Genomic DNA, 112,625 nt, shown 5'->3' on the forward strand with positions numbered 1-112,625 from the left:
ATAAAAATATCGTCGAGCGGGCGCGCCCGCGGCGGGCCCGGTTCATTTTGCTGCAAAGGGGCGGGGGGGGGGGGGGGGGGGGGGGGGGCCCCCCCCCCCCCCCCCCCCCCCCCCGCGCAAGGGTATTATACTCCTAACCCAGCGCCACGTCCAGTACCATCATCAGGGCAAAGCCGGCCATGGCGCCAAAGGTGCCGGCGTGGCCGTGCTCCCCCTCCTGGCTCTGGGGGATGAGCTCCTCCACCACCACGTAGATCATGGCCCCGGCGGCAAAGGCCAGCATCCAGGGCATGATGCCCGAGACGGTGCTGGCCAGCAACACCCCGATCAGCCCGGCCACCGGCTCGACAAAGCCGCTGGCCGCGCCGTAGAAGAAGGCCTTCCCCCGGCCCAGCCCCTCCCGGTGCAGCGGCAGGGAGATGGCGGCCCCCTCGGGGAAGTTTTGCAGCCCCATCCCCAGGGCCAGGGCAAAGGCGGCCGTCAGGGCCCCGGGCTCGCCGGTGGCGGCCAGGGCAAAGGCCAGGCCCACCGCCATCCCCTCGGGCACGTTGTGGAGGGTGACGGCAAAGACCAGCATGGTGGTGCGCTTGAAGGAGCTCTTGGGCCCCTCGGGCTCTTTCGCCCCCAGGTGGAGGTGGGGCAGCAGCCGGTCGAGCAAAAAGAGGAAGGCGCCTCCCAGCACAAAGCCGCCCAGGGCGGGGATCCAGCCGGTCTTCCCCTGCTCCTCGGCCATCTCGATGGCGGGGATGAGCAGCGACCAGACCGAGGCCGCCATCATCACCCCGGAGGCAAAGCCGAGAAAGCCCAGCCCCAGCTTGGGACTCAGCTCCCGCCTGACAAAAAAGACCACCGCCGCCCCCAGGGCGGTGCACAAAAAGGTAAAGCCGGTGCCCAGGGCCGCCAGGGCCACCGGGTCGCTCGCCAAATGGGACATCAAAAGCCCCCTCCTCTCTCTTCGGCGGGCCGGGCGGGGGCCCCGCCCGGCCAAATGGGGCAAAAAACGGGTGCTGCCCACCCGCTCTCGCCGGTGTGCGGCACCCGCCCCGCGGCCCGCTTGGGGCCGTTTCGCCGTTTTTAGTAGTTTTCGGCCTTGATCTGGAAGTAGGCCTTGGGGTGCGAGCAGACCGGGCAGACATCGGGGGCCTTCTCGCCGATGACGATGTGGCCGCAGTTGGCGCACTGCCACATGACCTTCTCGCCCTTGATGAAGACGGCGCCGCCCTCCACGTTGGCCAGCAGCTTGCGGTAGCGGGCCTCGTGCTCCTTCTCGATCTCGCCCACGGCCTCGAACAGGTAGGCGATGTGGTCAAAGCCCTCCTCCTTGGCCTCTTTGGCGAAGGTGGCGTACATGTCGGTCCACTCGTAGTTCTCGCCGGCGGCCGCGTCGGCCAGGTTAGCGGCGGTGTCGCCGATGCCGTCGAGGAGCTTGAACCAGATCTTGGCGTGCTCTTTCTCGTTGTTGGCGGTCTCCAGGAAGAGGGCGGCGATCTGCTCGTATCCCTCTTTCTTGGCTTTGGAGGCGTAGTAGGTGTATTTGTTTCTGGCCTGGGACTCGCCGGCAAATGCGGTTTGCAGGTTGGCTTCGGTCTTGGTGCCCTTCAGGTTCATGTTCATTACCTCACTTTTTCAATTTCCCCTCACAGGGATTTTTATTGCTGACAGGTCCGGCAGACGCCCCTGACGATCAGGTCGTGGGAGTGCACCAGAAAGCCTGTTTGGGACTGGATCTGTCCGTCCAACTCGGAGAGGGTGTCCAGCTGCACATCGTATACCCGGCCGCACTTTTGGCAGAGCATGTGATAGTGTTCGTCGGTGCGGCCGTCAAAGCGGTCGCTCCCCTCCGGCATGCCGATCTTGTGGATCTGGCCCATCTGGGCCAGCAGGTTCAGGTTGCGGTAGACCGTGCCCAGACTGAGGCTGAGGTTGTCGGCCTTGAGGGCGGCGTAGACCATGTCCGCCGTGGGGTGCTCCCGGCTGGACTTGACTTCCGCCAGCACCAGCTCCCTCTGTCTGGAGTACTTCAAACAGCTCACCTCTCTTTCCCTTCAAGTGATAACAGGAATCATTCCTATTTTCTGACACCAGTATACCAGAGGGGAAAAAGAAAGTCAACTATTATTATCCAATTTAATCGACAGCGCCCCGCTCTTGGTGAGAGGCGGGTTTGCCGCGGCTCACTGCCGCACTTTCAGTATATCACAAATCCCCCGCAGACACACGGGCGATTTGTAAATATTTTTTCCAAAATCAGGGGTATACTCGCCCAAAAACCTGCCGAGAATGGGTAAAAAGAGGGACATCCCCTGCCATCTTCGCCTTTTTTTGTGCAGGCCGTTGCAACTGGGCGGCAATATGGTATAATATGTGAGGATAGGGTCAGAGCGGCCCATCTAATCTGCAGCAGAGCAAAAATGGAGGTATCAACCTATGGCAAAAGTGAGTGTAAAAATCGATGACCTGGCAAAAGCGGTCCGTCTGTACGAGCTGGCTTCCGCCGCCAAAGACGAGGTTGCCGTCGAACAGGGCCAGTGGAGATCGCCGGTGGTATCCCCCCTGGGCTTCTTCGGTCTCTGCTCTTTCAACATGTCCGAGCCGATGACGGTCATCAGCGAGGACGAGGACTTCCTGGCAAAGGTAAAATCGGACGTGACCCTGAAAGCCGAGTAGACGCTGCCCGGCAAAGTTATCAATGAAGATACAAGCCTGGCCGGGCGGCTCTATCCGCCCGGTCTCCCAAGGGGGGCGGTCGGCCCCCGGAGCGGCGGCAGCCGCCTCCGGGCGGCAGGTACCGCCCCCTTTGGCGACCGGCCCAAGCGGCCGACAAAAAATTGCGCCCTGGGCGCAGAAGAGTGGTGAGCAAGTGAAGGAACAAATTCAGCGCTTTATCGAGGAGAACACCCCCGCCATGCTGGAGGACCTGCGCCGCCTGGTGGCCATCCCCTCCATGGCGCCGGTGGTGCCCGTCAGTGGGCGCTACCCCTACCTGGAGGACTGCGCCAAGGCCCTGGACTACATGCTGGCCCGGGGGAAAGAGCTGGGCCTCTCCGCCGACAATGTGGACTATCACTGCGGGGTCCTCAGCTACGGCAGCTCGGCCGAGGGGTCCATCGGCATTGCCTGTCACCTGGACGTAGTGCCCCCCGGTTCCGGCTGGAGCCACGACCCCTTTGACATGGTGGAGAAGGACGGCCGGGTCTATGGCCGCGGGGTCAACGACAACAAGGGCGCAGCGGCCATGGCCCTCTACGCCATGAAGTTTTTGCAGGAGAGCGGCCTCCCCCTCAAGCACCGGGTGGATTTGATCCTCGGCTGTGACGAGGAGACGGGGATGACCGACATGCCCTACTACCTGAAACACCGCACCGCCCCCAAAATGACCCTGGTGCCCGACGGCACCTTCCCGGTCTGCATCGGCGAGAAGGGGCTGTGCGAGGGGGACATCATCTCCCGGCCCATCGACAACAGCCTCATCGTCGTCTTTGAGGCGGGGGTCGCCTCCAACGTGGTGCCCGACAAGGCCCACGTGGTCATCGACCGGGCGGGGCTGCCCCCGGTGGACGACGGCGAGCTGCTGGTGCGGGAGGAGAACGGCCAGACCATCCTCGACGCCTTCGGCCGCTCGGCCCACGCCTCCACCCCCGAAAAGGGGGACAACGCCATCGCCAAGGCGGTGCGCTACCTGCTGGACAACGACGTGGTGGACGGCTACGAGCGAGAGGTGCTGGAACTGTGCTGGGACCTCTCCTCCACCATCTACGGCGAGGGGTTCGGCGTCGCCTGCGAGGAGGAGGTCTTCAAAAAGCTGACCTGCATCTGCGGCACCCTCAACAAGAAGGAGGAGCGCTACCTGATCGGCTTCAACATCCGCTGGCCGATGGCCATCGACGCCGAGGCGCTGAAGGCGGGCATCGAGCTCTGCTGCGACGACATCGACGGGGAGCTCTTCCTCCCCCTCTTTGACCCGCCCCACTACATCGACCCCGACCACCCGGGGGTGCGCACCCTCTGCGACTGCTACGACCGGGTCACCGGCGAGCAGTGCGAGCCCTATGTGATTTACGGGGCCACCTACGCCCGCTACTTCCCCCTGGGGCTGACCTACGGCCCCTCCTTTGTCGGGGACGACGCCTCCCTGCCCGAGGGGTTCGGCGCCCCCCACCAGCCCGATGAGGTGATGCCCATCGCCACCCTGCAAAAGGCCCTGGGCCTCTACATCGAGACCCTGTTGGAACTGGACAAAGTTCTCTAAAAGACCGACCGAGCCGTTTCAAAAGAGCTCCGCGCCCCCTCTGTGGGGGCCGGGGCTCTTTTTTCTCCCCCAACGGGGCCCATGTGGGGGCAAGAGGGCTGCGGGCTGGAGGGGCAAAGGAAAAGGGGCGGACAGCGGCCCACCCGGGCCAAACGATCGCAGGCGGTGGGCCGGGGAGGGGCTTTCGGCAAGAGGGCGCAACACCGGGCCTCTAGGGGGGTGGCAAGGGATGGGCCCTCCCGCAGACGGTCCCCCCTTCCCTGAAGGCAGCGGGGAAGGAGGGAGCTTGGAAAGGCGAGAGCAGGGACGGTCTTGGCCTCTCCCCGCCACCACTGCTTTCTTTCACCGGCCAACTGCCTCTGGGGCGCTGTCCCTCTGCGGCGGCATCCTGTAAAGGCACTTCCCTTTTCATGTAGCTGGTGGGGATGGGCAACTCCCCCCCTACCGCCGCAGGGGAAAGGTAGCCGGAGACCTCCCCCCTGCGCCGGGAAGAGGTGGACTGGGCGCATTCCGGCTACACTGGTGCACAGAGGCGCCCCGTCCCCCGGGGCGGGAAGAGATAGGCTGAACGCGTTCTGGCTCTGCTGGTGCGCTGGAGTGCCCTGCCACACTGCGCCAGAAGGACGGGAACGGGGTGCATCCCAGCCTTCACTGGTGCGCAGGGGCGGGGGTGGGGAGCCCTGTCCTACAGAGGCAGCGGAAGAGCGAGCGGCATCTCTGTTCTACTGGCACAGGGAGAAAAAAGCGGGCGGCGCTTTCACTGCCGACGCGAAGAGGAGAGAGGCGGGCAGCAACCTACCCCGTCAGCGGGAAAAAGCAGAGGGATGGCCCCTGGCCGACCGACGGGTGGGGAAGAAGGGGGGAAATGGCAGTTTTATCCACCAAGCTGGGAAAGAGGCGGGCGACACCCCCATCGGCACGGTGGAAAAACAGGCGGCGGCCTTCCCTGCCGGCGCAAAGACGAGGCGAGAGCGGGCAAGCCCCCGCTCGCCCGTCAAAAGAAAAGGGGAGTGCGTGTTCCGCCCCGCCGTCACAGAGAAACCGGCCACACCGGCGCAGAAAAAAAGGGCTGGGTAGCCGCCTGGCTCTGTTGGCAGAGGAAAACCGTTTGGGGCGTATCGGCCGCACGGCGCAGAGGGAAAAGAGGAGTGGACGACATCCGGTTCCTGCCGGGACAAAAAGGGGGAGAGGAATGCCCCCTTCCCCCACCGCCGATTCTCTGTCTCAATCGCTCTCTTTGTATACAAATCGTATTTTTTGAATTAAAAACGACAATTTGTTTTCTATTTTGCCCCCTTGAAGGGCAAATTTCTGCCAGTTTTGCCACTTCCCCCCGCAGGCGCGCCGGGGCGCATATCCCCCGCAAAAGCCGCAACACTAATCTTCGCAACCCTATTTTGCAAGCGATGCAGCCCGCTGGCGGGCCGCACCCGGAAAGGACAGACGAGTATGAAAAAATGCGCCGCACTGGCTCTCTGCCTGGCCATCTGTCTCTCGATGGCAGGCTGCACCAACGACACCGGCGGGATCGGGAGCACCTCCTCCATCACCAAAAATCAGGACGGGGACGACACCTCCCGCGGCAGCGCCTTTGCCGCCAACGCCGGGACCACCGCCTCCAAAACCGACTACGACAGCCTGAAAAACAACAAGATCGGCTGGGGGCAGGGGCGGGAGATGGACGACAAAAACCGCCCGGTGGCCGCCGTGGAGACCCAGCAGAAGCTGGGGGACGAGTACAACGCCGCCTTCATCGGCCCGGAGGACAAGGTCATCTACCTGACCTTTGACCAGGGGTACGAAAACGGCTACACCGGCAAGATCCTCGACACCCTCAAGGAAAAGCAGGTGCCCGCCACCTTCTTTTTGACCTACGACTACTGTAAAGAGGCCCCTGACCTCTGCCGGCGGATGGTCGCCGAAGGGCACACCCTGGGCAACCACTCCCAAAAGCACAAGTCCTTCCCCACCCTCTCGGTGAGCGAGGCCAACGCCGACATCGACTTTATGCACCAGTACGTCAAGGACACCTTTGGCTATGACATGAAGGTCTTTCGCTTCCCCATGGGCGAGTACTCCGAGCGGATGCTGGCCGTGGTGCGCGACTACGGCTACAAGTCCATCTTCTGGTCCTATGCCTACAAGGACTGGGTGCCCGAGGCCCAGCCGGACAAGGCCGAGAGCCTGGAGAAGCTGAAAAAGAACCTCCATCCCGGGGCCATCTTCCTGCTGCACTCGGTCTCCAGCACCAACACCGCCATCCTCGGCGACTTCATCGACTACGCCCTCTCCCAGGGCTACACCTTTCAGACCATGTGACGCCGCCCTCTAAACTGGCAGGCGGCCGGGGCGACCGGCCGCCTGCCTTTTTTGTAAAGTCTCTGTAAATCGGGCCGTTCCCCTCCAAGGAGCAATTCCTTTTTTTGGCTATTTTCTTGTCGCTTTAAGTGGATAACACGGAGTGTCTGAAAAGATATTTTGGACAAAACATCGAAAAATATTGGCTTTGCAAAATAATATTAAAGTGCCCATAAAGAACTGTTATACTGGCCCTGGCAAAAAGCGCCGACAAAAGGAGCGGCCTTTTCCCGCGGCGCTCGCCTTTTAGGGGCGGGCAGAGGGGCGAGGCGGCGGACCAATTCTTGTGTTTTGGGGGAACGACATGAATTTCTTCAACTTTCTCTCGCTGGCCGGCGGGCTGGCCATGTTTCTCTACGGAATGAACATCATGGGGTCGGGGCTGGAGAAGCTGGCCGGCTCCAAGCTGGAGATCATCCTCACCAAGATGACCTCCAACATCTTCAAGAGCGTGCTGCTGGGGGCGCTGATCACGGCGGTCATCCAGTCCTCCTCGGCCACCACCGTCATTGTGGTGGGGCTGGTCAACTCGGGCATCCTCAAGCTGGACCGGGCCATCGGCATCATCATGGGGGCCAACATCGGCACCACCATCACCGCCCAGATCCTGGCCCTGGGGGACATCAGCTCCTCCAACTTCTTCCTGCAGCTGGTCAAGCCCACCGCCCTGGCGCCGATGATGGCGGCCATCGGCATCGTCTTCTTCATGTTCTTGCAGGGCAACAAGCAGAAAAACCTGGGCCAGATCCTGATGGGCTTCGGCATCCTCTTCATCGGGATGCAGTCGATGGAAAACGCCATGGCCCCCCTGCGGGACCTGCCCCAGTTCGCCGACATCCTCATCGCCCTCTCCAACCCCATCCTCGGGGTGCTGGCGGGGACTATCCTCACGGCAGTCATCCAGTCCTCCTCGGCCTCGGTGGGCATTTTGCAGGCCGTCTCCTCCACCGGGCAGCTGCGCTACTCCACCGCCATCCCCATCATCATGGGGCAGAACATCGGCACCTGCATCACCGCCATCCTGGCCTCCATCGGCGCCAACAAAAATGCCAAGCGGGCGGCGGCGGTCCACCTCTACTTCAACGTCATCGGCACCGCGGTCTTCCTCACTGCCATCTACGCGGTGCAGCACCTGGTGGGTTTCGGGTTCTGGAACGAGGCCATCACCCGGGCCGACATCGCCAACTTCCACACCGTCTTCAACATCTGCACCACCGTGCTGCTGGTCCCCTTTTACAAGGGGCTGGGCAAGCTGGCCGAGATGTCCATCCGCTCCAAAAAGGGGGAGGAGGACCTCACCCCCGAGGTGCCGCTGCTGGACGAGCGGCTGCTGGCCTCGCCGGGGCTGGCCATTGAGCAGGCCCGCAGCGTGGTGCTGAAGATGGGGGAATACGGGCAGAAAAACTGCTCGAAGATGGTCTCGCAGCTCTTCAGCTACGACCAGAAGACCGCCGACAACATTGCCGAGTACGAGGCCGCCATCGACAAGATGGAGGTCACCCTCTCCCGCTACCTGTTAAAGCTGACCAACCAGCCCCTGAGCGACCAGGAAAGCCGCCAGGTGTCGGAGATGTTCTGGCTGGTGACCGAGTTCGAGCGCATCGGCGACTACGCCATCAACGTGTTGGAGCGGGGCGGGGAGATCGCCGACAAGAAGGTCGTCCTCTCGGACATGGCCAAGAGGGAGCTGATCACCCTGGACAAGGCCATCGGCGAGATCTTGGGCAAGGCGGTCGCCGCCTTCCGGAACCGGGACGTGGCGGTCGCCCGGGAAATCGAGCCGCTGGAAGAGACCATCGACCAAATCAAAGACGCGCTGAAGGCCCAGCACATCGAGCGGCTGAAACAGGGCACCTGCTCCATCGACGCGGGGGTCATCTTCCTGGAGATCTTGACCAACCTGGAGCGGATCGCCGACCACTGCTCCAACATCGCCGCCTATGTGGTGGGGTACGAGGGGGAGCAGAAGGGCGATTTCGACGCCCACCAGTACCGCCAGACCCTGCACGACGGGCGGGAGGAGGAGTACAACCGCCTCTACCAGGAGTACAGCGAGAAGTACTCGGTCCACTGACCGAACGCAGACCGACAAAAAGAGCCGCCCCGGCCGGGGCGGCTCTTTGTTTGATTCAGCAGGCGCTCTGCCAATCGTCGCCCTCGTCCTCGTCCCCCGGGGGGAGAAAGGTCCAGAAGGAGGTGGGGTCCTGGGGAGCGCGGCTCTCCACCTCCACCGAAAAGGTCCGGTTTTCGCAGGCGCCTTGCAGGGAGACCGGGGTCCACCCCGCCCCGGTGGGGGCGCCAAAGCAAACTTGCAGGCGGCCGGCGGTGACGTCGAAGAGCATGGAGCGGAGGGTGCCCAGCCCGTCTTGATAGTAGGGGCAGGCGACCCCGCCGGGCATGGGGCGCTCCAGCAGGGCCTTGAGGGCGGCCTCGTCCAGCCGGCCCGCCCCCTCCTCCAGGGCGCGGCGGGCGATCTTCCAACGCCGGACCGAGTGGCGGCCCCGGTGGTTGTCAAAGGGGCGCATCTCCTCGTTTTGATAGTGGTTGGTGGCCACCAGCCACCGCTCGCTGTCGCGGAAGGAGAGGCGGTGCGCGCCGCCGGTGCTGGCCATCTCAGCCACCCGGGCGCGGCCGCCACGGTCGGCCAGCAAAAAGACGTCGTTGGTGCGCAGGGGGAGCTGGGCCAGCAGGTCGCTGGCCTCGGCCACCGTGGCACAGCGCTCCAGCAGGGCCCGCAGGACCACGGGGAACCAGAGCCCCTCCCCCTCGGCCGGCTGCAGGAAGGAACAGGTGGACATGGTGACGCAGAGCCCCCGGTCGTTCATCCCGTCCATCCGCCCAAAGAGGAGGAGGGAGAACCCCGCCTGGGCCGGGCTGCCCGCCGCCCGGGTGACGCAGAGGCAGAGCTCGTCCGCAAACCCGTACTCGTAGCTGCGGGCCAGGTAGAGGTGCCCGTCCCGGGTGATGGCGGGGAGGGCGGCGATCTGGCTGCAGCGGCCGGGCTGACAGCAGCGGTCGGAAAAGATGGCCAGCCGGCCGGGGCGGATGCCCAGGGCCTCGCTGGTGCCGGCGATCTCCTCCCCCAGCCCGGGAATTGTCGCCTCCAGCAGCCGCATTTTCGCCCGCAGGGCGGGGCCGGTGACCTCCTCCCCCTCCGGCAGGAGGTTGATTTGCCGCAGGAGGGGGTTTTGCCGCAGCTGGGCGGCATAGGCCTGCCCCACCTGGTAGCGGCTCCCCTCGGCCACAAGGCTGCCAAACAAGACGCTTCTCTTCACCGGCATTTTCCCCCAATCGTTTTTTTTACTTTAACAGAATAAAAAATGTTTGGCAAGGGGGGATCGGGGCCGCCCCATTTAGAGCCGGGTGCCCAGCCAGGAGATCGCCAGCCCCGCCCCGATGGAGAGGAGGGTAAGGCGGTAGCGGCCGAACCCCCAGGAGGCGGGGATCAGCTCCTCCACGGCGATGAAGAGCATCACCCCGCAGACCAGGGAGAAGACCGCCCCCAGCAGGGCCGGCGAGAGAAAGGGGCCCAGCACCAGCCAGGCCAGAAGGGCCCCCACCGGTTCGGAGAGGCCGGAGAGAAGGGCGCAGCCAAAAGCGCGGGCGCGGCTGCCGGTGGACTGGTAGATGGGCACCGCCACCGTGACCCCTTCGGGGATGTTGTGCAGGGCGATGGCCAGGGCCACCGAGAGGCCCAGCCCCGCGTCCTGGTAGCCGGCCATAAAGGTGGCCATCCCCTCGGGGAGGTTGTGCAGCAAGATGGCCAGCATCGAGACCAGCCCCAGGTGAAAGAGGCTCCTCTTCCCCGGGGCGCTGCCGGGCGCCCCTTTCCCCGCGGCCGGCCGGTCGGGGACCAGCCGGTCAATGGCAAAGGTGAGGGCGATGCCCGCCAAAAAGGCGGCGAAGAGGAGCCAGAAGCCCTGCCTGCGGCCCAGCGCCCCAGCCAGCAGGGAGATGGCCTCGGGAAAGAGGTCCCAGAGGCTGACGCCGGCCATCACCCCGGCGGCAAAGCCCAGGGCCGCCGCCATGGGGGTGTCGCTCCCCCGCCTGCCCAAAAAGACCGCCAGCGCCCCCAGCGCGGTGGAGAGGCCCGCCGCGCTGGAGAGGGCCAGGGCCTGTAAAACGCCGCTGTCCACCGGGCAACCCCTCCCCTCTTTTTCCACACATGGATATGCGCCGCGCACCGGGGCCATGCGGGAAGAGGGGCGAGGGGACAAAACCGCCGGGGAAACAGAGGGTCTGCACCGGCCTTAAACGGGCGTCATGCGGACTCCTCCCCCAAAGGGCGTCGAAATTTTTTGATTGCGCTGCACTCACTGCTACCGGCAAACCGGCAATCCAAGAGCCCGTTTCGTGTCATCTATCACTCCAAAGCTTGTTTTTTCTGTTTTTCACACCTTCAACGCCTTTCCTTTCAAGAATTTTTACGAGAAAAGCACGTTGTCTCCCCCGGTAAAAATGGGACTTTAGAGCGCGAAAGCCACAAAAAAGGGGGCCGCACCCTGCGGTGCGGCCCCCCAAAAAGCGGTCTGTGCTGTGTCGGTCTGCGCCTAGAACTGCCAGACGCTGTACACGAAGGCGTCCGGGTCGTGGGGCAGGTCGTCGCCCTGCTCCAGCTCTTCGTGGATCATTTTGATGAGTCTCTGGCGGTAGGTGTCGTCATACCCCTCCATCACCGGCTCGACCTTGCTGGAGGACTCGAGGAAGTGGATGATGTCGCGGCCCATGGCGCGGCCCTTGTCGGTGTGCATGTCGTAGGCGTAGTCGGGGATCTCGAGCTTGTAGCCGCGGTCAAACTTTTTGATGGTGATGTTTTTCAGGCAGTCGGTGGAGCGCTCTTTGCTGCGGGAGCAGAGGAAGCGGATGGCGTGCATGAAGAAGAGGGGGCGATCCCCGTCGTTGTAGGGGAACTCCTGCCGGATCTTGTTGAGGGTGTAGACCACCACCGGGGCGTTGGTGTCGCCAAAGCCCACGTCCTCGACGGCCATGGCCATCAGGCGGCGCCACATCTTGTCCTCGAACTGCTCGCTGGTGATGTACATCTCGTAAGCCACGTCCACAGCGATCTCCTCTTTGCCGCGGCGGATGGACTTCTGCAGGGCGGAGACCAGTTCGTCACCGGGGATCCCGTTTCTGCTGGTGATGTTCTTCCAGGGGTCGTACGACATGAATTCTGCCATTTGAGTACCTCCAAAAATGCACAGCTCGATTTACAGTAGCTTTGCAGTAATGCGGCGCGCCGGGCGGTGCGCCACCTCTATAATAATCCATCTTTCCCCATAAAACAAGGGGCTTTTGTTGCAATGAAGCGCCGCCCGTGTTAAGATATATCTGTTATTTCGCTACATTTCGCGGATTTTTGCGGCAGCGGCGCAGACTCCCGGCAGAACGTCCGGCGCGCCGCGGAAACGGAGGGGACACAAATGATGAAAAACCGATTTGTCCTGTGCGCCACTGCGCTGCTGAGCCTCTGCCTGCTGGCGGGCTGCGGCGGCCCCAAGGCGCCCCAGGACAAGGCGGCCATCGCCTATATGGAGGCGGTGGCAAAGGGGGACGCGGCGACCATGGCCGCGGCCGACGGCTACGACCAGGGGGAGATCGACTTGAGCTACTGCGCCGACGTGGTGGCCAAGCGCCGGGCCGAGGCCAAGTTTGACATTTTGGAGTCCACCGGCGACGACGCTTCTGGCTACACCGTCACCGTGGGGGCCACCTTTGTCGACCTGGCCGAGGAGTTTCAAAAGGCCTCGGAAGAGCAGCTGGCCGCCAGCTTGGAAGGCGGCGATCTGAGCGAGGACGACATCGCCCAGAACATCGTCAAGCAGCTGGAAAAGGGCGGCAAGGAGACCAAGTGGAAGATCGTCCTCAAGCTGACCAAGGAGGGCGAGGGCTACCGGGTGGACGTGAGCCAGTGCGCCGGGGACATCGCCTCCATCTACAGCTGCGGGCTGAAAAACGCCCTCTAAGACCGGCAAGATCAAAAAGGGCCCCTGCGCCAGACATGGCGCAGGGGCCCTTTTTTGTTTGTTCCCTAGGGGTGGAGCAGCCGTCGCAGTGGCTGCAAAAGACCCTGCTGCCCCTTGATCTTGCGCCGCAGCCCCGCCGCCAGCCAGGCGATGGGGGCGGAGAGCAGATACCAGAGAAAGGAGTAGAGGGGACAGATCTGCCCCAGGAGATTGCCTGCCAGCTGGGAGTAGTCCCACACATTCCAGTGCAGCCAGCGGTTGACCACACAGCCCACGCAAAATTCAATGCCGGTGATGACCGCATCCCCCACCAGGCACTTTTTCCAGAGGGGCATGGCGGGGTGCTTGCCGTTGACGGCGTAGAGGATGGAAAAACAGGTGCCCCCGGTGAGCACCATGGTCCAGTGGGTATACCCCCGCCAGAGCACCTCGATGGCGCCGTACCCCACACAGCCGATGGCGAAGACCGCCGCCGATTCCCCCGCTCGTTTCACCCAAAACCACTTCCCGTCTGTCACAAATTTCAACGGGATTAGTATTGGCGAAAGGGCGGGGATTATGGCTGGATAGTGTTGGGGACCGGACAGGGAAAAGGCGGGTGGGCAGGCCTTCAAAGTCCCATTGTTTGGAAAATTTGGTTTGGCTGACAGATGGCTTAGAACGGTCATTGGAGAGGGCGCATTCGCGCTTATGGGGAGGCGATTCAAACGCTGCCGACACCGCAAATCAAGTTTCGATTGCGCCCCGCGAGGGGGCGATTTTTCAGCCTTTCCCTTTTTTCTGGGGTCGGGCGAGTAATTTCAATCCGCGCCCCGCGAGGGGGCGATTTTAGCAAAATTGCCCTGTGCCGTCGGCCTTCTCTCTCTATCTTCTCCCAAATGGCCAAAGCCCAAAGGAATTTTTCGCTTTTTTTGCAATTCAATCTGCAAAAAGGGGGCCGCAGCTGCTTCAGCGCAGGTTCGACCCCCCCTGGAAAATGCTGTGCGCCTGGCCTTCGCACCGCTAGAATATCAGCGGTTCTGTCACGTCAAAGCCCGGTTTGGCACCGATGTGCTCCACCTTGTTCTGATAGCGGTTCCCCAGATTGTAAAAGCGCAGGCTGTCCCTCTCCGGGTCGATGATCTGTTCTAGGCGGTGGCGAAGGGCCCTGCTCTGGGCCGCATCCACCACGCACTCGAAAACGGAGTTCTGGACCCGCTGGCCGCAGTCGACACAGGCCTTGGCCACCCGGCGCAGGCGCCGTCTCCCCTCCGGCGTCTCGGTGTTGACGTCATAGGTGATGAGCAAAAGCACTCCCTCTCCCCCTCACTTCCACAAAAAGGGCGGATAGCCATCCAAATCTCCCCGCAAAAATCGGGCGAGCAACAGGGACTGGACGTAGGGGACCAAGCCCCACTCCAACTTCTCCCCCAAAAAGGGGTGGGTGATCATCTCTTGTTTCTTCTTTTGCCAGGCGGCGAGGACCGTCTTTCGCGTGTCGTCGTCCATCAGGACCGCCCCGTTTTCCTTGCGGGCAAATCCCTTTTCCCCCACCTGTCGGTTGTTGACGAGGGTCAAAACAAAGCGGTCCGCCAAAATGGGGCGCAACTCCTCCATCAAATCCAGTGCCAGGGAAAGGCGGCCCGGCCGGTCGCGGTGTAAAAAGCCCACATAGGGGTCAAGTCCCGCCATCTGCAGGGCGGCGGCGACATCGTGGGAGAGCAGGGTGTAGACAAAGGAGAGCAGCGCGTTAAAGGGGTCGGTGGGCGGGCGGCGGCTCCTCTCCCTGAAAAAGAAGGTCTCTTTTTGCTGCAAGATCAGCTGGTCCAGCGCCGAAAAATACCGTCTGGCCGCCTCCCCTTCGATGCCCCGCAGAGCGTCCAGATCGCCGGCTGTCTGCAGCTGTTTCAGCCGCTCGGCTATTTCCTGTGAGGCGGCGCGGATCTCCTCGGCGTCGAGGCGGAGGTTGTGATCGCGGAGGGCCCTCTCCAGCACCCAGCGGCTGTTGTAGAGCTTTCCCGTCAAGATGGCGCGGGCGATATCGGCGCTGGCCACCTCGCTGTCGGAGGCCCGGTACTGGGTCTTGCGCAGCACGACATTGCCCCGCTCCGCCCCCTCCACCCGCGCCAAAAAGCGGCCGTGGGCGGTGAGAAAGGTGAGGGCGATTCCCCGTTGGGCGCAGGCCCCCATCAGGGCTGGGCTGGCCCCGGTGTAGCCAAAGGCCACCACCCCTTCCAAGTTGTGCAGGGGCACCCGCCCCACCTGCGTCTTTCCCTTGGAGACGACGATGTTCTCGCCCTCCAGCGCCAGATAGGCGTCGGGAGAGGTCACATAGAGGGTGTTTTGCAGGATCCTCATGGGCATTCCTCCAGCCGCTCGCGGATGTATTCGGCTGCCGACGGCTCTTTGCAGAGGCGGGGTAGACAGATGTTTTTGAGGGAGCAGGCATTGCAGCCCTTGCTCCACCTCCCCTTGGGGGTGTGCTGGCGGCGGGCCAGGTCGTGCATCTCTGTCAACAGCTCCTCGACCCGCTGGCGAAGGGCGTCGTTCAGCTCAACTGTGTGGCGGCGAGCCGTCTCGCCGTAGTAGAGATAGGCCTTGGGAATGGCCGGACAGGCCAACATTTCCTCTAGACAGATGGCCTGGGCGCAGAGCTGCAGCTCGTCGGCCTCTCCCTCCTTGGGGCGGCCTCGCTTGTACTCCACCGGCACCGGCAGCCAGAGCCCCTCCCTGCCAAAGAGGGAGACGCCGCCGGGGTCGCGGTGAAATTCCACCACGTCGCAGTTTCCCGATATCCCCAGCCGCCGGGAGGAGACCGCCATCCCCCGGGAGATCAGCAGGTCCCCCCGCTTCTCAGCCCCGAAGGGGTCGTGCGCCTTTTCGTGGAGGATCTCCCCCTCGACGGTGCGCAGGTTCTCGGCCCACTGCATCTCGATATAGGCCAGCGCCCACTGGCGGCGGCAGAAGGCGAAGTGCTGCAGGCCGGAGAGCTGGAGGTACTCCTCCTCCCTATATTCCATCGCAGATCTCGGGCTCCAAGTCGGCGAGCGGGTCCAGGGTCACCACATAGTCGGCAAAGGAGTGGGGGATGTCGACCCCTTCCTTTTTCTGCACGTGGAGGCTGTGGTGCACCTTGGCCGAGGAGTGCTGTCCGCACTTGCAGCCGTGCTCCCACCAGTAGAGTTTACAGACTTCCATGCTGCCGTCGGGGCGGGCCGAAGAGGCGTCGTTTTCAAAGAGGGTGCGAAGGGCCTCTTTGATCTTGTCCGCGTCCTCCCGGCTAAAGCCGGTCTTCTCTGCCAGCTGGCAGTTGATGCTGCCGTAGAAGATGTAGAGGCCAAAGGGCACCCGGTGCTTCATCCCCATGGTGTCCGAGGACTTCTTGCTCTCGGTGACGCTGTTGACGCTCTTGGTGATCTGAATGCTCACCAGGTCCACCGGGTCAACGCTGATGGCCGGATGCACCGAAACCGGGCCCCGCACCCCTACCGACACGTCTTCCCCTTTGAAGGCGAAGACCTGACCAAAGCTGCGGACGTCGGTCCAGGCCTCGCAGGCCGCCTTGGCATAGGCGTCTTTGTCCTTGGCGGCCTTCTGCACCGCCTCGCAGCCCTTGGCGCGGTCCTGCAAGCTCTTGTACCCGTCGTTCCGGCGGTCGTCGGACTGGACAAAAACGGGCTCCCCCATATCCATCAGCCGGTTGCGGATCTTCCGCTTGATGCAGACGTCGGAAATCTCCCCGTGGCCGTCGTAGTTGATGCGGGGGCGGTTGCCGTTGAGGGGGTCGCCGTTGGGGTTGGCGTTGGTCACCGAAAGGATCACCGCAAAGTCGATTTTGTTGTTCAGAGCGCTCATCTCAAATATCCTCCTCTTTTACTGTTTGTCTTCCGACTGGCTCTCGGTGGGCGATTTTTCCTCGCTTTTGCCGCTCTTCTTGCTGGTCTGGATAAAGTGGTTCATCTGGCTGCTGTATCCCAGCAGATAGGTCTCGTCCAGCGGCTCGTCGTTGAAGTCGCCCTCTTCAAACATGTCGATGATTTGAAAGATGCCCTTTTCGTATTCAAAGGTCTGTCCCTTGTAGCGCAGCAGATAGGGTTTGAGCTGGCCGTCGATGATTTTCCAGGTGCGCCGGGGGTGCGAGGCAAAGGCCTGCTGCAGCCGCTCGGCGTTGGTGGCGCGCTTTTCCTCCATCAAAAAGAGGGCGCGGCTCTCGATCTGGCGGGCGTAGGCCAGCAGCCGACCAAAGAGATAGCTGCGGTCGGTCTTTTGGGTGTCCAGTGCCATGGTCCATTCCTCCTTGTATTCACCGGTCGTATTCCAACCGTTTATCCGGTCGTTTTTCAGCTTGCGAATGAGGGCGCAGGCGATGCTGAGGGTCTTTCCGGCCTCCCACCCCTCCATCGCGATGGGGTTGGACGCTCTGCGGGCGGCGCAGTGCACCAGGTCGGACGGCAGCTGGGCGCCCTCGATGATGCAGGGGAGCAGTCGCTCCAGCGCGCTCTTTCTCAACTTGTCGTCCACATTGCGCCCGTAGGCTGTCTCGACAATGTCGATTGGGGAGGGGGCGCCGACAAAGGTCGCCGGCTCGTATTTAGGCTTCCCCTTCTTGTCCAATTCCCCCGTCGGGCGGCTGCGGTAGCGGTGCAGCCAGGTGCAACTGGTGTGCCACCGCCGGATGCGCTCCAAAAAGTCCTCCGCCGGCATCTCCCGGTAGTAAAAGACGGAGAGGCGGCCGGGGGTGGCCGAATCGAGGCCCAAGATCATGGCGCGCTCCCCCCCGTCCGGCACCCCGCTGTACCCGGCCAGGGCGCGGCTGAGCTGCGCGGCCCACCAATCGCCCGTATCCGCCCGGCGGGAAGGCGGCTCAGGCACCTCGCCCACAACGTCCATGCTGTCTGCACAGACCGAGGGCAATTTGCCGCCGCTGTCCCGCCAGGTGAGCACCACCTGGTCGCCGTTTTTATAGCCCTGGCGGGAAATCAGCCAGCGCAGGGCGCTGTGGGCCTTTTCGGTGGTCTCCCGCCCCAGGGAGAAGGCCTCTCGGGCGTCTCGGAAGCGGCCGCGGTAGGTAAAGCCCGACGCGTCGTTGCTGGACACCAATTTGGCCCCGTCGCCGGGGTTGCGGATCTTTTTGGGGCTCATCACCGAGACCGGCATCTCCCGGCCGGCGACAAAGCAGATGTCCCGCTCCTGCGGGGCGCGGTTTTGCCAGTCGATATAGCACTGCCGGACCGCCGCGCTGGCCCAGAGGCGGCTGTCGGGCGAAAAGCTGCCGTCGGCGGGGAGAACGGTGAAACGGACAAAGGCGTCCATCTGCTTGCCGCCGGTGCAGGCCCGGAAGATGGGGGGCAGCTCCTCCTTGGCGCCGTCCCACTTTTGCAGAAGATGGGCCTGCTCGTCCAGCCAGAGAATGCCGTCGGCCGCCAAATCGGCAATCAGCCGCCCCTTCTTTAAGTACTGCCAGACCGCCACGACAAAGGGGTGGCAGGCCGGGTCTTCGCACCAGCGGTCCAGCTGCTCCATATAGAGCTCGTACCCGCTCTTCTTCCCCGGCACACAGGCGGCAAAATCGCCCGCCAGGTACTGCAGTTTGTCAAAGAGGGGGTGGGGTTCCAACCCGCTGGTGCGCCCGGCAGAGGACTCGGTGCAGGGGATGATGGTGGTCTGTTCTCCCTTCCCCTCGATGACCGACGAGCGGCCGGGGCAGATGTTCCCCTCGGTGTCGAGCACCAGCTCGATCTGCGCCAGCTGGGTGGTGTGATAGGCCGGGAGCAGGGGGACCCGCCCCGCCTGCACCACCCCCACCTGGTCGGCACAGCGGTCATAGGTCTCGCAGAGCTTTTGCATCCAGCTCACAGGCCCACCTCCTCTGCCAGGCAATCGCTGAGGGAGAGGTTTTCCCCCGGAACAAAGGCTTTGACTGAGCGCTCCCCCACCGGGTGAACCAGGGTGCACTCCTCCGGCCGGCAGAAGGCGATGACCCCCCGCTCCATCTTGGGCAGCCAGAGGCGGGTCTCCATCTGGGTGCGGCCCGTCTCGTCCGGGTAGTTGAAGCCGTGAAACATCACCCCAAAGGCCAGTTCCGGACAGTCGTCATAGGCGCCCGGCCCCTCGCCGAAGGTGCAGGGCTCGACATAGCCCTGGCACTCCCGCGCGCCCAGGAAGATGTCCCGCCGACCGCCCCGCTCCACCATCCGCTTGGCGATGGCGTAGTGCTTGTTCTCGTTTCTGTCGCAGGCCAGTTCAGGGCGGTGCTCGTTCCACTCAAAGTGGACCTGCACCTGGTAGGCCACATCGGTGAGATAGGTGTAGATGGACAGTTCGTTTTCATCGCTCTGGTACTTGATGGGTCGCACCCCCTTGGACTGGGTGCGGATGGGGTTGAGGACCCGCACCCGGTCGACGACCCAAGTAAACGTTGGCTTCCAGTATATGGATTCTGCAATCCCCTTGAGGGCCTGGTAGGTGGGGACCTGGTAGCTGCACTTTTCGCCGCCCACCCGGGTCACCGGGTCACTGAAGAGGGCATTCCGCCCGTAGACCAGAAAATCGATTCGGTTCTCCCGTTCCATTCTCTCCCGCCTTTCTGTGTAGTTTTGTTTAAAAATTCAGTAAAGAGAGCTCGCCGGGCTCTTTTTGCAGGCCCAACTCGCTGTCGTAAAAGCGCTCATCTAGCGTCCAGACGCCGGCCTCGGGCCGGTACTCCAGGGCCTGTTTCTCCGTCAACAGGTTCTTTTCGTAGTCGGAGATGTGCACCAGGTAGCGCTGGGCTTCCCTCAACTTGGCGGGCAACTGCCGGATATCGGGACAGTTTGCAAACCAGTCGATCAGTTCCTTTCCCTTGCCATAGGGCACCAGCACGTCGATACCGCCCCGGTCCTCGATGGCCTCAAAGAGGCGGCCCGCTGTATGGTAGGCGTGGTGGGCGGGGACGGTGATGCCCTCGCCCTCGCGCCTGTCCTTCCAAACTTCCTCCCCTGCCCGGTTGGCGGAGAGCAGATCAAAGAGTTCCACATCGAGGAGACAGTCGCTCTTTTTGGCGGAGACCGGGTAGTTGAGCTGCCCGCCCTGCCGGGTATAGTACTCCCGATAGTAGGCGTGGATGGTGGCGGGCGCCAGGTAGGTCCCCCCGTCCGCCTCTCCCCTGGCGATCTTTCTCGCCACCTGCTCGAGGATCGGGATACAGGCCTCCTGTGCGCGCCGGATGTCCGGCAGGGGGCCCAGTCTCTCCGCCCCGTATTTGACGATAAAGACCTTGCCGCGCCCGCCCTTGCCGTGGCGGTTGCAGCGGCCCGCCGCCTGGGCAATGCTGTCAAGGCCCGCCAGAGAGCGAAAGACGCAGTCAAAGGAGATGTCCACCCCCGCCTCGATGAGCTGGGTGCTGACGCAGATGATTTTTTGGTGGAGACCAGGCCCTTCATTTGCCGACAACTGCTCGCACAGCACATCCAGCTTGTCCTGTCGGTGTTGGGAACAGAGCCAGTTGCTCAACAGGTAGTCGCTCCGCCCCTCCCCCTCCTCGCGCCGCCGGCACAGCGCTTCGTAGAGCGCCTGCGCCGCCGCCTTGGTGTTGACCACCGCCAAGATGCTGTCGGCCTCTTCCAGCTGCTGCTCCAGCCGCTGGGCAAAGGTGTCGGCGGTGTGTTCCTGTCGGGTTTCGTCGATGACGTCGACCCGGCGGAATTTCTCGAAAATCTCCTCCACCCCCTCCACCATCTGGGCGTTGGGGCCGAGGAGAAGGGGGATCTCCCGGTCGTCCAGATTGGGCTGGGTGGCGGTGCAGAGGACCACCGAACAGCCGCAGACCCCCGCCAGATAATCCAGAGCGCCGTTGAGGAGGTGGAGGCATTTGATGGGGATGGACTGCACCTCGTCGAGGAGGATGACCGAACCGGCCAGCTGGTGAAACCGGCGGACCGAGGCGGATTTCCCGCTGAAGAGGGTGTTGAGGAACTGGACAGCCGAGGTGAGGATCATCGGCGCGTTCCAGCGCTCGGTGAGGAGTTGGTGGCGCGCGCGGCCGTCGTCCTCACCCCCCTCTTCGCCCTCCGGCACCACCGCATCGCCGTGGTGTTCCAGCAGGGCGTCTCCCGCCTTCAGTGTTTTGTCCAGTACGCCGGCGTTTTGGGTGAGGATGGACTTGTAGGGGGCGATGTAGAATATCCGCCGCATCTTCCAGCGGCGGGCGCAGGCCAGGGCGTAGCGCACCGAGCTGAGGGTCTTCCCCCCGCCAGTGGGGACATAGAGCTGATAGATGCCCGGGACCCGCTGGGCAAAGGCCAGACAGGCGTCCGCAATCTCCCCCCGCGCAATCTCGATGGCATTTCTGTCGGGCATCCGGGCAAAATCCTGCATCTGCTTTTCCAGGTTGTCGGCCATTTGCTCCCACAGGGGGGCAACATCCACTTCCGGGGAGGGGGATAGGCCCGCTTCAAAGAGATAGGCGTCGTAGCGGTCGGCATCGACAAGGGCGCTCTCCAGAAAGCGCTGCGTCATCCCGAGCAAAAAGGCGTAGAGCGCGTTGGCCGAAGCGCCCGCCTTTTTGGCGATGTCCACCAGCACTTTTTTGTGCAGCTGCCACTCCCCCCTGGCCTGTGCAAAGAGGCGATCCCACTCGCCCTTTTCCAAGCAGTCGGAGAAAAAGCGGGCAAACACCTCGTCCCAGTCCGGGGGCTTGCGGGGGGTGAGCCGGTTGCGCAGCGGCAAATCCCCATTTAAATCCAGGCAGTCGGGGAGACCGCTGTGGTGGCCGCAGATGGCGGCCACCATCAATTCGGACAGCAGCCCGTCCACCCCGGTCATGGGGTTGCATTGCTCCACCCACCTGCCGCCGGCGGCGCTGTGGTTGACGGTGCCCCGCAGGGCGGGGAGGGCTTTGCTGATATAGTCCTGAAACTCCCGGCTGTACTTCCCCATGTCGTGGAGCAAACCCACTAGGTAGAAGGTGATGGGGAGACCAACGCCGAGACCCACCGTGCGGCAGCTCTCAGCCACCGCAGAAAGGTGCGCTTTGAGGGGCTGCTCCCTCTCGTCCCCAGTTTTGTGGGCAATATACACTGCGCCACCACCTTTTCACTATATTTGTTTAAATAATACGCTTTTTGATTGGACAAATCAACCAATTCGCGACATCTTTTGACATTTGAATATTCGACGAAATCCGACAATTTTGGGGGAAAGAAATGGCCCGGAGATACCCGAGCCATTTCTGCCTATGATTTTGCCAGGTAAAAAAGCATGTCCCCCACCTGTGGGTCGGGGGAGGAGACCACATACCGCCTGCCGTAGGGCTCGATGGCGGGCTGCAGGTCCTCAAAGGGGTAGAAATCCAACTGAATGGACTCCGGCTGCCGCAGTAAGAAATTGCAGACGTACTCCACCGGGTAGTAGCCATCCCAACCGCTGCCGACAATGTGGAGGGATTCAATGTCTTGGGGCCGGTGAGAATTCTCATGCCCCAGGTTCATATGCAGCTTGTCTGCATACATGGGCGATGCCTTCCTTCTTATAGTTTATTTGAAGACAGAGATTTCCCGCCCTCCTTTCTCCCCCGGGCTCCTTGACATCGCCGTATTTTGTGCGGTAAACTAAGAACGCAAGTTTGGTTTGCCGTGTCTGACGGTGCCAACTGCTCTAAGGCGGCCCATAGTGTGTCAGACTGTGGACCGTTTTTCTCGTCTTCTTAAGTCAGTATAGCATACTATTTACTCTATTACAATTGAATTTTATTCTGATTCTGTTTTTACCCTTCTACTTGCTTTCTCCCTACTTTTAGAGCTTTCGATTTTTATATTAATCCTTGACTTTGTTTTCTTAGTTAAAGTATAATTAATTGTCATATTATTAATATGCGGATTGAAATAATTGTAATAGTGTCTTTGATTGTAGTAGTTACCGGGGGATTATCGTTCTCCGGTAACTGCTTTTTGCACTATAAAAAAGGTCTGCATTAATCAATGCAGACCTTTTCTGGTGAACCACCGGGGATTCGAACCCCGGACCCTTTGATTAAAAGTCAAATGCTCTGCCAACTGAGCTAGTGGTTCATATTCTGAAAAATGCGCTCGTAAAGCGCTTATTTATAATAGCACCTGCCCCCTGCAAAGTCAACACTTTTTTGCCAAATTTCCGGAAATCTGCGTGGCGGCCGGTCGGCCCCTCGCGCCTTCTGCGCCGCTTTGAGGGAGTCATCTCTCCCCCCACCGGCCGCGCTCCCCACTATCCTGCCCTGTCGCGCAAAAAATATACCGATTTTTTGCCGGGCCGTCGGGGCGCAAAAAGAGAGCGGCGGCCACAAGTGGCCGCCGCTCTCTCATCGCTCATGCAGGCGTTTTCTCACATTTTATACAGGGCAGGTTCGGTCAGTCGCGCTCTTTGGTGGCGATCTTCGCCCGCACCATGTCGGTGAAGGCCTCCAGCGACATGGCGCCCAGGTCGCCCTCGCTGCGGGAGCGGACCGAGACGTTGCCCTCGGACTGCTCCTTCTCGCCCACCACCAGCATGTAGGGGATCTTCTGCAACTGGGCCTCGCGGATCTTGTAGCCCATCTTCTCGGCGCGGTAGTCCCCCTCGACCCGGATGCCCTGGCTGTCCAGCTGCTGCTGCAACTGCTGGGCGTAGTCGTGGAACTTCTCGCTGATGGGGACGATCTTCACCTGCACCGGGGCCAGCCAGGTGGGGAAGGCGCCGGCAAAGTGCTCGATGAGGATGCCGATGAACCGCTCGATGCTGCCAAAGACCACTCGGTGGATCATCACGGGGCGGTGCTTCTGGCCGTCCTCGCCGGTGTACTCCAGCTCAAAGCGCTCGGGCATCTGCATGTCCAGCTGAATGGTGCCGCACTGCCAGGTGCGGCCGATGGCGTCCACCAGGTGGAAGTCCAGCTTGGGCCCGTAGAAGGCGCCGTCGCCCTCGTTGATGGTGTACTCCCGGCCCAGCTCCTCCATGGCCTCCTTCAGGCCGTTGGTGGCGCGCTCCCAGTCCTCGTCGCTGCCCATGTGGTCCTCGGGCATGGTGGAGAGCTCGATCTTATAGGGGAAGCCGAAGAGGCTGTACACCTCGTCGATGAGGCGGATGACCCCTTTGATCTCGTCCTTGATCTGCTCGGAGGTCATGAAGATGTGGGCGTCGTCCTGGGTGAAGCAGCGCACCCGCATCAGCCCGTGAAGGGCGCCGGAGAGCTCGTGCCGGTGCACCAGACCCAGCTCGCCCACCCGCATGGGCAGGTCGCGGTAGGAGTGGGGCTGGGTCTTGTAGACCAGCATCCCGCCGGGGCAGTTCATCGGCTTGATGGCGAAGTCCTGCTCGTCGATGACGGTGGTGTACATGTTGTCCTTGTAGTGGCCCCAGTGGCCGCTGCGCTCCCACAGGGTGCGGCTGAGGATGATGGGGGTGCTGATCTCCTGGTAGCCGGCCTTGTGGTGGATCTCCCGCCAGTAGTCGATGAGGGTGTTTTTGAGCACCATCCCCTTGGGCAGGAAGAAGGGGAAGCCCGGGCCCTCGTCCAGCAGGGTGAAGAGCTCCAGCTCCTTGCCCAGCTTGCGGTGGTCCCGCTTTTTGGCCTCTTCCAGCAGGGCCAGGTGCTCTTCCAGCAAGCTGGCCTTGGGGAAGGCGGTGCCGTAGACGCGGCAGAGCATGGCCTTGTCCGAATCGCCCCGCCAGTAGGCGCCGGTGGCGCTGGTGAGCTTGACGGCTTTGACCTTGGAGGTGTCCAGCAGGTGAGGCCCGGCGCAGAGGTCGGTGAAGTCCCCCTGTTTAAAGAAGGAGATCTTCTCCCCCTTGCCGGCGTGCTCCTCGATCAGCTCCAGCTTGTAGGGCTGGTCGGCCATCAGCTCCTTGGCCTCGGCAGGGTCCAGCTCGAAGCGCTCCAGGGGCAGGGCCTCTTTGGCGATCTTCTTCATCTCGGCCTCGATCTTCTCCAGGTCCTCGGTGGTGAAGGGCTTCTCCACGTCGAAATCGTAGTAGAAGCCGCCGTCGATGGCCGGGCCGATGGCGAATTTCACCCCGGGGAAGAGGTGCTGCACCGCCTGGGCCAGGACGTGGGAGGCGGTGTGCCAGAAAACCCGCTTGCCCGCCGCGTCCTCAAAGGTCAAGATCTCCAGGGAACAGTCCTTCTCCAGCGGCTGGCGCAGGTCGGCCACCTCGCCGTCCACCAGGCCGCCCACCGCATTGCGGTAAAGGCCCATGGAAATCTGCTTGGCCACCTCTGCCACGGTAGAGCCCTGCTCCACCTGCAGAGACGAGCCGTCTTTCAGTTTGACATCGATCATTGTTGTCTCCTCCTCACTGTGCGCCCAAAAAGGCGCTGTGTGCACAAGTTGCCGCGTCTGCGCGGCGGGGCCCAGAGGGGCTGGCGGCGGGAAGGCCGCGCCCTGCGCCCGGCCCGTCGGCCGCGGCGCAATAAAAAAAACTTCACCCCTCGCATCTTCCAAGGGGTGAAGTCACACTCTCGCAAACTCCACGGTTCCACCCAAATTGCGCCCGGCAAGGGGCGCCACTCGTGCCAGGGGATAACGGCCCTGGGCCGGCAGGGATTGGCTGCACTCCGAGGTGGTACGCGGCCCCGCCCCCACCCCGCGCCGCTTTCAGCCGACGGCGGCGCTCTCTTTTGGGGGAAGGCGGGCGCGCATGTCCTCATCTACGCTTTTTCTGTTTTCATACTAGCACAGCTTCTCCCCCCTGTCAATCGCCATCTGCCCGCCTGGCAGGCCGTTTTTCGGCGAAAAAAGCACGCCTATTGGGCGGGACTTCCGCCCCCTGCGCCCGTCTTTGCGCCTTGACAGCAACTTGTTCCTAATATAAAATAAGAACAGTGTCCTTTTTGTTCTAACTGCTAAAAAATACATGCTGAAAAGCAAAAAATTCAAAGAAAAGGAGGGATTTTCTCCATGCCATTTACGCCTGTAACCATTGCAATCATCGCCGTTTCAGCGGTGATTTTGGCAGTCGTCGCCTTTGCCGGCGGCTTTGCCTATCGCAAGAAAGTGGCCGAATCCAAAATCGGCGCAGCCGAGACCGAAGCGACCAGAATTGTAAATGACGCCGTGAAAGAGGCGCAGGCCCGCAAGAAAGAGAGCCTGCTGGAAGCCAAAGACGAAATCCTCAAACTGAAAACCGAAACCGACCGGGAGCTGAAAGACCGCCGGGCGGACATCTCCCGCCAGGAGAAGCGGGTCATTCAAAAAGAGGAGTCCCTGGACAAAAAGATCGCCGGGGTGGAGCAGAAGAGCGACCGGCTGGAAAAGAAGCTCAAGGACGCCGAGGACCGCCTGGCCGAGGCCGAGGCCATCAAGGCCAGCCAGTTTGAGACCCTGGAGAAGATTTCCGGCCTGACCGCCGAGCAGGCCAAGGCCCAGCTGCTGGAAAAGCTGGACGAGGAACTGACCCACGAGAAGGCCCTGAAGATCAGCGCCTACGAGGCCCGCCTGAAAGAGGAGCAGGACGAGATGACCCGCAACCTGCTGGGCCTCTCCATCGCCCGCTGCGCCGCCGACCACGCCTCGGAGGCCACCGTCTCGGTGGTGCCCCTGCCCAACGACGAGATGAAGGGGCGGATCATCGGCCGCGAGGGCCGCAACATCCGCGCGCTGGAGACCCTGACCGGGGTCGACCTGATCATCGACGACACCCCCGAGGCCATCACCCTCTCGAGCTTTGACCCGGTGCGCCGGGAGGTGGCGCGGGTGGCCCTGGAGCGGCTGATCCAGGACGGGCGGATCCACCCCTCCCGCATCGAGGAGATGGTGAACAAGGCCAAAAACGAGGTGGAGAACACCATCAAGCAGGAGGGGCACCGCGCCGTGATGGAACTGGGTATCCACGGCATCAACCCCGAGCTGGTCAAGCTGCTGGGCCGGCTGCGCTACCGCACCAGCTACGGCCAAAACGTCCTCAACCACTCGATGGAGGTCGCCCAGCTCTCGGGCCTTCTGGCCGGTGAACTGGGAGTGGACGTGGACATGGCCAAGCGGGCCGGGCTGCTGCACGACATCGGCAAGGCCCTGGACCACGAGGTCGAGGGCTCCCACATCAAGATCGGGGTGGACGTGGCCAAGCGCTACCGGGAAAACCCCCAGATCGTTCACGCCATCGAGGCCCACCACGGCGACGTGGAGGCCCAGACCGTTCTCGCCTGCATCGTCAAGGCGGCCGACGCCATCAGCGCCGCCCGCCCGGGCGCTCGCCGGGAGAACGTGGAGAACTACATCAAGCGGCTGCAGCGGCTGGAAGAGCTGACCAACTCCTTCGACGGGGTCGAGAAGTCCTTTGCCATCCAGGCCGGCCGCGAAGTGCGGATCATGGTCAAGCCGGAGGTCATCAAGGACGACGAGATGACCGTGCTGGCCCACGACATCGTCAAAAAGATCGAGTCCGACCTGGACTACCCCGGCCAAATCAAGGTGCACATCATCCGCGAGAGCCGGGCCATCGACTTCGCCAAATAAGGCCGCGCCCATTTCTCTGTACACAGAGCGCCCCGCGCCGGGATTTCTCCGGCGCGGGGCGCTTTTTTCGCCGCTTTTGTGCTATAATACCAGACAGGATCGGCCGCCCGGAGATGGGGCGGCGGGCTTTTGAGAAGGGAGCGAGGAGATGTGAACATCCTCTTCATCGGGGACGTGGTGGGTCCGGCGGGCTGCCGCCACCTGCAGCGGGTGCTGCCCGACCTGCGGCGGCAGTATGGGGCGCAGCTGTGCATCTGCAACGGGGAGAACTCGGCCGAGGGGAACGGCCTTGGCTACGACAGCGCCCAGATGCTCCTGCAGGCCGGGGCCGACGTGATCACCACCGGCAACCACCTCTTTAAAAAGAGGGAGGCCCTCTCCCTCCTCGAGGAGATGCCCCACGTGGTGCGCCCCCTCAACTACACCCGGGCGCCGGGCTGCGGGTGGTACCTCTTTGACAGCATCCGCGGGCAGGTCTGCGTGGTCTCCCTGATGGGGACGGTCTTTATGGACGGCCTCCCCAGCCCCTTTGAGACGATGGACGAATTTCTCAAAGACCCGCCCTGCGAGACGGTGGTGGTGGACTTTCACGCCGAGGCCACCAGCGAGAAGCGGGCCATGGGGTTTTACCTGGACGGGCGGGTGGCCGCCGTGCTGGGCACCCACACCCACGTGCAGACCGCCGACGCCCAGATCCTGCCCGGCGGCACCGCCTACATCACCGACGCGGGGATGACCGGGCCCGCCGACTCGGTGCTGGGGGTGAAAAAGGAAATCATTCTGGAGCGGTTCCTCACCCACCTGCCAAACCGGTTCGAGATCGCCTCCGGCCCCTGCACCCTCTGCGGGGTCGCCCTGGAGCTGGAGGGCAAAAGAGCGAAAAATATCGCCTCTTTTTGTGTATAACAACCGTATATTTCCTTTGCTATTGTAAAAATATAGTCAATGTGTTACACTCTCTTTATCAGGAGTTCACCTTGTAAGGAGGGTGTTACATGGAAGTGTTAAAGGTGTCGTCCAAGTCCGCGCCCAACTCTGTGGCGGGCGCAATCGCAGCAGTGGTCAAAGAAAGCGGCGCGGCTGAACTCCAGGCGGTGGGCGCCGGCGCGATCAACCAGGCCCTCAAGGCGGTGGCCGTTGCCCGGGGCTATATGGCGCCGTCGGGGGTCAACCTGATCTGCATTCCCGCCTTTACCACCATCGCCATTGACGGGGAGGAAAAGACCGGTATCAAGCTCATTGTAGAGCCCCGCTGAATCGGGGACTCCAAGTCGGGTGGGGCAGTCCGACGCCCCGCTGTCAGCCAGCGCCGCTCGCGGGCGCTGGCTGTCTTTTTGTGCCGCCCCGGGCGATAAGGGGCCCCATTTTGGCATAAACTGAAAGGGGGGTGGACACCCCGGCCGCCCCCCAGTTTACAAAACGGCGTTTATTCTCTATAATAGAGGTACCATTTTTCCGCATTTCTCCCCCGGCCCCGCTGGGCGCCGGGCGAGAGGTGCCTGTTTTGATTGCTTTCAGGCGGGCGCGGGGGCAGCGCTCCCCCGCCCCGCCAGACGAATGGAAAAGGGAGTGACTTGGTTTGTTGAAATTAGAAAACCACCTGGGCACGACAACGATCACCACCGAATACTTTGCCGGTCTCATCGGCAACGTGGTCTCCAGCTGCTACGGCGTGGTGGGGATCTCCGCCTCGACCCCGATGCAGGGGATGTTGCGCCGGGTGTCCGGCCGCTCCACTCCCGCGCAGGGGGTCAAGATCAAGGCGATCGGCAACAAGCTGGTCGTGGACATTCACATCAAGGTCCTCTACGGAATCAACGTTTCCGCCATTGTGAAAAGCATCATGAACAAAGTCCGGTACGCCGTCTCCCAGGCCGTGGGTCTGCAGGTGGCAAAGATCAACGTCTTTGTTGACGACATGGCGGCCGAATAAAGGGGAGTATTTGGATGATAACAGGACAACTGCTGCGCGACAGCATCATCTCCGGCGCCAACAACATTCAAAACCAGCGGTTGGCGGTGGATGAGTTAAACGTCTTCCCGGTGCCCGACGGGGACACCGGCACCAACATGTCCATGACCATCGGCAACGGGGCCAAAGAGCTGGCCGTGCTGCCGGACAGCTGCACCGTGGCCGAGGCCGCCAAGACCGCCGCCTCGGCCCTGCTGCGGGGGGCGCGGGGCAATTCGGGGGTCATTCTGTCCCTGATCTTCCGCGGCTTTTCCAAGGGACTCAAGGGGCTGGAGACCGCCTCCCCCGCCGACCTGGCCCGCGCCCTGCAAGAGGGGGTGGCCGGGGCCTACAAGGCAGTGATGAAGCCCACCGAGGGCACCATCCTCACGGTGGCCCGGGTGTCGGCCGAGCGGGCGGTGGAGTACGCCCCCCACGCCGAGAGCGCCGCCGATCTGTGGGCGCTGGTCTGCCAGGTGGCCGAGGAGACCCTGGCCGAGACCCCCGAACTGCTGCCGGTGCTGAAAAAGGCCGGGGTGGTGGACGCCGGCGGCCGCGGGCTGCTGGTCATCTTCCAGGGGATGCTGCAGGTGCTGCAGGGCGGCCCGGTGGTGGAGGGCGAAAACCGCCCCGCCGAAAAGGCCAAGAAGGCCGCCGGCACCAAAGAGGTAGCCGGCGAGTTCGACATGTCCATGACCGAGCTCTACTGCACCGAGTTCATCATCAACCGGGGCGAGGACCGGCAGGACCCCCTGAAGCTGCGGGCCTTTTTGGAGGCCATGGGCAACAGCGTGGTCTTTGTGGACGACGAGGACATCATCAAGGTGCATGTGCACACCGGGGACCCGGGCGCCGCTTTGAGTGAGGCGGTCAAGTGGGGCTACCTGACCAACCTGAAAATCGAGAACATGCTCGAGCAGTACAAGGCCCGGCTGGCCGAGGGGGCCAACCCCGAGGAGGAAATCCCCCCCACCTTCGTCTCCGACGAGGACGAGGAGCGCTTTGACTACCAGCCGGTGGACCCGGACTGCGAGTACGGCTTTGTGGCAGTAGCCGCCGGCAGCGGCATCAAGACCCTCTTTTTGGACCTGGGGGTCAACGCGGTGGTCAGCGGGGGGCAGACCATGAACCCCTCCACCGAGGACATCCTCAAGGCCATCCACTCGGTGCCGGCCAAAACGGTCTTCGTGCTGCCCAACAACAAAAACATCATCATGTCCGCCGAGCAGACCCTGGCCCTGGCCGACCGCCGGGTGGTGGTGCTGCAGACCCGCACCATCCCCCAGGGGCTCTCGGCCATGCTGAGTTTTGACCCCTCCGCCTCGGTGCGGGAGAACTCGGTGAACATGACCAAGGCCATCGACCACGTGGGCACCGGGCAGATCACCTATGCCGCCCGCAACTCCGAATACGACGGCCATAAAATCAAAGAGGGGCAGATGCTGGCCATGCTAAACGGCAAGCTCTCCTTCACCGAGAGCGAGCTGCAGAAGGCGGTGGTCAAGCTGGTGCGCCAGCTCATCCGGAAGGACACCTCCTTCATCACCCTCATCACCGGGCAGGACGTCCCCACCGCCGAGAGCGAGCAGATCGAAAACGCTGTGCGCGCCCGCCTCCCCGAAGGGGTGGAGATGGCGGTGGTCTACGGCGGCCAGCCGGTCTATTACTACATCATTTCGGCCGAATAGAGAGCTGTTCGGCCCTTGGCGCGGCAGTGGCGGCGCGGCCGGTTGCAGCCGGCCGCCGCCCCTGCCGCCCTTTTATTTTTCCCGCGAGAGGAGGAAGCGCCGTGGACGGACAGCGGGACCTGTTTTCCATCGACATACAGTACGTCAAAGGGGTGGGGCCAAAGCGGGCCGAGCTGTTTTCCAAGCTGGGCATCGACTCGGTGGGCGCCCTGCTGCAGTTTTACCCCCGGGCCTACATCGACCTGCAGCAGACGCTCCCCCTCTCCCAGGCGCCCTTTGACGCCCCCTGCGCGGTGCTGGGGCGGGTGGTGCGCAAACTCCCCCCCGCCCGGCTGGGCGGGGGCAAGACCCTCTACAAGCTGCTGGCCACCGACTTCACCCAGGACTTCGCCGTCGTCTTCTGGCAAAACCGCTTCCCCTACGAGTCCCTCAAGGAGGGGCAGGACTACCTCTTCTACGGCAAATTCGGCGGCACCCTGACCCAGCGGGAGGTCAATTCCCCCCTCTTTTTGCCCGAGGGGGAGCGGCGGGACCTGCTGCCGGTCTACCCCCTGACCAAGGGGCTGACCTCCAAGGCGGTGGCCACGGCGGTGGAAAACGCCCTCGCGGCCTACGGGGAGGAGATCCCCGACCCCCTGCCCGCCCCGGTGCAGGCCGAATACCAGCTCTGCCGGGCGGGGTACGCGGTGAAGAACATCCACCGCCCCGAGACCGCCCAGGCCGCCCAGACCGCCCGCCGCCGATTGATTTTCGAGGAGCTGCTGGTGTTGCAGTTGGGGCTGGGCAGCCTCAAAAAAAAGGGGCGGGAGCACACCGACTTGCAGATCCCCGCCGCCGACCTGGGGCCCTTTTTGCAGGCCCTCCCCTACTCCCTCACCGGGGCGCAGCTGCGCTGCATCGGCGAGATCGGGGGGGACATGGCGGGGGCGGTGCCCATGAACCGGCTGCTGCAGGGGGACGTGGGCTCGGGCAAGACGGTGGTGGCCGCCGCCGCCGTCTACCGGGCCGCCCAGGCCGGGGTGCAGAGCGCCCTGATGGCCCCCACCGAGATCCTCGCCGCCCAGCACCACCGCACCCTGGCGGGGCTGCTTCGCCCCCTGGGGCTGACCGTCGCCCTCCTCACCGGGTCGATGAAGGCCGCCGAGAAGCGGGCGGTGCTGGCCGGGCTGCAAGACGGCAGCACCGACTTGGTGGTGGGCACCCACGCCCTGCTGGGGGATGCGGTCTCCTTTGCCGAGCTGGGGCTGGTCATCACCGACGAGCAGCACCGCTTTGGGGTCAACCAGCGGGGCGCCCTGGGGGACAAGGGCCGCGCCCCCCACGTGCTGGTGATGAGCGCCACCCCCATCCCCCGCACCCTGGCGCTGATCATCTACGGCGACCTGGACATCTCGGTGCTGGACGAAAAGCCCGCCGGGCGGCGGGAGATCGAGACCTTTGCCGTGGGCTACGGCCGCTACCAGCGGGCCCTGAACTTCGCCGAGAAGCAGATCGCCGCCGGCCACCAGGTCTACGTGGTCTGCCCCCTCATCGAGGAGGGGGAGAGCGAGCTGGAGAGCGTGAGCGCGGTGCGCGACCAGATGGCCGCCTACCTCCCCCACCGCCGCATCGGCCTGCTGCACGGGAAGATGAAGGCCCGGGAGAAGGAGGCGGTGATGGCCGCCTTCTCGGCCGGGGAGCTGGACACCCTCTGCTCCACCACGGTGGTGGAGGTGGGGGTGGACGTGCCCAACGCCAACCTGATGATGATCCACAACGCCGACCGGTTCGGCCTCTCGGCCCTGCACCAGCTGCGGGGACGGGTGGGGCGCTCGGACTGCCAGAGCTACTGCATCCTCCTCTCCAAGAGCGGGGGGGAGGGGGCCCGCAAGCGGCTGCAGGCCATGTGCGAGAGCTCCGACGGCTTCGCCCTGGCCAACCTAGATCTGGAGATGCGGGGCCCCGGCGACTTTTTCGGGGCGGCCCAGCACGGCCTGCCCCAGCTCAAGATCGCCGACCTGCTCACCGACCGCACCACCCTGGCCGAGACCTCGGCCGTGGCCCGCCAACTGTTGGAAGAGGACGCCACTCTCCGCCGCTGGCCCCTGCTGCGCCAGGCGGTGGGGCGGCTCTTCTCCTCCATCTCCGAAAACGGATTCAACTGACCGCCGCCGCGGCCCCACCAGAAAGGAAGGACCCGCCATGTCCACCCTCTTTCAAAACGCCACCCTCATCGACGAACAAGGGCGCCTCTCCCCCCACACCGACTTGCTGGTGGAGGGGGGGCTCATCGCCCGCATCGGCCCCCACCTGCCGGCCGAAGGGGCCCGGGTGATCGACTGCACCGGGCAGTTTTTGACCCCCGGGCTCTGCAATCTCCACGCCCACACCCCCATGAACATCTTCAAGGGGATCGCCGAGGACGTGAACATCGACGACTGGTTCAACCGGGAACTCTGGCCCTACGAGTCCAAGATCACCGACGAGGACATCTACTGGGGCTCCAAGCTGGCCATCGCCGAGATGGCCCAGAACGGGGTCACCGCCTTTGCCGACCACTACTTCGGCGGGGCGATGATCGCCCAGGCCGCCCGGGAGTGCGGGCTGCGGGCGGACATCGCCTACACCGCCTTCGGCTTTGGGGGGGACGCCGCCGCCGAGATACAGGCCACCGAGGACCTGATGGACGCCTGTGCCGGCGACCCCCTGGTGCAGGTGCGCTTCGGCCCCCACTCCCCCTACATGTGCACCCCGGAGGTGCTCACCGCCCTCGTCGAGCGGGCCCGGGCCCGGGGGGTGGGCATCCACCTGCACGTCTCCGAGACCGCCGCCCAGGTGGCCGAGAGCCGGGAGAAGTACGGCCGCACCCCCTTTGCGGTGGTGGCCGACTGCGGGGGCTTCACCCTGCCCTGTATCGTCGCCCACGCCCTCTACATCGAGGAGGGGGACCTCCCCCTGCTGGGGGAGGACACCTTTGTCGCCGCCTGCCCCAAGACCTACCTCAAATTGGGGATGGGCGAGGGCGGGCTCTGGCGGCACTGGAAAAACCTCCGCCTGGCCACCGGCACCGACGGCGCGGCCAGTTCGGCCACCGTCAATCCGCTGGAGCAGGCCCGGCTCTTCGCCCTGCTGGGCAAGTGGCGGGACCAGGCCGAGGACTTCGCCCTGAAAGACATCTGGCGGCTCCTCTTCGCCGGGCACCAGGCCCTGGGCTTTCACAGCGGCCGCTTGGAGGAGGGCTGGGCCGCCGACCTGAACGTCTGGTCGCTGGACGACCCCGCCACCGCCCCCCTCTACGACCCCCTGGCCGCCATCCTCTACAGCGCCGACCCGGCGCGGGCCATCCGCCACACCCTGGTTGGCGGCCGCTTTGTCAAGGAGGACGGCCGCCTCGCCTTCGACGTGGAGGAGATCTTGCGGGAATCCGCCCGCTGCGCCGCCGCCATCGGCCGGCGGGGCAAGGGGGAGAGCAAGCTCTTCTTTTGACACCCATCCCGACCTATTTTAAGGAGGAAACCGAGATGCCCGTCACCCCTGTGGACGACCGACAGACCGACTACCTGGCCCTGGTGCGCCAGGGCTATGACAACTGTGCCGCCGACTACTGCGCCGCCCGCAGCGGGGACCGGGAGCCGGCGCTGGACTGGCTGCTGCCCCTTCTGGCCCCCGAGAGCCGGGCCCTGGACATCGGCTGCGGGGGCGGGGTGCCGGTGACCCGCGCCCTCTGCCAGTGCTGCCGGGAGGTGGTGGGGGTCGACCTCTCCCCCGCCCAACTGGCCATCGCCCGCAGGCAGGTGCCGGAGGCCCGGCTCCTCTGCGGCGACTTTCTGGAGCTGGACATCGAGGGGCCCTTTGCGGCGATCACCTGCTTTTACACCCTCTTTCACACCCGGCGGGACCTCCACCCCGCCTTTCTGCGCAAGGTGAAGGAACTGCTGGCCCCGGGCGGCTACTTCCTCTTCTCCGCCGCCCGGGAGGACGAGCCCTCCTACACCGAGCCCGACTTCTTCGGCACCACCATGTACTGGAGCAACTACGCCGCCGCCACCTACCGGGAACTGCTGGAGGAGATGGGCTTCTCGGTGCTCCGGAGCGAAGAGGTGCTCTGGGGGGCGGGGGAGCGCCACCCCTTCTTGCTGGCAAGGAAGGACAGCGACTGCTGAATTTCGCCCCATCCCTCTCTTTTTCTCAAATATCGGGGAAAAAGAGGGGGATTTTCTTTGCCTTTTGTCAAATCATCAGCCCTTGCTCGGCTAACCATTCTTTTTTTCAATGGAGTGGGCCGGGGCGAATGGTGGTCGGCCTGTCCCGAATATGCTATACTAAAATCCATAGAAAACCTCGAGCAGCGCCCGGCGCACCGGTCCCTTCCGGTGCGCCGGGCGGTTCACAGGAAAGGCGGTACAGCAATGGGATACAGCTTAAACGACCGAGAGACCGACGCCCTCTTCGACCGGCTGGCGGCAGAGTACAAAATCTATGCCCCCAAGCGGTTTGCCAAGCAGGGGCGCTACTCGGACACCGACATCGTGCGCTACGACGAGATCCACGCGGTGGAGGAGATCGTCTGGGACAAAAAGTCCGACTTCTCCGCCAAAGAGGTGCTCACCCCGGTGACCGAGCCCATCTTCTACTTCACCGAGGACGAGTACCGGGAGAGCGGGGCCCCAAAAAAGAAGATCCTCATCTTCCTGCGGCCCTGCGACATCAACGCCTTTGAGCACCAGGACCGCATCTACCTGGGCAACGGCGGCTTCTGCGACAGCTACTACCAGCGGATGCGGGAGAAGACCCGCTTCGTGCTGATGGAGTGCACCGAGGGCTGGGACACCTGTTTTTGCTGCTCCATGGGCGCCAACAGGGCCGAGGAGTACAGCGCCGCCGTCCGCCGCACCGAGGAGGGGATCCTCTGGTCGGTGAAGGACGAGGAGCTGGCCCCCTATTTCGCTGGCTGTGAAGAGGCCGAGTGGCAGCTGCAGTTCATCGAGAAAAACCAGTTTGAAGTCAAGATCCCCGAAATCGCCGACAAGGAGACCCTGGCCAAGCTGAAAAAGCACCCCATGTGGCAGGAGTACAACGACCGCTGTGTCAGCTGCGGCAGCTGCACCCTGGCCTGCAGCACCTGCACCTGCTTCACCACCCGGGACAAGATCTACAGCGAGAACGCCAAGGCCGGCGAGCGCCGCCGGGTGCTGGACTCCTGCCAGATCCCCGGGTTCGACGCCATGGCCGGCGGGCACGGGTTCCGCACCACCCCGGCCGATCGCATCCGCTACCGGGCCCTCCACAAGGTGCACGATTACAAGGCTCGCTTTGGGGACTACCACATGTGCGTCGGCTGCGGCCGGTGCAGCGCCCGGTGTCCCAAGTTCATCTCCTTCCCGGCCATCATCAACAAGATGAGCGCCGCCCTGGAGGAGATCGCGGCCGAAGCGTCGAAATAGAGTGAGGAGGACGACCCTATGACAAATCCCGTGATGCCCAAAGCACACCGCATTTTACATATCAACCACGAGACTGAGATGGAGTACACCTTCCGCATCGAGGCCGACTTTGTCCCCGAGCACGGGCAGTTTTTCCAGCTCTCGGTCCCCCGGGTGGGCGAGTGCCCCATCTCGGTGAGCTCCTTTGGCGAGGGCTGGCTGGAATTCACCATCCGCGCCGTGGGCAAGGTGACCGACCAGCTGTTCTCCATGCGCCCCGGCGACGAGCTGTTCCTGCGCGGGCCCTACGGCAAGGGCTGGCCGGTGGAACAGCTGCGGGGCAAACACCTGGTGTTTGTGACCGGCGGCACCGGGCTGGCGCCGGTGAAGAGCTGGCTGAACAAGCTCTACGACGAGCCGGAGATGGCCGAGAGCGTCCACCTGATCGCCGGGTTCAAAAACGAGGCCGGCATCCTCTTTAAGCCCGACCTCGCCCGCTGGAAAGAGCGCTTTTCCACCCACTACACCCTGGACAACGACCAGATCGAGGGCTGGAACACCGGGCTGGTGACCAAGTTCATCCCCGAGATCCCCTTTGACACCTTTGGGGGCAACTACGCCGTGATCATCGTCGGGCCCCCGGTGATGATGCACTTTGCCGCTTTGGAGGCGCTCAGCTGCGGGGTGCCGGAGGAGAAGATCTGGGTCTCGTTCGAGCGCAAGATGTCCTGCGCGGTGGGCAAGTGCGGCCACTGCCGCATCGACGAGACCTACGTCTGCCTGGAAGGGCCGGTATTCCCGTACACCGTGGCCAAAAACCTGCTGGACTAAGGGGAGGCATTGAGGATGAACTGCGATATCAACATCAAACAACTGCAAAAAAACTGCTGGCGGCAGTCCAAGGTGCCCGGCGAATTCATGCTGCAGCTGCGGGTGCCCGGCTCCCTGATCGAAGCCAAGCACCTGGAGCGGGTGATCTACATCGCCAACACCTGGGGCAACGGCCTCTTTCACGTGGGGATGCGCCACACCCTGAACGTCCCCGGCGTCAAGTACGAAAACATCCCGGCGGTCAACGCCTATATCAAAGACTACATCTCCCAGGTGGAAAATGAGATGTGCGGGGTGGAGATGGAGGAGTCGGAGAACGGCTACCCCACTATCGGCGCCCGCAACATCATGGCCTGCATCGGCAACCGCCACTGCATTCTCGCCAACTACAACACCCAGGAGCTGGCCAAGAAGATCGAGCCCCTCATCTTCCCCAGCCACTACCACATCAAAATCGGGATGTCCGGCTGCCCCAACGACTGCGGCAAAGGCCAGTGCAACGACTTCGGCATCATCGGCCAGGCCAAGATGGACTACGTCTACGACCGCTGCATCGGCTGCGGCCAGTGCGTGGACGCCTGCAAAAAGCACGCCACCGGGGTGCTGAGCCTGACCGAGGACAAAAAGGTCGCCAAGGACACCTGCTGCTGCCTGGGCTGCGGCGAGTGCGCCGTGGTCTGCCCGGCCGGGGCCTGGGTGCGCCAGCCCAAAAAGTTCTTCCGCATCACCATCGGCGGGCGGACCGGCAAGCACACCCCTCGCCTGGGCAAGACCTTCATCAACTTCGCCACCGAAGAGGTGGTGCTGGGGGTGCTGGGCAACTGGCAGAAATTCTCCGCCTGGGTGCTGGACTACAAGCCCGTCTACATGCACGGCGGCCACTTGATCGACATGGCCGGGTACGAGAAGTTCAAGGAGATGATCCTCGACGGGGTGGAGCTCAACCCCGAGGCCAAGGTCGCCCAGCGGATCATGTGGGCCGAGAGCGAGATGCGGGGCCAAATCAACGTCATCCCCATCGGCGAGCACCCGGTGGCCGGCCCCCAGCAATAAAGGAGCACCGCGCCTTTATTGCTGTTTGGCAGCAAAGCTTTGCGCACAATGTGCGCAGTTTTGCAAAGGCAAAACCGCTTTGCAGCCTCGCTGCTGGGTGGGGCGTCGGATGCAAGGGCGCCCGGCAGAGGGGAGCAAGTCGCTTCCCCTCTGCGCCGGCCGGAAAGGATGCTTTTCCCGGCACGCTGAGCCTGCGCTGTTTGGCAGCTCTCCTCCGTTCACTCCGCTCGCGGTTTTGCTCAAGCAAAATCGGAGAGCAGCCCCGCTGCTGAGTAGGACATCAGATGCAGGAGCACCCGGCCTGGGGGAGCAAGTCCCTTCCCCCCGGCACCGGCGGGAAGGGATGCTTTTCCCGGGCGCGCTGAACACAACATCAAACAGTCCCCGCTGTGTTGGGCAGCACTTGGGCAAAGTCCAGAACGAACCGCCTGCCCTCCCCCCGCCCATCCAGGTCAGAAGGGATATCTTTCCCGGCAGGCGGACCCTGCCGCCGGGCTGCCGGCTGGGGGGAGCAAAAAGTTCCCCCTCGGCGCAAAAACGGCGTTCTATCGCCCCCCGCGTGGGGCACTTTCAGACACATATTTGCGCGATCCACAAGGGCCAGGCGGCGACAGGCCGTTTGGCCCTTGTCTTTGCCACGCCGGCGGGCTTACAATAGAGAAAAGCGCCGCTTTCAAGTGCGGCCCTTCCCCCCGGCACACCCCCGCACAAACCCCACAAGAAGGAGGCTTCCCCTGTGAAACTCGTGATCGGCACCCGGGCCAGCCGGTTGGCCCTCATCCAAACCCAGTGGGTGGCAGACGCCCTTCGCCGCCAGGACCCGGCGGTGGAGGTGGAGATCAAGACCATCACCACCAAGGGCGACCGCATTCAAAACCTGCCCCTGGACCAAATCGGCGGCCAGGGCATCTTCACCCGGGCCATTGTCGCCGCCCTGCACAGCGGCGAAATCGACTTGGCGGTACACAGCCTCAAAGACATGCCCTCCGCCATGGAGGAGGGGTTGGACCTGGCCTGCGTCCCCGCCCGGGAGGACCCGCGGGACGCCCTGGTGGCCCGCCCCGGCATCGCCTCGCTGGAGGAGCTGCCCCAGGGGGCCAAAATCGGCTGCGGCAGCAAGCGGCGCATCTGCCAGCTGCTGGCCCTCCGCCCCGACTTGGAGATTTGCCCCATCCGCGGCAACGTGGACACCCGCCTCGACCGCATCGAAAGAGACGGGCTGGACGGCACCATCCTGGCGGTCTCCGGCCTGAAGCGGCTGGGGTGGGCGGGGCGCATCTGCCACCCCTTCTCCCCCGACGAGATGATCCCCGCCTGCGGCCAGGGGGCCCTGGGGCTGCAAATTCGCGCCGATGACCGGGCGGTGAAGGCCGCCCTGGCCCCCTTAGAAGACCCCCTGGCCGCCCGCCAGGCAGCGGCAGAGCGGGCCTTTCTCGCCGCCGCGGGGGGGAGCTGTCACCTGCCGGTGGGGGCCTACTGCCAGGTGGAGGGGGGCCGCTCCACCCTGCTGGGGATGCTGGGGACCGAGGACGGCCCCCTCTGGGTCGAGGGGCGGGAGAGCGCCCCCGCCGGGGAGGAGGCCGCGCTGGGCTGCCGCCTGGGCGAGCAGCTAAAGGCCCAACTGGCCCAGCGCTTGCGGGAGACAGACCGATGAGCGGGCTTGTCTCCATCGTCGGGGCAGGGCCGGGGGATCCCGGCCTTTTGACCCTGCGGGCCGCCGACCGGCTGCGCCGGTGCGACTGCGTGGTCTACGACCACCTGGCGAGCCCCCGGCTGCTGGCCCTGACCCCCGCCGGCTGCGAGCAGATCTACGCCGGGAAGGAGGCGGGCAACCACGCCCTTCCCCAGGAGGCGCTCAACGCCCTTCTGGCGCAAAAGGCAAAGGAGGGCAAGCGGGTGGTCCGCCTCAAGGGGGGCGACCCCTACGTCTTTGGCCGCGGGGGGGAGGAGGCCCTCTACCTGAAGGGGGCGGGCGTCCCCTTTGAGGTGGTGCCGGGGGTGACCTCGGCGGTGGCGGGGCCCTGCTGCGCGGGCATCCCCATCACCCACCGGGGGCTCGCCACCTCCTTTCACGTCTACACCGCCGCCAGCCGCACCGGGGAGGACCCGGTGGACTGGGCCGCAGCGGCCCGGCAGGAGGGGACGCTGGTCTTTTTGATGGGGCTCTCCCGGCTGGAAAACACCTGCCGGAAGCTGTTGGAAAACGGCCTGCCCCCCGACACCCCGGCGGCGGTGGTGAGCCGGGCCACCACCCCCTTGCAACGGACCGTCCGCGCTCCCCTGGGAAAGCTGGCGGCGGCGGTACGGGCGGCCGAGCTGCCCCCGCCGGCCATCACCGTGGTGGGGCAGGTGGCCTCGCTGGGCGAGGTGCTGGACTGCTTTGAGGAGCGCCCTCTCTTTGGGCGCACGGTGGTGACCACCCGGCAAAAATCCCACGGCTTTGACCTCTCCGCCACCCTGGAAGAGGCGGGCGCACGGGTGGAGCGGCTGGACGCCATCCGCATCCGCCCCTGTCCGGGGGAGGACCTGCAGCGGGCCTTTGCCCGGCTGGGGGAGTACAGCTACCTGATCTTCACCAGCCAGAACGCGGTGCGCATCTTCCTGGAGGAGCTCCGCCGCTCGGGCAGGGATCTGCGCGCCCTGGCGGGGCACTGCCTCTGCGCCGTGGCCCCCCCCACCGCCGCCGCCCTGGCCCGGGAGGGGTTGGCAGTCGACCTGACCCCGCCCCGCCACACCTCCGCCGGGCTGTGGGAGGTGCTGGGAGACCGGCTGGGGCCGGACGACCGGGTCCTCTACCCCCGGGCCAAAGCGGTGCGGGGAAAGCTGGGGGAATGGCTGCCCACCCACTGCCCCACCGACCAGGTGGTCCTCTACGAGACATTGGAGGACGCCCGCGACCTGGGCGACGCCCTGACAGCCCTGCGGGGCGGGGAGGCCGATTACCTGACCTTCACCAGCCCCTCGGCGGTGGAGAGCACCCTGCGCGCCCTCGGCCCCGATTTTGCCCGCTGTCTGGCGGGCACCAAGATCGTCAGCATCGGCCCGGTGACCAGCGGCTGTCTGCGCGCCCACGGGCTGGAGCCGGCGCTGGAGAGCGGGCGCTGCACCGCCGAAGAGATGGCCCAGCTCATCGTCGAAGACGGCCGGGCTTAAACCTGTGAGGAGGAGATTTCCATGTCCTATTACCCGCTGATGATCCAGCTCGCCGACCGCCCGGTGCTGCTGGTGGGGGGCGGCCGGGTGGCCCGGCGCAAGGGCGACGCCCTCCTCTCTGCCGGGGCGGACCTGCGGGTGGTGGCCCCGGCCCTCTGCGACCAGCTGGCCGAACTGGCCGCGGAGGGCAAGGTCGCCTGGCGGCAGGGGGCGTTCGCCCCCGCCGACTTGGAGGGGGTCTTTCTGGCAGTGGCCTGCACCGACCGGCGGGAGGTCAACGCCCGCGTCGGCGACCTCTGCCGGGAGCGGGGGATCCTCTGCTGCCTCTGCGACGATGCGGGGCAGTCGGACGCCATCTTCCCCGCGGTGGTGAAACGGGGGGCATTTCAGCTGGCGGTCTCCACCGGGGGGCAAAATCCCGGCCTCGCCAGGGAGGTAAAAAAGCGCCTCGCCCGCCAGTTCGGGCCGGAGTACGCCGCCCTCTGCCAGGAGAGCGGCCAGGCGCGCCAGGCCATCCTCCGCGCCGCCCAGGGCGCCGAGCGGGAGGCCCTGTTGCGCCAGCTGGACAAAGCTGCCCTCGAGGGCACCGACCTCCCCGCCGAGGAGGACTGACCGCCTCTGCGGGGGCCGCTGGCCCCTCTGCGGCGACAGGCCGGGCGCGGCATTTCACAGGCAAAGGGCCCTGGGCAGAGCGAGAGGGCTCCCCTTCCTTACGGAGGGGGAGCCCTCTCTGCGCCCGTCACGCCACCTCGAATTGGCTGCGATAGAGGGAGGCGTAAAAGCCGTCCCGCTTCAACAGCTCCGCATGGCTGCCCCGCTCCACGATGTCGCCGTCGCGCACCACCAAAATCAAGTCGGCATTGCGGATGGTGGACAGCCGGTGGGCGATGACAAAGCTGGTCTTGCCCTCCATCAGCCGGGCCATGGCCCTTTGGATCTCCACCTCGGTGCGGGTGTCCACGCTGGAGGTGGCCTCGTCCAGCACCAAAATGGCCGGGTCGGTGAGCATGGCCCGGGCGATGGTCAACAGCTGCATCTGCCCCTGGGAGACCTTGGCGACCTCGCCGGAGAGCAGGGTGTCATACCCCTGGGGCAGGGTGCGGATAAAGTGGTCGCAGCAGGCGGCGCGGGCCGCGGCCACGATCTCCTCCCGGGTGGCGTCCCTCTTGCCGTAGGCGATGTTCTCGGCGACGGTGCCCTCAAAGAGCCAGGCGTCCTGGAGCACCATCCCCACGCGCCGGCGCATCTCGCGCCGGGGCAGGTCGGCGATGTTCTGCCCGTCGATGGTGATGGCGCCCCCGTCCAGCTCGTAAAAGCGCATCAGGAGGTTGACCAGGGTGGTCTTGCCGCCCCCTGTGGGGCCGACAATGGCCACCATCTCGTTGGGGCGCACCTCCAGGTCAAGGCCCTTGATGAGGGGTTTGTCGGGGGTGTAGCCGAACCGAACGCCCTGAAAGACCACCTGCCCCCGGGCAATGCCCTCCGCGCTGCCGTCCCCGTCCGGCCGCTCCTCCTCCTCGTCCAGCAGGGCGAAGACCCGCTCCGCCCCCGCAATGGCCGCCTGGAGGGAGGTGAGCACGTAGGCGGTCTCGGTGACCGGCTCGGAGATCTGGTTGACATACTGCAAGAAGGCCTGCGCGGTGCCCAGGGTGATGGCCCCCTTCAGGGCCATGCCGCCGCCCAGGATGGCAGTGGCGATAAAGCCCAGCTGACCCAGGGCGCGGATGGTGGGGTAGATGGCGAAGTCGGCGAATTGGGCGGCCCGCTGGGCGCGGTACTGCCGCCGGTTCAGCGCTTCCGCCTCGGCCAGCACGCGCTCTTGCTGGTTGAACAGTTTGACCACCCGGTTGCCCGCATAGACCTCCTCGACCTTCCCGGTCAGCGCGCCCACCGACGCCAAGTTCTCCCCATAGGCCCGCTGGGCCAGAGTGGAGACGTACCCGGTGGCCACCATGCTGACAGCCAGGGAGAGCAAGACCACGAGAAAGAGGCCGGGGCTCAAAGACAGCATGACGGCGGCCGCAAACAGGATGGTGAAAACTGAGGAGACAAACTGGGGTAGGCCCTCCTGCATGGCGGCGGACACCTTTTCCAGGTCGTTGGTCACCCGGCTCATCACCTCGCCGGTCTTGTGGGTGTCAAAGTAGCGCAGCGGCAACCGGTGCAGCTTGGCGCTGATGTCCCTGCGCAAGGAGAGGGTCAGCTCCTCCCCCACGCTGGCGACCAGGTACTGTTGCAGGTAGGACAGCAGGCCGCTGAATATGGCCGAGGCGGCGATGAGGAGCACCGGCAGCCAGAGGACCCGCGCCGCCGTCTCCCCTATTCCGGCAGAGCCGTCGTAGGTCCGGATGGCCGCCACCAGGCCGTCGATCCCCCTGCCCACAGCCAGGGGCAGGGCGGTAAAGGCGGCGGAGCCAAACAGCGTAGCCAGGACAATGGCGACCAGTTTCCCCTTCTGGCGGCCCAACCGGCCCAAAAGCCGCTTGGCAGTCGCCCTGGTGTTTTGGGGGATGTCCTCGCTGGACATCCTCCGCTTTTTCTCATTTTGTGCCATTAGGCCATCCCTCCTCTCTCTGCATCTGGCTCTCGGCGATTTCGCGGTAGGTGGGGCAGCGTTCCAGCAGCTCCCAGTGCGTCCCCCTGCCCACCAGCCGCCCCTGGTCCAGCACCAAAATCTGGTCGGCGTCCAGGACGGTGCTCACCCGCTGGGCGATGATGAGCTTGGCGGGCGCCGTCACGCTCTGGCGCAGGGCCCTGCGCAGGGCGGCGTCCGTCCGCCCGTCCAAAGCCGAAAAGCTGTCGTCGAAGAGGAGGATGTCGGCCCGCTTGACCAGCGCCCGGGCAATGGCCAGGCGCTGGCGCTGCCCGCCGGAAAAGTTGGTGCCGCCCTGGGCCACGGGGGCCTCTAGGCGCAGCGGCAGCTGTTTGACAAACGCCTCGGCCTGGGCGATCCGCAGGGCCTCCCAGAGCAGCTCGTCGCTGGCGCTGGCCCGGCCCATGCGCAGGTTCTCCGCGATGGTCCCGCCAAACAAAAACGCCTTTTGGGGCACACAGCCGATCCGCTCCCGCAGGTCCGACTGGGGGAGGTCGCGCAGGTCGACGCCCCCCAGCAGGATGCGCCCCGACTGGACGTCGTGGAGGCGGAGCAATAGGTCGGCCAGGGTGCTCTTCCCCGAGCCGGTGCTGCCGATGACGGCGGTGGTCTGGCCGGGTTTTAGGGAAAAGGACAGGTCGCGGATGACCGGCTCCTCGGCCCCCTCATAGAAAAATGTCACCTGTTCAAATTCCACCGCGGCGGACGCGGGCAGGACCGCTGTGGGGAGAATGTTCCGGTCGCAGACGGCGGGCTCGGTGTCCAGCAGTGCCCGGAGGCGATCCAGGCAGGACCGCGCCTTGGGCAGGGCGGTGAGGACCGAGGCCGCCATGATGAGGTAGGCCATGGTGAGGGTGGAGTACTCGGCCACGGCGGTGATCTGCCCCACCGCCATGCCGCCGCCCAGGGAGAGGGCCCCGCCCACCCCCAGGACGACCGCCATCAGTCCCCCCATCAGCAGCCACACCACCGGGTTGACGACGGCGAACAGCCGGTTGAGGCGGATCATGTGGCCGGCGTAGTCCCCATAGGCGGCGCCCGACCGCTCCTCCTCGTACTGCTCGTTGCCAAAGGCGCGGATGACCCGCACCCCGGTGACCATCTCCCGCACCACCCGGTTGATGCGGTCGAGCTTGGTTTGAATGCTGCGGGAGAGGGCGTTGGACTTTTTGAGGATCGCGGCGGTCAGCACCAGCAACACCGCCATAAAGCCCAGTTGGATCGCCGCCATCACGGGGCTGATTGCAGCGGTCATGACGACGGAGACCACCACCAGGATGGGCGCTGGAACCACCATCTGAAGCACCATGCCCATGGTCCTTTGCAGGTTGATGATGTCCGAGGTGGTGCGGGTGATCATGGAGGAGACGCCCACCGCGTCAAACTGCTGCACCGAGAGCTGCTGGCTCTTTTGCAGAAGGAGCGAGCGCATCTCTAGCCCAAAGAGGGCGGAGAGGTCGCTGGTGACCCAACTGCCCGCCGCCGCAATGCCTGTGGACAGAGCGGTGACACCCAGCATCTGCGCCCCGATGCGGTAGACGGCGCCCATGTCGCCCTGCAAAATGCCCCGGTCCACAATGCCGGCCACCAGGGCGGGGATGAGCAGCGTGCCCACCACCTGCCCCAGCAGCAACACAAGGGCCAGGGCCGCCTTGCCCCTGTGCCGCAGGAGAAACTGTTTTACATTGCCCATGGAGAGCCTCCCTTCGCCGGCCTTGTATTTTTTCCCGGCAAGGGGTATCATAAACCTTAAAGTCGCTCCAATGTCAACCGCTGTACTGTGAATTTTTTGTGAGGTGCCTATGGGCCAGAAAAAACAGCTCTCCATCCTAGAATTTTCCCGGCTGACGGGAATTGCGCGGGACAACCTGCGCTTTTACGACCGGATCGGCCTCTTAAAGCCGGCGCTGCGGGGGGACAACGGCTACCGCTACTACACCCGTCACCAACTCGGCTCCGCCTACCTGATCAGCAGCTTGCGGCTGTTGGGGGTGGGGCTGGAGGAGATCCGGCGGTACTCCGCCGACCGGACGCCGGACAAGATGCTGGCCCTGTTTGCCGACCAGGAGGCGCGCATTCAGGCGGAGATTGCCAGGCTGCGGGAGGCCAGCGAAATCATGGAGCGCTACGCCAACATGGCGCGGGAGGCCCTCTGTCACCGCGAAAGCCAGTTTTTGGTGGAGGAGCGAAAGCGGGAGCGCATCTTCCTCTGTCCGCCAACTCCCGCCGTCGCGGACACCGATGAGGCGGAAATCCTCGCTTATGAGTACGCCATCGGCCACGGGATCAACCCGGGCTATCCACTGGGCGCGTTGATCCCCCGAGAGGGCTTTCCCCCCGCCGCCAAAAAACCGCCTTACCGCTACTATTTTATGGCCGGGCAAGGCGGAAACGCCTGGAAGCCGGCCGGCCTTTACGCCGTGGCTTACGCGATGGGCAAAGGGGACGACGCGCCGCACCTCTGCCAGCAGCTGTTGGACTTTGTGCGGGAGCGGGGGTTAACGGTGGCTGGGGACGCCTATGGGCAGTATCTGCTGGACGACCTGGCAGTCCAGACCCCCGAGCTGTACTGCAGCCGCCTTGAAATCTTGGTGGTGCGCCGAGCAGGCAAAGGCTGACCGCGGCGTCGCCCCGCCTCTTCGCACCGGGCCCTTTTAGAGAGAGCGGTGGACGGGGACGCGCCGCCCGCCGGACAGCTCCCTCCCCCTGCCTTTTCGATCGGGGGCGGCAGAAGGGCAGGGGCGGCGGGCATAAAAAAGGGGCCCCCTTTGCTTTTCCCCGGCGCCGTGGTATACTGATAGGCAAGCAAAAGGGCTGCTCTGCCAGCCCTTTTTGAACGAGACAAGGGATGTGACGACCGATGAAGAAAAACACCAAGATCCTCCTGTCGGTGCTGGCGCTGCTGGTGGCCGTGGGGGCCCTGGCAGGGGTCTACCTGGCCCTGCGCCCGGGCACCCAGGCCGGGGCCAAAGCGGTGGTGGTGACGGTGGCCGCCGGGGAGAAGGGCGACGAGCACACCCTGCGCACCGACGCCGAGTACCTGGGCCAGGCTCTGCTGGACGCCGGGCTGGTGAAGGGAGAGGACGGCCCCTACGGCCTCTACATCACCGAGGCGGGCGGCGTTCCCGCCGACAGCGCCAAGCAGCAGTGGTGGTGCCTGACCAAGGGCGGCGAGCCGGTGAGCACCGGGGTGGACACCACCCCCATCGCCGACGGCGACCGGTTTGAGCTGACCCTCACCACCGGCTACTGATGCGCCCGGCCCCCCGCCTCTCCCCCCGGCCGTTGGTGGTGACCGCCCTGCTGGCGGCCATCCTACTGCTGGCGCAGATCAGCCTCTCCTTCCTCCCCAACATCGAACTGGTGACCCTGCTGCTCCTCTGCTACACGGCGGTCTTTCCCCTGCGGCAGGCGCTGGGGGCGGTGCTGGTCTTTGACCTGTTGGAGGGAATCCTCTACGGCTTTGGCCTCTGGTGGGTGATGTACCTCTACGTCTGGCCCATCTGGGTGCTCCTCTCCCTGGCGCTGCGGCGCACCTCCTCCGGGGTGGTGCGGGCGGTGGCGGCAGGGGGGTACGGCCTCTGCTTTGGGGCCCTCTGCGCCCTGCCCTACCTGGCCTTTGGCCCGGGGGCGGCCCTGGCCAACTGGGTCTCGGGCATCCCCTTCGACATCGCCCACTGCGCGGGCAACTTCCTCACCACCCTGCTGCTCTACACCCCCTTGGTCAAGGGGCTCTCCCTGCTGCAGCGGCAGGGAGGAGGGGCCGCCACAAACGGGGATAGACAGCCGTAGCTGCCTCCCCACGCTACCCAAAAAGTGAAATTAAAAATGCGCGGCAAAAAAAGGCCCCCCGATGTAGGAGAACCGCTACATCGGGGGGCCTCTCTGCAAAAAAGCAGAAGTGAGGGCAAAGGCGAGGGCAAGGATGGGAAAAACCGGCGCAAACGGGCAAACTGTCAGGGGGCGGGATCAGCGCCCTTCGCGCCGGAGCATTTCTAGCCGGGCGCCGTTTTCACTCGCCCCGCCTGCGTGGGGGACAGCGCCGCAGTGGGGAGCGGCCGGAAAAGCGCCAACCCTTTCATTCCCCCATCTGCGAGCGGTTCGGCGACGGCGGTCGACGTCATGTCCCCTGCCGCAGATCTCGATTTGTGTACCCGCGCGCAGGACGGCGGGGCAGCGACTTTCCCGCCGCTCGGCCCGCTCCAATTTCACTCCCTGCACCCGCGCGGAGTGTGGCGTTTGGCCGCTTGCCGGCGTTGGGGGCGACATAGGGATTTTACCCTACCTGCCTGCGCGGGGTATGACCGACTCCCCTTGAGGTGCAGGTGGGGCTCCGGTTTCGATCCCCCCAGCCCCTGGGACAGTTTGAGATAGGGAAAATGGGCCGGGCAGGCCGGGGCTATCTCTCCCCCAGCGCCTCCAAAATCGAAATCAGGTCCTGCGCCGCAGGGGAACAGGCCCGCCCTTCGGGGAGGATGTAGGAAAAGCTGCGGCTGTAGGACTTGTGGGCGGGCAGCTCCACCAGCTCGCCGGAGGCCAACTCCCCCTCCACCACCAGCTGGGAGAGGACGGTCACCCCCAGCCCCTGCTTGACCATCTCCTTGATGGCGTAGTTGGAATTGCAGACGGCGGTGTGCTCGACGAGGATGTTGTTGGACTCGGTGAAGGCGCGCAGGTACTGTTCGGTGCCCGAGCCCTTCTCCCGGGTGACCCAGGGCAGCTTTCCCAGCAGGCTGGCCGAGAAGCCGGGGACCCGCTGGGCCACCTGGGGGGCGGCCACCAGGATCATCCGGTCGGTGAAAAAGTCGATCCGGCGGAAGTTGTGGTGGATGTTGCGCCCCTCGATGAGGCCGATGTCCACCCGCCCCTCCGCCAGGGCGTCGCAGGTCTGGCGGGTGTTGGCGATCTGCACCTCCACCACCACCTGGGGCCAGCGCTGGGCGTACTGCTCCAGCAGCCGGGGCAGCAGGAAGTTGCCGATGGTCTCGCTGGCGCCGATGCGCAGCCGCTCCTCCCCCTGGCGGCGGCAGGCCTCCACCTCCTCAAAGGTCTGGCCCAGCAGGGCCAAGATCTCCTTGGCCCTGCGGTAGACCACCTCGCCCTCGGCCGTCAGCTCCACCTGTTTGGAGTTGGCCGAGCGCGTCAGCAGCGTCACGTTGCCGAAGAACATCTCCACCTTTTTCACCTGCTGGCTGATGGTGGGCTGGGAGAAGTTGAGCTTCTTCCCGGTCTTGGTAAAATTCTTGCTCTCCGCCACGTCGACGAAGGTCCTCAGCTCTTCAAACATGCGATCCCCCCTGGCCGGGCCGGCGGCCCGCCCCTCTCTCTTTGCCTCTCTGCCCCGCTGTCCCTTTTGCCTGCGGGGTGCGGCCGAAAGCCCGGCCTTTTTTCTATCATAGCACGCTTTCCCCCTTTTCTCAAACCCCTTTCGCCCCGCCCAAAGGGGGACATCTTCTCCCCCCGCGCCGCATATCCCTTGTAAGAGGATCAGTCGAAAAGGGGGCGGTCGGGTGGCGACGGCAGAGAGGAAGAATTGGGCCCGGCCGCTCTACAGCGCCGCCGCCCTCACCGCCCTGGGGCTGGTGCTCAAGACCATGAGCATCGGCTTTAAGATCTACCTGTCGGGGATCATCGGCTCCCAGGGGATGGGGCTCTACCAGCTGGTCTTCTCCCTCTTCGGGTTTGCGGCCACCCTGGCCATGTCCGGCGCCCAGCTGGGGGTGACCCAGCTCTGCGCGGCCGCCATCGCCCGCCGGCAGTTCTCCACCCTGCCCCGGGTGCTGCGGCGGGCCGGCCTCTACGCCCTCTCTCTGGGCTGCCTCACCGGGCTGGGCGGGTGGGCCCTGGCCCCCCGGCTGGGGGCGCTTTTGGGAAACGATCAGACGGTGTACCCCTTTCGCCTGCTGGCCCTGGGACTGCCCTTTTTGGCGCTCTCCGCCTGTCTGCAGGGATACTTTTTCGCCGGCTCCAAAATCGTGCAGGGCACTCTGGCCAACGTGGTCAAACGGCTGTGCAAGATGGGGCTCACCGCCCTCCTCTTTTCGCTGCACCCCCCCGCCGGAGCGGCTGAGGCGGTGGCGACGGCCTGTTTTGCCTCCACCTGCGGGGAAGTGGGGGGCTGTCTCTACCTGGGGGCCCTCTACTGGCGGGGCCGCCGCGACCTGCCCCCCGACCGGGGACCCGCCTGGGACGGCGGCTCCCTGGGGCTGGCCTTTCTGCGCATCTGCATCCCGGTGGCCCTCTGCTCCTACCTGCAGAGCGGCTTCAACACCCTGGAAAATACCCTGGTGCCCCAGGGGCTGCAACAGAGCGGGACCAGCGCCGAGCTGGCCCTCTCCCAGTACGGGGTGCTGGGGGGGATGGTGCTCCCCCTCCTCTCCTACCCGGGGGCACTGCTGGCCTCCTTCTCCATGCTGCTGATCCCGGTGGTGGTCAAGCTGCACACCCTGCAAAACACCCGCAAGCTGGAGGAGCTGATCGTGGCGGTGGTGCGGCTGACCCTCCTCTTCTCCTGCTTTGTCACCGGGATCTTTCTGGTCTTTTCCGACTCGCTGGCGGCCATCTTCCCCACCGGGGAGGGGGTCTCCGCCTTCTTGCAGGCCCTGGCCCCGCTGGTGCCCGTCCTCTTTCTCGACCACGCGGTGGACTGCGTCCTCAAGGGGATGGGGGAGCAAAACCGGCTGCTCTGGCACAATATCGCCGACATGGCCCTCACCGCCGCGCTGCTGGTGCTCCTCCTCCCCCGCTTCGGCATCCGGGGGTACATCGTCACCCTCTACCTGCCCTCGGCCCTCAACACCGGGCTGGGGCTCTGGCTGCTCTGCCGGCGCACCGAGGTGGTGCCCCGCTGGGGGCTGTGGGTGGTCCGCCCCCTGGCGGCGGCCCTGCTGGGGTGTGCCGGGGCCCGGCTGCTGCTGGGCCCCCTGCTGGCGGGGGGCGCCTCCCCCGGCCAGCTGCCTGCGGCCATCGGATCGTCGCTGGCCCTCTTTCTCCCCCTCTGCCGCCTCTCGGGCTGTGCCAAAAAGGCCGACTGGCAGACCCTGCGGCGGCTGTTGGGCAAGCCGGAGCGGCCGCCAAAGGGGAGGGCAAAATAGAGCCCCTGCATTTCTTCCCTTCGGTTTTGTCGCAAACAAGAGGCCATAAAGTCGTGCCGTCGCGCGGCTTTGCGGTCTCTTCCCCCTTTTTCTAAAGCGCGCCTAAATTCGCTTCCACCAAGCGGGAGATGGGAAAGCAGCAGGACCAGCGGGCATCCCCATCCGCTCCACACCGGGGGCGGGCAGTGGCTTTGAGGGCACGCTGGACTTCAAGGTCGACAAAACGGCCTTTTCGGCTGCCGACCTCTCAGCAATTCCGATGGGGCGCACCGGCCTCTCCCAGATGGTGCGGGGCAACAGCAATGGGAATGGCAATGAGCTGGCAAACGCCCCCACAAAGGGCAAGCGCTTTGTCCCCGCCGACTGGACCGGGGAGATCGCGCTGCGGACAGACCAACTCTCCATCGATTCGATCCCCTGGCCGGGCAACCAAAACACCCGCCCCTATTAAAGCGGCCCTGCAGGGCGACCGGCTCCTCCCGTTTGACTGCCTGGACCCGCCACGGACTGCCGAATCGTACCAGCTTGCGCTCAAAAGTAGCCGCCGGCACCTAGCCTACTGCCGCAAGCGGGGGGATCTCCGCCTGTTCCGGCTGCCCCGCGCCGCCGACTTGCAGGTGGAAGGGGAGCGGTTCGCGCCATGGGACTGCCCCCCGCCGATTTTGGATTTTTCGGAAGCGCTGGAGAGGGTGCAGGCGAGGATGGAGGTCCGCCTCCACCGGTCGGCGGTGGAGTGGGCGCTCGACTTTTGCAGTTGCGAAGACATAGGGCCCGACGGCGACGAGCACTCCATTGCCGCCTTCCCGTCTATGGAGAGCGCGCGCCACTACCGCACCCTGCTCGGCTTTGGGGACGCGTGCGAGTGCTCGGGCGCGCGATATGGCCGCCATCTGCGGGGGCGATCGGGGGTTCCCCTCTTTTGCCCCCAACCGGGTGCGCCCCTGCCGCCCCGCCGCCCGAGGGGCACTCTGCCCGCGCGGCAACAAAAAATTTTTCCTCTCCTGGCAGCCGTCTGTCCGGGATAGTTGTGCGACAGCGGCGCATACTAGAGGGGAAGCGTCTTCACTTCAACAAAAAACAAGACGGAGGGAATCACTATGAACTGCCATGCCAACCACTGCATCAAATGCACCGTTCAGCAGTGCAAAAACCACTGCGCCAACGAGGACTACTGCGCCCTGGACTGCATCACCGTCGGGACCCATGAGCTCAACCCCACCATGGACCAGTGCACCGACTGCAAGTCCTTTGAGCTGAAGTAGCTCTCTCCCCTCGCTTGCAGGGCGGCTTTTGCCGCCAAAAAACGCCCTCTGCCGGCAAAATCCCCGGCAGAGGGCGTTTTTCACTTGAATATTGGGGCGCGCGCTAGCGCAGGGGGACCGCCTTCTCGTAGACGGCCATGAACCGCGGGGTCACCCGCTTGTCCAGGTGGTACTTTCCGAAAAACCACTGTCCCAGCTGGAGCTGCTTTTGCACCTGGTCCAGGTAGAGGCCGTAGTAGCCGTCGGGCTTGGCCTCCAAATCGAGGAAGGCGGCGATGGAGTAGGGCGGCTCGTAGGAGACCACGCAGTCCACCCGCTGCCCCTCCAACCTGGCCAGGACGGCGTCCAGCTCCTCCTTCTTGGGGAGCTGGTCCTCGTAGAGGGTGCGGTCGACAATGTCGCAGTCCAGCGCCTCGCCCCCGCCAAAGGCCAGCAGGGTCTTCTCCCCCAGGCGGTAGGTCTCGCCGGTGAGCAGCTGGTAGAGGTTGCCCGATATCTGCCGCGCCCGGCCGCCGGCGTACTCCACCTCGGGGTACTGGCGCAGCAGGTCATAATTTTCGTTGGCGCCGGGGACAAAGAGGGTGTGGTGCTTGCGCTTGCCGATTTTTTGCAGGAGCTTCTCCTCTTTTTTGCCGCCCTCCCACACAAAGCCGAAGTCGCCGCAGACCACCAGCACGTCGCCCTGTTTGAGATGGCGGATCTCCTTGCGCTCAAAGCGCCGGTAGTCGCCGTGGGTGTCCCCCGTCAGATAGAGCATGCCTAACCCTTCTCCCCCCGCCGTGAGCAGCGGCCGGTTTTTCCGCGCCGCGGCAGAATTAAGATTGATTTCATTGTTTTTTGCCGGTCTGTTTGGTATACTACATTAGATAAGACGCCGGCAGACCGGCCCCGCCGCAGAGGGCGGCGGAGCCGGCGCTGGTTTTATAATACAATACTTAGAGGGCAGATGTCTAGATGAAACAAAAATTTGCGCGGGTTCTCACCGCTTTCGCAGTCGCCTTTACCCTATTTCTCCCCACCTTCCCGGCGCAGGCCGCCGTCTACGAGCCGGACTTCGAGATGGACAGCGCCCAGGAGGGGATCCTCCTCCTGTCCCTGGACACCGGGCAGGTGCTCTTTGAGCAAAACGCCGACACCAAGATGGCGCCGGCCTCCCTCACCAAAATCATGACCACCATCCTCGCCCTGGAAAACACCGAGAACTGGGAGGAGGAGACAGCCACCGCCCCCGACTACATCTACGACGAGTTTGTGGGGCTCAATGTCTCCACCGCCAACATCTTGCGGGGGGAGCAGCTGACCATCCAGCAGCTGGTCTACGCCATGATGCTGCAGTCGGCCAACGAGGGGGCCAGCGTAGTGGCCGACCACTTCGGGGGCGGCAGCATCGACAAGTTCTGCCAGATGATGAATCAAAAGGCCACCGAGCTGGGCTGCACCAACACCCACTTTGTCAACCCCCACGGCCTGGACGCGGACAACCACTACTCCACCCCCCGCGACATGGCCAAAATCGCCCAGTACGCCCTCTCCCTGCCCAACTTTTCCGAGGTGTGCGAGTCCACCCGCTACACCATCCCCCAGACCAACAAGCAGGGCCCCCGCACCCTGGTGACCACCGTGCTGATGCAGGACCGCATCCGCGGGGGGGAGGGCGTCTACTCCCCCTACATCAAGGGGATCAAGACCGGCACCACCGACAACGCCGGCCGCTGCGTGGTGACCCGCTACCAAAACAATGGCAAGGACTTTTTGCTGGTGATCATGGGCGCCCCCATGGAGGGAACTCAGAACAAGGCGTTTTTGCTGGCCAACAAGCTCTTCTCCTGGGCCGACAAGAACTTCACCCTCAAGACCCCCCTCAAGGAGGGGGAGGCCGTCCACCAGGTCAAGGTGGCCCACTCCTTCCAGACCGACAACCTGCTGCTCCAGGCCGGGTCGGACGTGAGCCTGCTGATGCCCACCAGCGCCGACGAGTCGTCGGTGCAGCTGGTGGTGACCCTGGACAGCGAAAAGGTGGCCGCCCCGGTGGAGAAGGGGCAGAAGCTGGGCACCGTCACCCTCAAGCTGGGGGGCGAGCCCATCGGCGAGACCACCCTGGTGGCCGCCGAGTCGGTCAAGCGCTCCACCCTGCTGTGGGTGGTGGACTCCATCAACGGCCTGCTGGCCACCACCGCCGCCAAGGTGATCCTCGTCCTGCTGGGGCTCGCGGTGGCCGCCTATGTGGTCTATGTGGTGCTGGCCATCCGCCGGGAGAAAAAGAAGCGCCGGATCAAGCGCAACCGAAAGTACAAGATGTAAATCAAAAAAGAGGGGGCCCGAAAGGGCTCCCTCTTTTCTTGCGCATGGGCTATTTGCCAAAGGAGGAGAACAGCTCCACCAACAGCTCGCCGAACTTCTCCCGGTCCATGGACATGGCCACGGTGGTGTTGGGGGCGGGGGCGTCGTCGTGGTGGAAGGCGCGGGTGTCGGTGACGGTGCAGCCGGCGGAGAGGCCGCCGGTGATGTCCACCTCCACATAGTAGCGCTCGGTCTTCACGATTTCCGGGTGGAGGATGTAGGCCACCGGCACCGCGTCGAAGATGATGCTCTCGCCCACGGTGAAGCCCCGCAGCAGCTCGTTGCCGTAGGCCACGGCGGTGGGGTTCCCCAGCTCGATGAGCCGGTGGGCGTGGTCGGGGTTCACCCGGGCGTCCTCGCAGACTTCCAGCCCGCACATGACGATGGGCACCCCCGACTTGAAGACCATGTGGGCGGCCTCCGGGTCGACATAGATGTTGAACTCCGCCGAGGGGGTGGTGTTGCCGCTGTACACCGAGCCGCCCATGATGACCATCTCTTTGATTTTTTCCTTGAGCTCGGGGTGGGCCGCCAGCAGCACAGCGATGTTGGTCAGGGGCCCCAGGGGGATCAGGGTGATGGGCTCGTCGCTCTCCCGCAGGATGTCGGCCATAAACTCCACCGCGCCGCGGGGGTCGGGGGCGATGTCGGGGTCGCCCAGCTCATCCATCATGTGGGTGGGGTGGCCGTGGGTGTAGAGGGGCCGCAGCAGGGGCTGGGCCGCACCCACGGCGTAGGGGACCGAGGGGTCGGTGATGGACAGGGTGCGCCTGGTGTTGAGCAGCACGTCGGGCAGGGTGTAGTTGCCCGCCACAGTGGTGACGCCCTTGACCTCCAGGCGGTCGCTGGCGATGGCCATGGCGATGGCAAAGGCGTCGTCAAAGCCGGTGTCGCAGTCCAGCAGCACGGGGATCTTGTTCATATCGTTTCTTCCTCCTCTTTTTTCTCGCAAAATGGAATCCAAAATTAAGTATAGCGGTTCTCTCGGCGGAAAACAACGGCCCGCTGAAACTTCGGCAGATGGTGCACTTTTCCGCCCCCTCTTTTGTGCCAGTTGCCGACACTCCCTCCCCCACACAGGGGGAAAGCGGGATGTTTTCCTTTCCTTCTCTATTGGTCAATTCCACAAAAAAAGAGGTACTTTCCTGTGCAAATGCGTCAACACAGCGGGGCCAATCGGTGGTATACTGGAACCTGTATGAAATGACTTGTCGAGAAGGGAGGCGCGCCTATGGCGCTGCAAAACGATCTGACCCGGGGCAGGGTGCGGGGGCACATCCTCCGCTTTGCCCTGCCCCTCATTGTGTCCAACCTCTTTCAGGCCCTCTACAACGCGGTGGACATGTTCTTTGTGGGCCGCTACACCGGCACCGCCGGGCTGGCTGCCGTGTCGGTCAGCGGGCCGATCATGAACATCATGATCATGACCATCACCGGCCTCTCCATCGGGGTGTCGGTGATGATCGCCAGCTACGCCGGCCGGGGGGAGGACGGCGAGGTGGTGCAGGCCGCCGGCACCTCCATCGCCCTCTATCTGCTGCTGGCGGCGGCGGTCACCGCCCTGGGCATCCTCTTCACCCCGCAGATCCTGCGGCTGGTGCAGACCCCGGCCGAGGCCTTCGACCAGGCGGTCGCCTACCTGCGCACCATCTTCGCCGGCATCGTCTTCATGTTCGGCTACAACCTGATCTGCGCCTTTCAGCGGGGGTTCGGCGACTCCCGCTCCAGCATGATCTTTGTGCTGGTGGCCACCGTGACCAACATCGTGCTGGACTTTGTCTTTCTGCGCTTCTTTCAGCTGGGGGCCTTTGGGGCCTCGCTGGCGACGGTGATCTCCCAGTCGGTCTCCTTCTTCATGGGGGTGGCCTACTTCCGCCTCAACCGGCACGTCATCACCTTTCACCCCAAGACCATCCGCATCTCCCGGCCCCACCTGAAGCGGCTGCTCCACCTGGGGCTGCCCACCGCCGCCCAGCAGCTGCTGCTCAACGTGGCCATGACCACCTTCAGCGGGCTGGCCAACAGCTTTGGGTTGCAGGCCAGCGCGGCCTACGGCATCGGTATCAAGATCGACAGCTTTGCCATGTTGCCCAGCGACGCCATCAACGCCTCCATGTCCTCCTTCTCCTCGCAAAACCTGGGGGCCGGCAAACCCGAGCGGATCACCGAGGGCCTCAAGGAGTCGATGAAGCTGGCCCTCCTCATCGCCGCCGCGGTGGCCGCCATTGTCGCCCTCTTCGGCAGCCGGATCGCCGGGATCTTCAACGGCGACCCGGCGGTGCAGGAACTGGCGGGCAGCTATCTGCGGCTCTCCTGCCTCTCCTACTTCGGCTTCGCCACCGTCCACCCCCTCATCGGCTTTCTGCGGGGGACCGGCAACTCGATGGTCAACTTCTACAACGTCTTCCTCTCCCAGTACGCCGTGCGCATCCCGGTGGCCTTTCTCTGCACCCGGCTGATGGGCTTTTCGGGGATCGCCGTCGCCGTGATCATCGGGCCCATCGTCTCCACCCTGCTCTATGCCTGGTACATTGCCAGCGGCCGCTGGAAGCGCTCATCCGAGGCCAGAGAGGGGTTGGCCCTGGCCGAAAAGCGGAGGGCGCAGCCGGGCGGTTGACCGCCCCGCCCCCTGAAAGGAAAAAATAACACTTAAAAAATGTCATTGACGGGCCAACCTGTTTTCAGTATGATAAAAGACAATAGAAACGATCAGCCCAGAGGGGGGAGAGCGGATGGAGCGAGTCATTGCCCAGCTGCAGCAGGAAAATGAGCGGTTGGCCCAGCTGGCCCAGCGGGACTGGCTGACCCACCTCTACAACCGCATGGCCACCCAGGAGAAGGTCGACGAGGCCATCGCCCAGCGGCAGACCGGCCTGCTGCTGGTCATCGACGTGGACCAGTTCAAGCAGATCAATGACCGCTACGGCCACATTGCGGGCGACCAGGTGCTGCAGCAGATCGCACAGGTGTTGCGCTACCTGGCCTTTAAAAGCGACATTGTCGGCCGGGTGGGGGGCGACGAGTTCGTCCTCTACATGCCACTGGAACAGGACGAGCGGTTTGTCAAGGAGCGGGCCCGCCAAATCAAGGCCCGGCTGCGGGAGATCCCCGTCGGGGGCGCCAGTTTCCCCCTCACGGCCAGCGTCGGCGGCAGCCTCTACCAGCCCGGCGACGACTACCAGAGTCTGTTTGACCGGGCCGACCAGCACCTGTTGGAGGAAAAGCGCCGCCGCAGGGGCCGCGCCGCCAAACCCGCCCGGGGAGGGCGGGACGGCATCGCCATCGACATGCAGCTGATCCGGGAGGAGCTGGCCGAACAGCAGCCGGCCCCCGGCGCCTACTGCCAGGATTACGAGACCTTTCAGCGCATCTACCGGTTTGTCGAGCGCCGCCTGCAGCGGGTGGCGGGAAGTGTTTACGTCATCCTCATCACCCTCACCGACGGGCGGGGCGACTACCCCGCCCTCGCCGACCGGGGGGCGCAGATGGACACCCTCAAAGAGGTCATCCTCCACTCCCTGCGGATGGGGGATGTCTTTACCCAGTACAGCAGCTGCCAATTCCTCATCATGGCGTCCGATCTCGAGGCGCGGGACATCGACGTGATCACCGGCCGCATCTGCGAGCACTTCTACCGGGCCGTCGGCAGCGAAGACCTGTTGCTGCACCACTGCTACCCCCTGCAGCCCGCCCAAAAGCAGGCGAGAGAGGGCTAAAACCTGAAATCTGAACACGGCATAGAAGGGCCGCCGTCCATCGAGAACGGCGGTCCTTTTGTCGTTGGCGAAAGCCACTGCCCCTGCCGGTGAGGGCATGTAAAAAGCGTTTGCCGCCAGCGCCGGGCGAAGCGGGCTGTCAGCAGACAGTGGGGCGGTCAAAAGAGAGGGGAGCAAGAAGGCAAACTTGTCCATCTGCAGTCGCAAGGCAGGCGGCGCAGGTGATACAAAATTCCGCCGCCCCTTCAAACGCCCGCTGATACTCGGCCCTTATGGGGCCGGATCTATCCCCCGGTTTTACTGGCGGTTGTGGCCTACAGATTTTACGCCCCGATCCCCCGTTCTGCCGGGAGAGGCAAATCGGCCTTGGCGTAAAATCTCTCGAAGGGAAGGGCGCTGAAGGGGCAACAGAAAGGCGGCTTTTGGCGAGCGATGGCAGGAGATGTTGCCCTAAATCACCGCTGGCAGCGGGTGCAATGCCATCACAAGCGATGCCCCTTGAGGGGCAGGGCCCGTGTGACGCCCCTTTCAGGCCGGTGCACCCCACCCGTTCCACCGGCCCTTTTGATTCACCCCTGCGGCGCGGTGGTCAGCCGGTAGAGGGTGTAGCGGCAGGCGCTCTCCCCTTCCCCATCCCCCGGCGAGCGGGTGACGACCCAGAGGGCCAGGCCCTCCCCGTCCTTTAGGGGAACGGCCTGCCAGTCGTCGGACAGGGGGATCGGCAGGGTGAGGAACCGCTCCCCCTCGCGGTCGTAGAGCCAGAGGGGGAGCCGCCCCTTCTCATCTCGCTGGTCCCAACAGAGCAGCCCGTCCGCCGACAGCACCGGGGCAGAACTGGAGACGCCGCTCCAGCCCATATAGCTGGCGAAGAGGGGGGTGAACACCCCGTCCTGAAGGAGGCACCAGCCGTCGGAGATCCGCTCTGTTAGGTCGACGCCCGCGGCCCGCAACACGACCAGATCGCTGCCGCCGCCCTGAAGCCCCGCCCCCTGTCTGAGGAGGCTGTGCTCCCGCCTGTCAAAATCGGTGGACACCGCCAGCGCGCCGTCCTCCCCCGCCCCGACGTTGTACCAGCGGGAGAAGGCGTCGCCGGGCAGGGTCTCCAACACCGTCCCGTCCAGCCGCACCAGCCGGACCAGTCCCTCCCCTTTTTGATAACAGCAGACCTGGCCGCCGCGGAGGATGGGGGCATAGCCGCCCTCCAGCAGGGTGGTCACCGCCCCGCTTTTCAGGTTGCAGCGCAGGAGGACGGTGTCGGGAAAGGGGCTGCGCTCCGGGTCGAACGCCCCCTCTTCCTCCCGTACGGCGCAGAAGTAGAGGGCGTCTTCCGCCAGCAGGTACCGCTCCCCCCAGGTGCCCCAGAGGGTGTTCTCCGCCCCCTCCTCAGGGAAATCGTAGAGAAGGCGCACCTCGCCCCCCTGCAGGTTGCAGCTGTACAGCCGCCTCTGTCCCACCGGGCCCAAAACGACCCCCAGGGAGACGGTGAAGAAGATCCGCTCCTCCGACAGGGCGTTCAGGGTGATGACCACCGTATTGCTCTCGGAGTGGGGAGAGGTTTCCGGCGGGATGAGATAGGTGAACTGGTCGGAGGAGAGCAGACGCTGTCCTCGGCCGGTGGCCCGGTTCAAGCGCCAGACCGCCGTCTTGGGGAAGTAGGAGTGGTCGCTGCGGGTGCCGTAGACCCAGTCCCCCTGGATGGCAAAGGGAGAAAAGCCGTCCCAGCCACCGCTGTCGTCCAATTGGAACTCGGTCGCCGTGACCGTCCCGTCGGGGAAGGCGCTCTCCCACCCCTCCCAGGGGGCGTAGCAGATAAGGCCTGTCCTCTCCTCCAACACCGCCTCCCCGGCCCCGGCCAGAAAGGCCGCCACCGCAGGGGGCGAGCGGAGGAGGGCGGGCACCTCTTCCATGGGGGCCGGTCCATTCGGCGGGGCGGCGGATTCGCCCGCCCCGCCGCAGCCGGTGAAGATGAGACAGGCGGCCAGGGCCAGCAGACCGGCCCGCTTGGCGGCGGTGTAGGTGGCGTGGGTGCTCTTTCGCTTCATTGGCGTGCGCTCCTCTCCTTTGCAGGCGGCGGGATAGATCCCTCCTCCCCTTTAGTATACCGGGTCACAGGGGGGCCGGCCATTGACAGAAGGGCCAGAAAGAGGCGACATTTTTCGACAAAAGGACAAAAAAAGAGAGCGGAAACCCGCTCTCTCTCTTCGGTGTCAGGTGAAACTACTTCAGCTCGATCTTGGCGCCGACTTCTTCCAGCTTCTTCTTCATCTCTTCGGCCTCGTCTTTGGCGACGGCCTCTTTGATGGCTTTGGGAGCGCTCTCGACCAGCTCTTTGGACTCTTTCAGGCCCAGGCCGGTGATCTCTTTGACGGCCTTGATGACCTGCATCTTGTTGCCGCCGATGTCGGCCAGCACCACGTCAAACTCGGTCTTCTCCTCGGCAGCGGCAGCACCGGCAGCGGCGCCACCGGCGACGACGACGGGAGCAGCGGCGGAAACACCGAACTCCTCCTCGATCGCTTTGACCAGCTCGTTCAGCTCGAGAACGGTCAGCTCTTTGATGTCTTCAACAAATTTCAGGATTTTCTCAGAAGCCATGATAGCTACCTCCTATTTTTTGATGTTGTAGGGGCCGCCCTGGGCGGCCAGTCGTTGGGTTGGGGGAAACGCTAGGCGGAAACGGCCTCGTCGCCCTGCTTCTCGGCAATGGCGTTGATGGCCACAGCCAGACCTCTGATGTTGCCGCTGAGGGCGCTGCACAGCATGGACAGCAGCTCCTGCTTGCCGGGCAGCTTCGCGATCTCGGAGATGCCGGCGGCGTCGAGCACCTTCCCGTCCAGATAGCCGGCCTTCAGCTCGAAAGATTCGATCTTGTCGGCGTACTTGGCCAGGATCTTGGCGGCGGCAATGGGGTCCTCGTTGGAGACGGCCAGAGCGGTCGAGCCCTCCAGCACGTTGCTTAAGTCCGCGAAGGCGGTCCCCTCCACAGCGAAGCGGAGCATGGTGTTCTTCACGACCTTGTAGTCGATCCCGGCCTCGCGCAGCTCTTTGCGCAGGGAGGTATCGTCGGCCACGCTGATGCCCTGGTAGCTCACCACCACACCGGCAACCGAGTTCTCGACCTTCTCTCTGAGCTGGGAGACATACTCCTTCTTCTTGTTCAAAGTCAGTTCACTTGGCAAATTCATTCACCTCCACACCTGGTTTCGGTCATTCGCGCAAGAAAAAACCCTTCCTCGCGCAGAGGAAGGGCAGAAAAATCAAACATTTCTCGCCTCATCCTCGGCAGGCGGGCCGAAGCCCTTACGCAGTTGCACCTGCTGTCTACGAATGACAACGTATATAGTTTAGCAAAGGACAGTCGGTTTGTCAACCAAAATTTTGGGCAATCGCCGCCGCAGCCGGTTTCCCCACCGCCCCGGAGCGGGCAGTTGGATATGCCGGGGACGGCCCGCGCCGGTTGGGAGAGGGGAAACAGGGGAAAAGCCGGCAAAAGGCAGGGCCGGGATCGCCACTTTCCCAGCCGTCACTCTGCCGAAGCTCTTGGCAAACCGGCCCCGCCCCACCTCGCCAGAAATTGGCCCAACCGGCCCAATTTTTGCGCTCTCCGGCCCTGCGGAGTGGGAAAAAGGAGCCGCCCTCCCCGGCAGTCCCCCAAGAGGGGGCGACACTCTCAGCGCGGGCCTTCCGCGCGGCGACGGGGCGCAGCTGCCGGGCTCACACCCCCGCTTCTACAAAGTGCTCGGGGTACTGCTCCCAGTACCCCCGATAGACCCAGTCCTCCGGGCAGGTGAAATTGAGCTGGTAGAGGCGAAAGACCACCGGCAGGTCCTTGGGCTGCCACTGCTCCCGGTAGGAGTAGCGATAGGCCATCCCCAGCCGCTGCATCACCCGGCCGCTGGCGGGGTTTTGCCGGTCGTGGGTGGCGGTGACAAAGGGGACGCCGTCCGCCCGCGCCCGCTCCAGCACCGCCCGGCCCGCCTCGGTGGCGTAGCCCCGCCCCCAAAAGGGGCGCAGCAGGGCGTAGCCAAAGTCGTGCGCCCCCTCCCCCTCCAGGTGGAGATAGCCGATGGGGCGGTCGTCCGCCCGCCGGCAGAGGGCGTAGCGGTAGCCGCCGGGCTGCCGGTAGGCGGCTTCGTATCGCGCCGCAAAGAGGGCGTCGGCCTCCTCCAGAGTGGAGATGGGGAACCAGGGCAGGAAGGTGTTGACCTCCCTGTCGCCGTAGATGTCCAGCAGCGCCTCCCGGTCCGCCGGCGTGAACCGGCGCAAAACCAGCCGCTGGGTGTACAGGGTGGGGCTGTTTTCCCCCTTCACCGGCCTCTCCTCCTCCCACAAATCAACACATTGGCTGTCCCCTGTCCGGCCAAGCGGCCGCAGGACAGGGGGGCGGCCCGTTTTTTTTGCGCGCCCCGTTCCCGCCCATGGCCCAAACCGGGCGCGCCCTGCCTTTCACAGCTTTGTACAGGCAACAAAAAAAGCCGGGACAGACCCGGCTTTTTGGCTGATTTACTGCTGCTGCATGAACTTGTTGGGGTTGACTTTGACCCCGGGGCCCATGGTGGAGGCAATCACGCAGGAGCGGATGTAGACGCCCTTGGCGGCGGCCGGTTTGGCCTTAACGATGGCGTCCATCAGGGTCTGCACGTTGTCCTGCAGCTTCTCGGAGCCGAAGGAGACCTTGCCGGTGGGGCAGTGGATGATGTTCGACTTGTCCAGACGGTACTCGATCTTACCGGCCTTGGCCTCGGTGACAGCCTTGGCCACGTCGGGGGTGACGGTGCCGGCCTTGGGGTTGGGCATCAGGCCACGGGGGCCCAGCACCTTGCCCAGACGGCCGACCACGCCCATCATGTCAGGGGTGGCGATGACCACGTCGAAGTCCATCCAGCCGCCCTGAATTTTGGGGATCAGCTCCTCGGCGCCCACGAAATCGGCCCCAGCTTCCTGGGCGGCCTTCTCGTTGTCGCCCTTGGCGAACACCAGGGTGCGGACGTTCTTGCCGGTGCCGTGGGGCAGCACGACGGCGCCGCGGACCTGCTGGTCGGCGTGGCGGGAGTCGACGCCCAGGCGGACGTGCAGCTCGACGGTCTCGTCAAACTTGGCCTTGGCGGTCTTGCAGACCATCTCGCAGGCCTCTGCCAGGTCGTAGAGCTTGTCGCTCTCGACGATCTTCTTGCTGTCTGTATAGTTTTTACCGTGTTTCACTTTCGTTCCTCCCTGTAATAGTGGTAATTAGCGGAAATTTCCTCCCACGGGTAGGGGTTTTGGCAGCGAAAAGGGACGCCGCCAAACAGGCCTTGCGCCTGAAAAGCCGCTGGCGGCTAGTCCTCTACAGTGATACCCATGCTTCTGGCAGTGCCGGCGATCATGCTCATGGCGCTCTCGACGCTGGAGGCGTTGAGATCGGGCATCTTCTGCTCGGCGATCTTCTGGATCTGCTCTTTGGTGATGGAGCCAACCTTTTTCTTGTTGGGCTCGCCGGAAGCCTTGTCCAGACCGATGGCTTTTTTGATCAGCACAGCGGCCGGAGGGGTTTTGGTAACGAAGCTGAAAGAGCGGTCGGCGTACACGGTGATGACGACGGGAATCAGCAGGCCGGCGTCGTTTTTGGTGCGCTCGTTGAACTCTTTGGTGAATGCCATGATGTTCACGCCGTGCTGGCCCAGGGCCGGACCGACCGGGGGAGCCGGGGTCGCCTTGCCGGCGGGAATCTGCAATTTGATGTAGCCTACTACCTTTTGTGCCATTGTTTGCACCTCCATAAATATTGTGGTAAGCGGAAAACGAGGGGGACCGGGGTCCCATTTCCTCCCACAGCCGAGTGGGTACGGCTGGCGCGATGAGGTCGCGCCACTAGACCGGCTGTACCTTCGAGAGCTCCAGCTCGGCGGGGGTGTCCCGCCCGAACAGGGAGACTTTCACCTGTACCGTGCCGTTTTCCGGGTCGATCGCCTCGACGACGCCGGTAAAGCCCTCCAGGGGGCCCTCTTTGATGCTGACGCTGTCGCCCACGGCGTAGTCGACCTTGTACGAGCGCTTCTCAACGCCCAGCGCCTCTACCTCTTTGGGGGAGAGGGGGACCGGCTTGGAGCCGGGGCCGACAAAGCCGGTGACCCCCCGGATGTTGCGGACAACATACCAGGAGTCGTCGGTCATCTCCATTTTTACCAAGACATAACCGGGGAACATCTTGCGCTCGACTTCCTTCTGGGTGTCGTCCTTCTGTTCGACCACCAGTTCCGTCGGGACCCTCACTTCATGGATGAGGGACTGCAGATTTCTGTTTTCCACCAGTTTCTCCAGGTTCTGTGCCACCTTGTTCTCGTAGCCCGAGTAGGTGTGCACCACATACCATTTTGCAGAATCTGACATGAATCATCCCTCCACACGCCAAGTCATTCGCCCGGTCGGGCGGCATTCGGTCAAGCGTTTTTGAGAAGCAGGTTGACGAGGAAGCCCAAGATGGTGTCAAAGCCCCAGATGACCACACCCGCGATGAACACCATTAGCAAGACGACGGCGGTGCTCTTCACGATCTGCTTTCTGGACGGCCAGACGATCTTTTTCAGCTCGCTCCTGAAATCTCGAAAGTATTTGGCGATTCGCGAGGCGATGCGTTTGGGACTGAAGCGCCCCTTCTTCTTGGCGGGCTTGTCCGCAGTGGTTTTTGCCATTGGCTGACCCTACCTTTCGCCTCTACTTCGTCTCCTTATGGAGCGTGTGTTTCCGACAGAAACGGCAGTACTTGTTCATCTCCAGTCGGTCGGGGTTGTTCTTCTTGTTTTTCATCTTGTTGTAGTTGCGCTGCTTGCATTCCGTGCAAGCCAAAGTGACTTTCACTCTCATTTCGGCACCTCCTGATTGTATCGGATTTTTTGGCCTCCCTCAGCAGAGCCCATTTTGCCCCGCAAAAAATGCGCACAAAAAAAGAGCCCTTTTTTAGAGGTACAACTACTATAGCACATGCACTCCCCCGCGTCAAGGCTTTGGCCCGCCTTTTTCGCCCGGTTTGCGTTGAATCGCCGCCGCTTTTGTGCTATGATGGGCGGGTAAATGAACCGGGGGCGCTTTTTTGCCGCGCCCCGCGCATATAGATGAAGGGGGAGCGCGCGCCCGGCGCGCCCCGGTGAGGAGGAAAACCGCTTATGTCGAGAATCAAACTGGCCGTCCTGTTCGGCGGCGTCTCCAGCGAGTACGAGGTGTCGCTGCAGTCGGCCTACAACGTGCTGCAAAACATCCCCCAGGAGCGCTACGAGGTGTTCCCGGTGGGCATCACCAAGTCGGGGCGCTGGCTCTACTTCCCCGGCAACTATGAGATGGTGCGCGACGGCAGCTGGAAGACCCACCCCGACTGCGTGGGCTGCTCCATCAGCCCCGACCGCAGCCGCCGGGGCATCGTCAAGTACCTGCCCGACGGCACCACCTCCTGCGTCAAGATCGACGCGGCCTTCCCGGTGCTGCACGGCAAAAACGGCGAGGACGGCACCGTACAGGGGCTTTTGGATCTGGCGGGCATCCCCTACGTGGGCTGCGGCGTCCTCTCCTCGGCCTGCTGCATGGACAAGGTGGTCACCAAGGTGCTGCTGGAACAGGCGGGGATCCAGACGGCCCCCTTCCTCTGGTTTTCCAAAGGCGACATCGACCGGCTGGACGCCTACAAAAAAGAGATCGCCCAGGACCTGGGCTACCCCTGCTTTGTCAAGCCCGCCAACGCCGGCAGCTCGGTGGGCATCACCAAAGTCAAGTGCGAGGAGGAGCTGCGGGACGCGGTGCTGCTGGCCTTTACCCACGACGACAAGGTGCTGGTGGAAAAGGCCATGGTCGGCCAGGAGGTGGAGTGCGCCGTGCTGGGCAACCGCCAGCTGATCACCGGCATCCCCGGGGAGATCCTCTCCGAGAGCGAGTTTTACGACTACGACGCCAAGTACGTCTCCCAAAGCCCCACCGTCGTCCCTGCCCGGCTCTCCCCCGCCCTGTTGGACCAGGTGCAGGAGACCGCCAAGCGGGCCTTTGCGGTGCTGGGCTGCACCGGCCTCTCCCGCATCGACTTCTTTGTGGGCGAGTTCGGCATCTGCCTCAACGAGATCAACACCCTGCCGGGCTTCACCTCCATCAGCATGTACCCCAAGATGATGGAGGCCGCCGGCATCCCCTACGGGGAGCTGCTGGACCGGCTGGTGGACCTGGCCCTGGAGCGGGCGGCGGAGTGAGGCTGCCGGCCCATTGAAAAGGAGATGACTGACATGGACCCTCGCCCCATCGGCGTATTCGACTCCGGCCTGGGCGGGCTCTCGATCGTCAAACAGGTCAAGCGGCTGCTCCCCCGGGAGCAGATCGTCTACTTTGGCGACACCGCCCGGGTCCCCTACGGCAACCGCAGCCGCCAGACCCTGCTGCACTACGCGAGGCAGGACAGCCGCTTTCTGCTCTCCCACGGGGTGAAGATGCTGGTGGCCGCCTGCGGCACCATCAGCACCACGGTGGACGAGGGCTTCGCCCACTCCCTGCCGGTGCCCTACATGGGGGTGGTGGAGGTGACCGCCCGGATGGCGGCCGAGACCACCTGCAGCGGCCAGGTGGGGGTCATCGGCACCGCCGCCACCGTGCGCAGCGGCGCCTTTGAGCGGGCGGTGACGGGCCACCGGCCGGGGGTGCATGTCCACTCCCGCCCCTGTCCCCTCTTTGTCCCCCTGGTGGAAAACGGCTATGTGGAGCCGGGCAACCCGGTCACCACCCTGGTGGCAAAGGACTATCTCTCCTTTGTGCCGGAGGAGGGGATCGACACCCTGATCCTCGGCTGCACCCACTTCCCCCTGCTCAAATCGATCATCGGCCCGGTGGTGGGGGACGAGGTCAAGCTCATCGACCCCGGCATCTGCGTGGCCCACCGCCTGCGGGACTTTCTCGAGAGGGAGGGGATGGAGAGCGGCCTCGCCTTTCCCGCCGAGGACCGCTACTACGTCAGCGACCGCACCGACGACTTTGAGGCGGTGGCCTCCCTCTTCATGGGGGACAGTTGGAGCGGCCAGGTCAAACAGGTGGACATCGACGCCTTTTAGCGGCGGCAGCGACCACTCGAACAGAGCTCCTGCAAGGGGGGGCGGGCAATACCCGCCCCCCTTTTTTTGCCCCTATAGGGGAGCCCGAAAAAAGGCCCTCTGCCCCCGGGGGACAGCCTCTGCCATCCCCCCGACCCCGCGGCGGTGGCACAACATTTTCTCTTTTTTTGCAAAGGGCCTTTTCGGACGCTGCGGGCCGCGCTTCCCCCACAGCCCACCCCCGGCAACGCGCCGCAGAGGCAGCTGGGCACTTGGGGCCCCTTCTCCGGCCAACCGCGGACTGGCCAAAAGACCTCCCCTTTTCGCCGCGTTCCCAAACGCCCTGCCGGAAACGGGCGCCGCCCGGTGGGCTGCCCTCTCGCGGGCCCGCGCACGCTTTGGGGGCACACTGTAGAATTCCCGCCCCGCATCCCCCCTGCGAGTCCCCGCCCCGCCCGCCTCACCGAAGGCGACGGGGCGGGCGCGCTTCTCCTCCGGGCCTTTGCGCACCGGCGGACAGAGGGCAGACCCGCGCGCCCGTTTGCAACACAGCCCTTTGGCCCTCCCTCACGTCAGCCGACAGTGCCAAAACCGGTGGGTCCCTGTTCCCGCCGGGTCCGGATACTCCCTGTACCCCCTCTCCAAAACGCGAAAGGGAACAGGGGCTTGAAAAATCGGGCCGTCGAAGACAAAGGAGTGGTACTCCCCGTTCTCCCCGCAGATGTCCGCCCCCGGCGGCAGGTCGCGGAGAAACTCCTCGTCGATTGCCCTGCCCAAAAAGTCCTCGCCCAACACAGCACCGTCGACGCAGGTCACGACCCCCTTGAAACCGGAGGCGACAAACGCCCCCATCACCTGCTCCGCGCCCATCCCCCAGAGGGGGAAGGCCGCCTCCATCCTCGAGGCAGCGCAGTTTTTCTCCCTGTGCGCGCGCAGCTCCTCCAGGTAGAGGTCGCCAAACAGCGCCGCCTCTATGCCCATTTCTCTCAATTGGGCGACTTGCCGCCCCATGGCCGCCCGGTACTCCTCGACAGGCGATGCCGGGTCCCACTCCCACACGACCAGGGGGATGCCAATGGACGCGGCCTGTTTTTTCAGCAGGTCGACACCCGTCTCGTGCATGGCGAGGCGCGCATCCCCCTTTTTGACGGCCGAAAAGAGGAGGGAGACCTCGTATTCTCCAGACTGGAGCGCGCGGTACAGCGCCAAGGCGGAATCCTTTCCGCCGCTCCAATTGAAATAGGCTTTTTTCACCTGTGTCCCCCCATTCAAAACCGCGCGGGACCGCGTCCGCCCCGCACAAACGCCCTCTTTCCTCTACCATATCACATCGGCCCCCGCGCCTCAACACGGCGGGAGGAAATTGCCCGATGGGCCGGGGCCGGGCAGGCCGAGTCGCCCTTGTTTTTTGACAGACAATGCGGTAAAATGAATCAGTTACTGCAATCGACTGCCCGCGGGGCGGAAGGAGGGAACCGAACTGTGAAACGACCTGCTGTCATCACCATTCGGGCCACCCAGTCGGCCGGAGACGAGGAGGAGACCACCGAGCTGGTCACCGAGGGAAACTTTGGCTGGCAGGGGGAGCGCGCCTTTCTCACCTACCAGGAGACCGTCGCCACCGGTTTTGAGGGCGACACCACCACCCTGCGCATCGAGGGGGAGGAGAGGGCGACCCTCCTGCGCTTTGGCGACAGCCGCACCCGGCTAGTCGTGGAGCCGGGCCGCCGCCACTACTGCCAGTACGACACCGGCAGCGGGGTCTTGGAGCTGGAGATCGTGGGCCGGGAGATCCAAAACCGCCTCACCGCCGAGGGGGGCGAGGTGGTGCTGATCTACCACATCGACTGCAACCACGCCCTGCTGGCGGTCAACCGGGTGCAGATCTCGGTGCGGCTGCGCGGCCAGTCTTTTTTACCCCAATAGCGCCCCGGGGGACACCGGTGTGATATAATGGCCACAGAGTGGCGATTACACCGGGAGTGGCCAGGCAGAGGCGCAAATGCCCTTTGCCCCCCGCCCCATGGCCAAATCCCGCCGCGCGCGGCGCTTGCGGTATAGCGGCCGCAGACCCCCCCTAAAAACAGTCAGTCTACCCGGCAAAGGGCTGCCGCCCGCCGGTCAAATTTCCCAACCAGAAGAGAGGACAAGCCTATGATCAACCCAATTTTACAAGCCAAAGGCCAGATCGCCCAAATCGTCGACCGGGCGGCGGCGGCCGCCATTGCCGCCGGGGACCTGCCCGACTGCCCCGCCGGGGAGTACGGCATCGAGATCCCCGCCGACCACAGCCACGGCGACTTTGCCTGCAACTTCGCCATGGCCGGGGCCCGCACCTACAAGATGGCCCCCCGCAAGATCGCCGACGCCATCATCGCCCACGCCGCGCTGGAGGGGACCGGTTTCTCCCGCATCGAGGTGGCCGGCCCCGGCTTCCTCAACTTTTTCTTGGACCAGAGCTGGTTCACCGGCGCGGTGGAAGCGGTGCTGGAAGAGGGGGAGCGCTACGGCACCACCGACCTGGGCCAGGGCAAAAAGGTGATGGTGGAGTTCGTCTCGGCCAACCCCACCGGCCCCATGCACCTGGGCAATGCCCGGGGCGGCGCCCTGGGCGACTGCCTGGCCAGCGTGCTGCGCTGGGCCGGGTACGACGTGACCCGGGAGTTTTACATCAACGACGCCGGCAACCAGATCGAAAAGTTCGGCAAGTCCCTCTCCGCCCGCTACCTGCAGATCGTGCTGGGCGATGACGCGGTGGTCTTCCCCGAGGACGGCTACCAGGGCGCCGACATCCGGGTGCTGGCCCAGCAGTATATCGACGAGCACGGCACCGGCCTTGAAAAGGAGAGCGAGGAGCTGCGCAGCCAGACCCTCATCGACTACGCCCTGCCCAAAAACATCCAAAAGCTCAAGGAAGACCTGGCCAAGTACCGCATCCACTACGACGTGTGGTTCCACGAGAGCCAGCTCCACGAGGACGGCAGCGTCGGGCGGATCATCGAGTTGCTGCGCAGCCGCGGCCTCACCTACGAGAAGGACGGGGCCGTCTGGTACAAGGCCACCGCCTTTGGCGACGAGAAGGACGAGGTGCTGGTGCGCGCCAACGGCAACCCCACCTACTTTGCCGCCGACATCGCCTACCACTACAACAAGTTCGCCGTGCGGGGCTTTGACTGGGTCATCAACGTCTGGGGGGCCGACCACCACGGCCACGTGGCCCGCCTCAAGGGCGCGATGGATGCCGTGGGGCTGGACGGCAGCAAGTTGGACGTGGTGCTGATGCAGCTGGTGCGGCTGATGCGGGGCGGCGAGGTCGCCCGGATGAGCAAGCGCACCGGCAAGGCCATCACCCTGGCCGACCTGCTGGACGAGATCCCGGTAGACGCGGCCCGCTTCTTCTTCAACCAGCGCGAGCCCAACACCCACTGCGAGTTCGACCTGGAACTGGCGGTGAGCGAGTCCTCGCAGAACCCGGTCTACTACGTCCAGTACGCCCACGCCCGCATCTGCTCCATCCTCAAGTCCCTGGCAGCCGAGGGGATCTCCCCCCGCGCCTGCACCCGGGAGGAGCTGGACCTGCTGCAGACCGAGCAGGAGCGGGAACTGGTCCGCTTTATGGCCACCCTGCCCGACGTGGTCAACGCCAGCGTCAAGGCGCTGGACTCCTCTAAAATCACCAAGTACTGTGTCGAGCTGGCCACCCTCTTCCACAAGTTCTACAACGCCTGCCACGTCAAGGGCGAGGCGGAGGGGCTGCTGCAGGCCCGCCTGAACCTCTGCCTGGCCGTTCGCCAGGTGCTGCGCAACGTGCTGGAGATGCTGGGCATCTCGGCGCCGGAGTCGATGTAGCGCCCATTTTTCATCTGCCCGCTTAGAGGGGCACGGCCATCTGGCTGTGCCCCTCTTTTTTTGCCCCCCTTTCGCTCCTTCCCGCGGGCGGGCCCGCGCATCGGGCGGCCGCGTCTTCCTACAGCAAGTCGGGCGCCCCCTTCGGCAGGCCTGGCGCTGTTTACAGGGGGGATGGGACGGCGCGGCGACGGCGGCCCCCCTCCCCCCAGTTTGTCGGTCGGCAATCGCAAGGCGGCATCCCTCTCTATCCCCCGACGCCCTCTCGATTTTTAAACACCCTCTTTTCCACCGGGTAAACCCAGCTGCACACCCCTTCGCCGCCGAGGCCGTGCCCCCATCGCAATGATCTGCCCCACCTTTCACGGTTGGGCTGTCAAACCCACCTGCACCCGCGGCAGACACCCCCTTCCCCATTGACAGGCGGCCCCGAGAGGGATATACTGAAGGTGGAAATATACCTAGTAATACTAAATAGCAGTGCAAGGGAGGGGTGCGGTTGGACGCCAAGTACATCCAGCAGTTCAAAAAGGGGTCTTTGGAGATGGTGCTCCTCTGCCTGCTGGCCGAAGGGGAGAGTTACGGCTACGAAATCATCACCCATCTGGGGCAGCGGGGCGGCGACATCTTCGGCCCCGCCCGGGAGGGGACGGTCTACCCCATCCTCTACCGGTTGGAGGGCGGCGGCCTGATCCAGAGCCGCACCGCCCCCGCCGCAGCCAACGGGGGGACCAAGAAGTACTACTCCATCACCCCGGCGGGCAGGGCCCTGCTGGAGGAGCTCACCGCCTATTGGAGCCGCTATGTGTCCTGTGTGGACGGCTTCATCGAAAGCGCGAAAAAAGGAGGCGCAGTCAAGTGAAAGAGCGTTACATCAAACAGGTGAAAAACCAGCTTCTGCTGTCGCGGGAGGCCGAGGCCAGCGTCCTCGCCGGCCTGCGCGAGAGCTTTGCCTCCGCCGCTGAGTACGGCGAGGGGGAGGCGGAGACCATCGCCCGCCTGGGCCCTCCCCGCCAGTTTGCCGACGAGGTGATGGCCGACTTGGGGGGTGAGAGCTTTGCTGCCGGGCGGCGGCAGCGGGCGGTGCGGGCCGCGGTGTTGACGGCCCTCTTCGCCACGGCGCTGCTGGTGCGCACCCTGGTGGGGCCCGGCCTGCACGAGCAGGGGATGCACACCTACAACCTCCGCCCCTACCTGCTTTTCGTGGCGGCCCTCTCCCCCCTCTACTACGGGCTGGCGGGGGCGGTCATCCTCGCCCTCCCCTCGGTCTGGAGGGACCTGCGCATCCGCCGGGGCGAGGTGCGCAGAGGGATGGGCCTGCTCTGCGCGGCGCTCTTTCTGCTCCTCTGGGGGTTTTTGTGGGTCTATCTCCTGGGCGGGTTTCCCACCTATGCCTTTTCGTGGGCAGCCACCTTCCTCCTTCAGTACCCGGTCTGCTTTCTACCCCTAGGGGCGGGAGTGTTCGCCGGTCTCAACCGGCGCTGACAGGTTTTTCCCTCCAAAAGAGGGCCGTCCCGGCGGGGACGGCCCTCAAATTTTGCGCTGCCCCTTGCCCGCCCCGCCAAATTGCGATAGAATGAACACGTATTGTCGAAAGCTGGGCGGCCGCCCGGCTTTCAGGACGTCGAGGAGGATAACACCGTGCAAAAGACACGCAAACCGTTTTTCTACGGCTGGGTGATCGTGGGGGCGGCCTTTGTGGTGATGGCGGTCTCCATGGGCATCGCCACCAACTGCTTCAGCCTGTTCATCAAGCCCATCTGCGCCCATTTCGGCTTTTCCCGCCAGTCGGTGGGGGCCATGCAGACCATCTCCAATGCGGCGATGATGGTCACCGCCCTGCTCAGCGGCAGGATCTTCTCCCGCTTCGCCGTCAAACAGGTGATGAAGGTCAGCTCCATCGCCCTGACTGTCAGCTTTTTCTGCTACTCCCTGGCCTCGTCCATCTGGGTCTTCTACCTGATTTCAGCGGTGCTGGGGCTGGCGCTGGGCACCGTGCACATGGTGCCCCTCTCCATCCTGCTGAGCAACTGGTTTCACGAGAAGCGGGGCTTTGCCCTGGGGCTGGCCTTTATGGGCAGCGGCGTGGGCGGCATGCTCTTCAACTCCCTGGCCGGGGTCCTCATCGAGGGGATGGGCTGGCGGGTCAGCTTTCAAATTTTGGCGGCCATCATGGGGATCACCCTCATCCCCATCGTCTTCTTCGTCATCCGCAACAGGCCGGAGGACATGGGCCTTCTCCCCCTGGGGGAGAAGGGGGAACAGGCCCCCACCGCCCAGATGGGCGAGGGCTTCACCTTCGGCCAGGTGGTCAAGACCCCCCGCTTCTGGGCCTTCTGCCTCTGCATCATCGTCAGTGAGCTGTGCATGTACGGGCTGATGATCAACATCGCCCCCCACGTCAGCGACGTGGGCTACTCCCTGCAGACCTCGGCCCTGATTTCGGCGGCCTGCATGGGCTCGCTGGCAGTGGGCAAACTGCTGCTGGGCACCCTCTACGACAAGTTGGGCATCCGCATCGCCACCCTCTCGGCCTACGCCGCCACGGTGGTGGGGCTCATCGGCTGCCTCTTTGCCCACGTCTCCCCCCTCTTTTTGGTGCTGGTGGTCCTCGGCGCCGGCCTGGGCTGCGCCTACGGCTCGGTGGCCTACCCCATCCTGACCCAAAGCCTTTACGGGCTGCGGGATTACAGCGCCATCTACGGCTTCCTCACCGCCTTTACCCGCTTTGGCGACATGCTGACCCCCCTGGTGATGGGCGCGGTCTTTGACAGCATGGGCAGCTACCGGCCCGCCTACGCCACCTTTGCCGTGACCGCCGTGGCCATGGCCGCCGTCTGCCAGCTGATCTTCCCCCGCCAAAAGAGATCTGCCCCCCGGGAAGAGGCCCTCGCGGCCGAGTAAAACAGAACGCAAAAACCCCCTCTCCCACTGTTCGGGAGAGGGGGTTTCTCTTTGGGCGGCTGCCCCTATTTGCTGTTGACCAGGTTGATCCCCTCTTGGTAGGCGGTCTGATACTCTTTAAAGAGATCGTCGCCCTGGGAGATCTTCTCGGTGTAGGCCTTGCGCTCCTCGGCGGTCATCTCGTCGCTGATCGGGGTGGCGAGGGCCTCTTTGTAGAGGGCGATGCCCGCGTCCAGCTTGTCGGCCGCCTCCTGGAACTTCTCGGTGCAGTCCTCATAGCCCTTGGGGGCCTTGACCTCGAGGATCTTTTTGTACTCGGTCTGCAGCCGGTCCAAAATGTCCCCGATCTGGCCCGCGCCCTCTTCGGACTCAAAGTTTTTCAGGGCGGTGTTGAACTCGTCGACAATGGGGTTGCAGGCCTCGGTGACCTCGTTGAGCTTGGACACGTAGCTGTTCTTCCCACAGCCGGTGAGGGCGCCCAGGGCGACCAGCGCCGCCAGGGAGAGACAGGCGATCTTGCGGAAGATGGATTTCATACGATTGCACTCCTCTTAAACCGGCCGCGCCAACAGCACAGGTGCCTGCGCGGCCTTACTTGGTTTTAAGGATAGCACAAAAGGAGGTCAAAAAGCAACCAAAACCGCTATTTTCCACCGCTGTGCGCCCACCGATCGACAGGTTTTGCAACCGGCAGACGCTACTTCTTCTCGCCGAAGTGGTCGGGGTGGCGGCCCACCCCCAGCTCGCCGTCCAGAGAGAGGAGCTTTGCCATGTCCTCGGGGGCCAGGGCGAAGTCAAAGATGTCGGCATTCTCCCGGATCCGCCCCTCGTGGGACGATTTGGGCAGGGGGACGATGCCCTGCTGCATGCTCCAGCGCAGGCAGATCTGGGGCACCGTCTTTTGGTACTTCTCGGCCAGCGAGCGCAGCACCGGGTCATCAAAGGCGCGCCCCCGCACCAGGGGGGCCCAGGCCTCCACCTGAATGCCGTTTCGCTGGCAGAAGTTCACTGCCTCCCGCTGGTGGCGCATGGGGTGGATCTCCAGCTGGTCCACCATCACCGGCACCTGCGCCGTGTCCATCAGCGACTGCAGGTGGTGAGGGAGGAAGTTGCTCACCCCCAGGGCCCGGATCTTGCCGGCCCGGTAGAGCTCCTCCATGGCCCGCCAACTCTCCTGGTTGAGGGTCTGCCAGTCCCCCTCCCGCCCTTCGGGGATGGGCCAGTGGATCAAGTAGAGGTCGACGTAGTCCATCCCCAGCTGCTCCAGGGTGCGCGCAAAGGCCGCCAGGGTGGACTCGTAGCCCTGGTCGTCGTTCCACAGTTTGCTGGTGACAAACAGCTCCTCCCGGGGCAGGCCGCAGTCCCGAACGGCCCGGCCCACCGCCGCCTCGTTGCCGTAGAGGGAGGCGGTGTCGATGTGGCGGTAGCCGATGTCGATGGCCGCCCGCACCGCCCGGTAGGTCTCCTCCTCGTGGGTCTTGTAGGTGCCATAGCCCACACAGGGCATTTTGACGCCGTTTTTCAAAATATAGCAGTCTTGTAGGTCCTTCATTCCAAACCTCCCGGCTCTCGTGTTTCCCGTACAGGCCATAGGCCGTCTTTAGTATACCATCGGCGCGCCGGAGCAAAAGGGAAGATTTTGTGAACTTTTCCCATTTCCCCTTCAAAAAAGCGACCGCGCCATTGTCTTTTTGTCCGCCGGGTGGTATCCTTTCCCTACCACGGCAAAATGCCGCCAGAAAGGCGGCCCAAAAAGGAGGAAGCGCGTGTGAGCGAGTGGCAGGACATCCCCGGCGCCGGGCGCTGGGACGAGGTGACCCCCATCCTCGCCGGCTGGTCGGCCGAGCGAAAGTACCGGGTGCGCACCCGGGCGGGAGAGGACTTTCTCCTGCGGATCACCGATGCACAGCAGCGCCCCCAAAAAGAGGTGGAGTACCGGCGCATCCGCCGCTTTGGCGAGCTGCCCTTCCCCCTCTCCCGCGCAGTGGAGATGGGCGAGTGCCAGGGCGGCAGGTCCCTCTACATGCTGCTGGAATGGGTCGAGGGCGAGTCGCTGGAGACCGCCCTCCCCCGCCTTGCGCCGGATGAGCAGTACCGGCTGGGGCGGGAGGCCGGTCAGTTCCTGCGGGCGCTGCACAGCCTCCCCCTCTCGCCGGGGGAGGGGGCGGAGGACCTGACTGACCGGCGGCTGGACAAGCTGGCCCGGTACGAGCAGGGCGGCGCGCGGGTCGAGGGGGACCAGGCCGCCCTCGACCTGGTCAAAACCCAGCTGCCCCTGCTGGCAGCCCGACCGGCCGTCTACCTGCACGGCGACTTTCACCTGGGCAACCTGATTTTCACCCCACAGGGGCGGGTGGGGGTCATCGACTTCAACCGCCAGCGCGTCGGCGACGGGTGGGAGGAGTTTCGCATGGTCCAGGCCTTTGACGTCCCCGTCAGCATCCCCTTCTCGGTGGGGCAGGTGCAGGGCTACTGGCAGGGGGAGCCACCGGAGCCCTTTTGGCAGGCCCTGGCGGCCTACGTGGCCTACAACTCCCTCGGCGCCGTCAACTGGGCCGAGGCCTTTGGCCCCGCCAAGGTGGCGGATATGCAGGCGCGCTGCCGCAGCGCCCTGGCCGACTACGACGGCTTTGCCCAGCTGATCCCCCACTGGTACCGGGGGTGGAAGGGGCTCTCTGCTTAGAGAGCGGCGGCCTCCGCCCCTCTCTTTCTCCCTGGGCACTGCCCAGTTCCAGCTCTCGCCAGCGCGGGGCGGGGATCGCGCCCCCAGCAGAGGGGGGACACCCGGTCATCCCTCCCTGCGAAATACCGGTGGAGAGGGCGGGATCGGGCCGCTCTTCTGCGGCAAGCGCCCCGCGCAAAGTCGGGCGGCCGGCCCGCAGGCGGAGCGCTGCCCACCCCCCCTTTTTTGCAATGACAGGTAAAAGGAGAGGGGCGACCGAATCACCGGCCGCCCCTCTCTCTACTTTTCTGCACCGCTTCCGTGGTCGGCAGCAAACTGGGCCACATGGCGCTCCAACAGGGCCAGGCAGTCCGCCTCGTCCCCCGGCCCGGCGCAGCGGGAGAGCAGCAGGAAGATGGGCCCGTAAAACTGCAGGGCCATGGCCTTTGCATCCCCCTCGCGAAAATATCCCTGGGCGATCATCCGGGAAAAGAGTTCGCTCTGAAAGGCGATCGGCCCGTCCAGAAAGAACTCCCGGTAGGTCGCCATCACCTCGGGCGAGGCGTACTGCTCGATAGTGAGCATCTTGCGAAACTGGGCGGCGTAGGGGTCGCGGGTGCTGTGCAGGAACATCTTCCGGCAGAGGCCCGCCAGCTGCTCCAGCCCGATCTCGCCGTAGGCCGCGGCGAGGTCCCCCTCCCCCGCCTGAGGGACCCGCAGGGCCCGCTCAGCGGCGGCATACCGGCCCCGCATCTCCTCCACAATGGCGTCAAAGATGGCGCGTTTGCCCGGAAAGTGCTTGTAGAGCGAACTCTCGCGGATGCCCACGGCGGCGGCGATGTCCCGCACGCTGACCCCGGCGTACCCCCGCTGAGAAAAGAGGCCCAGCGCCCTCTCCAAAATGATCTCCTTGGTATTTCGCCTGGGCATACGATCCCTCTTTTCCGTCAGAATTTCCAGCCCGTGCTCCCCGACAGCCAGAACCAGACGCGGGAGAGCTCTACAAAGGCAATTTTCACCAGCATACACCCGGTGGCCGCGAAAAACAACCCCCGCCGCCCCGACTGGCTGCCCACAAAGGGGGTAACGATCGCGCAGAGGACCGCCGTTGCCGCCAGCGCCCCGCCGACGATGGCCTGGGGACCCGCGGCGGCAAAGAAGCCGGGGGCACAGCTGCCGTCGATGGCGTGCTGCACCGAGAGGTGGTAGCCGTCCCGCACGGCGGCCTGCACGCAGAGCACCAGCCCCCAGGCCAACACCAACAGGGTCCTGCGGCCCCAGTGCTGGATTTCCGCCCGCCGCCAGAAGGCGAGGGCCGCATAGGCCACAAACCCCGCCAGCAGCAGGGTGGTCAGGGTCGACTTTCCAAAATAGAGTTTCATAAAACCTCCTCGGCGGCAGGCCACCATTGAGCTAACATTCGTTCGCCATTATGTTAGCTAACAATCGTTCTCTTGTCAAGCGGTTTTTCTATTTTGGGCGCAGACCCGCAGGTGTTCCCTCCCGCCACCCCTGCGAGCCCAGATGTGTCGGCAGTTCGGGGGACGGGAAACGCCTGTCCTTTTGCGGGGGGAGGTGGGACTTGCCGCCGATTCTCCCCCTTGCGCAGATGGAGAAAGGCTGCTCCCGCCTCCATCTTAGCCCGCTGACCCGACAGCTTGTGGACAAAGTGAGCTGCCCTTCCCCTTCGCGACGACCCACTCGAAAAAAGGAGGGGGGGACGGGATGAAAAGCAGCCTCGCCGAGAGGCCCTCCAAATGCCCCCCTCCCGACAAAGCCAGCTGTTCCATGGAGGGGTTTTCCGCCCGGGCGGTGGAGGGTCTCACACCGGCAAAACTGGCGGAAAACACCTCTTTTACCTCGGCTCACAGCCCCGAACCCTTCCTGTCCCCTTCTCCTCCCCTACACAAAAAACTCCCCACAGGCCTGGCAGCCCGCGGGGACCTTTTCTTCTGTTACCTCTCTTTTTCATCCGGCGACGACTCTGTCTGGGGAAAAGGGCGGCCGCCAGCGCGGCCAGCTGTTCCATGGAAGAGTTTCTCACCCGAGCGGTTGGGCAGATCTCCGCACCGGCAAAGGCGGCGGCCGCAGGCGCCTTTTGGGCTCGATAAACAGACCACAGTCCTGAACTCCTCCAATCTCTACCGCACAGAAAGAGGTGTGTCCCCCCTTCCCGCTTATAAAACATTCTCGCGGGCCCATATGTGGCCCGCGAGAACGGTTTCTGTCATCTCTCTTTTTCACCCTGCGGCGATCCTGTCTGGGGGAAGAGGGCGGCCGCCAGTGCGGCCAGCTGTTCCATGGAGAGGTTTTCCGCCCGGGCGGTGGGGGCGATCCCCGCACCGGCAAAGGCGGCGGACACCGTCTCCTTGGGCAGCCCCAGGTTCATGGAGAGGCTGTTGACGGCGGTCTTGCGGCGGCCGGCAAAGGCGGCCTTCACCACCCGGAAAAAGGCCCGCTCGCTCTCCACCTCCACCGGGGGGCGCTCCCGCACCGCCAGCTGGATCACCGCCGAGTCCACCTTGGGGGCGGGGAGAAAGCTCCCCGCCGAGACCCCAAAGACCACCCGCGGCTCGCTGAAATAGCGCACCGCCACCGTCACTGCGCCGCACTCCCGGCTGCCCAGGGGGGCGCAGAGGCGAGCGGCCGCCTCCTTCTGCACCATCACGGTGATGGACCGCAGGGGCAGCCGCTCCTCCAGCAGGCGCATGATGACCTGGGAGGTGATGTAGTAGGGCAGGTTGGCGCAGAGACAGACCTCCATCCCGGCAAACTCCCGATCGATGAGCCCTTTCAGGTCGATCTTCAGGATGTCGCCGTGCACCACCGTCACATTCTCCCGCTCGCCCAGGGTCTCCTCCAACACCGGCAGCAGCCGGGCGTCCAGTTCGATGGCCACCACCTTGCGCGCCCGCTTGGAGAGCTCGGCGGTCAGCACCCCGATGCCGGGGCCCACCTCGATCACCCCGCTGTCGGGGGTGACGCCGGAGACCTCCGCCATCCGGGGGCAGACGGTGGGGTTGATGAGGAAGTTCTGGCCCAGGGCCTTGGAGAAGGTGAAGCCGTGCCGGGAGAGGATGTCCTTGATGGAGCCGATCTTCCAGAGCTGCGGCATCCGCTAGTCCTTCTTGAAGGAGGTGAAGGCAAACGGCATGATCTCGGCAAAGGTCTTGACCATGTAGTCGCCGTTTCTGGCCACGGTGTAGACCGGGGCGTCGGGCGCCATGAACTCGCAGAGGAACTGCCGGCAGATGCCGCAGGGCATGGTGTCACAGGTGTCGCCGGCGGCCACGGCCAGGGCGAGGATCTTGCGGGAGGAGCTGTTGGTCATCATGTTGATGGCCGCCGAGCGCTCGGCGCAGATGGTGGCGCCGTAGGAGACGTTCTCCACATTGAAGCCGGTGTAGAACTTCCCGTCCTCGCCCAGCACGCAGGCGCCCACGTGAAAGCCGCTGTAGGGCACGTAGGCCCCCTCGCAGGAAGCGATGGATTTTTCGATGAGAATCTTCTCTTGCTCTTTTGTCATGGAAATGACCTCCTCAAAATCAGGTGGCGGCCGGTGGAGCCGCCCGCTTGGGCCCGGTCGCGCCGGGCGGGCTGTCCTGCGGCCATTATAGCACACTTCTCTGGCTGGGAACAGCCCCCATCCCCCGCTGGAAAATTGGGGATCTCCTTGCAAACGGTTTCAAAATCTCCTATGATAGAGAAAACGCCACCAACTTGAAAAAGCAACCTGGGAGGGATCGGATATGGAAAAACGGCGGGACAAGACAAACTACTACCTGGACATCGCCGAGAGCGTGCTCACCCGCGGCACCTGCCTGCGGCGAAAGTACGGGGCCATCATCGTGCGGGACGACGAGATCATCTCCACCGGCTATGTGGGCGCGCCCCGGGGCCGCAAGAACTGCTGCGACCTGGGCTACTGCATGCGCAGCAAGCTGGGCATCCCCCGGGGGGAGCGCTATGAGATCTGCCGCAGCGTCCACGCCGAGGCCAACGCCATCATCTCCGCCGAGCGCCAGAAGATGATCGGCGCCACCCTCTACCTGGTGGGGCGAGAGTGCAAGGGGGGCGACTACGTCAAGAACGCCAGCTCCTGCTCCATGTGCAAGCGGCTCATCATCAACGCCGGCATCAAGACGGTGGTCATCCGCGACACCCGGGACGAGTACCGGGTCATCGACGTCCAGTCCGCCTGGGTGGACGAGGACGATTCCCTGACCGACGTGCTGGGCTACTAAATTTTCATCGACCGAGGGAGGAATACAGGATGGAGCGATTTTCCCACGCGGTGGTCATCGACCCCACCAATCTGACCGATGAGGGGCGGGCGGAACTGCGCGCCCTCTGCGACCGGGTCGACTTTTTCGACACGGCCCCCGACAGCGAGGAGGAGACCATCCGCCGGATGGCGGGGTGCGACGCCCTCTTTGTCTCCTACAAGACCCCCATCTCCGCCGCGGCCATCGCCTCCGCGCCGGGCCTGCGCTACATCGGGATGTGCTGCAGCCTCTACGGGGCCGACAGCGCCAACGTGGACATCCGCGCCGCCGAGGCCCGGGGCATCCCGGTGACCGGCATCTTCGACTACGGCGACGAGGGGGTCATCGAGTACGAGGTGGCCGCCCTGGTCAACCTGCTCCACGGCTTCGAGGGGCCCCTCTGGCGGGGGGAGCCGCGGGAGCTGGGGGGACTCAAGGTGGGCATCATCGGCCTGGGGACGGTGGGCATCAAGCTGGCCCGCGCCCTGCAGTTTTTCGGCGCCCAGCTCTACTACTTCAGCCGCACCCCCAAGCCCCAGGTGGAAAAGGAGCTGGGCATCCGCTATCTGCCCCTGAAGGAATTGCTGCAGACCTGCGACGCCGTCTCCACCCACCTGCCCCGGGGCACCCGCCTGCTGGGCAGGGAGGAGTTTGCCGCCTTCACCGGCGGGAAGCTGCTGCTCAACACCTCTTTGGGGGACACCTTCGACCGGGCCGCCCTCAAGGAGTGGCTGGCGGAGGACGGGGACAACTACTACCTCTGCGACGGCTGCGGCATCGGCGACGCCGCCCCCGAGCTGGAGGGGCTGCGGGGGGTGCTGCTGACCCACCGGGGCTCCGGCGCCTCCCTCCAGATGAACCAGCGGCTCAGCCGCAAGGTGCTGGACAACGCCCTGGCCTTTTTACAGGGCAGGTAGACACCCGCTTTTCCCGCGCGGCGGCAGGGGCGTTCTCCCCCGCCGCCGCGCGTTTTTTCGGCCTCGCAGGACCCGGCCGCCAAAAGAGAGGACGCCTTCCGCCCCCGGCGGTATGATAGAGACAAGGAGTGGATTTCATGGAGTGGATCGAGCAACTGAACCTGGCCGTGCGCTATATCGAGGAGCACCTCGCCGGCGAACTGGACCTGGACGAGGCGGCCAAGGTGGCCTGCTGTTCGTCCTATCACTTTCAGCGGATGTTCAGCTACCTGGCGGGGGTCCCCCTCTCCGAGTACGTCCGCCGGCGGCGGATGTCCCTGGCCGCGGTGGACCTCTGCCGGGGGGAGGAGACGGTCCTCGACATCGCCCTGCGCTACGGCTACGCCTCCCCCACCGCCTTCAACCGGGCCTTTCAGGGCGTTCACGGCATCGCCCCGTCCCTGGCCAAAAAGGGCGGCGTGTCCCTGAAATCCTACCCTCCTGTCAGTTTCAAAATCACCGTCAAAGGAGTGGAGGAAATGAACTACCGCATCGAAGAGAGAGGCCCCATCCGCATCCTGGGGATCAGCGCGCCCCTGCACCGGGAGATCCAGCAGAACTTCACCGTCGTCCCCCAGATGTGGGAGCGGGCTGCGGCCGACGGCACCATCCCCCGGCTGGCCGGCCTGATGGACACCCCGCCCATGGGGCTTTTGGGGGTCAGCGCCTGCGGTGACGGGGAGGAGTGGCGCTATTTCATCGCCGTCTCCTCCAGCCAGCCGGCGCCCGAGGGGCTGGAGGAGTACACCATCCCCGCCTTCACCTGGGCCGTCTTCCCCGGCGGCGGCACCGGCCGCTCCATCCAGGAGCTGGAACAGCGCATCGTCACCGAGTGGCTGCCCACCTCGGGCTACGAGTACGCCGACGGCCCGGACGTGGAGGTCTATCTCAACCCCGACCCCCAAAACACCCAGTACGAAGTCTGGATCCCGGTGGTCAAGAAGGAGTCCTCCCGTGACTGACGGCGCGCCGGAGCGCTTTCTCGCCGCCCTGGGCGAGGGGGAGCGCCCCCTGGCCCAGGCCCTGATCCGGCAGCTCGCCGAGGGCGGGTGCCCCTGCGCCCTCAAGGAGGCCAAGAGCGGGCCCACCCTCTCCTTCAAGCGGGGGGCCAAAGGGGGTGCCCTGGCGGTCTTTGTCTGTCGCAAGTCGGGGGCCAAGGTGCGCGTCTACCCCCAGCGCGCCCTCGCCGACGCCGCCCTCCTCGACGGCCTGCCCGAGGGGATGAAGGACGCCGTCCGCCGCGCCGCCCCCTGCAAGCGATTGGCGGGGAGCGGGGCCTGCAACCCCCGCTGCCCCATGGGGGTCTCCTTCTCCCTGGACGCGCAGCCGCTGCAGCTCTGCCGGCACACCGCCTTCTTCTTTCCCCTGCGGGAGGAGACCCTCCCCGCCCTCCAGCGCCTGCTCGCAAGCGAACTGCCCGCATAGCGGCTGCAAAACGCCCCCGCCCTGTGATGAGAGGCGGGGGCGCTTTTGGTTTGGAAAAAGAGAGGTTTCAAATGCCCTTGCGGGCACTCACCTGCTCAGCACCCGAAACAGTTCGGTAAACACCCGGTCCCGGTCGATGCTGTAAATATAGCCCATCAGGTGGCGCAGGGAGCCCACCTCGTAGTAGCCGCTGTAAGAGGGCTGCACGCTGGTGACCAGCCGGCTCTGGGCGAAATCGCCCTCCATCAGCCAGGCCACCGGGGCCACGTCCCAGATGATGCGGCTCCAACAGCCCTCCTGGTGGTAGATGGCCGCCTCCTTCTCGGTGACGTCGCAGAGGTAGTCGCAGAGGGGGTTTTTCCCCCGCAGCCAGTACTCCAGCTCGGGGCCGGTGACGGCCAGGGTGTTGGTGACCCCGTTGGCCGGGCACTGCACCAGGGGCAGCCCGGTGCCGAAGAGGACCCGCGCGGCGGCGATGTCCTGCAGCAGGTTGAAGCCCTTGCAGTTGGGCCAGTCCCGGCTGTGGCCGCCCAGCCAGACCACCACGATCTTCTGGCAGATGGCGGGCTCCAGCAGCACGGCGGAGGCCAGGTTGGTGGCGGCGGCAATGCCGACCACATAGAGGGGGTCGCCCTCTGGCTGGGCCAGGGCCAGCTCCACCAGCCGCCGGGCGGCCGGGGTGTCCTCCGGCGCGGTCTCGCTTCTTAGAAAGCGCTCCGCCCCCCGGTAGACCAGCCCGGCCTTCTCCTCCTGTCCCACCAGTTTGAGGACCCGCAAGATCTCCTGGTAGGAGCGCTCCATCCCCAAAGCCGGGGTCTCGGCCTTGATGTTTTGGAAGGGAGCGGCTAAAATAGCCTTGAGGTCAAAGCGCTGGGGATTTTTGAGCAGGTAGGCCAGGGCGTACTGGTCGTCCACCTCGTTAAAGGTGTCGGTGTCCAGCACCACCGCCAGCCGCTTGCCCCCTTCGGGGCGCTGTAATCGCCGGGCCAAAAAGTCGGGGCTGCAGGCGGACTGTGGCCATTCCCGCCCGTATCCCGCGTCAAAGTATGCCTGTAAAATGGGGCTGCAATCCATTGTTCATCCTCCCAGTCGGTTTTTCCGCTAGGGCTTGACCCTGTCGCGCATCTGCACAAAGGCGCTCTGCTCCATGCCATAGGCAGTCTGCACCTTCAGCTCGCCCGAGGAAATCTTCTCCTCCAGGCCGTCGATGTAGTCGCGGGTCTCCTGCGGCACCTGTTTTTGATAGTAGTCGTTTTCCGCCAGCACCGTGGCCCCCTCTTTGACCCCCCACTTCACCTTGGTGCCGTAGGGCGTTTCCCCCTTGATGGTCTCGCCGATGGTCTTATAGAGGGAGGTGTCGTTGCGCTTGGTCATCGAGGTGAGGATCACGTCGGCAATTTCGGGCTTGCTGTCCACAAAGAACTCCCGCTGGTCGGCGTCCACCCCAATGCCCCAGACCTTTCTCTCCTGGCAGGCGGAGAAGAGGCCCAGCCCGGCGCCGCCGGCCACCTGGTGCAGAACGTCGGCCCCCGACTGGCTGATCTGCACCAGCGCCAGCTCTTTTGCCTTGGCGGTGTCGGTGTAGCCCCCCACATAGGAGGAGGCCACCTTCCCCTCGGGGTTGGCGTAGGTCGAGCCCTGGATGTAGCCCACCAAAAAGTCGTTGATGCCGGTGGAGTCGTTGCCGAGCACACAGCCGATGGTGCCGGTGTTCGACATCTTCTGGGCCAGGGCACCGGCCAAAAACTCGCCCTGGTGCTGCATGTAGGTGATGGCAAAGACGTTCTCCATGTGGAGCTCGTAATCGGGGTCGATGTCAAAGCCGATGAACTTGGTGTTCGGGTAGTCCTGGTAGTACTGCTCCAGCGTCTCGATGACCTCGTTGCCGGTGAAGACCACGATGTCGTAGTTTTCGGCGGTGTCGAGCAGGGTGGGGGCGATCTTGGCCTTGTCGGTGCCGTACTCCACGGCTTTGGCCTCGATCCCGTAATCCTCGCCCGCCTTTTTCACCCCGGCCCAGGCCAGGTCGGCAAAGGACTTGTCGCCCAGGGCGCCGGTGATAAAGGCCACGTTGCGAAGGTCGCTTTTTTCAGATGTGTCGCCGCCCACTCCCTTCTGGTCGCCGCACCCGGCAAGCAGGGCGCTGGCGGCAAGGGTCAGGGCCAGCAAACTGGCGATTGTCTTCTTCATTTTTCTTCCTCCAAAAAATCCATCTGGGTCATTGTCTTTTCATTTTGAATAAAAGGGGCAATTTTCATGTTGATGCGGGAACCCTACGACATCCTCAAGAGCCACGGCCACCTGGAGCGGTGGACCGAGGTCGCCTTTCAGGCCGGCGACGTGATCTCCTCCATCGGGGAGATCATCGTTCAAGTCTACCTGATCGTCGAGGGCGAGGTGCGCACCGTCCTCCCCCTCACCGACGGGGTGGAGCTGGAGGTGGCGCGGGTTGGTCCCGGCACCTTTTTGGGCGAACTGGCCGTCCTCTGCGACGAGCCGCCCCTGGTGGACACCATCGCCTGCACCCCCTGCAGGATGCTCCGCGCCCCGGCAGGCGTCTATCTGGACATCCTGCGGCGGGACAACGAGCTCTGCCTCTGGGCGGCGCGGTACTGCGCCCAGGGGATCCTCAACTACACCCGGGACACCGTCGCCAACATCCACCGCCCCCTCAAGGGGCAGATCGCGGAATACCTCCTGCGGGAGGCGCGCCGCCGCGGCGAACCGCTGCGGCTGGACAAGCCGTCTATGGCCACCTTCCTCGGCACCACCGTGCGCACGGTGAACCGCTATCTCAAAGAGCTGCGGGAGGAAGGGATCATCGCCCCCGCCGAGGGCGGCGTCCGGATCGCCGATCCCCAGCGCCTCAAGGGGCTAATTTCATTGTAAACAATAAGGCAGGACCGCGAATAGGTTCGCTGTCCCGCCTTGTTGCACAAACAATTGATATTTTTTTATATAAATCTTCTAATACACCGCTTTTGGCCGTGTCACCAGGCACGGAGAAGGGGGGACACCCGCAGTGGACAGCCCGTATCAACTCCTCCGCGCCGGCGGACATCTGAAGCGCTGGCGGCCGGTCTCCTTCGCCGCCGGGCAGACCATCTTCTCCCCCGGGGAGATCGCCGTGCACGTCTACCTGCTCTTAGAGGGGCGGGTCTGCACCCTCCGCCTTCTCCCCAACGGCACCTATCTGGCCGGCCGCCCGGTGGGGCCCGACATCTTTTTGGGGGAGCTGAACGTCCTCACAGGGGAGACCTCCCTGGTGAAGATCGAAGCGGTCACCCCCTGCCGGGCGCTGCAGATCACCGCCGGCGAATTTATGGAGATCATCCGCAGCGACCCCGCCCTCTCCCTCTGGGAGGCGCAGTACTGCGCCCAGGGGATCCTCAACTACACCCGCCAGGTGGTGTTCGACTTTTACCGCCCCGCCAAGGAGCGGGTGGCCGAATACCTCTGGACGCTGGCCCAGAACCGGGGCCAGCCCCTGGCCGTCGACAAGGAGGCCCTGGCCGCCATTCTGGGCAGCACGGTTCGCACCGTCAACCGCTATCTGAAGGAGCTGCGGGACGACGGGGTCATCGCCCTGGCTGAGGGGGGCGTCGTCATTGTCGACCCCGCCCGCCTCCAGCGGCGCTTTCGCCCCTGAACGGGCCTCTACGAGACCAGCAGCACCCCGTTGATCTCCAGGTGAAAGCGCAGTTTCAGGAAGTTGGCCGCCTTTTTGCACAGGACCATCCGCTGCATGAAGATCTCAAAGTAGTCCATCACGTCGGAGATGGCGCTGTCCAGTTCCAGCCGCAGGAGGATGATCGACCGGTCCTGGGAGAGCTGCAAGCTGCTGTTGGTGACGGCGTAGTTGACCCGGTCGTGGATCTCGTGGTGGCGCACCGGGCCCCGCACCCGGTTGCGGCGCACATCCGACTTGTCTGCCAAAATCAGGGCCGCCGAGGCGGGGTTGACCGGCTGGGCCGTGCCCTCGTCGTGGTTGCCGATGGCCGCCACCACCGTGGCCACCTCCTCCGGCGCCATCCCCAGCTCCTCCAGCAGGCGAAAGGCCATCAGCGCCCCCGACTGGGCGTGGGCCACCCGGTTGACGGTGTTGCCGATGTCGTGCATGAACCCGGCGATGCGGGCCAGCTCCACCTCCCGGGGGGAGTAGCCCAGGGCCGCCAGCAGGTCGCCGGCCTTCTGGGCGCAGAGGGTCACATGGGCAAAGGAGTGCTCGGTAAAGCCCAGGGCCGAGAGCATCTCGTCCGCCTTTTGAATGTAGGTGCGAATGTTCGGGTTGCTGCGAATGTCCTCGTAGGTGATGGTGTTTTCGTTCATCCCGCTCCTCCTTCTCGGCTGCAGGGCGCAGCCACTCTGTTTTTAATGTTTGATGATAGCACCCATCCTATCCCGCGTCAAGCAAACAATTTTGCGCTTTGCCCCTTTTTTTCGAGAGGGGGGTGTAACGCCGGGCCCCATTTTGACGACAGATAGGTGAAGACACCCCAACGGGCCCGACGGCCGGAGAGGAGGGAGCCGCCTTGCACCCCATCGAGCGCTTTTACCGGCAGTACCGGGACGATGTCTACCGCTACCTGCTGGGGCTGGCGCGGGACCCAAATCTGGCCGAAGACCTCCTCTCCGAGACGTTTTTGGAGGCGCTGCGGGCCCTCCCCGCCTTTCGGGGGGAGTCCACGGCCAAGACCTGGCTCTTCGGCATTGCCCGCAACGTCTGGCTGCGGCAGCTGCAAAAAGGGCGCGCCCACGCCCCCCTCGACGAGCGGCTGGGCCTCTACCTGGCCGACGGGCTGGACGACCTCTGCCGCCGCCAGACCCTGGCGCGCATCGGGGAGCTGCTGCGCCAGCGGGGCGACCCGGCCGAAACGGTGGTGCGGATGCGGGCCGACGGCTGGCCCTACGCCGAGATCGCCGGGCGTCTGCAAATTTCCGAGGCGTCGGCCCGGGTGATCGATTTTCGCACCAAGCGCTGGCTGCGCGCCGCGCTGGAAAAGGAGGGATCGCTGTGAGCGGTGAACGAACCGACATCCCCTGCCAGGTCTGCCTGGACCTCTGGCCCCTGGTCTGCGACGGGGTGGCCAGCGAGGAGAGCTGCCGCCTGGTGGAAGACCACCTGGCCCACTGCCCGTCCTGCCGGGCCGAGACCGCCGGAGAGACCCCTTTTCTCCCCCCCTCGCCCCCCAGCGACGAGCGGGTGCTGGCCGCCCTGCGCCGCCGACTGCTGGCCGGAGGGCTGCTGCTGGCCGGGCTGGGCTGCCTGGTGGGGCTCGCCATCACCTATTCGGCCAACATGTTTTACAACCTGATCCTCCTCCCTCTGGCGGGGGCGGCGGGGGCCCTGGCCCTGGGCAGGCGCTGGCCCTGGGCGCCCTTGGGCTGCTTTGGGTTGACCTACCTCTGGCTGTTTCTCCGCGCCGGCTGGGAACTGCTGACCCGCTCCGGGAGCACGGGGTGGGGGGAGGGGCTCTCCCTCCTCCTCTTCTCCCCCTTCTTGATGGCCCTGATCTACAGCCTGCTCACCCTGGTGGGGGCGGTGATCGCCAGGCTGCTGGCCTTTGTCTTTCGGCGGGAGCCCGACGGCCCCGCCCGACCCCACCACCCAGGAGGTGCAAAATGAACGCCAACCGAACCCGCAAGAAAACCGCCCTGAAGATCCTGGCCCTGGCGGCCGCCCTGCTGCTGATGGCGCTGCTGGCCTTTTTGGCAAACGCCTTTGTGGGCAACCCCCTCTCTGCCTGGATGGCGCGGCGGGACATCGTCGCCTACGTACAGGCCGCCTATCCCCAGCAGGAGTGGCAGGTGGGGAAGGCCCGCTACAACTTTAAATTCGGCGAGTACACCGCCCAGGTGCAGAGCCCCGACAGCGAGGACACCCACTTTGCCGTCTACTGGCGGGGCGGCCGGGTCAAGTACGACGACTACGGCACCTATGTCACCGACCGCTGGAACACCCGCCAGCGGCTGGAGGAGAGTTACAGCGCCGAGGTGATCCCCCTCCTCCAAGCGGTCCCCGGGTTGGAGGGGAACAGCTCGATGGTGACGCTGGGGGGCAAGGGCAGCTCTTCCGAGGCGGTCGTTCGCGCCCTGCCGCTGGACGTCCCCTTCTCCAAATCCCTCTCTGATCAGTGGGAGCTCACCATCCGCGCCGACTGGGAGGACGACTCCCTCCCCGTCCTGGCGGAGATGTTCGAGGCCGCCCACCAAAAGCTGACGGCGGCCGGCTGCACCTTTGCCCGCTACCACTTTTTCACCACCACCGAGAAGGGCACCACCATCATGATCGACGGCCTCACCCCCGCCGACATCGAGAGCGGCGAACTCCTCGCCCGGCTGGAGGCCGCCCAGCGGGAAGGGGAGGCCCGGGAAGAGGAGGAGCGCCGGCAGATGGAGGAGAGCGGCGGCCGGCTGGAAAAGGGGGAGCCCCTCGACGAAAACCGACTCACCGTCTACATCCACCGCAAAGAGGGATAGTCCCCTGCCCAATCGAAGCCGATGGTAAAGCGGGCGGTGGGTACAGGCCCGAGAGGGGCGCCGTTCCGGTGTGCCTCCACAAGGGGCGTCGAACTGTTGGGAGCGCGCCGCCCCCACCGCCGCCGGTCAACCGGCAAGTCGGGAGGCCCTTTCGCGTTCTCCGCACCCCGAGACCGCCCTTCTTTTGCGCCGTTGGCCTTGGTGCCCTTCCATCCAGAGCGCCTGTTTGTCCCCCGGCAGGACCGGGGCTCTTGGGCGCTCGAGCGGCAGGCAAAGCGGCCCGCCCCTGCAACAGGGGCGGACCGCTTTTTTTGGCGCAGTTATGCGCTATCCCATCAGGCCGTTTGCGGCGATGAAGGCGTCCACTTCGGCGCGGTGGGGCATGGCCACCGAGGTGCCCATCTTGGTCACCGCCAGGTTGGAGACCGCGTTGCCGAAGGCGCAGGCTGCAAAGAGGTCCTTCCCCTCGGCCAGGGCAGCCACAAAACCGCCGTTGAAGGCGTCTCCCGCGCCGGTGGTGTCCAGCACCGGCACATCGTAGTTGCCAAAGAGCTGGTGGCGCTGGGGGGTCACCGCCAGCACCCCCTGTTTGCCCAGGGTGATGACCACCTGGCCCACCCCCTTGTCCAAAAAGACCTGGGCGGCCTTCAGGGCGTCGTCGGGGGTCTTGATCTCCACCCCGGTGAGGATGGATGCCTCCACCTCGTTGGGGGTGATCACGTCCACCTGGCGCAGCATCTCGTCGGTGATGGGCTGCACCGGCGCGGTGTTGAGCACCACTTTGGTGCCGCTGCGGTGGGCGATGTCGATCACCTTTTCCACCGCGTCCACATTGGTCTCCAGCTGGGTCAGCAGGATGCCCGCCCCCTCGATGAGGGGGGTCACCTGGGCGATGTCGGCGTCGTCAAAGGTGGAGCAGGCGCCCAGGGTCACCAGGATCTGGTTTTGGCTGGTGTGCTCATCCACCATGATGAGGGCCGCGCCGGTGGACGCCCTGTCGGTGACAAAGACGTGAGAGCGGTCCATCCCCTCGCCCTCCATCATCTCCAGGCAGACGTTGGCAAAGCTGTCTTTGCCCAACTTGGTCACCATCTCCACCTCGGCGCCGGCCCGCTTGGCGGCCACCGCCTGGTTAAAGCCCTTGCCGCCAGGCCCCATCTTGAACAGGTCGCTCTTGACCGTTTCGCCGGGCACGGGCAGGTGGTCCGCCCGGGCCATCAGATCCACCACGAAACTGCCGAATACCACCACTGGTTTTGCCATCGAACATCTCTCCCCTCACCGGCCCGCCGAGGGGCCGGGACACTTCTTGATAGACCCATTGTACCCTTCTCGGAGAGGCCCCGTCAACCGGTTGTAAAAACGTTTTTGCAAAATTGGAAATCTAGCCAAAAAAGGGGGCTTTCCTTGTGCAGGATGGCGCAAATATTTGCCGTGTTCGACCGGGTTTTACTCCCCCCCAGCGCAATGGTGACCCACCAGCAGGGCTGTTTGAGCCTTTTGTGCAGTTGGCAGACCGCACTTTTATGGTATCAAAAGGAACTTTTATTCTCTTCGCAGCGCCAAAGCTTTTCTGGACCCCCGGCACAGCCGGGGGTTTTCTCTGACAAAAAGGCGCCCTGCCGGCATCGCTGCCGCCAGGGCGCCCCCGCTCTCTTTTTTACTGGGCCCACTCGCCGTAGGTGGTCACGTCGATGGACTGGATCACCACGTCCTCTTTGGGCTTGTCGCCGGCGCTGGTCTCCACCTTGGAGATGGCGTCGGCCACCTCCTGCCCGGCGATGACCTGGCCGAAGACCGAGTAGCCGCCGTCCAGGTGGGGGCTGCCGCCCTTCTCCCGATAGGCTTTAATGATCTCCTGCGGCCAGCTCAGCTGCTCCATCTGCTCCAGCAGCGAGGGGTCCACCTTGTCGCCGGTGACGATGAAGAACTGGCTGCCGTTGGTGTTGGGGCCGGCGTTGGCCATGGAGAGGGCCCCCACAAAGTGGCGCAGGTCGCCGCTGACCTCGTTTTCAAAGACGCGGCCCCAGATGCTCTGGCCGCCGCGGCCGGTGCCCTCGGGGTCGCCGCCCTGGATCATAAAGCCCTCGATCACCCGGTGAAAGATGACCCCGTCATAGTAGCCGTCCTTGGCGTGGGTGAGAAAGTTCTCGCAGGCCTTGGGGGCCTTTTCGGGGAAGAGGACCAGGGAGATGTCCCCCTGGTTGGTGTGCATGACGGCCACAGGCGCGTCCTGGGCCGGGGTTTGAAACTGCATAGGCATCTTGCTTCCGCTCTCCTTTTTGTCCGTGCCGCACCCGGCGAAGAGCAGGCTGCAAGCCAGCGCCAGCGCCAGGGGGACAGACCAAATTTTTTGATTCATTGCGCGCCCTCCCGATTGGATTGCAACCCCTATCCTACCCTGTTTTGGCGGCAAATGCAAGAAAATGCGGGCGCTTTTTGGCAAATTGGGGCGGCCGGGGACGAGGGTGAAAAATGGCTGCCTTTTTCTGTTGACGAACCCCCTGCAAAGAGGGTACAATAAGGGCAGGGAGAAGGCGCCGGCGACCGGCCGCCTCCCGCGCAAAGGCCCCTGCAAGCAGGGCCCCTTGCCCATCAGCAAATGAGGAGGTCATTCCCATGGCCCAGGATTTTGAGCCCCTTTCCGAGGGCAGCGAGAACGAGCAGGAGACCGGCGAGCCCTATATCGTCACCATGAGCGACGAGGACGGGTGCGAACACAGCTTTGAGCTGGTGGACTCGATGGAAAAAGACGGTGTCCTCTACACCGCGCTCATCCCCATGTACGACCAGCCCCAGGAGATGCTGGAGAGCGACGGCCAGCTGGTCATCATGAAGTCGGAGGAGGACGAGGGCGAGGAGGCAGTCTTTACCCCCATTCAAGACGACGAGGAGTTCGGCGAGATCGCCCAAATCTTCATCGAGCGCTTGAGCGACCTCTACGACATCGAAGAGGAGGAATAACCCCCTTTTCCCCCGGGAAAGCTGAAGAGGATAGAAGCGTAGCTCCCCTCCCCCGTGCGGTTTCCCGAATGCGTATCTGAAAATTCATCTGTCGGTGGCAAGGATCATCTGACTTTCTGGCCCCGTCCGAGGCGTATAACACCTATTTTTTCCGCAGAAAAAATGAGGATAGCCTCGAAGAGTATCTCTGCCGGTGGCAGGTACCATCTATCTTCCGACCCCATCCGAGGCGTAAAGCACCTATTTTTCCAAAGAAAAATGGGCGTAGCCTCGAAGGTCATCTCTGCCGGTGGCAGACCCCATCTATCTTCCGACCCTGTCCGAGGCGTATAGCCCTCATTTTTTTCCATAGAAAAAATGAGGGTAGCCTCGAAGAGTATCTCTGCCAGTGGCAGAGATACTCCGTCCTGCGGTGTTCGACTTGTTGCAGCCTTTTATAATCCTACAAGTATGTAATTGGAAGGTCGTCTCTTCTCACCAACTGCAGACCTCCCCCGCAAGGGGACGAAGGGAGCGCGCGGTGCGAAGGAGCCCGTATCCACCCTGTTTTGAAAAAAGCGGGTTTTAACTTGGCTGCAGACGGCATCGCGGGATTTTTGTTGCCATTTTTGCCCCGGCAAGGGGCGTTTTTCGACGATTCGAGAGAGGAGTGGAGCCCATGTGGCTGGACAGACAGGCCCTCGTCATCGGCCAGGAGGGGTGCGATGCCCTGCGCCGCAGCCGGGTGGCCGTCATCGGCATCGGCGGGGTGGGCGGCGCGGCGGCCGAGGCCCTCTGCCGCTGCGGCATCGGCGACCTGCTGGTGATGGACCACGACCGGGTGGACGACACCAACCGCAACCGCCAACTGCTGGCCACCGCCGAGACCGTCGGCCGGCGCAAGGTCGCGGTGCTGGGGGAGCGGCTGCGCGCCATCAACCCCGACTGCCGGGTGGAGGAGCGGGACTGCTTTCTTGACGCCGATACCCTGCCCGAACTGCTGGCCTGGCGGCCCGACTACGTGGTGGACTGCATCGACACCGTCACCTCGAAGCTGGCCCTGATCGAGGGCTGCCAGGGGGCCGGTACCCCCCTGGTGTGCTGCCTGGGCACCGGCAACCGGCTCGACCCCACCCAGTTTCACCTGGGCGACCTCTACGATACCGGCGGCTGCGGCGACCCCTTGGCCCGGGTGATGCGCTCCCTCTGCCGCAAGCGGGGGATCGAGCGGCTGGAGGTGGTCTACTCCACCGCCCCCGTCATCCGCCCGCCAGAGGGGTTTGCCGGCGACTCCCCCCAGGGGCGGCACTCCCCCGGCAGCGTCTCCTTTGTCCCCCCGGTGGCCGGGTACACCCTGGCCTCGCTGGTGGTGCGGCGGCTGCTGGGCCTCCCCTGCTAAAAGGAAAAAGCCGGACTTCGTTTTCTCCACCGTCTGCAAAAGCGCTCCCTCACCCCAGTGAATGGGGTGGGAGAGCGCTTTTTCTACTGCCGCTATTCCCCGTCGATCTTCTGGAACTCCAGGGTGTAGCCGTTGGGGTCTTTTAAAAAGAAGGAGTAGACCGGGAAGCGGGGGTGGTGGCAGGGCCCCTCCCCCAGGGTGGGAAGGCCGGCCGCCTGCAGCCGGGCGTAGACGGCGTCCACCTCGGCCCGGTCGGCGCAGTCAAAGGAGAGGCAGACCCCCTGGGCCAGAGGGCGGCCGTCGCCGTAGTCCACAAATCCCAGGCAGCCCCGCCCGGTGTCCACGATGAACTGGCCCTCCCCCTCCTGGCGCAGGGAAAGGCCCAGCGCCCCGGTGTAAAAGCGGCGGCAGGCCGCCAGATCACAGGTGGGGAAAAAGGCGGTCAGCCCGGTCATCTCTCCGCCTCCCCCTCGTTCTTGCGGCGGCGGAGGTAGGCCTCTAAAATGAGGGTGGCGGCCACCGCGTCCACCGTCTCCTTCCGCTTTTTGCCGCGGACGTTCTGCTCGTTGAGGATGCCGATGGCCGAGACGGTGGTCTGCCGCTCGTCGAACAGGTCCACCCGGATGGAGGTGGCGTTGAGCCGCCCGGCAATCTTGCGGGCCACCTTCTCACAGAGTTCGGCCCGCTCGCCCCGGCTGCCGTCCATGTTTTTGGGCAGCCCCACCACGATCCGCTCCACCCCGTTGTCCAGGGCAAAGGCCACGATTTCCTTGACGGTCTTGTCCAGCCCCGGCTCGCAGATGACCCCGGCCGGACGGGCCAGCATCTCCCCTCTGTCGCAGAGGGCCAGGCCGGTGCGCATGTCCCCGTAGTCCACCCCCAAAATGACCATCTTCTCTTCCCCCTTTGCCCCTACTTGCGGCTGTAAAAGGTGCCGCCGTGCAGGATGGTACCCGCGTCGATGTGGCCGGTGTAGCCCTGAAATTCCGCCTTGCCGGGAATCTGGTCGCCGGCAAACACCAGTTTGGAGACGCCGCCGTTGCGGACCCACTCCACCTGGCCCAACCCCTCGACCGGCAGCCCCAGCGCCGCGGCGATGCAGGAGCGCAGGGCGCACCCGTGGGAGACCACCGCCAGGGTCTTGCCCGCGTTCTGGGACAGGATGTCCTCCACCGCTGCCGCGCAGCGCGCAAAGACCTGGCGCATGGTCTCGCTGCCCTCGACAGCGAAGTTCCAGGGCTCGCTCTGCCAGGTGCGAAAGGCCTCGGGGTAGTCCCTCTCCAGCTGGTCGATGGGCTGCCCCTCCCAGACGCCGGCCGAGATCTCCTTGATGCGCTCGTCGGTGTAGAGGGGGATCTCCCGCCCGCCGACAATGGCCGCGCCGGTGCGGACCGCCCGTCGCAGGGGGGAGGAGATCACCTTGTCCAGCTCCACATCCTCAAAGTAGTCGGTGAGGTTTTGGCACTGGATCTCCCCCTGGGGGCTGATGTCGGTGTCGATGGCGCCCTGAAAGGTCCGCTGAATGTTTCCCGCGGCCTGTACGTGCCGCACAAAGTAGATGGTGGTCATGGCTACACAACTCCAATTCTCGCAGGGGCGCTCCTCCGCAGGGCGCCCCCTGTCTCTCTTCTCGGTCCTATTTTATTTGAGGTAAAAGCCCACCAGCTGCCCCTCTTTGTCGAGGCTGATGGTGTACTGCACCTTTCCCCGCTCGTACTTGGCGATGAGCAGCACCACCACATAGGGCTCGCCGCCGTCGTCCTCCCTGCCCACCGCCTCCTCGGCGGTGTACTCGCTGCGCTCTCCCAGCTCGGGGCCGCCCAGCCCCTCCCAGGCCTGGCGCAGCTTCTCTTCCAGCTGGTCGTCCCGAAGGTCCGGCCGCCAGCACGCCACCAGCCCCTGGTAGTCCTCTTCCTCCAGCAGCTGGGAGGCGGCCTTGGCCTGGGCGACCACCTCGTCGCGCGAAAACCCCTCGGGCAGTTTGCCGCCACAGCCGCTCAGGCAGCCCAGGGCGAACACCAGCGCCAGGGCGGTCCCCAGCCATTTTTTCACCTGCATCCTCTCTTCCCCTTCCTCTCTCTCCTCCGGTCCCCGATCATCCAGGCGGCGAGCAGCGCCGCCACCGCCAGCAGTCCGCCCTCGATCCCCCAGAGGGGCAGCCCCGCCAGGGAGCCCAGGGCGGCCAACAGGTCCACCAGGGTGTGCAGGGCAAACGCCGCCAGCAGCGGGAGCGCCCGATGCCTGCGCACCCCGGCAAAGACCAAGCGGGTGGCCGCCAGGTGGACCGGCAGGGCAGCCACCCGCTCCACCCCTGCCGCCAAGAGCCCCCCAGCCCCGGCGGCCAGGGTCAGACCCGGGGCCGCCAAAAGGGAGAGGAGGAGGGGCAGTCCCACCAGGGACAGGGCCTCCAGCCCCCAGTGGCCCAGGCCGAAGGCCATCGCCTCGCCGCAGCCGGTGCGCCCTTTCAGCAGCAGCCGGGCCGCCAGATAGCGGCCCCCCTCCTCAAAGAGGGCGGCGGTGAGGGCCAGGAAGAGGGCGTAGAGCCAGGGGCTGCGAAAGGCCAGCAGGGCCAACCCATCCCACCCCCTAAGCCAACCCAGCAGGGGGATGCGCAGCAGCAGTTGAAAGAGGAGGAAGGTCCCCACCCCGGCCAAGAAGGGGCGCAGGAGGGCCCGCCGCCGCGCCAGCAGGTAGAAAAGCACCCCCAGGGGCAGCCCCACCGACACCGCCAAGGTGAATGTCATTGCCAGCGCCGCCACGGTCGCTCCCCCTTTTGCTGTTCTGGGCCGAATGCCGACCCGGCCGGTTTTCCGGCCGCCCTCGGCCCCACGCCCTCTTCACAGTGCGCACCGGGTCGGAAGCGCCCTGCGCACAAACGGCATCACAGCCGCCATGCGGTCAGGTCGCCGCAAGAGCCGGGCGCACAGCGGCATTTTGGTCCATAGGGCAGGGGGCAAACGGCGTTTGCACACCTGCCCGGCCATCTTCGGTATACTGGACTTTATGGTCATTATACCATAAACAAAGGGGGGCTGCACCCCAAAAAGGGCGGCCGAGGGGCTGCCAAACGCCGGGGCAGAGGGGTGCTGTCGATTCCCAACGCAGCTAGCGCCCCCTCATCGGGCGCCAAAAAAGGCGGGTCTGTCCCCGCGGCTCACCGCCGGGGCAGGCCCGCCCTTTGCCGCCCCTACGGGCAGCGGGAAGTTGGTTTTTTTATTGTTCGGCGCAAATGGGGAGGGGCGACGCCAAGCAGGGACGCCTTTAGTACAGCTTTGCGCCCGCCGGGATCCGGTCGTCCACCATCAGCAGGTTCAGCCCTTCGCGGCCGTCCTGTTCGTGGACCGCAGAGATCAGCATCCCCTCGGAGGAAATTCCCATCATCTTTCTCGGCGGCAGGTTGACGATGGCGATGGCGGTCTTGCCCACCAGCTCCTCCGGCTCATAGTACTCGTGGATACCGCTCAAAATCGTCCGCTTGCGGTCTGTCCCATCGTTGAGGGTAAACTTGAGCAGTTTCTTCGACTTCGGGACCACCTCGCAGGCCTCGATCTTTACCGCGCGGAAATCCGACTTGCTGAAGGTCTCGAAGTCCACCATCTCCTCGAAAATCGGCTCCACCTTTACCTGGGAGAAGTCGATCTTCTCCGCCGGCGCTGCCGCCGCAGAGGGGGCGGCAGCGGTCTTCTTCTCGCCGCCGATGGATTTCATGGTGGGGAAGAGGAGCACGTCCCGGATGGCCGGGGAGTTGGTCAGCAGCATCACCAGCCGGTCGATGCCGTAGCCGATGCCGCCCGTGGGGGGCATGCCGATCTCCAGCGCGGTGAGGAAGTCCTCGTCGGTGTGGTTGGCCTCCTCGTCCCCCTGGGCCAGCAGCTTCTCCTGCGCGGCAAAGCGCTCCCGCTGGTCCACCGGGTCGTTGAGCTCGGAGTAGGCGTTGCACATCTCCCGCCCGTAGATGAAGAGCTCGAAGCGCTCCACATAGTCGGGCTTGTCCGGCTTTCTCTTGGTCAGGGGGGAGATCTCCACCGGGTGGTCCATGATGAACACCGGCTGGATCAGGTGCTCCTCCACATACTCCTCGAAGAAGAGGTTGAGGATGTCGCCCTTGGTGTGGCGCTCCTCGTAGTGCAGCCCCCGCTCGTCGGCCAGCTTTTTGGCGGCCGCCGTGTCGGGCACCTGGTCGAAGTCGACGCCGGCGTACTTCTTCACCGCCTCGGTCATGGTCATCCGCTCAAAGGGCTTGCCCAGGTCGATCATGGCGTCGGCGTAGGGGATGAGGGTGGTGCCGCAGACCTTCTGCGCCACGTGGCGGAACATGTTCTCGGTCAGATCCATCATCCCGTTGTAGTCGGTGTAGGCCTGGTAGAGCTCCATCAGGGTGAACTCGGGGTTGTGGCGGGTGTCCAGCCCCTCGTTGCGGAAGACCCGCCCGATCTCGTAGACCCGGTCCAGCCCGCCGACGATCAGCCGCTTGAGGTAGAGTTCCAGCGAGATGCGCAGCTTGATGTCCTCGTCCAAGGCGTTGTAGTGGGTCGAGAAGGGCCGGGCGGCGGCGCCGCCGGCGTTGGCCACCAGCATGGGGGTCTCCACCTCCACAAAGTCCTGGCTGTCCAGGAAGTTGCGGATCTCGCGGATGATGGCCGAGCGCTTGACGAAGGTCTCCCGCACGTCCTGGTTCATGATCAGGTCGATGTAGCGCTGGCGGTAGCGGGTGTCGGTGTCGGTCAGCCCGTGGAACTTCTCGGGCAGCGGCTGCAGGGATTTGGAGAGGAGGGTCATCTTCTGGGCCTTGACCGAGATCTCCCCTCGGCGGGTGCGAAACACCTCGCCGGTCAGGCCGATGATGTCGCCGATGTCCCACTTTTTGAACTCGGCAAACGCCTCCTCGCCCAGGCCGCCGATGTTGGCGAAGATCTGGATGCGGCCGGTCTTGTCCTGCAGGTCGACGAAGTTGGCCTTGCCCATGTCCCGGCGGCCCATCAGCCGCCCGGCCAGCGAGACGATCTGCCCCTCCATCCGCTCAAAATCCCGCTGGATCTCGGCGGCGTGGGCGCTCACCTCAAACTTGGTGATGACAAAGGGGTCGCGCCCCTCCGCCTTCAGCCGCTCGAGCTTCTGGCGGCGCACCGCCAGCTCGCTGCCCTCTGCCGGGGCGCCTACTGCTCTCTCATTTTCCACGAAAAAATCCCCCTTTTTCGTCCTCTCGATTCTCTCTAAAAAAGGAGCGGGCTCCTCGCTCCGCTCCTTGCAACCCAACTGTTTGGCTCTCCGCCGCTTGGCCGGCGGGGCGGGGCACTATTTGCCGATCTTCACGATGGTGTAGTGCACCAGCTGGCCGCTGGGCAGCTCCACCTCGACCGTGTCGCCCTGCTGGTGGCCCATCAGGGCCTTGCCCACCGGCGACTCGTCGCTGATCTTCCCCGACAGGGGATCGGCCTCGGTCGAGCCGACGATGGTGAAGTTGTCCTCCCCCTCGTAGGCGTCACAGGCGCATTTGACCACCGAGCCCACGTTGACGTGGTCGGTGCCGATGTCGTCCTCGTCCAGCACCCGCACGTTTTTCAACCGCTGCTCCAGCTGGGCGATCCGGGCCTCCACCATGGCCTGCTCGTTCTTGGCCTCGTCGTACTCGCTGTTTTCCGAAAGGTCGCCAAAAGAACGGGCAACCTTGATTTTCTCCGCCACATCCTGCCGGCGAACCGTCTTCAGCTGCTCCAGCTCGTCTTCCAGTTTTTTGAGACCTTCTTCGGTCACGATAAGCTGCTTATCCAATGGTTTCTTCTTCCTTTCCGTAAACGGCGGGCACCTGGGCACGCCAAGGCAATATATATATTATAGGGAGTGGGACTGCCAATGTCAAGGCGGATTTCTCACCGCCCCCGCTCCCCGCCGGCGGTCTCTGCCCGGGCGGGGACGCACTGGCGGCGCACGTACTCCGCCAGCTCTCCCAGGGAGATGCGCCGCTTGGCGGAGACCTCCCACTCGTCGCAAAAGAGGTAGGCGGGCTCCACCTGCCCGTCCCGGCAGAGGGCCCAGACCCAGTCCAGCGGCAGCCCCGCGCACTCGGCCGGCTCCACGCTGATGCCGCCCCCGCCCCCCAGGGCGATGCAACCCGGCGCCCGCACCTCCTCCCGCAGGGGGTTGAGCACCAGCACCGCGCCGCCGCTCTGGCCGAGGGCCCTCTCGGCCTCCGCCCAGGGGGAGACGGCAAACAGCGCCCCGGTCTGCAGAAAGTGTTCCTCGGCAAAGGCGCGATATTCCTCCACCTGGTCGGTGGCCACCGTCAGGGTGTTGACCCGGCGCAGGCAGCGGGCCACCAGTTCCCGGCAAGCCCCCTCCCTGTCGCACAGCAGCAGCCGCAGGCGGCAGGCCTCCTCCCCCAACAGGGCGAGCAGCCGCTCCGCCGCCCCCTCCACCAGGCTGCGGCGAAAGGCGGGGTCTGGCTCCTCCTCCCCCACCGTGTAGACCGGCCCCTCCTGGGCCAGCAAAAAGGCCTGCAGCTTGCGGCTGCTGGGGTAGGTGACCCGGTGCAGGAGATAGCCCTTCTCCCGCAGGGGCTCGCACTTCACCCGGGCAAAGAGGTTGTGGGGAAACGGCCTCTCGTCGGCCCGCAACAGCACCACCATCCGCCATCCCTCCTTTTTCCCAGTATACGAGGGGGCGGCGGGGGGTATTCCCCCCTTTTCCGGCGAAAAAGGGGGGAATAAGGGCGCGGCCTCCCCGCCCTGTGACGCCAAAGATCCGCCCTCCTCTCCGCGGGGGAGAAGGGGCGGATCTCTCTATTTGTTTTAAAGGGCGTACCAGCTGCGGGGACCGCAGGCGGCCTCCTGCCCCTCGCCGCTGTCGGAGGACTCGCCCTCCGGGGCGCTGCTCTCGCCTTCGCCCTCGCCGCCTTCCGGCTGGCCCTCCTCCTGTCCCTCGGAGGAGGGGGCGGAAGAGGAGGAGTTGGCGCCGCCCTGGGCATTGTTCCCGGCGCTTACCACCTCGACGGCCTTTTTGATTTGGGGGTCGGTCTCAACGGTGAGCATGTGGGCCTGCTGCTGTTGCTGGGTGCTGAGGGTCACCTTGTAGTCGGGCTTGAGCCCGGTCTCGTTGAACTTCTCCCCGGAGGGGGGAACCAGGTAGGCCACGGTGATGTCGATGCCCGACCCGTCCGAGAGCTGTTTGTACTCCTGCATGACCCCCTTGCCGTAGGTGCCGGTCCCCACCAGCTTGGCCTTGCCGAAGTCCCGCAGCACGGCGGCGAACATCTCGGCGGCCGAGGCGGTGTTCTCGTTGACGATCACCGTCATGGGCAGGGTCTCCTCGCTCTTGCCCGAGGTGTAGAGGGTCTTTTGCTCCCCGCTCTTGTACTCGGCCGAGAGGATGGTCCCCTCCGGCACCAGGGTGTCCAGGATCTCGGCGGTGACCTTGGTCAGGCCGCCGGAGTTGTCCCGCACGTCGAAGATCAGGCTCCTGGCCCCGGCGCTCTTGAGCTGGTTGAGGGCGTAGTCGAACTGAGAGGCGGTGGTGTTGTTGAATTCAAAGATGCGGATGTAGCCCACCCCGTCCAGGTTCTGGTACTCCACCGAGGGGACGGTGATGCTCTTGCGGATGATCTCCACGCTGTTTTTCACGCTGTCGCGCTGAAAGTCCACCTTGACCTTGGAGCCCGGGTCGCCCTGGATCAGGGCCATGGCCTTGGTGACCCCCATGGCCAGCACGTCCTGCCCGTCCACGGCGATGATCAGATCGTTTTTCTCGATGCCGGCCTCTTTGGCGGGGGAGCCGTCATAGACCTTGGTCACCCGAATATAGCCCGAGGTGTCGGCCTTCCCCGCCACCCCGATGCCGGTGACCGCGCCGTTGAAGGTGGACTCGATGCTGTTCCACTCCTCCACGGTGTAGTAGCGGGCGTACTTGTCCCCCATCCCGCTGACATAGCCCTTGAGCATGGCGTCCATCAGGCTCTGGTCGGCCAGTTCCCCCACGTAGTTGTCCCGCACGTAGGTGTCCACCTCGGAAATTTTGGAGTACATGGCCTCCCGGCTCTTGGTGGAGTTCATCTTGTTGTCAAACAGCCCGATGGAGAGGACCATGGTGATGGTGAAGGTCAGGGCGCAGACCATGGCCAGCAGGGAGATGAGGACCCCCACAGAAACTTTCTTGTTCATAGACAAAACCGCCTTCTCTGCCCGCGGCAAAGGGCGCGGGCGGGATCGCGGCCGCAGCGGCCGCGTGCAAGCCAGGGGCGCCGGCCGCCCCCGCCCCGGCACAGCCGAGACTGGGGAGCGCGCAGGCGCACCCGGTGAAAACAAACGATATTTATCATATTATAGCACATCCTGCCCCCTGGGGTACAGCCCCAATCGCGCCGGGGCCGCCCCGCGCGCAAAAGAGGGCCGGCAAAACCGGCCCTCTCTCACCGCCCTGCGGGGGCGGACTCTATGCGTTAGCTCTGCAGGTAGGGCATGGGGTTGACGTCGCTGCCGTAGCTGATGCCCTTGCGCACCTCAAAGTGCAGGTGGGGCCCGGAGGAATTCCCGGTGCTGCCCACGTAGGCGATGGTCTGCCCCTTTTTGACGTACTGCCCCTGTTTCACCGCAATCGAGCTGGTGTGCCCGTACAGGGTGTAGAGGCTGCCGCCGTGGTCGATCATCACGTAGTTGCCGTAGCCGGTGTTGCCGTAGCGGACCACCGCCACCTTGCCGTCGTTGGCGGCCACGATGGGCTTGCCGTAGATGCTGGCCTGGCTGCCGCGGGAGATGTCGATGCCGGTGTGGAACTCCCACCCGTAGGCCGCCGACTTGCCGTAGGGGGCCGAGATGTGGTAGTACCCCGGCACCGGCCACTGGAACTGGCCGCCCACGTACTTGTCGCCCATGGTGTCGCCCGCATTTTCGTAGGAGGCCAGCAGATCGGCGATCTGCTGCTGCACTGCCTTCTGCTCAGAGCGGTACTGGGCCACCTGCTTCTCGTTCATGGCCTGCTGGTCCTCCAGAGAGGAGATGCTGTTGCCCACCTCTTCAGCCTGGCTGGCCAGCTGGGCCTTTTTGGCATCCAGCAGGGATTTGGAGGCCTCGATGTCCGCCTTGTTGGCAGCCAGCTCGTTCTTGGCGTCCACGATCTCCTGCTTCTCCCGCTCCAGCTGCTCGATGAGCTGCTTGTCGTGGTCGGCGATGCGGGTCATGGTGTCCATCTTCACGAGCATCTGGCTGAAGTCCTCCGACCCGAGGATGGCGGTGAGCCCGTCAGTCCGGGGGGACATGTACTGGGCCCGCAGCCGCTTGCGGAAGAGCTCCTCGTTGTCGGCGATCTCCTCTTCTTTCTGGGTGATGAACGCCTCTTTCTCGGAGATCTGGGTGTTGAGGGCGGCGATCTTGTCCTCCAGCACCGCCACCTGCTGGCGCACCAGGGAGAGCTGCTCGTCCAGCTGCTCCTTCTGGGCCTGGGCCTCCGACTTGGAGTTTTTCAGGTCGTCGATGCTGTCTTGCAGGTCGTTGATCTTGTCGTCGAGCTGGTCGTATTTCGAGTTGAGGTCGTCCACCGACGCGCCCTTGGCCGTCTGCGTTCCGCCAAAGGGCCCCGCCAGGGTGATGGCGAGGGCCAGCAGCAGGGACACCAACGCCTTTTTTCTGTGGGTTCGATGCATGGGAAAGACCTCCTTCATTCAAAAAACAATCAGACTTTTAGGTGTTTGCGGATGGAGAGCACGCTGCCCAGGGCGCCGGTCCCCATCCCCGTGAGGGCAAAGCCGGCCAGCACCCAGTACCAGATCTCGCCAAAGGGGATGAGGCTGTCGGCCATGGACTGCAAGAACTGGGAGGTGGTGCCCATGATCATGTTCATGATCCCCTGGTACCCGCCCCAGACGGCAAAGTAGGCGATGAGGGCGGCCAGCAGGCCAATGAACATCCCCTCCACCACAAAGGGCAGCCGGATGAAGCCGTTGGTGGCCCCCACGTACTTCATGATGTTGATCTCCCGCCGGCGGGCGAACACCGTCAGGCGGATGGTGTTGGAGATGATGACCAGGGACACCGCCACAAAGACGGCGATGATGGCGATGCCAAAGATGCTGACCATGTTCTTCAGCGAGACGATGGTCTCCGCCACGTCCTGGGGATAGCTGACCGTCTCGACCCCGGGGGCCTTTTGGAAGGTGGAGACGGTGTCGTACATGTAGTCGAGGTTTTGCAGCTTGATGCGGTAGGAGGCGGGGAGGGGGTTGTCTTCCTCCAGCCCGTCCAGCAGGGCCGAATCGGGGCCGAACTCCTCCTTGGTCTCTTTGAGGGCGTCCTCCTTGGAGATGTACTGGTAGCTCTCGATGTTGCCGGTACTGGCCACCAGCGCCTCCAAATCGGCCCGCTCCTCGTCGGTGGCCTCCTCGGCGATAAAGACCACGATCTCGTTTTGGCTCTCCACATAGGCCAGGGCCTCGCCCATGTTGACCGAAAAGAGGGCCGCGACCCCCAAAATCATCAGGCAGGCGCTGAGCACGGCGATGGAGGCCAGACTCATCAGCTTGTTCTGCCAGATGCTCTTGACTCCGGTTTTGACTAAGTATCCCGTTCCGCTTCCCTTCACCGCGCATCCCTCCAATCCGGCCGGTCGCTCAAAATCGAACCGCCCTCAATGGTGATGACCCGGTGGTCGTACCGGCGAATGAGTTCGTGCTCGTGGGTGACCATCAAAATGGTGGTGCCCACCTTGTTGATGGAGTCGAGCATGTCCACGATCTCCATGGACATCTCGGGGTCGATGTTGCCGGTGGGCTCGTCGGCGATGATGAGGGCCGGCTTGTTGACCAGGGCCCGGGCCAGCGCCACCCGCTGCTGCTCCCCGCCGGAGAGCTCGTTGGGCATGTTCTTTGCCTTGTGGATGAGCCCCACCAGATCCAGCACAAAGGGGACCCGCTTGCGGATCTCCCGGTAGGGGGTGTCGGTCACCCGCAGGGCAAAGGCCACGTTGTCGTAGACGTTCATCGAGGGGATCAGGCGAAAGTCCTGAAAGACGATGCCCATGGACCGGCGCAGCTTGGGCACTTCCCGCTGCTTGAGCCCGGCCAGGGAGAAGCCGTTGACCACCAGCTCGCCGGAGGTCACCTTCTCCTCGTGCATAATGAGTTTTAAAAAGGTGGACTTGCCCGCGCCGGACGCACCCAGGACAAAGACAAACTCCCCGTCGTCGATGCGGACGCTCACGTCCTTGAGCCCGTAGGTGCCGTTGGGGTACACCTTGGACACATTTTTGAATTCAATCATGTAAAAACTGCCTCAATATCAGTATTTCACAGGGTTGGAGTTCAGATATTTCTTGACCATCAAGGCCACCTTGAATACAATGGCGTGATCGAATTCCCGCAGGTCCAGCCCGGTGAGTTTTTTGATTTTTTCCAGCCGGTAGACCAGGGTGTTGCGGTGGACAAACAGCCCCCGCGAGGTCTCGGACACGTTGAGGTTGTTCTCGAAAAACCGCTGAATGGTGAAGAGGGTCTCCTGGTCCAGTTGGTCGATGGAGCCCTTTTGGAACACCTCTTTGAGGAACATCTCGCAGACGGTGGTGGGCAGCTGGTAGATCAGCCGGGCGATGCCCAGCTTGTCAAAGGAGACGATGGTCTTCTCGGCGTCGAACACCTTGGAGACCTCCAGCGCCACCTGGGCCTCTTTAAAAGAGCGGGCCAGGTCTTTGATGCCGGTGACCACGGTGCCGATGCCCACAAAGGAGCGGATGTAGAACTCGCTGGAGAGGGTGTCCACAATGCTGCGGGCCAGCTTCTCGATGTCCTTGGTCTCGATGTCGGGGTGGATCTCCTTGACGATGACGGTGTCGGTCTCGGAGATGTTAAAGATGAAGTCCTTCTGCTTGTCGGGGAAGAGGTTGACGATCACGTCGTAGGCCGAGACCTCGGTCTTGCCCACGGTGCGCACCAACAGCACGATGCGGTGGGCGTCGGTGCCAAAGTGCAGCTCCCGCGCCTTCACGTAGACGTCGCCGGGCAGGATGTTGTCCAGGATGACGTTTTTGATGAAGTTGTTGCGGTCGTACTTCTCGTCGTGGTACTGCTTGATGCTCGTCAGCGCCACCGTCAAAAGCCCCGCATAGCTGGCGGAGATGTCGTCGATTCCGGCCACGAAGACGGCGTAGTCGCCCTTTTCGTTGGTGCCAAAGGGCTTGAAGGTATAGCCCTCTTTGACAAAGCACTCCTTCAAATTGGCATTTTGCAGATTGCAGCCCTCAAACACGTCGCCGATCTTGGTCAGCTCGCTGCAGGAGATGACGTTCCCCTTGTCATCGATCACACCGATGACCCGGTCCACCGTGTCTTTCATCTGGTGGATGATGCCCTGAAATAATCTGTTAGACATAGTGCGATTCCTCTCTTTTCCGAAGGTGCATGGCCCTGGCGGCAAAAGGACCCCGCTTGGGGCGGGGGACCCGGCCACCTCCATTGTGGAAAATGCCAGTATTGCCAAACCATATTATCTATATTGTACACAGCTTTTGGTATTTGTGCAATATAAAACGGGAAGATATTTCACGAAATTGTGCAATACTAAAGCGAACAGAGGGAATCACCCCTGCAATTGGCAGTATAGTTTACAATTGTGACTGCAATTTTAACGTTCTGTGAACGGCAGGGGGGTAAAATAGCGGTTTTACAGGGAAAAAGAGGAAGCCGGGCGGATCCGCCCGGCTTTTCTTCACTCGTCTTTGGGGGCTCTTCTCCCCCGCTTTTGGAGGGGGAGAGGCTGCTGAAAGGCTGCCTGCGCCCTCTCTAAGGCCCCTTCACTCCCGCATCCGCCGCAGGCCCCAGCACCCCAGGGCCGCCAGCAGCAGCCCCGCCGCCGCAATGGCCCCGCACTTGGGCCAGAAGGTGGGGCCGGTGTGCACGTCGAAAAAGATGGTCGTCTGCTCCATGACCTCCCGCTCCAGCAGATAGGCGCCAAAGCAGTAGGCCGCGCAGAGGAGCAGCGGCACCGCCAGGGAGCGCAGGAGCTCCATCAGCAGCAGGCAGAGCCCCCAGACAAAGAGGACCTGCGCCCCGGTCTTGGCCAGGTGCTCCGCCCCCATCTCCGGCAGCAGCCAGACCCCCGCCGCCACCGGCAGGGCCGCGTGGAGGAGGTACCAGACCAGGGTGAAGAGGACCGGCCCCAGCCGACCCCGGTAGCCCCCGTAGATGTAGAGCAGCTCCCGCCCGTCGCCGGTGAGCTCCTCCTTGCGGGCCATCACCAGCCACCAGACTGAAAAGAGGGGGATCACCTGCTCGCAGAGGCGAAGGTAGCTGGTGGCGGCCAGAAGCGGGTCATGATGGTACCAGATGGCCAGCATCCCCGGCAGCACCAGCCAGAGGGCGATCAGCGGCGGCAGGTACCACCAGCCCATCCCCCGCATCTTCCAGTAACACAATCGGCTCATCCCTCCGCCCCCCTGCGCAGGTCATTCAAAAATTCCAGGGCGGTGCGGGTGTCGGTCCCGTCGGCCAGGTAGGCTTTCACCTGGGCGATCACCGGCTCCTCCCCCAGGCGGAACACCGCCTCGCCAAAGGGCTGCACCACCGTCCAGCCGCCGCACCTGTCCAGGTCGATGACCCCCAGCATCGGCTCCGGCAGCCCCGCTCCCACACAGTTGACCTCGAACGCCTTGCGGGTGCGCTCGTCCAGCAGTAAGATGGCCGTCTGCGCCACCTTCTCCTTCTCCGGCGCGTCCGCCAGCGCCTGGTGGACGAATTCGTCCGCCACCCACCGCATGGGCGGGACACGGCAGAGGTAGTGGTCGGAGAACTCCACAAAGGGGGTGTAGTTCGCCCAGTCGGACTGGTCGGTGAGAAAGACCGGTTTGTCCTTTAGCTTGTCGGAGAAGTCAAACCCCAGCTGGGCGGCCGCGTCCAGCCGGCTCTGGTACTCGTCCCAGAAGATGTTCCCCATGCGGTGGGAGAGGGAGGCGCTCACCAGCTCCATCCCCCCGCAGTCCCCGCGGGTCACCAGTCCACCCAGCAGAGTCACCCCCTGGGTGCGCCCGGCATAGCCCTTCTCCGCCGGGGGAAGGGAGACTTCCAGCGGGCAGGAGGCCGACACCTGTAAGGTGAAGTCCTTCTCCGCCCCCACGGCGGCAAAGGGCACCTCGTTCTCTTCATACAGGGGTACCCACCCCTCCAGGGGGTAGTAGCCAAACCCCGCTGGCAGAAAGACCGCCTGCCGGTTGGAGTAGGAGAGCCCACCCTCGCCCCTGTACTGAAAGACCAGCTCCTCCAACCGCTCCCCCGCAGGAGGGTAGACCGTCAGGTAGTCGCCCTCCCGCTTGTAATCCAGGGGGTCGCCCGCCCCGTCGGTGAGGGAGGTGAGCTTGTAGCCGTGGTAGAGGGTGAAGCGGCAGTCCGCCCCCACCTCGTTTTTCTCCACCGCAAGGACGGCCGTCCCCTTGAGCCGGTCGGCGATTTTCAGCTTCAGGTCACAGGAGCGAACGGCGAAGTCCGCCGGCTGGTCTCGGACAGGATTTTCGCTGTAGTAAAAATAGAGCACATCCGATGTCCTGTCCGGGCCTTCTTCCCGCACCAAGGCCGACCCGCGGAAAAAGAAGCCCCCGACGCAGAGGACTGCCAGCCCCTCGCACAGCAGCGCGGGCCAGCGCCGCCGCATCCGGCAGCCCAGCCAGAGAAGGCCCGCCAGCAACAGGAGCCAGAAGGCGACCCGGAAAAACCGGTACCCCTCCAGGCCAAAGCCGTAGTCCTCGTCCAAGAGCGACCGACTCTGGAAGGGCAGGGTGAAGAGGGTCAGCAGCCGCTCGGCAGCCCTCCCTCCGAAGACATTGACCGCCTCCAGCAGTTCGGCAAAAAGGCTGGAGGAGAGGTAGCCGACGAGCACCATCACCCCGTAGGCAGTGTAGCGCCCGGCAAAAAGGGCCAGAACCGTTCCCATGAGACAGGCCGCAAAGCAGGGCAGGAAGAGGTAGAGCAGGTGCGCGCCCAGCAGGTTGAGCCCGTACCCCGCCGTGGCCCCCTGATAGCGCAGGCAGGCGTAGAGGTTGTACCCCCCGTACTGCAGGGTCAGCAGGAAGGCAAAGCCCGCCAGCACCAGCAGATGGGCCAATACCACCCGCCCCAGGCCGTTTCTGCTGGTCCCCCAGACCTCCTGCAGATTTTCGGCGCGGATCCCCTCGCTCAATTCATACCCGATGAAGAGGCAGAAGAGAAAGGGCACCAGGGAGTAGCTCAGTGTCATGGTATTGACTATCGATGGGTTGACCGCTTCCACCACGTATTTTGAAAACGGCCCGCCAAGGTAGGACAGGCACTGAAAGTGGGCTGCCGCCAGGGAGAGGATCACCGCAAAGAGCAGGGATTTCTTGCGAAACCGCTGCACCGTCAAACAAACCAGCCTCTTCACCAGGCCCATCCCCTTTCAAAACAGAGAGGCGCCGCCAAAGCAGCGCCTCCCCTCTCATTTGCTTTCTACTCGTCAGGGACAACAGGCACCCCCAACCCCTTCGGCTGTCGGTGCCAACGCAACGCTTTCCGCCAATGGCAGAGATTGGCAGCCCGTCCAAACAGCATCCCCCCGGAAATGGAGCGAGCACGTCAAAGGCTACTCCCTGCGGCCCACCCACCGAACTGATCTGTGAGGTCAAACCATTTTGGACCTCCCCAATGGCGGGCATCGGCAAAGAGCACTTTTCAGCCGCTCCCCATGGGCGCTCGCACTGTCGGCGGGGCGAAAAGGCGGGAAGCGCCACCACTGCAGACACCTGCACCCCAAGCCACCTGGCGCCCTGATTGCCTCTCCCAGATAAAAGCGGCAGAACGCCAGCTACCGTCCAATCTCTCCGTCCAACGGAATTATCTCCCTGTACCCAGCATAGTCCTTTTGAAGAAAAAATCAATCATATTATATAAAATAATATCAATTTGTAGTTTTTAATAGTTCAAAAAGAGCTGGAATGTGCAGATATTCCATATCTTTTCTGCTATCCCCCTGTTATACTGATAAAAGAAGGAAAACTGCCGTGAAAACAAAAAGGGCCTCATCTTTCTCATCTGCATTCTCGTCCTGGTGGTGGGGTCGCCCTGCGCCCCCTCATCATGGACTGGATTTGGTACACTTTTATAGAAAAGCCCGTTGTTCTGGATGAAAACCGAGGGGTCGCAGTGTCCGTCTTTCCGGGAGAGCACTCCGTCGACCTCATTTGCAACGGCTACGACTACACCAAAAACGGCGAAAAGATGACTCTCGACCGGGCCTGGGAAGGGCGGGAACTCCACCAGGCCGAGGGGGTCGCCTACAAAACCTACTTCTGGGCCTACTCCATCCGCCTGCCTGAGGGCACCGCCGACACCTATCGCATCTTTCCCGCCAGCGACTATGAGCCCAACGCCTGTATCCGCACCGGCGACGAGATTTCCTTCACCTATTACAAGGACCAGAAGGGCGACCTGGTCATTGACGAATACCACTGTCCCCGGGCCGAGCAGCGGTTGCAGGCCTGGACAGACGCCCAGAGTGACGAGACCCTGCAAAAAGCCGGGCTCAAAAGGGGGTAACTGCCGTGAAAAACAAAAAGGGGCTCATCTTTTTCATCTGCGTCCTCGTCCTGGTGGTGGGGATTGCCCTGCGCCCCCTCATCATGGACTGGATTTGGTACACTTTCATAGAAAAGCCCGTTGTTCTGGATGAAAACCGAGGGATTTCGGTGTCCGTCTTTCCGGGGGAGGACCCCGTCGACCTCATTTGCAACGGCTACGACTACACCAAAAACGGCGAAAAGATGACTCTCGACCGGGCTTGGGAAGGGCGGGAACTCCACCAGGCCGAGGGGGTCGTCACCGGCAACTATGGTTCCAGCGACTATCTGGGCGGCGAGGGGGTTGCCTACAAAACCTACTATTGGGCCTACTCCATCCGCCTGCCAGAGGGCACCGCCGACACCTACCGCATCTTTCCCGCCAGCGACTATGAGCCCAGCGCCTGTATCCGCACCGGCGACGAGATTTCCTTCACCTATTACAAGGACCAGAAGGGCGACCTGGTCATCGACGAGTACCACTGTCCCCGGGCCGAGCAGCGGCTGCAGGCCTGGATCGACGCCCAGAGCGACGAGACCCTGCAAAAAGCCGGGCTCAAATAGACCGCTCCGCCTGCCCGTGCAGACAAAGAGAGAGGGCGGCTTCTCGTTTGGGGGAAGCCGCCCTCTCTCTTTTTATTGCATCGCGGCTTTTTGCCGCAGAGGTCACTGTTTTTTCAGGGCGGGCAGGGCCACGGTCAGCACCAGCCAGATAAACTGGTAGCCCAGCACCACCGCGGTGCTCAGCTGTCCGGCGCCGCCGGTGAGGGCGAAGAGGGCCGCCAGGGCCACCCCCAGTCCCAGCCCCACAAACTGCACCACCAGGGCCGCCAGCACCCCGCTCTTGGCCCCCAGGGCGCAGAGGATGCCCTGGGCAAAGGAGAGGAAGGAGCCCATGGTGGTCAGCCCGCAGTCCCCCGGCCGGTCGTCGTGCAGGGCGTCCAGCTGGGCGGCGGTGTGGCTGTGCACCAGGGTGAACATGTCCTCCGGCAGGCCGTAGGTCTCGGAGATGCGGGATACCGTCAGCCCCGGGTCGCCGGTCTTCACCGCAATCAGGGCGCCGGTCTTGTCCAGCCGGGACAGCAGCTGGCCCACCTGCTCGTTGGGGGTGTAGCTGAGGACGAACATGGCCGTCAACTCGCCCGAGGTGGCCAGGTAGAGCAGCTCCCGCTCCCCCTCCTTGCGGTACTTGGCCTCGTAGTCGGCCGAGGGCAGGTCGATGCCGTGGTTGCGCATCAGCTCCCGGTTGCCCACCAGCACCCGCTTGTTCTCGATCCAGCAGGAGTAGCCCATGGCGTTTTCGTAGGCAAAGCTGTCGTAGGGCAGCAGGATGTCGGTGCGGTTTTCGATCACCTTCATAAACACCGGCTTCAGGTCGGACTCCCCGGCGCAGAGGACGCTGGCCGCCTTGAGGATGGCCTCGTCGATCCGCTCCCCGCCGAAGGTCTTGATGCCGTGCAGCAGCACGCTCCCCCGGGGGAAGAGGTCGGTGTCGCTGACCACCAGCCCGTTGAGGTCGTACAGCCGCTCCACCGCCGAGTAGCCCGCCAGCACCCCGCCGTAGCGGTTGAGGGTCTTGCAGGTGCGGCTGAAGGGGACGTTGAAGGCAAACATCAAAGAGAAGGGGGCCGACAGGCAAAGCAGCAGGGAGAAGGCCCCCGCCGCCCCCACCAGGTCCTGCTTGAAGAAGTAGAGGCCGCAGCCCACCGCCAGGGAGAGCACCAGGCAGATGCCCGACGCCACCCGCGCCCAGCGGTCGGAGGGGTCTTCGGAAAAGCTGTGGGAGACAAAGCCGTCGAGCACCTGGCTGCGCTTGCGGTAGCAGAGCACCGGCTCGCGGATGGCCAGGTCCTTGACGATGTTTTCCGCCAGGGAGGCCGGCTCCACCATCTCGGTGGTGTACTTGTCGCTGTCCGAGGCGATGAAGCGGTAGTTGCGCAGCACCCGGTGCACCATGTTGAGTTTGCCCATGCAGTTGCAAAAGAGGGAGAACATGGCCACCGACGAGTAGAGAAAGACGTCGGGGCTCTTGAGATAGCCGGGGTTGGCAAAGAGGACCGCCGCCTGCACCAGGCAGCCGAAGAAGGCCAGCCCC

Annotated in this window: 108 protein-coding genes, 1 tRNA gene and 1 other annotated feature (1 of these 110 cut by a window edge); of the genes, 50 read left to right on the top strand and 59 right to left on the bottom strand. The window is 64.2% G+C overall.

What is annotated here, in order from left to right; genetic code table 11:
* Window positions 1–133: 133 nt before the first annotated feature.
* From ACTNAU_RS01690 to ACTNAU_RS01700, 3 genes are all read right to left on the bottom strand, one after another.
* Window positions 134–934 (bottom strand): ZIP family metal transporter, encoded by an 801-nt coding sequence (locus ACTNAU_RS01690; RefSeq protein ID WP_441097351.1) that lies wholly within the window; start codon window positions 932–934, stop codon window positions 134–136.
* A gap of 140 nt (window positions 935–1,074) precedes the next feature.
* On the bottom strand, window positions 1,075–1,608 hold the full coding sequence (gene rbr, locus ACTNAU_RS01695; protein WP_021659805.1) for a rubrerythrin: 534 nt from the start codon (window positions 1,606–1,608) through the stop codon (window positions 1,075–1,077).
* 41 nt (window positions 1,609–1,649) lie between these two features.
* Entirely contained in the window at window positions 1,650–2,024 is a 375-nt protein-coding gene (locus tag ACTNAU_RS01700) for a Fur family transcriptional regulator (RefSeq protein ID WP_441097352.1), read from the bottom strand.
* Window positions 2,025–2,427: 403 nt separating this feature from the next.
* On the opposite strand from ACTNAU_RS01700, the gene ACTNAU_RS01705 reads away from it, so the two are divergent.
* The 4 genes from ACTNAU_RS01705 to ACTNAU_RS01720 all read left to right on the top strand — a co-directional run bounded on the left by ACTNAU_RS01705 (window position 2,428) and on the right by ACTNAU_RS01720 (window position 8,681).
* Entirely contained in the window at window positions 2,428–2,667 is a 240-nt protein-coding gene (locus ACTNAU_RS01705; protein ID WP_021659802.1) for a hypothetical protein, read from the top strand.
* Window positions 2,668–2,860: 193 nt separating this feature from the next.
* Complete coding sequence (locus ACTNAU_RS01710) at window positions 2,861–4,249, top strand: Sapep family Mn(2+)-dependent dipeptidase (RefSeq protein ID WP_441097353.1); 1,389 nt, start codon at window positions 2,861–2,863, stop codon at window positions 4,247–4,249.
* Window positions 4,250–5,698: 1,449 nt separating this feature from the next.
* Window positions 5,699–6,568 (top strand): delta-lactam-biosynthetic de-N-acetylase, encoded by an 870-nt coding sequence (locus ACTNAU_RS01715; RefSeq protein ID WP_185916272.1) that lies wholly within the window; start codon window positions 5,699–5,701, stop codon window positions 6,566–6,568.
* A gap of 343 nt (window positions 6,569–6,911) precedes the next feature.
* Complete coding sequence (locus ACTNAU_RS01720) at window positions 6,912–8,681, top strand: Na/Pi cotransporter family protein (protein WP_441097354.1); 1,770 nt, start codon at window positions 6,912–6,914, stop codon at window positions 8,679–8,681.
* A 55-nt stretch (window positions 8,682–8,736) separates the two neighbouring features.
* On the opposite strand, the gene ACTNAU_RS01725 is transcribed toward ACTNAU_RS01720, so the two are convergent.
* From ACTNAU_RS01725 to ACTNAU_RS01735, 3 genes are all read right to left on the bottom strand, one after another.
* Window positions 8,737–9,882 carry a C45 family autoproteolytic acyltransferase/hydolase gene (locus ACTNAU_RS01725; RefSeq protein WP_441097355.1) on the bottom strand — a complete coding sequence of 382 codons (1,146 nt, stop codon included), beginning with the start codon at window positions 9,880–9,882 and terminating at the stop codon, window positions 8,737–8,739.
* 78 nt (window positions 9,883–9,960) lie between these two features.
* The gene (zupT, locus tag ACTNAU_RS01730) at window positions 9,961–10,743 is read right to left on the bottom strand and encodes a zinc transporter ZupT (protein ID WP_441097356.1); all 783 of its coding nucleotides are present in this window, start codon (window positions 10,741–10,743) and stop codon (window positions 9,961–9,963) included.
* Window positions 10,744–11,157: 414 nt separating this feature from the next.
* Window positions 11,158–11,787, bottom strand: coding sequence for a hypothetical protein (locus tag ACTNAU_RS01735; RefSeq protein ID WP_021659793.1), 630 nt, complete (start codon window positions 11,785–11,787; stop codon window positions 11,158–11,160).
* A 246-nt stretch (window positions 11,788–12,033) separates the two neighbouring features.
* Between ACTNAU_RS01735 and ACTNAU_RS01740 the strand changes: the two genes are divergently transcribed.
* On the top strand, window positions 12,034–12,573 hold the full coding sequence (locus ACTNAU_RS01740) for a hypothetical protein (protein ID WP_441097357.1): 540 nt from the start codon (window positions 12,034–12,036) through the stop codon (window positions 12,571–12,573).
* A 65-nt stretch (window positions 12,574–12,638) separates the two neighbouring features.
* On the opposite strand, the gene ACTNAU_RS01745 is transcribed toward ACTNAU_RS01740, so the two are convergent.
* The 11 genes from ACTNAU_RS01745 to thrS form a co-directional block, all read right to left on the bottom strand.
* Window positions 12,639–13,067: a putative ABC transporter permease gene (locus ACTNAU_RS01745; RefSeq protein ID WP_353653959.1), complete on the bottom strand. Its 429-nt coding sequence runs from the start codon at window positions 13,065–13,067 to the stop codon at window positions 12,639–12,641.
* A 508-nt stretch (window positions 13,068–13,575) separates the two neighbouring features.
* Complete coding sequence (gene cas2 / locus ACTNAU_RS01750; protein ID WP_021659789.1) at window positions 13,576–13,866, bottom strand: CRISPR-associated endonuclease Cas2; 291 nt, start codon at window positions 13,864–13,866, stop codon at window positions 13,576–13,578.
* Window positions 13,867–13,878: 12 nt separating this feature from the next.
* Window positions 13,879–14,910, bottom strand: coding sequence for a type I-C CRISPR-associated endonuclease Cas1c (cas1c, locus tag ACTNAU_RS01755; protein WP_441097358.1), 1,032 nt, complete (start codon window positions 14,908–14,910; stop codon window positions 13,879–13,881).
* A complete protein-coding gene (gene cas4, locus ACTNAU_RS01760) occupies window positions 14,907–15,572 on the bottom strand; it encodes a CRISPR-associated protein Cas4 (protein WP_441097359.1) in 666 nt (221 codons plus the stop codon). Before cas4 ends, cas1c begins: the two co-directional genes overlap by 4 nt.
* Complete coding sequence (gene cas7c / locus ACTNAU_RS01765) at window positions 15,562–16,407, bottom strand: type I-C CRISPR-associated protein Cas7/Csd2 (RefSeq protein ID WP_216401893.1); 846 nt, start codon at window positions 16,405–16,407, stop codon at window positions 15,562–15,564. The genes cas4 and cas7c overlap by 11 nt, the downstream gene beginning before the upstream one ends.
* A gap of 18 nt (window positions 16,408–16,425) precedes the next feature.
* Window positions 16,426–18,399, bottom strand: a complete 1,974-nt coding sequence (cas8c, locus tag ACTNAU_RS01770) for a type I-C CRISPR-associated protein Cas8c/Csd1 (RefSeq protein WP_441097480.1) — start codon at window positions 18,397–18,399, stop codon at window positions 16,426–16,428.
* A 5-nt stretch (window positions 18,400–18,404) separates the two neighbouring features.
* Entirely contained in the window at window positions 18,405–19,124 is a 720-nt protein-coding gene (gene cas5c, locus ACTNAU_RS01775; RefSeq protein ID WP_216401895.1) for a type I-C CRISPR-associated protein Cas5c, read from the bottom strand.
* 28 nt (window positions 19,125–19,152) lie between these two features.
* Entirely contained in the window at window positions 19,153–21,609 is a 2,457-nt protein-coding gene (gene cas3 / locus ACTNAU_RS01780) for a CRISPR-associated helicase Cas3' (protein ID WP_441097360.1), read from the bottom strand.
* Between the two features lie 155 nt (window positions 21,610–21,764).
* The gene (locus ACTNAU_RS01785; RefSeq protein ID WP_441097361.1) at window positions 21,765–22,040 is read right to left on the bottom strand and encodes a hypothetical protein; all 276 of its coding nucleotides are present in this window, start codon (window positions 22,038–22,040) and stop codon (window positions 21,765–21,767) included.
* A 482-nt stretch (window positions 22,041–22,522) separates the two neighbouring features.
* Window positions 22,523–22,598 (bottom strand) — tRNA-Lys (locus tag ACTNAU_RS01790).
* A 315-nt stretch (window positions 22,599–22,913) separates the two neighbouring features.
* Entirely contained in the window at window positions 22,914–24,821 is a 1,908-nt protein-coding gene (gene thrS / locus ACTNAU_RS01795; RefSeq protein ID WP_441097362.1) for a threonine--tRNA ligase, read from the bottom strand.
* Window positions 24,822–25,439: 618 nt separating this feature from the next.
* Here thrS and rny point away from each other — a divergent pair.
* The 14 genes from rny to ACTNAU_RS01865 all read left to right on the top strand — a co-directional run bounded on the left by rny (window position 25,440) and on the right by ACTNAU_RS01865 (window position 41,686).
* Window positions 25,440–26,996: a ribonuclease Y gene (rny, locus tag ACTNAU_RS01800; protein ID WP_256135102.1), complete on the top strand. Its 1,557-nt coding sequence runs from the start codon at window positions 25,440–25,442 to the stop codon at window positions 26,994–26,996.
* A gap of 129 nt (window positions 26,997–27,125) precedes the next feature.
* On the top strand, window positions 27,126–27,902 hold the full coding sequence (locus tag ACTNAU_RS01805) for a TIGR00282 family metallophosphoesterase (protein WP_441097363.1): 777 nt from the start codon (window positions 27,126–27,128) through the stop codon (window positions 27,900–27,902).
* An 89-nt stretch (window positions 27,903–27,991) separates the two neighbouring features.
* The gene (locus ACTNAU_RS01810) at window positions 27,992–28,252 is read left to right on the top strand and encodes a stage V sporulation protein S (protein WP_021661334.1); all 261 of its coding nucleotides are present in this window, start codon (window positions 27,992–27,994) and stop codon (window positions 28,250–28,252) included.
* A 323-nt stretch (window positions 28,253–28,575) separates the two neighbouring features.
* Entirely contained in the window at window positions 28,576–28,929 is a 354-nt protein-coding gene (locus ACTNAU_RS01815) for an Asp23/Gls24 family envelope stress response protein (protein ID WP_441097364.1), read from the top strand.
* Window positions 28,930–28,943: 14 nt separating this feature from the next.
* Window positions 28,944–30,635: a DAK2 domain-containing protein gene (locus ACTNAU_RS01820; protein WP_256135104.1), complete on the top strand. Its 1,692-nt coding sequence runs from the start codon at window positions 28,944–28,946 to the stop codon at window positions 30,633–30,635.
* Between the two features lie 101 nt (window positions 30,636–30,736).
* On the top strand, window positions 30,737–32,779 hold the full coding sequence (recG, locus tag ACTNAU_RS01825) for an ATP-dependent DNA helicase RecG (RefSeq protein WP_441097365.1): 2,043 nt from the start codon (window positions 30,737–30,739) through the stop codon (window positions 32,777–32,779).
* A 37-nt stretch (window positions 32,780–32,816) separates the two neighbouring features.
* Window positions 32,817–34,100 carry an amidohydrolase family protein gene (locus ACTNAU_RS01830; protein WP_441097366.1) on the top strand — a complete coding sequence of 428 codons (1,284 nt, stop codon included), beginning with the start codon at window positions 32,817–32,819 and terminating at the stop codon, window positions 34,098–34,100.
* 35 nt (window positions 34,101–34,135) lie between these two features.
* Window positions 34,136–34,777 carry a class I SAM-dependent DNA methyltransferase gene (locus ACTNAU_RS01835; RefSeq protein ID WP_441097367.1) on the top strand — a complete coding sequence of 214 codons (642 nt, stop codon included), beginning with the start codon at window positions 34,136–34,138 and terminating at the stop codon, window positions 34,775–34,777.
* A 246-nt stretch (window positions 34,778–35,023) separates the two neighbouring features.
* Entirely contained in the window at window positions 35,024–36,058 is a 1,035-nt protein-coding gene (gene asrA / locus ACTNAU_RS01840; RefSeq protein ID WP_441097368.1) for an anaerobic sulfite reductase subunit AsrA, read from the top strand.
* Window positions 36,059–36,076: 18 nt separating this feature from the next.
* Window positions 36,077–36,868 (top strand): anaerobic sulfite reductase subunit AsrB, encoded by a 792-nt coding sequence (asrB, locus tag ACTNAU_RS01845; protein ID WP_185916290.1) that lies wholly within the window; start codon window positions 36,077–36,079, stop codon window positions 36,866–36,868.
* 15 nt (window positions 36,869–36,883) lie between these two features.
* Window positions 36,884–37,921, top strand: a complete 1,038-nt coding sequence (gene asrC, locus ACTNAU_RS01850; protein WP_441097369.1) for a sulfite reductase subunit C — start codon at window positions 36,884–36,886, stop codon at window positions 37,919–37,921.
* A gap of 736 nt (window positions 37,922–38,657) precedes the next feature.
* The gene (gene hemC, locus ACTNAU_RS01855; protein WP_441097370.1) at window positions 38,658–39,575 is read left to right on the top strand and encodes a hydroxymethylbilane synthase; all 918 of its coding nucleotides are present in this window, start codon (window positions 38,658–38,660) and stop codon (window positions 39,573–39,575) included.
* The gene (gene cobA, locus ACTNAU_RS01860) at window positions 39,572–41,074 is read left to right on the top strand and encodes a uroporphyrinogen-III C-methyltransferase (RefSeq protein ID WP_441097371.1); all 1,503 of its coding nucleotides are present in this window, start codon (window positions 39,572–39,574) and stop codon (window positions 41,072–41,074) included. Before hemC ends, cobA begins: the two co-directional genes overlap by 4 nt.
* Before the next feature lie 21 nt (window positions 41,075–41,095).
* Window positions 41,096–41,686 carry a precorrin-2 dehydrogenase/sirohydrochlorin ferrochelatase family protein gene (locus tag ACTNAU_RS01865; protein ID WP_441097372.1) on the top strand — a complete coding sequence of 197 codons (591 nt, stop codon included), beginning with the start codon at window positions 41,096–41,098 and terminating at the stop codon, window positions 41,684–41,686.
* 127 nt (window positions 41,687–41,813) lie between these two features.
* Here the strand turns inward: ACTNAU_RS01865 and ACTNAU_RS01870 are convergent, their stop codons facing one another.
* Together ACTNAU_RS01870 and ACTNAU_RS01875 are read right to left on the bottom strand one after the other, a co-directional pair.
* On the bottom strand, window positions 41,814–43,628 hold the full coding sequence (locus ACTNAU_RS01870) for an ABC transporter ATP-binding protein (protein WP_441097373.1): 1,815 nt from the start codon (window positions 43,626–43,628) through the stop codon (window positions 41,814–41,816).
* Complete coding sequence (locus tag ACTNAU_RS01875; RefSeq protein WP_441097374.1) at window positions 43,615–45,360, bottom strand: ABC transporter ATP-binding protein; 1,746 nt, start codon at window positions 45,358–45,360, stop codon at window positions 43,615–43,617. Before ACTNAU_RS01875 ends, ACTNAU_RS01870 begins: the two co-directional genes overlap by 14 nt.
* Window positions 45,361–45,469: 109 nt before the next feature.
* Here ACTNAU_RS01875 and ACTNAU_RS01880 point away from each other — a divergent pair, with 109 nt between their 5' ends.
* The 3 genes from ACTNAU_RS01880 (at window position 45,470) to ACTNAU_RS01890 (ending at window position 47,459) form a co-directional block, all read left to right on the top strand.
* A complete protein-coding gene (locus ACTNAU_RS01880; RefSeq protein ID WP_441097375.1) occupies window positions 45,470–46,285 on the top strand; it encodes a MerR family transcriptional regulator in 816 nt (271 codons plus the stop codon).
* Between the two features lie 242 nt (window positions 46,286–46,527).
* Window positions 46,528–46,920 (top strand): DUF4430 domain-containing protein, encoded by a 393-nt coding sequence (locus ACTNAU_RS01885; protein WP_441097376.1) that lies wholly within the window; start codon window positions 46,528–46,530, stop codon window positions 46,918–46,920.
* On the top strand, window positions 46,920–47,459 hold the full coding sequence (locus ACTNAU_RS01890; RefSeq protein WP_441097377.1) for a hypothetical protein: 540 nt from the start codon (window positions 46,920–46,922) through the stop codon (window positions 47,457–47,459). The genes ACTNAU_RS01885 and ACTNAU_RS01890 overlap by 1 nt, the downstream gene beginning before the upstream one ends.
* A gap of 607 nt (window positions 47,460–48,066) precedes the next feature.
* On the opposite strand, the gene ACTNAU_RS01895 is transcribed toward ACTNAU_RS01890, so the two are convergent.
* Complete coding sequence (locus ACTNAU_RS01895; protein ID WP_185916299.1) at window positions 48,067–48,954, bottom strand: LysR family transcriptional regulator; 888 nt, start codon at window positions 48,952–48,954, stop codon at window positions 48,067–48,069.
* Between the two features lie 223 nt (window positions 48,955–49,177).
* On the opposite strand from ACTNAU_RS01895, the gene ACTNAU_RS01900 reads away from it, so the two are divergent.
* The 4 genes from ACTNAU_RS01900 to ACTNAU_RS01915 all read left to right on the top strand — a co-directional run bounded on the left by ACTNAU_RS01900 (window position 49,178) and on the right by ACTNAU_RS01915 (window position 52,023).
* Window positions 49,178–50,761, top strand: coding sequence for an MATE family efflux transporter (locus ACTNAU_RS01900; RefSeq protein ID WP_441097379.1), 1,584 nt, complete (start codon window positions 49,178–49,180; stop codon window positions 50,759–50,761).
* A 259-nt stretch (window positions 50,762–51,020) separates the two neighbouring features.
* On the top strand, window positions 51,021–51,212 hold the full coding sequence (locus ACTNAU_RS01905; RefSeq protein ID WP_441097483.1) for a hypothetical protein: 192 nt from the start codon (window positions 51,021–51,023) through the stop codon (window positions 51,210–51,212).
* Window positions 51,213–51,252: 40 nt separating this feature from the next.
* Window positions 51,253–51,786, top strand: coding sequence for a WYL domain-containing protein (locus tag ACTNAU_RS01910; RefSeq protein ID WP_441097481.1), 534 nt, complete (start codon window positions 51,253–51,255; stop codon window positions 51,784–51,786).
* A gap of 72 nt (window positions 51,787–51,858) precedes the next feature.
* Window positions 51,859–52,023, top strand: coding sequence for a DUF1540 domain-containing protein (locus ACTNAU_RS01915; protein WP_021660408.1), 165 nt, complete (start codon window positions 51,859–51,861; stop codon window positions 52,021–52,023).
* Between the two features lie 103 nt (window positions 52,024–52,126).
* On the opposite strand, the gene ACTNAU_RS01920 is transcribed toward ACTNAU_RS01915, so the two are convergent.
* Window positions 52,127–52,780 (bottom strand): metallophosphoesterase family protein, encoded by a 654-nt coding sequence (locus ACTNAU_RS01920; protein ID WP_185916302.1) that lies wholly within the window; start codon window positions 52,778–52,780, stop codon window positions 52,127–52,129.
* A 197-nt stretch (window positions 52,781–52,977) separates the two neighbouring features.
* Between ACTNAU_RS01920 and ACTNAU_RS01925 the strand changes: the two genes are divergently transcribed.
* Window positions 52,978–54,324, top strand: a complete 1,347-nt coding sequence (locus tag ACTNAU_RS01925) for a D-alanyl-D-alanine carboxypeptidase family protein (protein ID WP_185916303.1) — start codon at window positions 52,978–52,980, stop codon at window positions 54,322–54,324.
* 49 nt (window positions 54,325–54,373) lie between these two features.
* On the opposite strand, the gene ACTNAU_RS01930 is transcribed toward ACTNAU_RS01925, so the two are convergent.
* Complete coding sequence (locus ACTNAU_RS01930) at window positions 54,374–55,285, bottom strand: nucleoside hydrolase (protein WP_185916304.1); 912 nt, start codon at window positions 55,283–55,285, stop codon at window positions 54,374–54,376.
* A gap of 309 nt (window positions 55,286–55,594) precedes the next feature.
* On the opposite strand from ACTNAU_RS01930, the gene ACTNAU_RS01935 reads away from it, so the two are divergent.
* A complete protein-coding gene (locus tag ACTNAU_RS01935) occupies window positions 55,595–56,980 on the top strand; it encodes an MATE family efflux transporter (protein WP_185916314.1) in 1,386 nt (461 codons plus the stop codon).
* 115 nt (window positions 56,981–57,095) lie between these two features.
* On the top strand, window positions 57,096–58,079 hold the full coding sequence (locus ACTNAU_RS01940; RefSeq protein ID WP_441097380.1) for a GGDEF domain-containing protein: 984 nt from the start codon (window positions 57,096–57,098) through the stop codon (window positions 58,077–58,079).
* Between the two features lie 569 nt (window positions 58,080–58,648).
* Here the strand turns inward: ACTNAU_RS01940 and ACTNAU_RS01945 are convergent.
* From ACTNAU_RS01945 to rpmG, 9 genes are all read right to left on the bottom strand, one after another.
* Entirely contained in the window at window positions 58,649–60,121 is a 1,473-nt protein-coding gene (locus tag ACTNAU_RS01945) for a hypothetical protein (RefSeq protein ID WP_441097381.1), read from the bottom strand.
* A 175-nt stretch (window positions 60,122–60,296) separates the two neighbouring features.
* Window positions 60,297–60,674, bottom strand: coding sequence for a 50S ribosomal protein L7/L12 (rplL, locus tag ACTNAU_RS01950; RefSeq protein WP_021660400.1), 378 nt, complete (start codon window positions 60,672–60,674; stop codon window positions 60,297–60,299).
* A gap of 71 nt (window positions 60,675–60,745) precedes the next feature.
* Window positions 60,746–61,264, bottom strand: a complete 519-nt coding sequence (rplJ, locus tag ACTNAU_RS01955) for a 50S ribosomal protein L10 (RefSeq protein WP_353653961.1) — start codon at window positions 61,262–61,264, stop codon at window positions 60,746–60,748.
* 25 nt (window positions 61,265–61,289) lie between these two features.
* Window positions 61,290–61,424 (bottom strand) — a sequence feature (ribosomal protein L10 leader region).
* A 369-nt stretch (window positions 61,425–61,793) separates the two neighbouring features.
* Window positions 61,794–62,390 carry a GNAT family N-acetyltransferase gene (locus ACTNAU_RS01960; protein ID WP_441097382.1) on the bottom strand — a complete coding sequence of 199 codons (597 nt, stop codon included), beginning with the start codon at window positions 62,388–62,390 and terminating at the stop codon, window positions 61,794–61,796.
* Between the two features lie 192 nt (window positions 62,391–62,582).
* Window positions 62,583–63,281 carry a 50S ribosomal protein L1 gene (gene rplA, locus ACTNAU_RS01965; protein WP_185916318.1) on the bottom strand — a complete coding sequence of 233 codons (699 nt, stop codon included), beginning with the start codon at window positions 63,279–63,281 and terminating at the stop codon, window positions 62,583–62,585.
* 116 nt (window positions 63,282–63,397) lie between these two features.
* The gene (gene rplK, locus ACTNAU_RS01970) at window positions 63,398–63,823 is read right to left on the bottom strand and encodes a 50S ribosomal protein L11 (protein WP_185916319.1); all 426 of its coding nucleotides are present in this window, start codon (window positions 63,821–63,823) and stop codon (window positions 63,398–63,400) included.
* A 106-nt stretch (window positions 63,824–63,929) separates the two neighbouring features.
* Window positions 63,930–64,448: a transcription termination/antitermination protein NusG gene (gene nusG / locus ACTNAU_RS01975; RefSeq protein ID WP_021660393.1), complete on the bottom strand. Its 519-nt coding sequence runs from the start codon at window positions 64,446–64,448 to the stop codon at window positions 63,930–63,932.
* A 50-nt stretch (window positions 64,449–64,498) separates the two neighbouring features.
* On the bottom strand, window positions 64,499–64,750 hold the full coding sequence (gene secE, locus ACTNAU_RS01980; RefSeq protein WP_021660392.1) for a preprotein translocase subunit SecE: 252 nt from the start codon (window positions 64,748–64,750) through the stop codon (window positions 64,499–64,501).
* A gap of 22 nt (window positions 64,751–64,772) precedes the next feature.
* A complete protein-coding gene (rpmG, locus tag ACTNAU_RS01985; RefSeq protein WP_021660391.1) occupies window positions 64,773–64,922 on the bottom strand; it encodes a 50S ribosomal protein L33 in 150 nt (49 codons plus the stop codon).
* Between the two features lie 299 nt (window positions 64,923–65,221).
* Here rpmG and ACTNAU_RS01990 point away from each other — a divergent pair, with 299 nt between their 5' ends.
* Complete coding sequence (locus ACTNAU_RS01990) at window positions 65,222–66,286, top strand: D-alanine--D-alanine ligase family protein (RefSeq protein WP_441097383.1); 1,065 nt, start codon at window positions 65,222–65,224, stop codon at window positions 66,284–66,286.
* Window positions 66,287–66,319: 33 nt separating this feature from the next.
* A complete protein-coding gene (gene murI, locus ACTNAU_RS01995; RefSeq protein WP_441097384.1) occupies window positions 66,320–67,135 on the top strand; it encodes a glutamate racemase in 816 nt (271 codons plus the stop codon).
* 546 nt (window positions 67,136–67,681) lie between these two features.
* On the opposite strand, the gene ACTNAU_RS02000 is transcribed toward murI, so the two are convergent.
* Window positions 67,682–68,368, bottom strand: coding sequence for a diphthine--ammonia ligase (locus ACTNAU_RS02000; RefSeq protein WP_441097385.1), 687 nt, complete (start codon window positions 68,366–68,368; stop codon window positions 67,682–67,684).
* A gap of 228 nt (window positions 68,369–68,596) precedes the next feature.
* On the opposite strand from ACTNAU_RS02000, the gene ACTNAU_RS02005 reads away from it, so the two are divergent.
* The 5 genes from ACTNAU_RS02005 to ACTNAU_RS02025 all read left to right on the top strand — a co-directional run bounded on the left by ACTNAU_RS02005 (window position 68,597) and on the right by ACTNAU_RS02025 (window position 73,864).
* Window positions 68,597–69,040: a DUF1934 domain-containing protein gene (locus ACTNAU_RS02005; protein ID WP_441097386.1), complete on the top strand. Its 444-nt coding sequence runs from the start codon at window positions 68,597–68,599 to the stop codon at window positions 69,038–69,040.
* Window positions 69,041–69,268: 228 nt separating this feature from the next.
* A complete protein-coding gene (gene argS, locus ACTNAU_RS02010; protein ID WP_441097387.1) occupies window positions 69,269–70,963 on the top strand; it encodes an arginine--tRNA ligase in 1,695 nt (564 codons plus the stop codon).
* A 496-nt stretch (window positions 70,964–71,459) separates the two neighbouring features.
* Window positions 71,460–71,822, top strand: a complete 363-nt coding sequence (locus ACTNAU_RS02015; protein WP_441097388.1) for a PadR family transcriptional regulator — start codon at window positions 71,460–71,462, stop codon at window positions 71,820–71,822.
* Window positions 71,819–72,445 carry an HAAS signaling domain-containing protein gene (locus tag ACTNAU_RS02020; RefSeq protein WP_441097389.1) on the top strand — a complete coding sequence of 209 codons (627 nt, stop codon included), beginning with the start codon at window positions 71,819–71,821 and terminating at the stop codon, window positions 72,443–72,445. Before ACTNAU_RS02015 ends, ACTNAU_RS02020 begins: the two co-directional genes overlap by 4 nt.
* 156 nt (window positions 72,446–72,601) lie before the next feature.
* Window positions 72,602–73,864: an MFS transporter gene (locus tag ACTNAU_RS02025; protein ID WP_441097390.1), complete on the top strand. Its 1,263-nt coding sequence runs from the start codon at window positions 72,602–72,604 to the stop codon at window positions 73,862–73,864.
* 65 nt (window positions 73,865–73,929) lie between these two features.
* Here the strand turns inward: ACTNAU_RS02025 and ACTNAU_RS02030 are convergent, their stop codons facing one another.
* Both ACTNAU_RS02030 and ACTNAU_RS02035 read right to left on the bottom strand, forming a co-directional pair.
* Window positions 73,930–74,400 (bottom strand): hypothetical protein, encoded by a 471-nt coding sequence (locus tag ACTNAU_RS02030; RefSeq protein ID WP_059003661.1) that lies wholly within the window; start codon window positions 74,398–74,400, stop codon window positions 73,930–73,932.
* Window positions 74,401–74,561: 161 nt separating this feature from the next.
* Window positions 74,562–75,416: an aldo/keto reductase gene (locus tag ACTNAU_RS02035; protein WP_441097391.1), complete on the bottom strand. Its 855-nt coding sequence runs from the start codon at window positions 75,414–75,416 to the stop codon at window positions 74,562–74,564.
* Window positions 75,417–75,632: 216 nt separating this feature from the next.
* Here ACTNAU_RS02035 and ACTNAU_RS02040 point away from each other — a divergent pair, with 216 nt between their 5' ends.
* Window positions 75,633–76,547, top strand: a complete 915-nt coding sequence (locus tag ACTNAU_RS02040) for a phosphotransferase family protein (protein ID WP_441097392.1) — start codon at window positions 75,633–75,635, stop codon at window positions 76,545–76,547.
* 279 nt (window positions 76,548–76,826) lie between these two features.
* Here ACTNAU_RS02040 and ACTNAU_RS02045 read toward each other — a convergent pair whose 3' ends face one another.
* The 4 genes from ACTNAU_RS02045 to cdd form a co-directional block, all read right to left on the bottom strand.
* Window positions 76,827–77,456: a TetR/AcrR family transcriptional regulator gene (locus tag ACTNAU_RS02045; RefSeq protein ID WP_441097393.1), complete on the bottom strand. Its 630-nt coding sequence runs from the start codon at window positions 77,454–77,456 to the stop codon at window positions 76,827–76,829.
* A gap of 17 nt (window positions 77,457–77,473) precedes the next feature.
* Entirely contained in the window at window positions 77,474–77,908 is a 435-nt protein-coding gene (locus ACTNAU_RS02050) for a hypothetical protein (protein WP_441097394.1), read from the bottom strand.
* Between the two features lie 845 nt (window positions 77,909–78,753).
* Window positions 78,754–79,641 (bottom strand): 16S rRNA (adenine(1518)-N(6)/adenine(1519)-N(6))-dimethyltransferase RsmA, encoded by an 888-nt coding sequence (gene rsmA / locus ACTNAU_RS02055; protein ID WP_441097395.1) that lies wholly within the window; start codon window positions 79,639–79,641, stop codon window positions 78,754–78,756.
* 3 nt (window positions 79,642–79,644) lie between these two features.
* Window positions 79,645–80,052 (bottom strand): cytidine deaminase, encoded by a 408-nt coding sequence (gene cdd / locus ACTNAU_RS02060; RefSeq protein WP_021660369.1) that lies wholly within the window; start codon window positions 80,050–80,052, stop codon window positions 79,645–79,647.
* Window positions 80,053–80,275: 223 nt separating this feature from the next.
* On the opposite strand from cdd, the gene ACTNAU_RS02065 reads away from it, so the two are divergent.
* The 4 genes from ACTNAU_RS02065 to ACTNAU_RS02080 all read left to right on the top strand — a co-directional run bounded on the left by ACTNAU_RS02065 (window position 80,276) and on the right by ACTNAU_RS02080 (window position 83,172).
* Window positions 80,276–80,770, top strand: a complete 495-nt coding sequence (locus ACTNAU_RS02065) for a deoxycytidylate deaminase (protein ID WP_441097397.1) — start codon at window positions 80,276–80,278, stop codon at window positions 80,768–80,770.
* A 29-nt stretch (window positions 80,771–80,799) separates the two neighbouring features.
* On the top strand, window positions 80,800–81,708 hold the full coding sequence (locus ACTNAU_RS02070) for an NAD(P)-dependent oxidoreductase (protein ID WP_441097398.1): 909 nt from the start codon (window positions 80,800–80,802) through the stop codon (window positions 81,706–81,708).
* A 137-nt stretch (window positions 81,709–81,845) separates the two neighbouring features.
* Window positions 81,846–82,709: an AraC family transcriptional regulator gene (locus ACTNAU_RS02075; protein ID WP_441097399.1), complete on the top strand. Its 864-nt coding sequence runs from the start codon at window positions 81,846–81,848 to the stop codon at window positions 82,707–82,709.
* Window positions 82,702–83,172 carry a hypothetical protein gene (locus ACTNAU_RS02080; RefSeq protein WP_441097400.1) on the top strand — a complete coding sequence of 157 codons (471 nt, stop codon included), beginning with the start codon at window positions 82,702–82,704 and terminating at the stop codon, window positions 83,170–83,172. Before ACTNAU_RS02075 ends, ACTNAU_RS02080 begins: the two co-directional genes overlap by 8 nt.
* Window positions 83,173–83,259: 87 nt before the next feature.
* Here ACTNAU_RS02080 and ACTNAU_RS02085 read toward each other — a convergent pair whose 3' ends face one another.
* Both ACTNAU_RS02085 and ACTNAU_RS02090 read right to left on the bottom strand, forming a co-directional pair.
* Complete coding sequence (locus tag ACTNAU_RS02085; protein ID WP_441097401.1) at window positions 83,260–84,246, bottom strand: nucleoside hydrolase; 987 nt, start codon at window positions 84,244–84,246, stop codon at window positions 83,260–83,262.
* A gap of 27 nt (window positions 84,247–84,273) precedes the next feature.
* Window positions 84,274–85,362 carry a BMP family ABC transporter substrate-binding protein gene (locus ACTNAU_RS02090; RefSeq protein ID WP_441097402.1) on the bottom strand — a complete coding sequence of 363 codons (1,089 nt, stop codon included), beginning with the start codon at window positions 85,360–85,362 and terminating at the stop codon, window positions 84,274–84,276.
* Between the two features lie 66 nt (window positions 85,363–85,428).
* Between ACTNAU_RS02090 and ACTNAU_RS02095 the strand changes: the two genes are divergently transcribed.
* Both ACTNAU_RS02095 and ACTNAU_RS02100 read left to right on the top strand, forming a co-directional pair.
* A complete protein-coding gene (locus ACTNAU_RS02095; RefSeq protein WP_256135137.1) occupies window positions 85,429–86,061 on the top strand; it encodes a Crp/Fnr family transcriptional regulator in 633 nt (210 codons plus the stop codon).
* A 133-nt stretch (window positions 86,062–86,194) separates the two neighbouring features.
* Window positions 86,195–86,821 (top strand): Crp/Fnr family transcriptional regulator, encoded by a 627-nt coding sequence (locus ACTNAU_RS02100; protein ID WP_441097403.1) that lies wholly within the window; start codon window positions 86,195–86,197, stop codon window positions 86,819–86,821.
* Between the two features lie 8 nt (window positions 86,822–86,829).
* Here ACTNAU_RS02100 and ACTNAU_RS02105 read toward each other — a convergent pair whose 3' ends face one another.
* Window positions 86,830–87,501 (bottom strand): HD domain-containing protein, encoded by a 672-nt coding sequence (locus ACTNAU_RS02105; RefSeq protein ID WP_441097404.1) that lies wholly within the window; start codon window positions 87,499–87,501, stop codon window positions 86,830–86,832.
* Between the two features lie 203 nt (window positions 87,502–87,704).
* Between ACTNAU_RS02105 and ACTNAU_RS02110 the strand changes: the two genes are divergently transcribed.
* The 3 genes from ACTNAU_RS02110 to ACTNAU_RS02120 are packed head-to-tail and all read left to right on the top strand — an operon-like array spanning window position 87,705 to window position 89,652.
* Window positions 87,705–88,190, top strand: coding sequence for an RNA polymerase sigma factor (locus ACTNAU_RS02110; protein WP_185916343.1), 486 nt, complete (start codon window positions 87,705–87,707; stop codon window positions 88,188–88,190).
* Entirely contained in the window at window positions 88,187–88,798 is a 612-nt protein-coding gene (locus ACTNAU_RS02115) for a zf-HC2 domain-containing protein (RefSeq protein WP_441097405.1), read from the top strand. Before ACTNAU_RS02110 ends, ACTNAU_RS02115 begins: the two co-directional genes overlap by 4 nt.
* Window positions 88,795–89,652 carry a YfjL-like protein gene (locus ACTNAU_RS02120; RefSeq protein WP_441097406.1) on the top strand — a complete coding sequence of 286 codons (858 nt, stop codon included), beginning with the start codon at window positions 88,795–88,797 and terminating at the stop codon, window positions 89,650–89,652. Before ACTNAU_RS02115 ends, ACTNAU_RS02120 begins: the two co-directional genes overlap by 4 nt.
* Window positions 89,653–89,979: 327 nt before the next feature.
* On the opposite strand, the gene rbsK is transcribed toward ACTNAU_RS02120, so the two are convergent.
* Together rbsK and ACTNAU_RS02130 are read right to left on the bottom strand one after the other, a co-directional pair.
* Window positions 89,980–90,915 (bottom strand): ribokinase, encoded by a 936-nt coding sequence (gene rbsK / locus ACTNAU_RS02125; RefSeq protein ID WP_441097407.1) that lies wholly within the window; start codon window positions 90,913–90,915, stop codon window positions 89,980–89,982.
* A gap of 397 nt (window positions 90,916–91,312) precedes the next feature.
* On the bottom strand, window positions 91,313–92,014 hold the full coding sequence (locus tag ACTNAU_RS02130; RefSeq protein ID WP_216401937.1) for a peptidylprolyl isomerase: 702 nt from the start codon (window positions 92,012–92,014) through the stop codon (window positions 91,313–91,315).
* A gap of 257 nt (window positions 92,015–92,271) precedes the next feature.
* Here ACTNAU_RS02130 and ACTNAU_RS02135 point away from each other — a divergent pair, with 257 nt between their 5' ends.
* Complete coding sequence (locus tag ACTNAU_RS02135; protein WP_185916348.1) at window positions 92,272–92,616, top strand: DUF1292 domain-containing protein; 345 nt, start codon at window positions 92,272–92,274, stop codon at window positions 92,614–92,616.
* Between the two features lie 658 nt (window positions 92,617–93,274).
* Window positions 93,275–93,994: a tRNA threonylcarbamoyladenosine dehydratase gene (locus ACTNAU_RS02140; RefSeq protein ID WP_216401938.1), complete on the top strand. Its 720-nt coding sequence runs from the start codon at window positions 93,275–93,277 to the stop codon at window positions 93,992–93,994.
* A gap of 92 nt (window positions 93,995–94,086) precedes the next feature.
* On the opposite strand, the gene ACTNAU_RS02145 is transcribed toward ACTNAU_RS02140, so the two are convergent.
* From ACTNAU_RS02145 to ACTNAU_RS02215, 15 genes are all read right to left on the bottom strand, one after another.
* Window positions 94,087–94,449 (bottom strand): VOC family protein, encoded by a 363-nt coding sequence (locus ACTNAU_RS02145; RefSeq protein ID WP_216401939.1) that lies wholly within the window; start codon window positions 94,447–94,449, stop codon window positions 94,087–94,089.
* A complete protein-coding gene (ruvX, locus tag ACTNAU_RS02150) occupies window positions 94,446–94,886 on the bottom strand; it encodes a Holliday junction resolvase RuvX (RefSeq protein ID WP_441097408.1) in 441 nt (146 codons plus the stop codon). Before ruvX ends, ACTNAU_RS02145 begins: the two co-directional genes overlap by 4 nt.
* 20 nt (window positions 94,887–94,906) lie before the next feature.
* On the bottom strand, window positions 94,907–95,563 hold the full coding sequence (locus ACTNAU_RS02155) for a histidine phosphatase family protein (protein WP_185916350.1): 657 nt from the start codon (window positions 95,561–95,563) through the stop codon (window positions 94,907–94,909).
* 72 nt (window positions 95,564–95,635) lie between these two features.
* Entirely contained in the window at window positions 95,636–96,052 is a 417-nt protein-coding gene (locus ACTNAU_RS02160) for a DUF3887 domain-containing protein (RefSeq protein WP_441097409.1), read from the bottom strand.
* Window positions 96,043–96,753, bottom strand: coding sequence for a YhfC family glutamic-type intramembrane protease (locus tag ACTNAU_RS02165; RefSeq protein WP_441097410.1), 711 nt, complete (start codon window positions 96,751–96,753; stop codon window positions 96,043–96,045). Before ACTNAU_RS02165 ends, ACTNAU_RS02160 begins: the two co-directional genes overlap by 10 nt.
* 502 nt (window positions 96,754–97,255) lie before the next feature.
* Entirely contained in the window at window positions 97,256–99,172 is a 1,917-nt protein-coding gene (gene lysS, locus ACTNAU_RS02170) for a lysine--tRNA ligase (RefSeq protein ID WP_441097411.1), read from the bottom strand.
* Between the two features lie 117 nt (window positions 99,173–99,289).
* Window positions 99,290–99,766 (bottom strand): transcription elongation factor GreA, encoded by a 477-nt coding sequence (greA, locus tag ACTNAU_RS02175; RefSeq protein WP_185916354.1) that lies wholly within the window; start codon window positions 99,764–99,766, stop codon window positions 99,290–99,292.
* A 98-nt stretch (window positions 99,767–99,864) separates the two neighbouring features.
* Window positions 99,865–100,620 carry a hypothetical protein gene (locus tag ACTNAU_RS02180; protein WP_441097412.1) on the bottom strand — a complete coding sequence of 252 codons (756 nt, stop codon included), beginning with the start codon at window positions 100,618–100,620 and terminating at the stop codon, window positions 99,865–99,867.
* Window positions 100,621–100,782: 162 nt separating this feature from the next.
* Window positions 100,783–102,147, bottom strand: a complete 1,365-nt coding sequence (locus ACTNAU_RS02185) for a S41 family peptidase (RefSeq protein WP_441097413.1) — start codon at window positions 102,145–102,147, stop codon at window positions 100,783–100,785.
* 278 nt (window positions 102,148–102,425) lie between these two features.
* Window positions 102,426–103,625 carry a murein hydrolase activator EnvC family protein gene (locus tag ACTNAU_RS02190; protein WP_441097414.1) on the bottom strand — a complete coding sequence of 400 codons (1,200 nt, stop codon included), beginning with the start codon at window positions 103,623–103,625 and terminating at the stop codon, window positions 102,426–102,428.
* A gap of 29 nt (window positions 103,626–103,654) precedes the next feature.
* Window positions 103,655–104,560, bottom strand: a complete 906-nt coding sequence (ftsX, locus tag ACTNAU_RS02195) for a permease-like cell division protein FtsX (protein ID WP_216401946.1) — start codon at window positions 104,558–104,560, stop codon at window positions 103,655–103,657.
* Entirely contained in the window at window positions 104,557–105,237 is a 681-nt protein-coding gene (ftsE, locus tag ACTNAU_RS02200; protein ID WP_185916359.1) for a cell division ATP-binding protein FtsE, read from the bottom strand. The genes ftsX and ftsE overlap by 4 nt, the downstream gene beginning before the upstream one ends.
* Before the next feature lie 18 nt (window positions 105,238–105,255).
* On the bottom strand, window positions 105,256–106,341 hold the full coding sequence (locus ACTNAU_RS02205; RefSeq protein WP_021660332.1) for a PucR family transcriptional regulator: 1,086 nt from the start codon (window positions 106,339–106,341) through the stop codon (window positions 105,256–105,258).
* 421 nt (window positions 106,342–106,762) lie between these two features.
* Window positions 106,763–107,392: a hypothetical protein gene (locus ACTNAU_RS02210; protein WP_441097415.1), complete on the bottom strand. Its 630-nt coding sequence runs from the start codon at window positions 107,390–107,392 to the stop codon at window positions 106,763–106,765.
* Window positions 107,389–109,359 carry a hypothetical protein gene (locus ACTNAU_RS02215; RefSeq protein ID WP_441097416.1) on the bottom strand — a complete coding sequence of 657 codons (1,971 nt, stop codon included), beginning with the start codon at window positions 109,357–109,359 and terminating at the stop codon, window positions 107,389–107,391. Before ACTNAU_RS02215 ends, ACTNAU_RS02210 begins: the two co-directional genes overlap by 4 nt.
* 758 nt (window positions 109,360–110,117) lie before the next feature.
* Between ACTNAU_RS02215 and ACTNAU_RS02220 the strand changes: the two genes are divergently transcribed.
* Window positions 110,118–110,510: a hypothetical protein gene (locus ACTNAU_RS02220; RefSeq protein WP_441097417.1), complete on the top strand. Its 393-nt coding sequence runs from the start codon at window positions 110,118–110,120 to the stop codon at window positions 110,508–110,510.
* A 5-nt stretch (window positions 110,511–110,515) separates the two neighbouring features.
* Window positions 110,516–111,094 carry a hypothetical protein gene (locus ACTNAU_RS02225; protein ID WP_256135156.1) on the top strand — a complete coding sequence of 193 codons (579 nt, stop codon included), beginning with the start codon at window positions 110,516–110,518 and terminating at the stop codon, window positions 111,092–111,094.
* Window positions 111,095–111,196: 102 nt separating this feature from the next.
* Here ACTNAU_RS02225 and ACTNAU_RS02230 read toward each other — a convergent pair whose 3' ends face one another.
* Window positions 111,197–112,625 carry the final stretch of a hypothetical protein gene (locus ACTNAU_RS02230; protein ID WP_441097418.1) on the bottom strand. The gene runs 1,442 nt beyond the window's last position, so the window shows 1,429 of its 2,871 coding nt (coding positions 1,443–2,871); the start codon falls outside the window, past its right edge; it ends in the stop codon at window positions 111,197–111,199.

The organism is Bittarella sp. HCP28S3_D9, from assembly GCF_052065655.1.
GTDB classification, from domain to species: Bacteria; Bacillota; Clostridia; order Oscillospirales; family Ruminococcaceae; genus Bittarella; species Bittarella massiliensis.

Bases quoted from the DNA above. Each gene is read 5' to 3' on its own strand.
- ACTNAU_RS01945 (WP_441097381.1), bottom strand. From the start codon at position 60,121: ATGAAGCGAAAGAGCACCCACGCCACCTACACCGCCGCCAAGCGGGCC.
- rplL (WP_021660400.1), bottom strand. From the start codon at position 60,674: ATGGCTTCTGAGAAAATCCTGAAATTTGTTGAAGACATCAAAGAGCTG.
- ACTNAU_RS01895 (WP_185916299.1), bottom strand. From the start codon at position 48,954: ATGTTTGAAGAGCTGAGGACCTTCGTCGACGTGGCGGAGAGCAAGAAT.
- ACTNAU_RS01830 (WP_441097366.1), top strand. From the start codon at position 32,817: ATGTCCACCCTCTTTCAAAACGCCACCCTCATCGACGAACAAGGGCGC.
- ACTNAU_RS01905 (WP_441097483.1), top strand. From the start codon at position 51,021: ATGGGGCGCACCGGCCTCTCCCAGATGGTGCGGGGCAACAGCAATGGG.
- ACTNAU_RS01735 (WP_021659793.1), bottom strand. From the start codon at position 11,787: ATGGCAGAATTCATGTCGTACGACCCCTGGAAGAACATCACCAGCAGA.
- ACTNAU_RS01835 (WP_441097367.1), top strand. From the start codon at position 34,136: ATGCCCGTCACCCCTGTGGACGACCGACAGACCGACTACCTGGCCCTG.
- ruvX (WP_441097408.1), bottom strand. From the start codon at position 94,886: ATGGTCATTTTGGGGGTGGACTACGGGGACATGCGCACCGGCCTGGCC.
- ACTNAU_RS02210 (WP_441097415.1), bottom strand. From the start codon at position 107,392: ATGAGCCGATTGTGTTACTGGAAGATGCGGGGGATGGGCTGGTGGTAC.
- ACTNAU_RS01930 (WP_185916304.1), bottom strand. From the start codon at position 55,285: ATGAACAAGATCCCCGTGCTGCTGGACTGCGACACCGGCTTTGACGAC.
- ACTNAU_RS02120 (WP_441097406.1), top strand. From the start codon at position 88,795: ATGAACGCCAACCGAACCCGCAAGAAAACCGCCCTGAAGATCCTGGCC.
- ACTNAU_RS01810 (WP_021661334.1), top strand. From the start codon at position 27,992: ATGGAAGTGTTAAAGGTGTCGTCCAAGTCCGCGCCCAACTCTGTGGCG.
- ACTNAU_RS02045 (WP_441097393.1), bottom strand. From the start codon at position 77,456: ATGCCCAGGCGAAATACCAAGGAGATCATTTTGGAGAGGGCGCTGGGC.
- ACTNAU_RS01690 (WP_441097351.1), bottom strand. From the start codon at position 934: ATGTCCCATTTGGCGAGCGACCCGGTGGCCCTGGCGGCCCTGGGCACC.
- cobA (WP_441097371.1), top strand. From the start codon at position 39,572: ATGAGCGGGCTTGTCTCCATCGTCGGGGCAGGGCCGGGGGATCCCGGC.
- rbsK (WP_441097407.1), bottom strand. From the start codon at position 90,915: ATGGCAAAACCAGTGGTGGTATTCGGCAGTTTCGTGGTGGATCTGATG.
- ACTNAU_RS01920 (WP_185916302.1), bottom strand. From the start codon at position 52,780: ATGCTCTATCTGACGGGGGACACCCACGGCGACTACCGGCGCTTTGAG.
- ACTNAU_RS01740 (WP_441097357.1), top strand. From the start codon at position 12,034: ATGAAAAACCGATTTGTCCTGTGCGCCACTGCGCTGCTGAGCCTCTGC.
- ACTNAU_RS02155 (WP_185916350.1), bottom strand. From the start codon at position 95,563: ATGACCACCATCTACTTTGTGCGGCACGTACAGGCCGCGGGAAACATT.
- ACTNAU_RS01925 (WP_185916303.1), top strand. From the start codon at position 52,978: ATGAAACAAAAATTTGCGCGGGTTCTCACCGCTTTCGCAGTCGCCTTT.
- ACTNAU_RS02205 (WP_021660332.1), bottom strand. From the start codon at position 106,341: ATGTCTAACAGATTATTTCAGGGCATCATCCACCAGATGAAAGACACG.
- ACTNAU_RS01880 (WP_441097375.1), top strand. From the start codon at position 45,470: ATGGGCCAGAAAAAACAGCTCTCCATCCTAGAATTTTCCCGGCTGACG.
- ACTNAU_RS01715 (WP_185916272.1), top strand. From the start codon at position 5,699: ATGAAAAAATGCGCCGCACTGGCTCTCTGCCTGGCCATCTGTCTCTCG.
- ACTNAU_RS02075 (WP_441097399.1), top strand. From the start codon at position 81,846: ATGGAGTGGATCGAGCAACTGAACCTGGCCGTGCGCTATATCGAGGAG.
- ACTNAU_RS01875 (WP_441097374.1), bottom strand. From the start codon at position 45,360: ATGGGCAATGTAAAACAGTTTCTCCTGCGGCACAGGGGCAAGGCGGCC.
- rny (WP_256135102.1), top strand. From the start codon at position 25,440: ATGCCATTTACGCCTGTAACCATTGCAATCATCGCCGTTTCAGCGGTG.
- ACTNAU_RS01990 (WP_441097383.1), top strand. From the start codon at position 65,222: ATGTCGAGAATCAAACTGGCCGTCCTGTTCGGCGGCGTCTCCAGCGAG.
- cas1c (WP_441097358.1), bottom strand. From the start codon at position 14,910: ATGAGGATCCTGCAAAACACCCTCTATGTGACCTCTCCCGACGCCTAT.
- ACTNAU_RS02105 (WP_441097404.1), bottom strand. From the start codon at position 87,501: ATGAACGAAAACACCATCACCTACGAGGACATTCGCAGCAACCCGAAC.
- ACTNAU_RS01820 (WP_256135104.1), top strand. From the start codon at position 28,944: ATGATAACAGGACAACTGCTGCGCGACAGCATCATCTCCGGCGCCAAC.
- ACTNAU_RS02095 (WP_256135137.1), top strand. From the start codon at position 85,429: ATGTTGATGCGGGAACCCTACGACATCCTCAAGAGCCACGGCCACCTG.
- ACTNAU_RS02070 (WP_441097398.1), top strand. From the start codon at position 80,800: ATGGAGCGATTTTCCCACGCGGTGGTCATCGACCCCACCAATCTGACC.
- ACTNAU_RS01935 (WP_185916314.1), top strand. From the start codon at position 55,595: ATGGCGCTGCAAAACGATCTGACCCGGGGCAGGGTGCGGGGGCACATC.
- ACTNAU_RS02180 (WP_441097412.1), bottom strand. From the start codon at position 100,620: ATGGTGGTGCTGTTGCGGGCCGACGAGAGGCCGTTTCCCCACAACCTC.
- ACTNAU_RS02090 (WP_441097402.1), bottom strand. From the start codon at position 85,362: ATGAAGAAGACAATCGCCAGTTTGCTGGCCCTGACCCTTGCCGCCAGC.
- ACTNAU_RS02030 (WP_059003661.1), bottom strand. From the start codon at position 74,400: ATGAAATCCATCTTCCGCAAGATCGCCTGTCTCTCCCTGGCGGCGCTG.
- cdd (WP_021660369.1), bottom strand. From the start codon at position 80,052: ATGACAAAAGAGCAAGAGAAGATTCTCATCGAAAAATCCATCGCTTCC.
- cas5c (WP_216401895.1), bottom strand. From the start codon at position 19,124: ATGGAACGGGAGAACCGAATCGATTTTCTGGTCTACGGGCGGAATGCC.
- nusG (WP_021660393.1), bottom strand. From the start codon at position 64,448: ATGTCAGATTCTGCAAAATGGTATGTGGTGCACACCTACTCGGGCTAC.
- ACTNAU_RS01890 (WP_441097377.1), top strand. From the start codon at position 46,920: ATGCGCCCGGCCCCCCGCCTCTCCCCCCGGCCGTTGGTGGTGACCGCC.
- ACTNAU_RS01870 (WP_441097373.1), bottom strand. From the start codon at position 43,628: ATGGCACAAAATGAGAAAAAGCGGAGGATGTCCAGCGAGGACATCCCC.
- ACTNAU_RS02185 (WP_441097413.1), bottom strand. From the start codon at position 102,147: ATGAACAAGAAAGTTTCTGTGGGGGTCCTCATCTCCCTGCTGGCCATG.
- rpmG (WP_021660391.1), bottom strand. From the start codon at position 64,922: ATGAGAGTGAAAGTCACTTTGGCTTGCACGGAATGCAAGCAGCGCAAC.
- secE (WP_021660392.1), bottom strand. From the start codon at position 64,750: ATGGCAAAAACCACTGCGGACAAGCCCGCCAAGAAGAAGGGGCGCTTC.
- asrC (WP_441097369.1), top strand. From the start codon at position 36,884: ATGAACTGCGATATCAACATCAAACAACTGCAAAAAAACTGCTGGCGG.
- rplJ (WP_353653961.1), bottom strand. From the start codon at position 61,264: ATGAATTTGCCAAGTGAACTGACTTTGAACAAGAAGAAGGAGTATGTC.
- ACTNAU_RS01720 (WP_441097354.1), top strand. From the start codon at position 6,912: ATGAATTTCTTCAACTTTCTCTCGCTGGCCGGCGGGCTGGCCATGTTT.
- ACTNAU_RS02160 (WP_441097409.1), bottom strand. From the start codon at position 96,052: ATGCAGGTGAAAAAATGGCTGGGGACCGCCCTGGCGCTGGTGTTCGCC.
- rplK (WP_185916319.1), bottom strand. From the start codon at position 63,823: ATGGCACAAAAGGTAGTAGGCTACATCAAATTGCAGATTCCCGCCGGC.
- asrA (WP_441097368.1), top strand. From the start codon at position 35,024: ATGGGATACAGCTTAAACGACCGAGAGACCGACGCCCTCTTCGACCGG.
- ACTNAU_RS02085 (WP_441097401.1), bottom strand. From the start codon at position 84,246: ATGGATTGCAGCCCCATTTTACAGGCATACTTTGACGCGGGATACGGG.
- rbr (WP_021659805.1), bottom strand. From the start codon at position 1,608: ATGAACCTGAAGGGCACCAAGACCGAAGCCAACCTGCAAACCGCATTT.
- cas8c (WP_441097480.1), bottom strand. From the start codon at position 18,399: ATGCAAAAGCTCTGCGAGACCTATGACCGCTGTGCCGACCAGGTGGGG.
- ACTNAU_RS01865 (WP_441097372.1), top strand. From the start codon at position 41,096: ATGTCCTATTACCCGCTGATGATCCAGCTCGCCGACCGCCCGGTGCTG.
- argS (WP_441097387.1), top strand. From the start codon at position 69,269: ATGATCAACCCAATTTTACAAGCCAAAGGCCAGATCGCCCAAATCGTC.
- cas4 (WP_441097359.1), bottom strand. From the start codon at position 15,572: ATGGAATATAGGGAGGAGGAGTACCTCCAGCTCTCCGGCCTGCAGCAC.
- ACTNAU_RS02065 (WP_441097397.1), top strand. From the start codon at position 80,276: ATGGAAAAACGGCGGGACAAGACAAACTACTACCTGGACATCGCCGAG.
- thrS (WP_441097362.1), bottom strand. From the start codon at position 24,821: ATGATCGATGTCAAACTGAAAGACGGCTCGTCTCTGCAGGTGGAGCAG.
- ACTNAU_RS02140 (WP_216401938.1), top strand. From the start codon at position 93,275: ATGTGGCTGGACAGACAGGCCCTCGTCATCGGCCAGGAGGGGTGCGAT.
- ACTNAU_RS01940 (WP_441097380.1), top strand. From the start codon at position 57,096: ATGGAGCGAGTCATTGCCCAGCTGCAGCAGGAAAATGAGCGGTTGGCC.
- ACTNAU_RS01915 (WP_021660408.1), top strand. From the start codon at position 51,859: ATGAACTGCCATGCCAACCACTGCATCAAATGCACCGTTCAGCAGTGC.
- ACTNAU_RS02035 (WP_441097391.1), bottom strand. From the start codon at position 75,416: ATGAAGGACCTACAAGACTGCTATATTTTGAAAAACGGCGTCAAAATG.
- ACTNAU_RS02145 (WP_216401939.1), bottom strand. From the start codon at position 94,449: ATGACCGGGCTGACCGCCTTTTTCCCCACCTGTGATCTGGCGGCCTGC.
- ACTNAU_RS02190 (WP_441097414.1), bottom strand. From the start codon at position 103,625: ATGCATCGAACCCACAGAAAAAAGGCGTTGGTGTCCCTGCTGCTGGCC.
- ACTNAU_RS01785 (WP_441097361.1), bottom strand. From the start codon at position 22,040: ATGTATGCAGACAAGCTGCATATGAACCTGGGGCATGAGAATTCTCAC.
- ACTNAU_RS02135 (WP_185916348.1), top strand. From the start codon at position 92,272: ATGGCCCAGGATTTTGAGCCCCTTTCCGAGGGCAGCGAGAACGAGCAG.
- cas7c (WP_216401893.1), bottom strand. From the start codon at position 16,407: ATGAGCGCTCTGAACAACAAAATCGACTTTGCGGTGATCCTTTCGGTG.
- ACTNAU_RS02130 (WP_216401937.1), bottom strand. From the start codon at position 92,014: ATGAATCAAAAAATTTGGTCTGTCCCCCTGGCGCTGGCGCTGGCTTGC.
- ACTNAU_RS01885 (WP_441097376.1), top strand. From the start codon at position 46,528: ATGAAGAAAAACACCAAGATCCTCCTGTCGGTGCTGGCGCTGCTGGTG.
- rsmA (WP_441097395.1), bottom strand. From the start codon at position 79,641: ATGCCGCAGCTCTGGAAGATCGGCTCCATCAAGGACATCCTCTCCCGG.
- murI (WP_441097384.1), top strand. From the start codon at position 66,320: ATGGACCCTCGCCCCATCGGCGTATTCGACTCCGGCCTGGGCGGGCTC.
- ftsE (WP_185916359.1), bottom strand. From the start codon at position 105,237: ATGATTGAATTCAAAAATGTGTCCAAGGTGTACCCCAACGGCACCTAC.
- asrB (WP_185916290.1), top strand. From the start codon at position 36,077: ATGACAAATCCCGTGATGCCCAAAGCACACCGCATTTTACATATCAAC.
- ACTNAU_RS01705 (WP_021659802.1), top strand. From the start codon at position 2,428: ATGGCAAAAGTGAGTGTAAAAATCGATGACCTGGCAAAAGCGGTCCGT.
- ACTNAU_RS02050 (WP_441097394.1), bottom strand. From the start codon at position 77,908: ATGAAACTCTATTTTGGAAAGTCGACCCTGACCACCCTGCTGCTGGCG.